Annotated in this window: 109 protein-coding genes, 2 tRNA genes and 1 pseudogene (2 of these 112 only partly in view); 71 read left to right on the top strand and 41 right to left on the bottom strand. The window is 62.2% G+C overall.

Going from position 1 to position 112,162, the window contains the following annotated elements:
* The 5 genes and pseudogenes from IG197_RS16765 to terL all read left to right on the top strand — a co-directional run.
* Positions 1-286: the 3' portion of an amidase family protein gene (locus IG197_RS16765; protein ID WP_192313520.1), read on the top strand. The gene continues 227 nt to the left of window position 1, outside the view; 286 of the gene's 513 nt are visible here — the last part of the coding sequence; the start codon falls outside the window, past its left edge; the stop codon is at positions 284-286.
* 4 nt (positions 287-290) lie between these two features.
* A pseudogene (locus IG197_RS16770) lies at positions 291-596 on the top strand (sugar phosphate isomerase/epimerase); the annotation flags it as partial.
* 842 nt (positions 597-1,438) lie between these two features.
* A complete protein-coding gene (locus IG197_RS16775) occupies positions 1,439-2,968 on the top strand; it encodes a DNA methyltransferase (protein WP_192313524.1) in 1,530 nt (509 codons plus the stop codon).
* 128 nt (positions 2,969-3,096) lie between these two features.
* Complete coding sequence (locus IG197_RS16780; RefSeq protein WP_192313527.1) at positions 3,097-3,543, top strand: DUF5681 domain-containing protein; 447 nt, start codon at positions 3,097-3,099, stop codon at positions 3,541-3,543.
* Between the two features lie 4 nt (positions 3,544-3,547).
* Positions 3,548-5,041: a phage terminase large subunit gene (gene terL / locus IG197_RS16785; protein ID WP_192313528.1), complete on the top strand. Its 1,494-nt coding sequence runs from the start codon at positions 3,548-3,550 to the stop codon at positions 5,039-5,041.
* Between the two features lie 32 nt (positions 5,042-5,073).
* On the opposite strand, the gene IG197_RS16790 is transcribed toward terL, so the two are convergent.
* On the bottom strand, positions 5,074-5,430 hold the full coding sequence (locus tag IG197_RS16790) for a helix-turn-helix domain-containing protein (protein ID WP_192313531.1): 357 nt from the start codon (positions 5,428-5,430) through the stop codon (positions 5,074-5,076).
* A 145-nt stretch (positions 5,431-5,575) separates the two neighbouring features.
* On the opposite strand from IG197_RS16790, the gene IG197_RS16795 reads away from it, so the two are divergent.
* The 3 genes from IG197_RS16795 to IG197_RS16805 all read left to right on the top strand — a co-directional run bounded on the left by IG197_RS16795 (position 5,576) and on the right by IG197_RS16805 (position 8,606).
* The gene (locus IG197_RS16795) at positions 5,576-6,601 is read left to right on the top strand and encodes a hypothetical protein (protein ID WP_192313534.1); all 1,026 of its coding nucleotides are present in this window, start codon (positions 5,576-5,578) and stop codon (positions 6,599-6,601) included.
* A gap of 255 nt (positions 6,602-6,856) precedes the next feature.
* Positions 6,857-7,633: a thermonuclease family protein gene (locus IG197_RS16800; protein WP_246765170.1), complete on the top strand. Its 777-nt coding sequence runs from the start codon at positions 6,857-6,859 to the stop codon at positions 7,631-7,633.
* Between the two features lie 307 nt (positions 7,634-7,940).
* The gene (locus IG197_RS16805) at positions 7,941-8,606 is read left to right on the top strand and encodes a thermonuclease family protein (RefSeq protein WP_246765171.1); all 666 of its coding nucleotides are present in this window, start codon (positions 7,941-7,943) and stop codon (positions 8,604-8,606) included.
* A gap of 10 nt (positions 8,607-8,616) precedes the next feature.
* Here IG197_RS16805 and IG197_RS16810 read toward each other — a convergent pair whose 3' ends face one another.
* Genes IG197_RS16810 through IG197_RS16825 form a run of 4 tightly spaced genes read right to left on the bottom strand, consistent with a single transcriptional unit; the run spans position 8,617 to position 13,154 of the window.
* Positions 8,617-9,723 carry a hypothetical protein gene (locus IG197_RS16810; protein WP_192313536.1) on the bottom strand — a complete coding sequence of 369 codons (1,107 nt, stop codon included), beginning with the start codon at positions 9,721-9,723 and terminating at the stop codon, positions 8,617-8,619.
* Entirely contained in the window at positions 9,720-10,985 is a 1,266-nt protein-coding gene (locus tag IG197_RS16815; RefSeq protein ID WP_192313539.1) for a hypothetical protein, read from the bottom strand. The genes IG197_RS16810 and IG197_RS16815 overlap by 4 nt, the downstream gene beginning before the upstream one ends.
* Complete coding sequence (locus IG197_RS16820) at positions 10,982-11,791, bottom strand: hypothetical protein (RefSeq protein WP_192313542.1); 810 nt, start codon at positions 11,789-11,791, stop codon at positions 10,982-10,984. Before IG197_RS16820 ends, IG197_RS16815 begins: the two co-directional genes overlap by 4 nt.
* Positions 11,784-13,154 (bottom strand): hypothetical protein, encoded by a 1,371-nt coding sequence (locus IG197_RS16825; protein WP_192313545.1) that lies wholly within the window; start codon positions 13,152-13,154, stop codon positions 11,784-11,786. The genes IG197_RS16820 and IG197_RS16825 overlap by 8 nt, the downstream gene beginning before the upstream one ends.
* 894 nt (positions 13,155-14,048) lie before the next feature.
* On the opposite strand from IG197_RS16825, the gene IG197_RS16830 reads away from it, so the two are divergent.
* The 3 genes from IG197_RS16830 (at position 14,049) to IG197_RS36665 (ending at position 18,278) form a co-directional block, all read left to right on the top strand.
* Positions 14,049-15,293: a hypothetical protein gene (locus tag IG197_RS16830; RefSeq protein ID WP_192313548.1), complete on the top strand. Its 1,245-nt coding sequence runs from the start codon at positions 14,049-14,051 to the stop codon at positions 15,291-15,293.
* A complete protein-coding gene (locus tag IG197_RS16835; protein ID WP_192313551.1) occupies positions 15,286-17,991 on the top strand; it encodes a hypothetical protein in 2,706 nt (901 codons plus the stop codon). Before IG197_RS16830 ends, IG197_RS16835 begins: the two co-directional genes overlap by 8 nt.
* Positions 17,992-18,146: 155 nt before the next feature.
* Positions 18,147-18,278 carry a hypothetical protein gene (locus IG197_RS36665; protein ID WP_256441217.1) on the top strand — a complete coding sequence of 44 codons (132 nt, stop codon included), beginning with the start codon at positions 18,147-18,149 and terminating at the stop codon, positions 18,276-18,278.
* Positions 18,279-18,352: 74 nt separating this feature from the next.
* On the opposite strand, the gene IG197_RS16840 is transcribed toward IG197_RS36665, so the two are convergent.
* Entirely contained in the window at positions 18,353-20,056 is a 1,704-nt protein-coding gene (locus IG197_RS16840; protein ID WP_246765172.1) for an AIPR family protein, read from the bottom strand.
* Between the two features lie 487 nt (positions 20,057-20,543).
* On the opposite strand from IG197_RS16840, the gene IG197_RS36825 reads away from it, so the two are divergent.
* The gene (locus IG197_RS36825; RefSeq protein ID WP_192313554.1) at positions 20,544-20,858 is read left to right on the top strand and encodes an HNH endonuclease; all 315 of its coding nucleotides are present in this window, start codon (positions 20,544-20,546) and stop codon (positions 20,856-20,858) included.
* A 244-nt stretch (positions 20,859-21,102) separates the two neighbouring features.
* On the opposite strand, the gene IG197_RS16850 is transcribed toward IG197_RS36825, so the two are convergent.
* On the bottom strand, positions 21,103-21,570 hold the full coding sequence (locus tag IG197_RS16850) for a MucR family transcriptional regulator (RefSeq protein WP_192313557.1): 468 nt from the start codon (positions 21,568-21,570) through the stop codon (positions 21,103-21,105).
* 309 nt (positions 21,571-21,879) lie between these two features.
* Here IG197_RS16850 and IG197_RS16855 point away from each other — a divergent pair, with 309 nt between their 5' ends.
* From IG197_RS16855 to IG197_RS16870, 4 genes are all read left to right on the top strand, one after another.
* Entirely contained in the window at positions 21,880-22,146 is a 267-nt protein-coding gene (locus IG197_RS16855; protein ID WP_192313559.1) for a hypothetical protein, read from the top strand.
* 168 nt (positions 22,147-22,314) lie between these two features.
* Positions 22,315-22,755: a DUF3489 domain-containing protein gene (locus tag IG197_RS36235; protein WP_246765173.1), complete on the top strand. Its 441-nt coding sequence runs from the start codon at positions 22,315-22,317 to the stop codon at positions 22,753-22,755.
* Between the two features lie 23 nt (positions 22,756-22,778).
* Entirely contained in the window at positions 22,779-23,330 is a 552-nt protein-coding gene (locus tag IG197_RS16865) for a DUF2924 domain-containing protein (RefSeq protein WP_192313562.1), read from the top strand.
* Positions 23,331-23,404: 74 nt separating this feature from the next.
* Complete coding sequence (locus IG197_RS16870) at positions 23,405-25,117, top strand: recombinase family protein (protein ID WP_192313564.1); 1,713 nt, start codon at positions 23,405-23,407, stop codon at positions 25,115-25,117.
* 242 nt (positions 25,118-25,359) lie between these two features.
* Here IG197_RS16870 and IG197_RS16875 read toward each other — a convergent pair.
* Positions 25,360-25,435: transfer RNA gene (locus tag IG197_RS16875), tRNA-Ala, on the bottom strand.
* Positions 25,436-25,611: 176 nt separating this feature from the next.
* Between IG197_RS16875 and IG197_RS16880 the strand changes: the two genes are divergently transcribed.
* The 3 genes from IG197_RS16880 to IG197_RS16890 all read left to right on the top strand — a co-directional run bounded on the left by IG197_RS16880 (position 25,612) and on the right by IG197_RS16890 (position 26,931).
* Positions 25,612-25,902: a YggT family protein gene (locus IG197_RS16880; RefSeq protein ID WP_067966013.1), complete on the top strand. Its 291-nt coding sequence runs from the start codon at positions 25,612-25,614 to the stop codon at positions 25,900-25,902.
* A gap of 9 nt (positions 25,903-25,911) precedes the next feature.
* The gene (locus IG197_RS16885) at positions 25,912-26,226 is read left to right on the top strand and encodes a DUF167 family protein (protein WP_067956468.1); all 315 of its coding nucleotides are present in this window, start codon (positions 25,912-25,914) and stop codon (positions 26,224-26,226) included.
* A gap of 96 nt (positions 26,227-26,322) precedes the next feature.
* Positions 26,323-26,931: a hypothetical protein gene (locus IG197_RS16890; RefSeq protein WP_192313567.1), complete on the top strand. Its 609-nt coding sequence runs from the start codon at positions 26,323-26,325 to the stop codon at positions 26,929-26,931.
* Between the two features lie 57 nt (positions 26,932-26,988).
* Here IG197_RS16890 and ppa read toward each other — a convergent pair whose 3' ends face one another.
* The 5 genes from ppa to IG197_RS16915 all read right to left on the bottom strand — a co-directional run bounded on the left by ppa (position 26,989) and on the right by IG197_RS16915 (position 30,596).
* Positions 26,989-27,525, bottom strand: coding sequence for an inorganic diphosphatase (gene ppa / locus IG197_RS16895; RefSeq protein WP_067956472.1), 537 nt, complete (start codon positions 27,523-27,525; stop codon positions 26,989-26,991).
* A 104-nt stretch (positions 27,526-27,629) separates the two neighbouring features.
* Positions 27,630-28,136 carry a GNAT family N-acetyltransferase gene (locus tag IG197_RS16900; protein WP_067956474.1) on the bottom strand — a complete coding sequence of 169 codons (507 nt, stop codon included), beginning with the start codon at positions 28,134-28,136 and terminating at the stop codon, positions 27,630-27,632.
* 129 nt (positions 28,137-28,265) lie between these two features.
* Positions 28,266-28,904, bottom strand: a complete 639-nt coding sequence (locus IG197_RS16905; protein WP_192313570.1) for a TPM domain-containing protein — start codon at positions 28,902-28,904, stop codon at positions 28,266-28,268.
* A 6-nt stretch (positions 28,905-28,910) separates the two neighbouring features.
* Complete coding sequence (locus IG197_RS16910; RefSeq protein ID WP_192313573.1) at positions 28,911-29,771, bottom strand: YgcG family protein; 861 nt, start codon at positions 29,769-29,771, stop codon at positions 28,911-28,913.
* A gap of 189 nt (positions 29,772-29,960) precedes the next feature.
* Positions 29,961-30,596 carry a LemA family protein gene (locus IG197_RS16915; protein ID WP_192313576.1) on the bottom strand — a complete coding sequence of 212 codons (636 nt, stop codon included), beginning with the start codon at positions 30,594-30,596 and terminating at the stop codon, positions 29,961-29,963.
* A 101-nt stretch (positions 30,597-30,697) separates the two neighbouring features.
* On the opposite strand from IG197_RS16915, the gene IG197_RS16920 reads away from it, so the two are divergent.
* The 4 genes from IG197_RS16920 (at position 30,698) to IG197_RS16935 (ending at position 33,265) form a co-directional block, all read left to right on the top strand.
* Positions 30,698-30,955: a hypothetical protein gene (locus tag IG197_RS16920; RefSeq protein ID WP_192313580.1), complete on the top strand. Its 258-nt coding sequence runs from the start codon at positions 30,698-30,700 to the stop codon at positions 30,953-30,955.
* A 210-nt stretch (positions 30,956-31,165) separates the two neighbouring features.
* Complete coding sequence (gene pdxY / locus IG197_RS16925) at positions 31,166-32,068, top strand: pyridoxal kinase PdxY (protein ID WP_192313583.1); 903 nt, start codon at positions 31,166-31,168, stop codon at positions 32,066-32,068.
* A complete protein-coding gene (locus IG197_RS16930) occupies positions 32,065-32,817 on the top strand; it encodes a DUF429 domain-containing protein (RefSeq protein WP_192313586.1) in 753 nt (250 codons plus the stop codon). The genes pdxY and IG197_RS16930 overlap by 4 nt, the downstream gene beginning before the upstream one ends.
* A gap of 43 nt (positions 32,818-32,860) precedes the next feature.
* A complete protein-coding gene (locus tag IG197_RS16935; protein WP_192313589.1) occupies positions 32,861-33,265 on the top strand; it encodes a nuclear transport factor 2 family protein in 405 nt (134 codons plus the stop codon).
* Positions 33,266-33,344: 79 nt separating this feature from the next.
* On the opposite strand, the gene IG197_RS16940 is transcribed toward IG197_RS16935, so the two are convergent.
* The gene (locus tag IG197_RS16940; RefSeq protein WP_192313592.1) at positions 33,345-34,601 is read right to left on the bottom strand and encodes a multidrug effflux MFS transporter; all 1,257 of its coding nucleotides are present in this window, start codon (positions 34,599-34,601) and stop codon (positions 33,345-33,347) included.
* Positions 34,598-35,074, bottom strand: coding sequence for a MarR family winged helix-turn-helix transcriptional regulator (locus IG197_RS16945; protein ID WP_192313595.1), 477 nt, complete (start codon positions 35,072-35,074; stop codon positions 34,598-34,600). The genes IG197_RS16940 and IG197_RS16945 overlap by 4 nt, the downstream gene beginning before the upstream one ends.
* A 130-nt stretch (positions 35,075-35,204) precedes the next feature.
* On the opposite strand from IG197_RS16945, the gene IG197_RS16950 reads away from it, so the two are divergent.
* From IG197_RS16950 to typA, 3 genes are all read left to right on the top strand, one after another.
* Entirely contained in the window at positions 35,205-37,259 is a 2,055-nt protein-coding gene (locus IG197_RS16950) for a M3 family metallopeptidase (RefSeq protein ID WP_192313598.1), read from the top strand.
* A 19-nt stretch (positions 37,260-37,278) separates the two neighbouring features.
* Positions 37,279-38,238, top strand: a complete 960-nt coding sequence (locus IG197_RS16955) for a small ribosomal subunit Rsm22 family protein (protein ID WP_192313601.1) — start codon at positions 37,279-37,281, stop codon at positions 38,236-38,238.
* 132 nt (positions 38,239-38,370) lie between these two features.
* The gene (typA, locus tag IG197_RS16960; protein WP_192313604.1) at positions 38,371-40,200 is read left to right on the top strand and encodes a translational GTPase TypA; all 1,830 of its coding nucleotides are present in this window, start codon (positions 38,371-38,373) and stop codon (positions 40,198-40,200) included.
* Between the two features lie 75 nt (positions 40,201-40,275).
* Here typA and IG197_RS16965 read toward each other — a convergent pair whose 3' ends face one another.
* Positions 40,276-40,590 (bottom strand): YciI family protein, encoded by a 315-nt coding sequence (locus tag IG197_RS16965; protein ID WP_067956501.1) that lies wholly within the window; start codon positions 40,588-40,590, stop codon positions 40,276-40,278.
* A 205-nt stretch (positions 40,591-40,795) separates the two neighbouring features.
* Between IG197_RS16965 and IG197_RS16970 the strand changes: the two genes are divergently transcribed.
* From IG197_RS16970 to IG197_RS16980, 3 genes are all read left to right on the top strand, one after another.
* Positions 40,796-41,407, top strand: coding sequence for a LysE family translocator (locus tag IG197_RS16970; RefSeq protein ID WP_067966014.1), 612 nt, complete (start codon positions 40,796-40,798; stop codon positions 41,405-41,407).
* 189 nt (positions 41,408-41,596) lie between these two features.
* The gene (locus IG197_RS16975; RefSeq protein ID WP_192313607.1) at positions 41,597-46,387 is read left to right on the top strand and encodes an NAD-glutamate dehydrogenase; all 4,791 of its coding nucleotides are present in this window, start codon (positions 41,597-41,599) and stop codon (positions 46,385-46,387) included.
* A 116-nt stretch (positions 46,388-46,503) separates the two neighbouring features.
* Positions 46,504-47,880, top strand: coding sequence for an MFS transporter (locus tag IG197_RS16980; protein WP_192313610.1), 1,377 nt, complete (start codon positions 46,504-46,506; stop codon positions 47,878-47,880).
* Between the two features lie 190 nt (positions 47,881-48,070).
* Here the strand turns inward: IG197_RS16980 and purH are convergent, their stop codons facing one another.
* From purH to htpX, 4 genes are all read right to left on the bottom strand, one after another.
* On the bottom strand, positions 48,071-49,687 hold the full coding sequence (gene purH / locus IG197_RS16985) for a bifunctional phosphoribosylaminoimidazolecarboxamide formyltransferase/IMP cyclohydrolase (RefSeq protein ID WP_192313613.1): 1,617 nt from the start codon (positions 49,685-49,687) through the stop codon (positions 48,071-48,073).
* A 156-nt stretch (positions 49,688-49,843) separates the two neighbouring features.
* Entirely contained in the window at positions 49,844-51,565 is a 1,722-nt protein-coding gene (locus IG197_RS16990) for a heparinase II/III family protein (RefSeq protein WP_192313616.1), read from the bottom strand.
* 91 nt (positions 51,566-51,656) lie between these two features.
* Complete coding sequence (locus tag IG197_RS16995) at positions 51,657-53,060, bottom strand: RsmB/NOP family class I SAM-dependent RNA methyltransferase (protein ID WP_246765174.1); 1,404 nt, start codon at positions 53,058-53,060, stop codon at positions 51,657-51,659.
* Positions 53,057-54,073 carry a zinc metalloprotease HtpX gene (htpX, locus tag IG197_RS17000; RefSeq protein ID WP_192313619.1) on the bottom strand — a complete coding sequence of 339 codons (1,017 nt, stop codon included), beginning with the start codon at positions 54,071-54,073 and terminating at the stop codon, positions 53,057-53,059. Before htpX ends, IG197_RS16995 begins: the two co-directional genes overlap by 4 nt.
* A 106-nt stretch (positions 54,074-54,179) precedes the next feature.
* Between htpX and IG197_RS17005 the strand changes: the two genes are divergently transcribed.
* The 4 genes from IG197_RS17005 to IG197_RS17020 all read left to right on the top strand — a co-directional run bounded on the left by IG197_RS17005 (position 54,180) and on the right by IG197_RS17020 (position 56,874).
* Positions 54,180-54,392, top strand: coding sequence for a DUF1674 domain-containing protein (locus tag IG197_RS17005; RefSeq protein ID WP_067956515.1), 213 nt, complete (start codon positions 54,180-54,182; stop codon positions 54,390-54,392).
* Positions 54,393-54,481: 89 nt separating this feature from the next.
* Positions 54,482-54,748, top strand: coding sequence for a PepSY domain-containing protein (locus tag IG197_RS17010; protein WP_067956516.1), 267 nt, complete (start codon positions 54,482-54,484; stop codon positions 54,746-54,748).
* A gap of 61 nt (positions 54,749-54,809) precedes the next feature.
* A complete protein-coding gene (locus IG197_RS17015; RefSeq protein ID WP_246765175.1) occupies positions 54,810-55,106 on the top strand; it encodes a thermonuclease family protein in 297 nt (98 codons plus the stop codon).
* Positions 55,107-55,506: 400 nt separating this feature from the next.
* Complete coding sequence (locus IG197_RS17020) at positions 55,507-56,874, top strand: pilus assembly protein (RefSeq protein ID WP_192313621.1); 1,368 nt, start codon at positions 55,507-55,509, stop codon at positions 56,872-56,874.
* Positions 56,875-57,156: 282 nt separating this feature from the next.
* Here the strand turns inward: IG197_RS17020 and IG197_RS17025 are convergent, their stop codons facing one another.
* The 4 genes from IG197_RS17025 to acs all read right to left on the bottom strand — a co-directional run bounded on the left by IG197_RS17025 (position 57,157) and on the right by acs (position 60,953).
* Positions 57,157-57,552, bottom strand: coding sequence for a carboxymuconolactone decarboxylase family protein (locus IG197_RS17025; protein ID WP_192313624.1), 396 nt, complete (start codon positions 57,550-57,552; stop codon positions 57,157-57,159).
* Positions 57,500-57,916 (bottom strand): MerR family transcriptional regulator, encoded by a 417-nt coding sequence (locus tag IG197_RS17030; RefSeq protein WP_154386241.1) that lies wholly within the window; start codon positions 57,914-57,916, stop codon positions 57,500-57,502. The genes IG197_RS17025 and IG197_RS17030 overlap by 53 nt, the downstream gene beginning before the upstream one ends.
* Positions 57,917-58,019: 103 nt before the next feature.
* Entirely contained in the window at positions 58,020-58,844 is an 825-nt protein-coding gene (locus IG197_RS17035) for a creatininase family protein (protein ID WP_192313627.1), read from the bottom strand.
* Between the two features lie 153 nt (positions 58,845-58,997).
* On the bottom strand, positions 58,998-60,953 hold the full coding sequence (gene acs / locus IG197_RS17040; protein ID WP_192313630.1) for an acetate--CoA ligase: 1,956 nt from the start codon (positions 60,951-60,953) through the stop codon (positions 58,998-59,000).
* Positions 60,954-61,261: 308 nt separating this feature from the next.
* Here acs and IG197_RS17045 point away from each other — a divergent pair, with 308 nt between their 5' ends.
* On the top strand, positions 61,262-61,537 hold the full coding sequence (locus IG197_RS17045; protein WP_067956529.1) for an usg protein: 276 nt from the start codon (positions 61,262-61,264) through the stop codon (positions 61,535-61,537).
* Between the two features lie 205 nt (positions 61,538-61,742).
* Positions 61,743-62,843, top strand: coding sequence for a branched-chain amino acid ABC transporter substrate-binding protein (locus tag IG197_RS17050; protein ID WP_371746553.1), 1,101 nt, complete (start codon positions 61,743-61,745; stop codon positions 62,841-62,843).
* A gap of 72 nt (positions 62,844-62,915) precedes the next feature.
* On the opposite strand, the gene IG197_RS17055 is transcribed toward IG197_RS17050, so the two are convergent.
* Positions 62,916-63,578, bottom strand: coding sequence for a YggS family pyridoxal phosphate-dependent enzyme (locus tag IG197_RS17055; protein ID WP_067956533.1), 663 nt, complete (start codon positions 63,576-63,578; stop codon positions 62,916-62,918).
* A gap of 143 nt (positions 63,579-63,721) precedes the next feature.
* Here IG197_RS17055 and leuS point away from each other — a divergent pair, with 143 nt between their 5' ends.
* From leuS to IG197_RS17070, 3 genes are read left to right on the top strand one after another with little or no spacing between them, the layout of a single operon-like run.
* Positions 63,722-66,352, top strand: a complete 2,631-nt coding sequence (gene leuS, locus IG197_RS17060; RefSeq protein WP_192313636.1) for a leucine--tRNA ligase — start codon at positions 63,722-63,724, stop codon at positions 66,350-66,352.
* Positions 66,339-66,902 (top strand): LPS assembly lipoprotein LptE, encoded by a 564-nt coding sequence (gene lptE, locus IG197_RS17065; RefSeq protein ID WP_192313639.1) that lies wholly within the window; start codon positions 66,339-66,341, stop codon positions 66,900-66,902. The genes leuS and lptE overlap by 14 nt, the downstream gene beginning before the upstream one ends.
* Before the next feature lie 24 nt (positions 66,903-66,926).
* The gene (locus IG197_RS17070; RefSeq protein WP_192313641.1) at positions 66,927-68,057 is read left to right on the top strand and encodes an AAA family ATPase; all 1,131 of its coding nucleotides are present in this window, start codon (positions 66,927-66,929) and stop codon (positions 68,055-68,057) included.
* A gap of 7 nt (positions 68,058-68,064) precedes the next feature.
* Here the strand turns inward: IG197_RS17070 and IG197_RS17075 are convergent, their stop codons facing one another.
* Positions 68,065-68,955 (bottom strand): DMT family transporter, encoded by an 891-nt coding sequence (locus IG197_RS17075; RefSeq protein WP_192313644.1) that lies wholly within the window; start codon positions 68,953-68,955, stop codon positions 68,065-68,067.
* Between the two features lie 133 nt (positions 68,956-69,088).
* Here IG197_RS17075 and IG197_RS17080 point away from each other — a divergent pair, with 133 nt between their 5' ends.
* A complete protein-coding gene (locus IG197_RS17080; protein WP_067956542.1) occupies positions 69,089-69,526 on the top strand; it encodes an Lrp/AsnC family transcriptional regulator in 438 nt (145 codons plus the stop codon).
* Between the two features lie 60 nt (positions 69,527-69,586).
* On the opposite strand, the gene fsa is transcribed toward IG197_RS17080, so the two are convergent.
* Positions 69,587-70,240 carry a fructose-6-phosphate aldolase gene (gene fsa, locus IG197_RS17085; protein WP_067956544.1) on the bottom strand — a complete coding sequence of 218 codons (654 nt, stop codon included), beginning with the start codon at positions 70,238-70,240 and terminating at the stop codon, positions 69,587-69,589.
* Positions 70,241-70,330: 90 nt separating this feature from the next.
* Between fsa and IG197_RS17090 the strand changes: the two genes are divergently transcribed.
* Complete coding sequence (locus IG197_RS17090) at positions 70,331-72,514, top strand: primosomal protein N' (protein ID WP_192313647.1); 2,184 nt, start codon at positions 70,331-70,333, stop codon at positions 72,512-72,514.
* On the opposite strand, the gene IG197_RS17095 is transcribed toward IG197_RS17090, so the two are convergent.
* The gene (locus tag IG197_RS17095; RefSeq protein WP_192313650.1) at positions 72,515-73,033 is read right to left on the bottom strand and encodes a cyclopropane-fatty-acyl-phospholipid synthase family protein; all 519 of its coding nucleotides are present in this window, start codon (positions 73,031-73,033) and stop codon (positions 72,515-72,517) included. It lies immediately after the preceding gene.
* Positions 73,034-73,160: 127 nt separating this feature from the next.
* Between IG197_RS17095 and IG197_RS17100 the strand changes: the two genes are divergently transcribed.
* From IG197_RS17100 to IG197_RS17125, 6 genes are all read left to right on the top strand, one after another.
* Positions 73,161-73,556 carry a DUF4345 family protein gene (locus tag IG197_RS17100; protein ID WP_067956549.1) on the top strand — a complete coding sequence of 132 codons (396 nt, stop codon included), beginning with the start codon at positions 73,161-73,163 and terminating at the stop codon, positions 73,554-73,556.
* Positions 73,557-73,794: 238 nt separating this feature from the next.
* Complete coding sequence (locus IG197_RS17105) at positions 73,795-74,355, top strand: F0F1 ATP synthase subunit delta (protein ID WP_067956552.1); 561 nt, start codon at positions 73,795-73,797, stop codon at positions 74,353-74,355.
* Positions 74,355-75,884, top strand: coding sequence for a F0F1 ATP synthase subunit alpha (gene atpA, locus IG197_RS17110; RefSeq protein WP_067956554.1), 1,530 nt, complete (start codon positions 74,355-74,357; stop codon positions 75,882-75,884). Before IG197_RS17105 ends, atpA begins: the two co-directional genes overlap by 1 nt.
* A gap of 16 nt (positions 75,885-75,900) precedes the next feature.
* Positions 75,901-76,785 (top strand): F0F1 ATP synthase subunit gamma, encoded by an 885-nt coding sequence (locus IG197_RS17115; protein ID WP_067956556.1) that lies wholly within the window; start codon positions 75,901-75,903, stop codon positions 76,783-76,785.
* Between the two features lie 64 nt (positions 76,786-76,849).
* Entirely contained in the window at positions 76,850-78,397 is a 1,548-nt protein-coding gene (gene atpD / locus IG197_RS17120; protein WP_067956557.1) for a F0F1 ATP synthase subunit beta, read from the top strand.
* 106 nt (positions 78,398-78,503) lie between these two features.
* Positions 78,504-78,902: a F0F1 ATP synthase subunit epsilon gene (locus IG197_RS17125; RefSeq protein ID WP_115730343.1), complete on the top strand. Its 399-nt coding sequence runs from the start codon at positions 78,504-78,506 to the stop codon at positions 78,900-78,902.
* 110 nt (positions 78,903-79,012) lie between these two features.
* On the opposite strand, the gene IG197_RS17130 is transcribed toward IG197_RS17125, so the two are convergent.
* The 3 genes from IG197_RS17130 to IG197_RS17140 all read right to left on the bottom strand — a co-directional run bounded on the left by IG197_RS17130 (position 79,013) and on the right by IG197_RS17140 (position 81,348).
* Entirely contained in the window at positions 79,013-80,104 is a 1,092-nt protein-coding gene (locus tag IG197_RS17130; RefSeq protein WP_192313653.1) for a CaiB/BaiF CoA-transferase family protein, read from the bottom strand.
* Between the two features lie 84 nt (positions 80,105-80,188).
* Complete coding sequence (locus tag IG197_RS17135) at positions 80,189-80,659, bottom strand: nucleoside deaminase (RefSeq protein WP_192313655.1); 471 nt, start codon at positions 80,657-80,659, stop codon at positions 80,189-80,191.
* Positions 80,660-80,670: 11 nt separating this feature from the next.
* Positions 80,671-81,348 (bottom strand): ankyrin repeat domain-containing protein, encoded by a 678-nt coding sequence (locus IG197_RS17140; protein WP_192313657.1) that lies wholly within the window; start codon positions 81,346-81,348, stop codon positions 80,671-80,673.
* Positions 81,349-81,535: 187 nt separating this feature from the next.
* On the opposite strand from IG197_RS17140, the gene rfbA reads away from it, so the two are divergent.
* From rfbA to IG197_RS17175, 7 genes are all read left to right on the top strand, one after another.
* Positions 81,536-82,417: a glucose-1-phosphate thymidylyltransferase RfbA gene (gene rfbA / locus IG197_RS17145; protein ID WP_067956564.1), complete on the top strand. Its 882-nt coding sequence runs from the start codon at positions 81,536-81,538 to the stop codon at positions 82,415-82,417.
* Complete coding sequence (gene rfbC, locus IG197_RS17150) at positions 82,410-82,973, top strand: dTDP-4-dehydrorhamnose 3,5-epimerase (protein ID WP_192313660.1); 564 nt, start codon at positions 82,410-82,412, stop codon at positions 82,971-82,973. The genes rfbA and rfbC overlap by 8 nt, the downstream gene beginning before the upstream one ends.
* Positions 82,970-84,049 (top strand): dTDP-glucose 4,6-dehydratase, encoded by a 1,080-nt coding sequence (gene rfbB / locus IG197_RS17155; protein WP_246765176.1) that lies wholly within the window; start codon positions 82,970-82,972, stop codon positions 84,047-84,049. Before rfbC ends, rfbB begins: the two co-directional genes overlap by 4 nt.
* Entirely contained in the window at positions 84,046-84,930 is an 885-nt protein-coding gene (gene rfbD / locus IG197_RS17160; RefSeq protein WP_192313662.1) for a dTDP-4-dehydrorhamnose reductase, read from the top strand. The genes rfbB and rfbD overlap by 4 nt, the downstream gene beginning before the upstream one ends.
* Before the next feature lie 217 nt (positions 84,931-85,147).
* Entirely contained in the window at positions 85,148-85,990 is an 843-nt protein-coding gene (locus IG197_RS17165; RefSeq protein WP_067956572.1) for a glycosyltransferase family 2 protein, read from the top strand.
* Positions 85,987-87,243 (top strand): glycoside hydrolase family 99-like domain-containing protein, encoded by a 1,257-nt coding sequence (locus IG197_RS17170; protein WP_192313665.1) that lies wholly within the window; start codon positions 85,987-85,989, stop codon positions 87,241-87,243. Before IG197_RS17165 ends, IG197_RS17170 begins: the two co-directional genes overlap by 4 nt.
* A 90-nt stretch (positions 87,244-87,333) precedes the next feature.
* Positions 87,334-88,200, top strand: a complete 867-nt coding sequence (locus IG197_RS17175; RefSeq protein WP_192313667.1) for a D-amino-acid transaminase — start codon at positions 87,334-87,336, stop codon at positions 88,198-88,200.
* Here IG197_RS17175 and IG197_RS36830 read toward each other — a convergent pair.
* The 3 genes from IG197_RS36830 to IG197_RS17190 all read right to left on the bottom strand — a co-directional run bounded on the left by IG197_RS36830 (position 88,148) and on the right by IG197_RS17190 (position 89,698).
* On the bottom strand, positions 88,148-88,756 hold the full coding sequence (locus IG197_RS36830) for an autotransporter outer membrane beta-barrel domain-containing protein (protein ID WP_192319829.1): 609 nt from the start codon (positions 88,754-88,756) through the stop codon (positions 88,148-88,150). The two genes, IG197_RS17175 and IG197_RS36830, sit on opposite strands and share 53 nt — an antisense overlap.
* A 198-nt stretch (positions 88,757-88,954) precedes the next feature.
* A complete protein-coding gene (locus tag IG197_RS17185; protein ID WP_192313668.1) occupies positions 88,955-89,503 on the bottom strand; it encodes an NADAR family protein in 549 nt (182 codons plus the stop codon).
* A gap of 105 nt (positions 89,504-89,608) precedes the next feature.
* Positions 89,609-89,698: transfer RNA gene (locus IG197_RS17190), tRNA-Ser, on the bottom strand.
* Between the two features lie 444 nt (positions 89,699-90,142).
* Between IG197_RS17190 and rplU the strand changes: the two genes are divergently transcribed.
* The 3 genes from rplU to IG197_RS17205 all read left to right on the top strand — a co-directional run bounded on the left by rplU (position 90,143) and on the right by IG197_RS17205 (position 91,576).
* Positions 90,143-90,574: a 50S ribosomal protein L21 gene (gene rplU, locus IG197_RS17195; RefSeq protein WP_067956584.1), complete on the top strand. Its 432-nt coding sequence runs from the start codon at positions 90,143-90,145 to the stop codon at positions 90,572-90,574.
* A gap of 24 nt (positions 90,575-90,598) precedes the next feature.
* A complete protein-coding gene (gene rpmA / locus IG197_RS17200) occupies positions 90,599-90,868 on the top strand; it encodes a 50S ribosomal protein L27 (RefSeq protein ID WP_055974797.1) in 270 nt (89 codons plus the stop codon).
* 120 nt (positions 90,869-90,988) lie between these two features.
* Positions 90,989-91,576 carry a GNAT family N-acetyltransferase gene (locus tag IG197_RS17205; RefSeq protein ID WP_067956586.1) on the top strand — a complete coding sequence of 196 codons (588 nt, stop codon included), beginning with the start codon at positions 90,989-90,991 and terminating at the stop codon, positions 91,574-91,576.
* Between the two features lie 9 nt (positions 91,577-91,585).
* Here the strand turns inward: IG197_RS17205 and IG197_RS17210 are convergent, their stop codons facing one another.
* Positions 91,586-92,446 carry an endonuclease/exonuclease/phosphatase family protein gene (locus IG197_RS17210; protein ID WP_192313670.1) on the bottom strand — a complete coding sequence of 287 codons (861 nt, stop codon included), beginning with the start codon at positions 92,444-92,446 and terminating at the stop codon, positions 91,586-91,588.
* Positions 92,447-92,560: 114 nt separating this feature from the next.
* Here IG197_RS17210 and obgE point away from each other — a divergent pair, with 114 nt between their 5' ends.
* The 4 genes from obgE to IG197_RS17230 all read left to right on the top strand — a co-directional run bounded on the left by obgE (position 92,561) and on the right by IG197_RS17230 (position 96,727).
* Positions 92,561-93,598 (top strand): GTPase ObgE, encoded by a 1,038-nt coding sequence (gene obgE, locus IG197_RS17215; RefSeq protein ID WP_192313672.1) that lies wholly within the window; start codon positions 92,561-92,563, stop codon positions 93,596-93,598.
* Between the two features lie 6 nt (positions 93,599-93,604).
* Positions 93,605-94,753: a glutamate 5-kinase gene (proB, locus tag IG197_RS17220; protein ID WP_154386200.1), complete on the top strand. Its 1,149-nt coding sequence runs from the start codon at positions 93,605-93,607 to the stop codon at positions 94,751-94,753.
* Positions 94,754-94,756: 3 nt separating this feature from the next.
* Positions 94,757-96,043: a glutamate-5-semialdehyde dehydrogenase gene (locus IG197_RS17225; protein ID WP_192313674.1), complete on the top strand. Its 1,287-nt coding sequence runs from the start codon at positions 94,757-94,759 to the stop codon at positions 96,041-96,043.
* A gap of 87 nt (positions 96,044-96,130) precedes the next feature.
* Positions 96,131-96,727, top strand: coding sequence for a nicotinate-nucleotide adenylyltransferase (locus tag IG197_RS17230; RefSeq protein WP_067956595.1), 597 nt, complete (start codon positions 96,131-96,133; stop codon positions 96,725-96,727).
* A gap of 43 nt (positions 96,728-96,770) precedes the next feature.
* On the opposite strand, the gene IG197_RS17235 is transcribed toward IG197_RS17230, so the two are convergent.
* Positions 96,771-97,601 carry an AraC family transcriptional regulator gene (locus IG197_RS17235; protein WP_192313677.1) on the bottom strand — a complete coding sequence of 277 codons (831 nt, stop codon included), beginning with the start codon at positions 97,599-97,601 and terminating at the stop codon, positions 96,771-96,773.
* Between the two features lie 229 nt (positions 97,602-97,830).
* Here IG197_RS17235 and IG197_RS17240 point away from each other — a divergent pair, with 229 nt between their 5' ends.
* The 10 genes from IG197_RS17240 (at position 97,831) to IG197_RS17285 (ending at position 107,850) form a co-directional block, all read left to right on the top strand.
* A complete protein-coding gene (locus IG197_RS17240; protein ID WP_246765177.1) occupies positions 97,831-99,063 on the top strand; it encodes an MFS transporter in 1,233 nt (410 codons plus the stop codon).
* A gap of 167 nt (positions 99,064-99,230) precedes the next feature.
* Complete coding sequence (gene rsfS, locus IG197_RS17245; protein ID WP_067956597.1) at positions 99,231-99,608, top strand: ribosome silencing factor; 378 nt, start codon at positions 99,231-99,233, stop codon at positions 99,606-99,608.
* 17 nt (positions 99,609-99,625) lie between these two features.
* Positions 99,626-100,108 carry a 23S rRNA (pseudouridine(1915)-N(3))-methyltransferase RlmH gene (gene rlmH / locus IG197_RS17250; RefSeq protein WP_067956598.1) on the top strand — a complete coding sequence of 161 codons (483 nt, stop codon included), beginning with the start codon at positions 99,626-99,628 and terminating at the stop codon, positions 100,106-100,108.
* A gap of 568 nt (positions 100,109-100,676) precedes the next feature.
* Positions 100,677-101,996: a murein hydrolase activator EnvC gene (locus tag IG197_RS17255; protein WP_154386195.1), complete on the top strand. Its 1,320-nt coding sequence runs from the start codon at positions 100,677-100,679 to the stop codon at positions 101,994-101,996.
* A 1-nt stretch (position 101,997) separates the two neighbouring features.
* A complete protein-coding gene (locus tag IG197_RS17260) occupies positions 101,998-103,326 on the top strand; it encodes a S41 family peptidase (RefSeq protein ID WP_067956602.1) in 1,329 nt (442 codons plus the stop codon).
* Positions 103,327-103,437: 111 nt separating this feature from the next.
* Positions 103,438-104,592, top strand: coding sequence for a divergent polysaccharide deacetylase family protein (locus tag IG197_RS17265; RefSeq protein WP_192313682.1), 1,155 nt, complete (start codon positions 103,438-103,440; stop codon positions 104,590-104,592).
* A 6-nt stretch (positions 104,593-104,598) separates the two neighbouring features.
* Positions 104,599-105,117: an RNA pyrophosphohydrolase gene (locus tag IG197_RS17270; RefSeq protein ID WP_067956604.1), complete on the top strand. Its 519-nt coding sequence runs from the start codon at positions 104,599-104,601 to the stop codon at positions 105,115-105,117.
* A gap of 310 nt (positions 105,118-105,427) precedes the next feature.
* A complete protein-coding gene (gene rnk, locus IG197_RS17275) occupies positions 105,428-105,844 on the top strand; it encodes a nucleoside diphosphate kinase regulator (RefSeq protein ID WP_067956606.1) in 417 nt (138 codons plus the stop codon).
* Positions 105,845-105,946: 102 nt separating this feature from the next.
* Positions 105,947-106,489 (top strand): GreA/GreB family elongation factor, encoded by a 543-nt coding sequence (locus tag IG197_RS17280; protein ID WP_192313685.1) that lies wholly within the window; start codon positions 105,947-105,949, stop codon positions 106,487-106,489.
* 107 nt (positions 106,490-106,596) lie between these two features.
* Positions 106,597-107,850: a D-amino acid dehydrogenase gene (locus IG197_RS17285; RefSeq protein WP_192313688.1), complete on the top strand. Its 1,254-nt coding sequence runs from the start codon at positions 106,597-106,599 to the stop codon at positions 107,848-107,850.
* 2 nt (positions 107,851-107,852) lie between these two features.
* On the opposite strand, the gene IG197_RS17290 is transcribed toward IG197_RS17285, so the two are convergent.
* From IG197_RS17290 to IG197_RS17300, 3 genes are all read right to left on the bottom strand, one after another.
* Entirely contained in the window at positions 107,853-108,254 is a 402-nt protein-coding gene (locus IG197_RS17290) for a VOC family protein (RefSeq protein WP_192313691.1), read from the bottom strand.
* Between the two features lie 4 nt (positions 108,255-108,258).
* Positions 108,259-108,864, bottom strand: a complete 606-nt coding sequence (locus tag IG197_RS17295) for a transcriptional regulator (RefSeq protein ID WP_246340712.1) — start codon at positions 108,862-108,864, stop codon at positions 108,259-108,261.
* An 84-nt stretch (positions 108,865-108,948) separates the two neighbouring features.
* Entirely contained in the window at positions 108,949-109,830 is an 882-nt protein-coding gene (locus IG197_RS17300) for a LysR family transcriptional regulator (protein ID WP_154386189.1), read from the bottom strand.
* A gap of 175 nt (positions 109,831-110,005) precedes the next feature.
* On the opposite strand from IG197_RS17300, the gene IG197_RS17305 reads away from it, so the two are divergent.
* The gene (locus tag IG197_RS17305; protein WP_192313694.1) at positions 110,006-111,502 is read left to right on the top strand and encodes a CoA-acylating methylmalonate-semialdehyde dehydrogenase; all 1,497 of its coding nucleotides are present in this window, start codon (positions 110,006-110,008) and stop codon (positions 111,500-111,502) included.
* Between the two features lie 85 nt (positions 111,503-111,587).
* Here IG197_RS17305 and IG197_RS17310 read toward each other — a convergent pair whose 3' ends face one another.
* Both IG197_RS17310 and IG197_RS17315 read right to left on the bottom strand, forming a co-directional pair.
* The gene (locus IG197_RS17310) at positions 111,588-111,815 is read right to left on the bottom strand and encodes a helix-turn-helix transcriptional regulator (protein WP_192313696.1); all 228 of its coding nucleotides are present in this window, start codon (positions 111,813-111,815) and stop codon (positions 111,588-111,590) included.
* Position 111,816: 1 nt separating this feature from the next.
* Positions 111,817-112,162: the 3' portion of a hypothetical protein gene (locus tag IG197_RS17315; RefSeq protein ID WP_192313699.1), read on the bottom strand. 203 nt of this gene lie beyond the right edge of the window; the window shows 346 of its 549 coding nt (coding positions 204-549); its start codon lies off the right edge, out of view — the gene reads right to left on this strand; the stop codon is at positions 111,817-111,819.

Here is a 112,162-nt window from a genome sequence, read left to right on the forward strand (position 1 = left end):
ATACATTAAGACCATCGAGGACGGTCAGCGGTTTTCAGCCATTGAATACTACGAGGCCTTAGAAGCGGACCGAGAGCTTTTCAGGGAGCTTGCTGACGCGTTTCAGGCCTATGATTTCACCCTGACCCCATCGGCCGGCGCGATGCCATGGGCAGCCGATTCGTTCAACCCGCCACATCATGCGCCGTTTACTGCCTTTGCGAACTTGACCGGAGTGCCGGCGATTAGCATCCCGGCCAAACCTGGCCCGACTGGAGTTCCAATCGGATTTCAACTGTTTAGCTAGGGCGGAGTTGATGCGGCTGGTCGAGGAAGTCGGGCCGGATACGATAGGCATCGTCTTCGATACGGCAAACGTGCTGCAGCGCGCCGAGCATCCGGTCTGGGCAGCCAGGCGCGTGGCACCTTGTGTGCGCCAATCCCATATCAAGGACGCGCTGATCGCCTATGATGGTGAAGTGCTCGATTTCCAGAAGCGCCCCTGCGTCGTCGTCGTTGATTTCCGAGCCATCATGCCAATCCTTGCCGCGGCCATCGAGATCGCCCACCCCAAGTGGCTCGAAGGGCATCCTGATCTGTGTGTCGAGGAATATGCTATATGAAGATGGTGCAGGATTAAGCCGCCCGCATCGCCAGCGGTGAGGTCATGGACCGCGAAAGTTTCGCCGCCTGGGCGGTGAATGACTATCACTATGCCGAGACTGTCGACTATCGCCCATGTCAGGGGGTATCTGCGAGGAGCTTGGCCTGCTGGATCTGCCGTCGTCAACGAGTACGGCTGGAAAAAGATCCGCGTACCGCCAGGAAGCGTCGCAGGCACGCGTTACGCCCGCCGACCTGACAGTCATGACCCTGAGACCATGGACGAGAGGCCTGACGAGGGTGAGTGTAAATCGGCCTGGAATAGGAACCCTGCGTCATGTCCCATCAAGGACGTAGCACGGCAATGACGAAGCCGCTCGCTCGCTGCAGCGCTGTCAACGGCACGCTCGCAAGCGGCTTCCTGCTTCTGCCACCAGGATTTATACAGGGATCCGCCATGGACCGGATCGAAGCCAGTTTCGTTCATGCCGAACCCACCAAATACGGTCCCCTACGCTAGAAACTTGTGATGCTTTCATCTAATTTATCTATTTTCGCCATCCCGACATCTTAATAGTAACAGTAAAATATTGCTCGAACTTATTATTTAATATTTCTAGAAATTATATTGTGATCCTCACCACCAATTCCTTGTCTTGGCAGGGTGGCGTGGTGAATTACGACGTACGAAAAATACTTTTAGCCCCTACTTGTTTTTCCGAACCCGAATCAGCAACATCTAGGCATTCCCTACTAGGGATGGCCCAACCTGTAGTGCGGACGGGCAGGCCTTTCGAAAAGTTCAATCTTGCTGATCTCGCCGGATCTTCGCCGGCGGAACGAGGAGGTCTTTGTCATGTCAAACGCAGAAGGAACACGTCGCTTAGACGACGTACCCGCCAGATCTAACCATCCCGAAGTCGAGATGGTTGCGATCGACCGGCTGATCGCCCCCAAAAGGTCATTGCGCAAGGTAACTGAGCGCCATGTTGAATCCGTTGTCCGGTCCATCGGACAATTCGGTTTCATCGGGGCGATCATCGTTGATGAAAACCTTAGCGTAATCACGGGCCAAGTCCGGCTCGAAGCGGCGCGGCGGCTCGGATATGCAGAACTGCCAGTCATCCGGGTTGACCATCTGACTCAAGCACAGATCAGGGCGTATCGCATAGCTGACAACAAACTGGCAGAAGGCGTAGCCTGGGACGAGAGTGCACTTCGTTTGGAGTTCGAAGAAATTTTGGTGCTCGACACTACCTTCGAGCTTGAGCTGACCGGATTTTCAACCGGCGAGCTCGATGTGGTCCTTGATGCCCAGGATGGCAGCGATCCAGCCGATCAGATGGACGTTGCTCCTGCTGATGTCGCGGTGTCTCGGCTCGGCGATCTCTGGCAAGTTGGACAGCACCGCCTGATCTGCGGAGATGCGAAGCTGCAGCCAACCTATGCCACCTTGTTGCGCGGTGAGACGGCGCGGCTCGTTGCAATCGATCCGCCCTACAATGTCGGGATCGCCAGCATCATGGGGCTCGGTGAGACCAGGTATCGCGAGTTTGCCGAAGCGTCGGGCGAGATGAGCCCCGAGCAATTCCAAACTTTCCTGGCTACGAGTTTGTCAGCCATGTCCGAGCATCTGGTACGTGGCGGGCTCGTCTATTCCTTCATGGACTGGAAGCACATCGAGACCTTGCTCGCTGCGGGACGCGGGCTTGATTACGAGCTGCTCAACCTGGCTGTCTGGAACAAGATGAAGGGCGGCATGGGAAGCCTGTACCGCTCCGCCCATGAACTCTGCGCCGTGTTCAAGAAACCCGGTGCTTCCCACCTCAATAATATTGAGCTCGGCCGTCACGGCCGCAATCGAACAAATGTCTGGGATATACCCGGGTTCAGCAGTTTTGGTCGGGAGCGGAACAAACGCCTTGCCGATCATCCGACGGTCAAGCCGGTCGAACTGATCGCTGACATCATCAAGGACGCCTCACGACGTGGCGACATCGTAATCGACGGCTTTTGTGGCTCCGGAACGATGCTGATCGCCGCAGAAAAAACCGGCCGCGTTGCGCGCTGCGTCGAACTCGATCCGCAATATGTCGACGTTTCCCTGCGGCGCTTTGAAGAGCGGTTCGGCATTGAAGCGGTGCACGCTGAGACCGGTCTTGGTTTCCACGAGATGAGTGAGATGCGTCGCGCCGAAAACACTGGCCAGACAGTTACCACCGAAAATGTAGATACTCGCACTGGCCACGGCAGTTCGGCGGTCGCTCCTGCACAGCAAGCTGGCTTGGCGGAACTGAACGCTCCCGCGCCGCGCCGCCGCCGTGTTCCGCCCTGGCTCATGGAGCCGAGTGTCGTTACCGGCAAGGTCGTGGGAGGTCGGGCATGAGTAGGCCATCGCGAAGCGACCCCACCGGCAATCCTGTCCGTCCATCTCAGGATGCAGCAGCGCCGCGGCGACGTCGTCCGCCGCCGCAGATGGCCGTTCCTCGCCCCCCTGACGAGGCTCCATCCAACATGCCGCCTGTGCCATCGCAACCCGCGAGCAGCGGTAACAGCTCCAGTGAGCCTTATGATGTCGGCTATGGCAAGCCGCCAAAGGCGACGCAGTTCAAACCGGGAAGAAGTGGCAACCCCAAAGGTCGGCCGAAAGAAGCTCGCTCAATGAAGGCGATTGCGCTCCGCGAGTTTACACAGTTGGTGGAAATCCGTGACGGTGATGGAACCCGCAAGATCACCAAGCGTGAGGCATTGATCAAGTCGTTGATGGTGAAAGCCCTCAAAGGCGACCTCAACGCGATAAAGGCGCTGATCGCCATCGCAGGCGAGAATACCGAGCCGGAATTCGATTCCGTTCATGAGCAGGTTCTTTCACCCGCTGACCAAGCCCAGCTCCGGCATCTTCTCGGTGACGCAGCACTCGATATGTCGATCGGTCCTCAAAGCAGAAAGCGAAAGGACTAAATTGATGAGCGGCGTTCAGCCAACGTTCGGTGCCGTGCAAAACCCGTCGCAGTTTCTAGCGGAACTGCGACGGAGGTCGCTCAGCGCTTTTGTGGGAAGTGTCTTCGGCGAACTCAACGGCGACGGCTATCAGCCCAATTGGCATATCGACGCGATCGCCTGGCATCTCGAGGAAGTCGAACGTGGTGCCTTAAAGCGTCTCATCATCACACTTCCACCACGTCACCTTAAGTCGTTCGCCGCGTCTATTGCATTCCCCGCCTGGGTCCTTGGCCGAGATCCGATGCGCAAGGTGATATCCATCTCCTACTCGCAGGACCTGACGAAGAACCTTTCGAACGAGTTCAGGCGTGTTCTGGATCTGCCACTCTACGCCCGTCTTTTTCCAAACACCCGGCTGAGCAAGACCAAGAACACTGAGATCGAGCAAAAGACCACTTCAGGCGGGTTTCGTTATGCCACCTCAGTTGATGGAACACTCACCGGGAGAGGCGGCGATATCATCATCATCGACGACCCGATCAAGGCGGGCTCGGTGATGTCAGACGCCGAGCGTACTGCGGTCAACACCTGGTATCACAATTCCGTTGTGTCGCGCCTCGATAGCAAGAAAGACGGCGCGATCGTTATCGTCATGCAACGCCTCCACGAAAACGATCTGGTCGGTCACCTGACCGAACGCGAGGACCATGGCTGGACGGTCTTGAACATCCCAGCGATTGCCAATGTTGATACGATCTACCGTACTGGCAATGGCCTCAACAACCGTACTTATCACCGCCGGGCCGGCGAACTGATCCAGCAAGACCGAGAGGGCCGGGACCATCTCGACGCTTTAAGACACGATATCGGTACCCATCAGTTCTCTGCACAATATCAGCAGGAGCCGATACCACTGACCGGCAATCTGATCCGACGGGACTGGTTGAGGAGCTACAGTACCCCGCCCAAGCGAGAAGAGTTCGATTTGATCGCACAAAGCTGGGATACCGCTTCGAACGCAGAAGAACAGAACGACTTCTCAGTCTGCACGAGCTGGGGCGTCATAGGACAACGGCTCTACCTGCTCGATCTGTGCCGTAAGAAGCTCGAATACCCCGATCTGCGCAAAGAGGCCTTGCGACTAGCGCGTCAGTTTCGGCCTGGTATCATTTTGATCGAGAGGGCCGGAACAGGGTTCGCGCTTCTCAAGGATTTGCCTCAGGGCTTCCAGGGTGCATTCCTCCCGAGGAGTACTCCTCGGGGCGACAAAGTCACTCGCGTCGCGGGTGTGTCGTCGCTTATTGAGCAAGGCAGGGTGCTCATCCCAAAAGACGCCTTGTGGCGCGGCGAGTTCCTGAAAGAGGTCCTGGCCTTCCCTGGTTCGCGGCACGACGACCAAGTCGACAGTATGGAGCAATTCCTGCGCTACATGCAGTCGCTCGGCAATCGTATTCCAAAATTCGATGCCACAGGTCAGCGTGTCCGTGAAAGGCGCAGCGTGATCAACCGGCGCTGAGGGCGGCTATCGCGGACGGATGTTCGGCGCGCTCACGACCGACCGGCAGGTGTGATCGCTGATTTGCGGGCCAACGCATCAAGCGTCGCAACAGCCACTTCGAGCTCTGGCTGACCGAGCTTGGCAATCAGCTCGCGTGCGACAACCACCAGATCCTCGCCGTTGGCCGGACCCGTTGTCCCGAGATCGTTGAACAGCTCTGTCGTTGACACGTTAAGCACCGCGGCCATCCGCTCTATTGTGGCTACTGACGGCCAGTTCAGTCCCCTTTCGATCATCGAAATCCCATCGACACTGCGGTCAAGTGCCGCCGCGAAGTCGTTCTGTGTCAGCCCACGCAGATCGCGCAGGGTTTTGATCCGACGTCCGAGTGCCTGTTTGAGCTCCATGAGCCGTATCATGAATGCGGGCCATTCGACTTAGAACCGAGCTAACATGCGGAATTGACTTGTAAATCGTATCTATAGTACGCCAATGTCCACTCCAATGATGCTTACGATCCGGCAAGACGCCCGGACCATTGGAGAACGAATCATGGGTGCTTCCAACGACCTGACCGCATTGCTCGTCGTCGTCTGGCTCTTCGGACTGATTTTTGTCTTGGCGAGCCTCATCAGACCAGTGCCGCCGTTTCGATCACGGATGCAGGCACTGTTCTTAGGGCTGCCTGGCATCCTAGTCGGGCCGTTCGTCCTTGCAATCGCCCTGGGTTGGGCCCCGAAACCTCGGCACCCGGACAGCGTGCCAGCGATTGCGACAGCTCAAGAGCCTCAATCAGCGAGTCGGGCGCCGGAAGAAACCGGGCCCTCCCCATCGGCACCCAACGGTGCCGTAGCAACGACAACCACAACGAACCCTGGTGGCCCTTCAGCCCCTGAAATTGTCGGCCTCACCCATATCAATAAGGCCTTGGGTAAACGCGTGACCTACAGCCAAGCTCGAACACGGGTGCTGGTAAGCCAAGATGTCCCGGCAGGTGCTTGGTCGATAAAGGAGGTCTCGACCAAAGTGATCTGCTTTGTCGACGGCAACAACGCGGTCTTCTTTACCATCGGCGAGCGCTTCATTGCCGCCAATGGCAAAGCTCGTCAGTTTGTTCGCCACAAGGCTGGCGAGGGCATCGTGTTGGCAAATGACAAGGTGGCACCGGTCGAAGAACTCGAACGCGGGACACATACGAAGCTCGTCGACGCTGTGATTGACGCCGGCCTTGCCCTTTGCGGGCAAAAGTCGGTCGACGAGATCAGCAATTCGGTCGAAGAGGCGGCAGAGGCACCGCCAGCGGCCGCCCAGCCGGTCGCATCTCGAGACAATGAAGTCCTGTTGAACGCCGCACTTGCGATCAGGGGCGCCGATATCTGCGGCTACGACTTTAATGCGGCCTCCATGGTCGATTACCTGCAGGAGCACGACGTCGACCAGGAGGCGTTCACCACCAAGGTCGAGCCATATCTGGTGATCGCCAACGGCATCCTAAGTAGCGGTAACAAGAGGTTCTGCAAGAAGGATTTCTTGCAGAAGTTCGGGCCTGAGGGGTTTGGCTTTATCGCAGAGCGGTAGCGGGCGCGGCTTGGTGGCGTGACTTCTTCGACATCGTTAGTGCCACCCCCAATCAGCCCACGCCGGACATCAGACCGCAGGGTCCAAGGGCCGAGAAATGAGCGGGATCGCCAAACTGCGGCGATCCGCCTGCACCAGATTGCATAGGCCAAAGAGCAGTCTTTCCAGGCAGGCAATGATATGAAGCGATCTTTGCACCGCTTGTCACCTCGAACACTCAGATTGGTAGCCGGCTCGAAGCGACCGCGATGGAGCTTGGCCCGTACCAAATCGACGGCTGTAGTGAGCCTGCTGATGTTGTTGTCGGCAGCGACAGGCTATTTCGGGTTTGATCAGAGGCCGTCTGCTCATCTCAACATCCCAGTTCAGCCGCTTGTCGGCCGAGCTTCGGTTGTCGATGGCGATACCATTGAGATCCGGGGTGAACGTATACGCATCAACGGCATCGACGCACCTGAATCAGCCCAAACCTGCACAGATGGAAGCGGCATGAACTACCGATGCGGCGCAGTCGCAGCGGCTGCCCTTGCTGAATATCTCGAACAGTCGTCCCCGACCCGTTGCGAATTCGTCGACCGAGATCGCTATGGCCGCTTTGTCGGCAATTGCCGCCGCGCTGATGGCAAGAACGTTGCTGAATGGCTGGCTCGCAACGGCCACGCGCTTGACTGGCCGCGGTACAGCAATGGGACCTACGCATCTCATCAGAGCGCCGCCAAGAAAGAGCGCATTGGCGTCTGGTCGGGCTCGTTCCAAGCGCCGTGGGACTGGCGCGCCGAACAACGAGGCGAGACTGCTGATTCCGCGACTGTCCTTGTGCCAGAGGAGCCGGCCACGACGACACCGAGCTATGGCCTGGTGTCGTCATCCTGTCGGATTAAGGGGAACATCGCAGCCGACGGCGATCGCATCTATCACATGCCAGACCAGAAATTTTACACCAAGACCAAGATCGCCACGTCAAAAGGCGAGCGCTGGTTCTGTTCAGAAGCGCAGGCGCGACAGGCCGGCTGGCGACCCGCCCGTCAATGATCTTGATAGGCCATGTTCCATGGCTATATTGTCCCCGGCTGTGTGACGAATATTGTGTGCGCATTCGGTTGTTGTTTAAGGCAGCTGTTTGTCTCAACGATTATGCTCGCAAGCCAAGCGATAGCGCAATCAAACGTAGCGAGTCCAGGTGTGCGATTTTTTGTTAGAACTGCCAGGTATGATCCGAATTTTGCGCGCTATGTTATAATTTGAATTATTCATTGACGTTTACGACAACATCTATTGCCATCCGGAATAATAGCAATATTAATGAGAGCTTGTTTCAAGATGGGATGTTGATAGAGGAATGATGCGTAAATTATTCGAGGCGGCCGTATTTATTCTTTCTTTTTCTCTTCCCGCAATTGCTAGCGATTTCGCTGGACCTGCAAGAATTATCGACGGCGACACGATCAAAGTTGGCATGGTCAGTATCAGGCTTCATGGCATCGACGCGCCTGAGGTTGGCCAGCGATGCAAGATGTCAAACGGCAAGAACTGGGATTGTGACGATACCGCCATGGATAGGCTTAGTGACCTGATATCCAAAGGCGTTGTCTGCAAAGGAAAAAAGTACGACGGCTATGACAGGCTCCTAGCAGTCTGTTTCACCCCCGGTGGGACCGACATTAATAAGACCATGGTCGCAGAGGGATATGCTTGGGCCTTCAGAAAATACTCGCTCGACTACGCTTCAGATGAGGAGTCAGCCCGTGGGCAGGGACTAGGTGTCTGGCAAGCCGAGACCCAGGCTCCTTGGGACTACCGCGACATGAAGTGGCAGGTTGCAGCACAAGAAGCTCCAAAGGGCTGCCCCATCAAAGGCAACATTTCTTCCAACGGCAACATCTACCACGCGCCTTGGAGCCCTTGGTACAATAGGACGAAGGTTAGTGTAGACAAAGGCGAACGCTGGTTCTGCAGCGAGAGAGAAGCTTTGGATGCAGGCTGGAGAGCTCCTGCTTGGCGATAAGCGGGGATCGCTATGGCTGCGACGGTTCTGGTATGTTTCGCTTCCGTACCCTGATCTCGATTCTTCGGCGATCCTGAACATCGCCTGTTTGGGCCCCGTCAGTCAGTCTGTCCCCAGGTAGGATGAGTTGTGCGCCAGACATCGGAAGGATCGTAAGACCTTCAAGCTCAGGGACGCTATTCAGCACTTCGGCGACGGCCATCGCTCGCGCAAGACCAAGCCCTGCATTGTCGCCTGGCCGCATCTTTCCGACTGATGTGGTGCCATCGAGAATACCTTTCATCTCGGCATCCAAGTTTGACCTGACCCCATTGATCTTTTGTTCATCGGTATGGCCAATGACTTCGATCACATCGACTTCGTACTTTGTCGCAATTTCTGCGATGCGTTGCGATGTGTCTTCAGCAAGCAACTTCCTGAAACCAGGACTGAGCAAGGCGCTGCCGCTCTCAAAGAAATAGTCCTTGGTTTCGCTAAGGTTGATAATCGGCGGCCATTCGTGTGGCTTTGAATCCCCTTCTGTCGCTCTGAAGGCCTCAGCTTGCCTGATTATCTCGGCCAGCTGCTCCTTCGCTGCAACTTCTGTCGAGACTATGACCTTCTCGCGCAGAAGCTTGATTGCGTCGGTTAGCTTTTCTAGGTCCCCCGTAGTCAAGTCTTGTTCTTGAAGCTTTTCGATCACGGCAGACGCTTCGACCACCTCGGCAGGCGTAATGCCCCCATTTCTGAGTTCGATGATGACTGGGGCGTGCTTGTTGATCTCGTCAAGAGTGAGACCAGTTGCTTTGAGCTGGTCAATATCCCGTTTGGCGATCTCCAACTCGCGCCAACTTTCGTCGATCTCTTTGGGAGTCGCACTGCTTAGGTGCTTGAGTTTCTCGGACAATTGGATGGTTAGCGCCTTCTCCTCGGCCAAAGCGATTTCCAGTGCTTGTTTATCAGAGGCAGTTAGCAGGGCTTTGTCGGCTTGCTTCCGCTCTTTGATGATGATGGCACCAGCCGCTAGCAGAAGGCAGAAAACGAGGAGCAGCATAGACTCGGCCATCGTCAGGCCTAGGATGAGGCCTCGACCATAGCCACGCTGTTCGCTCGAGACAGAAGTGCCCTGAATGCTCATCCTAATGGCCACCACTTCTTGCCATTGCCTTCAATGTTGGGAGCTTGCCCATCGGTTGGACGTGGGGACCATGGCTCTACAATTGGTGTTGGCTCGTTCGCCATGACGTGTGGTGGCGGTGTGGGCGCGGTGGGTGTCAAAGGCACGACTGGCACCGATTTGCGCGTTCCGTTTACAGTTGTGCCAATCGCACTTGGCTCTTCTGCGCCCTGGGCCTTCATGGCATCGTCCAGCGCCCTGCTCAAAGCGGAAACCATATCGTTGTTTTGCTGCTCTAGCTTGCGCGCCATACTGTCAGTGTTCTGCTGAACCTTCGCAGAAGCTACGACCGCCTTTTCCATGAGCAAAATCGACTTGCTCATCGTATCTGTTACCTTTTCGAGGCCAGACATAACCGCATCGAAACGAGCGTTTTGCGCGGTCATTGAGGCTTCATTCTTGGCGATGTAGGCATGCATCGACGTGCTGAGCTCCTTCACCATCGGTGCGAACTCGTTCCTGATAACGGCTTCAGGAAGCATGACGTCATCAATTTTCTTGGCTGCGTTTTCTATGTTCTGAACGATCCCAGTGAGCTTCGAAACGATTTGCTCGAAAGCTGTATCGGCCACACTGCCGAACTTCACCGAAGCCTCTTTCATGGGCCGGATGGCCTCTTCCGCCATCTTTCCCACCGTTTCTGTGACTTGCGTGTTCGTCTGCTCCATGTGCTGGAGCATGTCGTCGAAGCCTTCGGTGATCATCTGCGTGTTGACCCGACGGAAATCGACGAACTCTCGCGAGGTGTTTTCCAGCTCCGCTCTCACGCGCCTCGTCATTGACGCGAGGTCGTGACGTGTTGCACGTTCGATGTCGAGGACGTCTCGGCGTGTCTGGTTGTACAGAATGCGAAGGGAGATGCCGACGATTGTTGATGTGATGGCGATGCCGAAGTTTCTGACAACATCGTCCATCGAACCGTCTGAGGTGAACTGATAAAGCGACACCCCAAGGCTCGAGAGGGTGAACAGAAAACCCATGTAATAGAGATTGTCGCCAGTCTGCTCATCATGGAGGCGTATGCGCCCCGAATACCAGGATAGCCCAAGGTAACCGAGCATCAGAATGATCGGGAACATCATTGAGATAAACGGGTTAAGCCCTGAAAGCTTCGACACCGCAATGAAAACGCACCCGATGAGAGTGAAACCGCCGAAAACGATGAGTGGCAAATTCTGAATGATCGTGGGGGCGGAACGCCTCGCTAGCGCGTCGATTTTCAATTCATGCCCTCCAGTTTCAACGGCTTTTGCCAGCTGCCGTCATTGCCCTCGACCCAGTTCGCCCAAAACGTCACGTGTTCGGCACTATTGAACGATTTCGCTTTTCGATTTACGTACCAAAGCGTAACTTCGACCCCGACGAGGGAGGTCGCATATTCAGTGTAGGCTGGGCTGGACTTGTAATTGGCGTAGTCGATTCCTGATTTATATTGGGAATAGAGTGACGTGTGTTCGATCATGTCAGATGCGACGATGAGCTTTTTGGGTATATTTGTGAACTTGTCGAAGACGGTCAGTTTGATAATTTGTATTCCGGCCATGATAGGCGACTGATCGCCTGACTGCCCGTTCTCGATCTCGCTTTCCACTTTCCCTAGTGGTTCGTTGAACGCATCTTCCCACTGCTTTTGGCGGCGTGCTGGATTCTGCGTCCAGATATCAACCGAGGATCCGTCCCCGGGATTACAGCCATCAAACATTTTGACGAGTTCGCCTGGCTTTGCCGTCAAACCGTATATTTCGAGCAAGCCACCGATTGGGATTGCCTCGGCGACAGTCTTGAATTGGGTCTTAAGGTCAATCATGGTCGTTTTGGTGATTGGATCGGTCGTATCGAATAGGACCGACGTCACTGCGATTGGGCCAGTTGTCGGGCATAGTGATGTCTGGTCCAGCTTCGTTGCGTTTGAAGCTTTGACATAGAGGTAGATGAGTCCGCCACCGAGGCCCGCGGAAAGAGCCAGAATGGCCGCCCCGCCAAGGATCATCCCTGAACCGCCGCTTTTCCGTCTGCGTTTCCTAGACATTTGTGGCCTCCGGATGAAGCTTGTCGAGTTCCCTGAACTCGTCTATGCCGCCTTCACAGACCGCAGCAATGTTCTTGATCTGGTCGGTTAACTCAGCTTGGGCCTTGGTAATCGAAGCTGAGATATCTTTGTCAGAGAGTTCTGCATCGGAAGCGCGTGTGGGCTTAATTCGCTCGAGCTTGTAGGTGTTGTCAAAGTACTTTGGAGCGTCAGTCGTGCGGGCTTTGATGTTGGCGTCCCTATACTTCCTCAGAAGCATGTTAGCCGTCCGCTCGAGTTGATCCTGATATTGTGTAAAGAGCGAAAGCATCTTTGAGCGGTGCGCAATGATCGCATTGTGCTCTCTGCGTCGGCCGCTCAGGCTTTTGATGATGGCATCGACCTTCTCGTTGTGCTCATCACGAACGTCGATGAGATTGTCGATCAGGTACTCTTGGCGGTTCACATATTTCTCGCGGGCAGCAATCAGGCGTTTGTGGACGCCTGCGTACCCAAGATAGGGGTCTCGCAGGTACCAGCCATCGATAAACGCGATGATCGAAAAAATCACGCCTGTTCCAAATAGTAGCCAGGACTTGATGTCGGTGAGTCCAAACGGATCATTTCGCATCCTGGCGATTGCCTGCACTCCGGCTTCATCGAAGAAGGTTCCTGAGATTTCGCGATAGTGCGCGAGCAACAGATTCAGGCTAACGGCAAAACTCACGTAGACGAGGATGGAAGCTAGGCCAATGAGCTTCAGGAACCATGACCTATGAGCCGTTAGGCTGACGCAAAATAGCGCTAGAATCAGTGTGAAGCCGATATTGAGGAACGAAAACGCTATCGCCTCGACAATACCGCCGACAACGCCCATCTCGCTCCCTTTAGCAAGGAAGAAGCCGTTCGCGATAACCTCAAACAGAAATACGAGGATGAGGACGGAGATCTTGAAGAACATGACCGATCCCTCAGACACTCGAGGGGCACGTGTAATGCGATGCGTCTTTTGGAAATGGTCAAAGTCCTTTTCGGCAGCATCTAGCCCGCGCCGGAGCCCATGGAGCTCGTTGCGTCCCTTTACGATCTCCGCCTTAAAGTCCGAGACGCCTTCGGCGCTTGTCTTTTGGATATCCGAAAACTGACCTTGGAAGTCGAGGCTGGCGAGCCTCTCTGTAAAGAGATGCAACTGGTCTTCAAGGTTATGATGCGCAGCATTCTTTGCATCCTGTATCTTTCCGACGATGGAAAGTTCGAAATCGTCCAAAGATTTGGCGCTTTTCGATGGCTGATTTTGCGCGCCACGAGCTTCACCTTCTTCTGCGAGTTGCATGTCTCTTGTGACCCGCTCGACGTCGAGACTGGGAAAGATCTCGGTATTCACCACGTAGTCGTGGCTGCTCTCCCGAAATTTTTCAAGAAGCCCGTTAAGTCCGCTAAAAGCTCTCGCCAAAACCTGCCCCCTGCAGTGCACCCAATGGGTTCTATTAGCATGTCATCTTGCACTGGCAACGGGCTAGACTGCATGAGAAAATACGGCCAGCCCGTACACCGCATCAGGCTCGACGGCGTGTTAAGGGGTTATTTTGCCTGTCCCCAGCTACACACCGTCCGCTCCCAGTTGCTAATGTTGAGATCGACGCGCATCGGGGCAGACTCTCGAAGAGCCCAAGCCCCCCCCCGATCAGTTTCCTCCAAATGATAACCGCGCCCGCTGCATCCACACCTTTCACTTGAAAGACCGACTTCACGATATCCAGACCGATCGTCGTAGCGTTGACCATCTAAGCTCTCCTCCAGCTCTGGCCCTGCGGCTATAGCCGAAAGGTGGAGGAGAGCCGTCCACTGCATCAGGAGCGGACAGGCAGCTCTTAGCTAGAGCTGCACAGACAGCTTCTGATTACCAGCCAACCCCATTTCGACCGCTACGGCCCGCTTCCCGCCTTCAGAACTCGTGCAGGGGCAGCCGAGCGGTTCGGTGAGCATTCTGATTTTGTCAGCTTGAGACGTGGCTGCTAGGCCACCTTCATAGCCAACGCTGTGAACTACATGGCGCATACTTGCCCTATGAACGGCTCGTTTGTCTCTTTCTAGGAAACGACTTGTCACGACCGTTGCGAGTGGTTGAAATGTCCGTCATTGGTATAGGGGGGAGTCGGACGACACCAACTGCTAGATTGACAGCGATATCGCACCGCAGGCAACGATTGAGTAGATGACATCGACAAACTGTCCCTTCGACGGCGTCCACTTGCGATGGCCCGTAGAGAGAAACTCTTTGCCTTTCGCAGTTCGCGTGGTCGAGCCACGTCGCCTAGAGCCTAGCAATCACGTCAGGCTGCTCAACGCGGTGGTGGAGGAGCTGCTGAATCCGGCGACGGTGCCGAGGGACAGGTTTGACGACGCGACAACCCAGCCTGCAGCGCGCAGATACGACTTGGTGACGTTCCCTGAGGCGTTCGCGCCGGCGGAGGCCATTGTCGCTGTTGCGGACGCGTTGCGGGGACAGGGGCCGTCGGGATGTCTGCACATTGGCCTCAGACCCGACAGCGGCGGATCGAACCATCTATTCACGCTGGCGGCAGCCCATGAGCTGGCCGACCGCCTTGAAACACTTGTGGAACCGGGTCTAAGGGATCTGTCGGGCTTTAAATCGTGGCTTGGCCGGCAGGCTTCGAACAAGCCCTTCAATCTCGGATGTGTCCTGGCAGTCGACGCCGACTCGAAGCTGCGGGTCTGCCTTCATCCGAAGCTGGTGAGATCGAAGTTCGAGATCGACCGGCTCCCGGAGCGCCACATGCACGAGGCGAACCTGCTAACCCTCATCACGTTGGTCCCCGCCAACCCGCGCTTCGGCACGGTGACGCTTCAGCCGCTGATCTGTTCCGACGCACTCGACCTGGACACCGACAGCGGTCTGCCGCCGCCCATCCCGGCGGTGACGAGCCACGCGCGGTGTTTTCCCGACCCGCCGAACCACGTCGATGTGGTGTCAGTCGCGACCTGCACGCCACAGTCGGAAGGCGCGCTTGACGGCGGCGACCCGTATCGCGCGTGGCACGTTCAATTCCTAGACGCATTCAGGGCCGCAGCGGAACGGCCGGACCGAGCGCGGCACCATTTTTCCTCCTTCATTTTGTCTAACTACGGCGAAATGGCCGGCAAGCCAGGTGGGTTGTCCGGCGCGTTTCTCCCGGTTTCTCCCGGTTTCCCGGCCAGCGATGCCGAAGTATCGGTGTCCTGCTGGGGACGTCCGAAGAAAAGCTCGGTGAACAACACTTGGTCCACAACGGACGACGATGCCCTGAATAGCTGGAGTAATCGTGGTTTCGTTGCAGGTCTTAACCCGTTCTCGCCGCGAGCCGTGTCGGAGGCCCGAATGCTAGCATTCGACGTTCACCGCCTGCCAAGAGAGGCGTCGCGATGGCGTACCAACGAGAGCCTTGTCGCATGGGAAGTCAGGACTTGGGTGGCCGAGCCTGACGACGACCGCCTGCGTCAGATAGGAGCAACGCATGCCTGACCAGCCAGCCTATTCGCGTGCGATCGAGTTCCGGGCACGACCGCTACCTTGGCTAGTCGTGCACCACCTCCTCGACGCCGATCTCGTCCGCGAGTTGCTATCGGCGATTGTCGTTGAGAGCAGTGCGGGACGATGGACGCTCAACGACCTGTTCGAGGAGGCGCCGGCAGCCGGCAATCCGGCGACGGCCGATTGGATTCTGGCCACCCGGGACGTACCAGACGCCTTCGCCTCGTTTCTCTCCCGGGTCGTCCTCGCGGTTGTATGGCGGGGCGATGACGTCCACTTGGTTGAGCCGGACGGCCTCGGAGCCGACGAGGCGGACTGGGCGCGGAGCTTGATCACGGCGCTGTCCCTCGGAACCGCCGACTTCGGTTTCGATCCTACTCTCCAGGGCAGCGGCCGGACCATGGGTCTCGCACCCTATGTTACTGCGATGGCAGAAGCGCGACAGAGGGTCGGCAGCACCGCATCCACTAGATGGCTGGAGCAGATCGAAGAGGCGACGAAAGACGCGCCGCCATTGCTGGGCGCCTTGTTCACGAAACACGTCGGCGATCTCCTGGGGGACGCCGACTGCTGGGGTCTTGCGCTCGAGTGCTACCTGCAGGCAGGCGACCGTCTGATCGACGACAGTATCTGGGAAGGCGCTGTCGTCCGCACCAGACAGATTGTCGCGCAGTCTGTCGCGATGGCCACGTGGCATCGCGACGGCCCTGAGCAGGCCGCTGCACTGTTGGAAGCGCTTGTGTCTGAATCGACTGTCGATGGATCCCCACTGCCGTTGCTCAATGCCGCGTTCGATCTCATGAACGCGCGTGCCGCCCGTGGTTCGTTCTCGACGGCCTGGTCGGCCCGCCGCCCGGCCACCTACACCGCGCCCCTCCTGCTGCAATCCCACAACCTCGAACACGCGCTGACCTATGCCGCCACCGGCCGGTTCAAGGATTCCCACCGATGGTTTTGGGCAAAGCTCCGTCGGCAGACTGCTCTTGGCGGCACCACCGCTGCTTGGCAAACGAAAGGGCATTACGGTCGGGCGGTGATCGACGAAGTAGAAGCCAGTCTGGGGCGCGAACTGCAACCCAGATCATTCGCGATGGGGGTGAGGCTGCTCGTCGAGAGTGGGCGGACGGAGCTTGCTGACGCTACGTCGTGGAGCGAACGATTGGTAGAAACATACCTCACGCCTACAACGCTGGACGAGCTGCGCGACACCACGGCGCGCAGCCCGGGAACCAGGATCGAGAGGGAGCTAGTCGCGACGTCGCTTCGCCGCGAGTGGCTGCTCGCGATACCGGCGGACAAGGTGGAGCTCGCGCGCGACATGCTGGCGGACCTCGCGTCCACGGCCCGTTTGGGCCAGCACACTGGCATGTCCAGCACAAACACTGGTGGACTGTCGCTCAAGTCGCTCAAGATCGTCGCGACTGAGCGCCCCGAGTTCAGGGGACTGATTGGTCCCGAACTCGTCGCTCTCGTCGACAGGTTTCGACAAAGCTCTGGTCCGCGTCCGATGGCGGATGCCATTGAGGCTGCCGCGCTATTCGTCGACGGAATCGACAAGGACTCCGCTGAGGCATTGTGCCGAAAGGCGGCGGAACTGGTCCAGGACCTACCGCACGATGCATTCTGGCCTATCACCCGTGCTGCCTCGCGACTTCTCGACTCGGACGCGGCATCTGCCCTTTCGAGACAGGACGAGGCGTTCCAGCGCCTGCGGTCGGCAGCGCTCGTCAAGCTGGCGCTCAACTCAGCGTCGCAGCACACGTCGCTTCTCTACCTGCTGCGAGACATCGACCCTTCGGCGGTACGCGAACAGATTGGCGCCGAGGAGCTCGAGTCCGTAGTGAATGGAATCCGCGCGCGCGCGCGCGAAATGTCGTCGAGCGCCGCGACGGAAAACATCCACGCGCTGCTCGTAGCGCCCAAAGTGGCGGGCGAGGCGGGCGTCCACGAAGCACTCGACGCAATCGAGCGGATTTTGCGGTCGGCCACATCACCGAGGCCGTCACCCTCTCTACAGAATGGCTACGAGGTGCTGTTGCTCATCGCAAGGAATGGAGACAAGATCGCCGATGACCTCGACACGACCCTCGATCTCCGCGCGAGGGTAAGGCAATTGCTCAGCCCTCTGAATGATTTGTGGCGATCGGCGGCCTCCCGGCCGCTAATTTTTGCCGGCTTTGCTGTCCCACCGCGCAGCACCCCGGATCGCGTGACGGTGCATAACTGGACCTTCGCAACGCTCGAGCTCCTCCGCTGGCTCGGTGCCGGTGCGGAACTCAATGAGGCACTCGAGACAGCGGCCGCCAACCATCTGCTCGCCGAGGGCATGTCAACGGGGCGAGCCGTGCAGGGGGCTACTTCGGACGCGATCGACGCGGACGCGGTGGCGAAGGAGCGCGCAGAAGCGTTCTACGCGGCGCTTGGTGAACGTCTAGTCGCCATCGGGTCGCGCGCGGATCAAGGGGCGGCCGCCTCGCTACGCATACTGCTCCACCGCTGCCTCCAGCTCGGCCCCCGCGGAGAGGACGCCGCCCTACTTTTGGCGTCGCGTTGCCTCGGCATCACCCTGGACCCGAATGCTGCCTCGGTTAATACTTACACTGCGAAGCTGCGTCGGGACGCGAACCTCAGGCTGAGCCTCTCGCCTCTGCTCCGATGTGTGCTGGACGAGGCCGCTGCTCGGATCTGACCAGTGCCGGACGGGGACGCTACGCCACCGACCAGGTGGGTCGCCTGCGTGAATGTGCAGAAGACTTGGTCTGGCGTCTTGCGCTTGGAGTTCTGGTCCATCCGATCATCAAGCGGCCTCTTGCTTCTTCGTTGGCATAGGCGCCTCCAGGGAGCTTGCCGACCGCTGACGAAATTACTGTCCATGAAGTTCTGGAGAAGCTCGACGGCGAGTTTTCGCGCGTTGCCGCGGCGGTTGCCAACCGGGAATTCGCAAAAATCGCGAAATGTTCTGAACGGCTGAAATGAGGGCGCTTGCGCGGCGAGTCGGACAGGCATGGCTAGATTTTGAGTATCGTCTTCCGGTTCAAAGTCGAGTTACATTACAGATCGAAAAGGCTCATCTGTCGTCCCTCGAGTTCTGCGATAATGCGGCCCTTGGTCTTGGAGCTTCGGAAAAGCTGATACTGGGCTGTACTTTTAACGCTCGCACAGGCTTTCGCGACTAATGCCAAGGCCTCCAAGACAAGATCGCGGGCCTCTTCTCCAATTGGTATTTGTTTATTCTTGCCTGAAAGGATCAATTGGGCGGCATAGAGCACAAACCAGTGGCCGTATATGAGATACTGTCGCTCGCCTGTGGCCTCGATCGCATCCCGTTGCTGCACTAAATGACTATCGCGCATCTCTTCAATCAGTCTATATAGCTCGACGAGCCGACAAAGTTCATCAACACTGTAGTGTTCATGGAAGATAAGATGAAAACGATCTCCGAATATCGTATCCGAGTCAGCCTTGGCGCGATCTGGTTCTCCCATTTGATACGAAAGTAAGATTTGCCCAAGCTTCAATGCATCGATCCTTCTGCTTGGGTCACGATCAGCATGCATGTTCCTCTTCCGCTCGAAGAAATAACTCCGGTCCTGAAACCCGATCTCCAACTTCTTCATCACAGGATGATTTGCTCGCAGGTCACGCCCTTGAATACGAGCCTGACTATTCGTGGCGACGGCGACCCGTTCAGCAATATCGTTTCGATTTGTGGCGTAGATCCGGACCATCAACACAACATTGTCGAACGCTTCCGGCGAACGCCTGAAAGCTTCCAACAGAGAGTGTGAGGTCTGCGCACCATTGACGATCTGAAAATCTTCGATCCTGATGATTGGATTGGAATGGCCCTTGTTATAGGCATAATCCTTGCACGTAATCGTAACGCCGTTGTTCAGATACCAAAAAAGATGGCTGTCTTCGGAAACTGCTGTCTGTATAATATTGCTGTTATAGCCACCATTTGCTCCCAGGAATATTCTAAGGTTCTCATCAAAAAGATGTCTCTTGATCGATTTCTTGTCAGCTGTTTGGATGAGCTGCACAAACGACCGGGCATCCACTGAAGCGATAACACCTCGAATGTCGCCGTCACTTCTTTCGAACGCCTCCTTGCCTACGACCTGAAGGTTTCCGATCTCACGGTCGCGTCCGGCTGCACCAATGTCACGCATAATTTCGAAGGGGCCGTAGACCTCGTAGTCGACATTACCCATCGACTGTAACGTGCTGTCCAAAATCAATTGGGCAGATGCGGAGAGACCCTTACCATTGCTGCAGAACACGACGCGATATCGGCAAATTACGCCTCGTCTGTGAAGCTCCCAGATGCGTGTCACGGCCTCCGTAAGCTGAACGTTGCCAGTTGTAACAAGTCGCGCTTCCTTTTCGAAGAGTGCATGCAAAAACGACGCGATCCTCAGGATTTCGCCGTCATTGATGGTCCGATCCGTCGATTTCAACGAAGTTCGATGTTTCGCTTGGAAAATGAGGATCTCGGCCCTGTCTTCACGTTCTAGGATTTCGATAGCATCGACGCCAAGATCATTTCCGCCGTCTACGATTATCTCGGGGTAGTCGGTCGCCCGATCAGGAAAGTACTGGCCTAGCACGAGGTAGAGGAAACCACGGGACGGGTTCGCCAAACCGTATTTGGTGACCTCCGCTTGAACGCGGGCTTCCACGATGTCCCATTCGACAGGGGAAACAGCTGGCATTATTTCAAGCCTCGTCCAAATAACTGAAGCTTTACGCATTATGATCGACTTCTACAGCTGGTCTCGACAGTTTTCACCATGTTTTCAAGATATAAGGGTGCCGAGTAGGACCGCCTCAGCCTAACTACTGGGCTGAAGTGGGAACCAGGAACGTTCTGGCGATTTTGAACGCTTCGGTGCAACGTCGATCGCTGCCTTGCCGGTCGGTGATGTCAGTTTTCGGGAAGTCGCAAGGGCACAGGAACGGCCGGAGTGGGCGCGTAGCGGCCATTCCGCCTGATCCGAACGGTCGCCTGCTTCCGAGCCCAGGCAAAGTTTGACTAAACGGCTGCCAAAGGCGCTTTGTCGACCTCCCGATCTCTCCTGGCTGTCCTTGAGGCGGTGGTGAAACCGGGCTATCATGTGTTTGCACACATCAGGGTCGGGTCAATGCCCCGTCCGTTGCCCGTTCAATGGCGGCCGAGTGCAGGGGCGCCTATGCAGGTTGTGGCAACTTTCTGGATCATCATCGATCTTGGAAGTTGGCATGCCGAAACTCAGAAGACTGCGCGATGACGCTTACAACCGACAGGACGGTCACTGCTGGTACTGTGGCCGCCTCATGTCACCAGCCGATGGGATAGATTCCAGCAGATGCACGGCTGAGCACCTTCTGCCACAATGCGAGGGCGGCAAAGATAAGCGTGACAATGTCGTGGCTGCATGTTGGCTTTGCAACAGTCGGCGGCACCGACGAAAGGTGCCGCTTAGCCCCGAGGCCTATTACATCCACGTCAGAGCGCTGATTGCGGAAGGACGATGGCACGTACGCTGCTGGATGCCCGACCGTATTCTTTCTTGATGAAAGGATGTCGGCTTTTCATAGTTCGCTGGGCTAGCTGGATGACAGGATTGGGGCGCGCAGCTGTTGAGCAGAATCTGAGGTCTAGGCGCCTCATCCCGGACCAGGACATCCTCCCTGCACAATGCTCGCGGAGTCGCCGTCGGACACCGACACGGGGCAGTCGTCGTCCCTTGCACTTGATAATGCGCGAAGCATTCCGGCCCCAGTAGCCAGCACAGATTGTTCGTTGGCCGCGTCCGTATCACTTACTCTTCGCGGGGCGGCTCGCCTTGGCAGGCGGTTTTTTGTTCTTGGACGGCTTGCGCCCAAGTCCCAGCTGTTTGGCCAGTTCTGACCGCGCCGCGGAGTAATTGGGAGCCACCATTGGGTAGTCGTTCGGGAGACCCCACTTGGCGCGATAGTCTGCCGGCGTCATGCCATACTTGGTCATCAGGTGGCGTTTGATAGATTTGTATTTCTGGCCGTCCTCGAGTGAGATCATGTAATCCGGAGTGACGGACTTCTTAATGGGGACAGCTGGTTTCTGGACTTCGGTTGGTCCGGCTGGTTCGGTGCTCGAACCAGTGGACAATGCCTGAATTGACTGATGTACCTGGTTGATCAGACCTGCGAGCTCGGCAGCGGGCACCGGATTGTTCGATACGTAAGCAGCAACAATATCTGCAGTTAGGGGCAGCAGAACTGCGGATTCGGCAATTTTGTCGGACATGGCCAAGCCTTATTGAATAATGTTCGAGATGTCACGACTGCTGTCTAATAGAGGTGGCTGACATCGGCAAGTGAAATTGAGCCAAAGAATTTGCGGCAAAACTCACATAATGGAGCTATCATTCGCAACATAGAACGGATGTGAGCTGATAAAATGTATCTTTGCGCATAGTGATTAACTCAAAGATGTGCGACCCCGGGTAAATATCCTTGGGGATCAGCATTTGTTCTGCGCAATGTGGTCATCTCCCGCTGGACTTTCAGGCAACAGCAAGCATGTGTGGCGTCGAACGCAATGGCGGAGGCACTCATGCCGAAGGACGATGTAGGGACCCAGCCGAAGGATGACGGAGATGTCCGCCTCCGCGCAATTCTGTCTGGAATCGAGCCCGAGCTGCGACGGCTGAATGCGGTGATCTCAAATCTGACGGTCCTGGCGGCTTCCCAAGACAACATCGAGCCGACTGCGCTTACTGTGTTGGCAGAGGTCGGCAGCGATGCAATTGGACGGGCAACGAGCAGTTGGCGAGATGCTTTCAACCTTGCGCATGCAGCGCAGCGCCGACTGGTAACCTGAGTGGACTTCCAGGCCAAAGCAAGCATGATTGCTTAAGACGGGGGTGACGCTTTTGCCCCGATGAGATGAGAAGGCCACTGTCGCCCAAAAGTCTTGCGCCCGCCAGATGCGGGCTTCCGTCAGTACCGGCGCCGAATGGTTTGGCGCTGTGATTTGCGGAGAAAGACCATGGCCATTTCCAAAACTTCGACCTCGGATGCAATCGAGTTCATGCGGGCAGAGTCTGCCAGTGATGTTGCGACGGGTGCAGCAGGCGCGGGCGCAGTCACCAACCCGAGCGCTGCGGCGAAACCCACTCTGAAAGGCAAGGCACAGGCCAAGCGTGGGAAGACGATGCCGAAGGGCGCGCCTACCTCCGAGACGTCAGTGACTAAGGTCAAGAAGACCCGGCCAACCGAGACGAAGGCAGATGTGGTGCTGAAGAAGCTCAGGCTGACCAAGGGTGCGACGCTCCATCAGCTCATCGAGGTCACCGGCTGGCAGGCCCATTCGGTGCGCGGCTTTCTCTCCGGAACAGTGAAGAAGAAGCTCGGCCTCAACCTTACGAGCGAGACCAGCAAAGACGGCTTGCGACGTTATCGCATCGATGACACCGCCGCGGCGGCATGAACGTCATGCGAGCGGATAGCAGGTTGGAGCAGGAGCTTGCGGAACTGGATACCCTCTCGCGGGACGCACTTGGTGTCCTTTGGCAAAAACAGTACGGCTGCTTGCCCCCGACCGGTGTGCGCCGCGAACTCCTGATCCGGTCGGCCGCTTGGCATCTGCAAGCAAAACGTCTCGGCGGCTATTCCGCCGAGACGCGCCGCCGCCTCAAGTTCGCCATGGCGGACGTCAGCAAGACGTTGGCCGATCGCCGTGCCGATCAGCTCGCCCAGCAAGCTGATGGTACCCGATCAAGCGACGCTGTTGCAGAAAATGGACACAGCACAAGTCGCAGCGAACCGCCGCCAGCTGCTGAAACAAGATCGGGCGGTAATAGCTCGTCGAAGCCGAAGCGCCGCGATGTGCAGCCGGGAGCCAGGTTGATCCGGGACTGGAACGGCCGAACACATGTCGTCGACGTGATCGAAGGTGGTTATGTCTTCGAAGCCAAGCTCTACTCTTCGCTGACTGCAATCACCCGCAAGATCACTGGAACCCACTGGTCGGGGCCAAGGTTCTTCGGACTGGTAACGCGATGAGTACCGCTTCCAGACATTCCCGCATTCCCCGGCATAGTAGCACCCAGCAGCCATCAGATCAGAGCAAACTCGGTATGTCGAAACAGCAGCTGCGCTGTGCGATCTATACCCGTAAGTCGAGTGAGGAAGGTCTCGATCAGGATTTCAACTCACTCGACGCTCAGCGTGAAGCCTGTGCCGCCTTCATCGCCTCGCAAGTTGGTCTTGGCTGGAAACTGGTCGCTGACCGTTATGATGATGGTGGCATCTCGGGCGGTACAATGGAGCGACCGGCATTGCAGCGGCTGCTCCAGGACATCCGCGATCGCAAGATAGATGTCGTGGTGGTCTACAAAATCGACCGGTTGACCCGCTCTCTGATGGACTTCTCGCGCATCGTCGAGATTTTCGACAACAGCAGTGTCTCGTTTGTCTCCGTCACCCAGCAGTTTAACACGACCACTTCAATGGGCAGGCTCACGCTAAACGTGCTCTTGTCCTTTGCCCAGTTCGAACGTGAGGTCACTGCCGAGCGCATCCGTGACAAGATAGCCGCCTCCAAGAAGAAGGGCATGTGGATGGGAGGTACTGTGCCGCTAGGCTATGCGGTGCAGCAAAGGAAACTGATCATCAAGGAGCCGGAAGCAGGTTTCGTGCTAGGCTTGTTCGAACGCTATGTGCAACTCCGGTCGGTGCCGGCGCTTGTAGCTGAGGTAAATAGGCAGGCGGACAGCGTCGCCCAAACACTACAGGACGATTGCGCCGTTCCCTTCACCCGCCGGATGCATGCTGGCATGGTCTACAAGATGCTGGCCAACCCGCTTTATATCGGCAAGCTGCGTCATCACGACAACGTCCATGACGGTGAACATCAACCCATCGTCGACAATGAGTTGTTCGAAAAGGTCCAAGAACTGATGGCACTGGGCGCTGTCCGCGTGAAGGGCTCGTCCGTCCATCCCGATACACACTTGCTGTCGGGGATTGTCTTTGACGAGACGGGGGATCGGCTGCGGCCAACCCATGCGACCAACCATGGCAAACGCTATCGCTATTACGTATCAAGCAGACTCCTGCCGAAGGATCGTCGTGATGAGGGCGGCTGGCGCGTTCCGGCTTCGGAGTTGGAAAACGTCGTCCGCTCGTTCGCGAAGAGGCTACTGTCCGATCAGATCAAGCTCTCGAAGTGGCTTGCTGCAGATACCTCGCCAGATATGGTTCTTTCTGGGTTGAGTGGCGCATCACAGATCGCCGATCGCTTGGCGTCCTGTGAAACGAATGTCCAGGCGAAAGCCATACTGCACGTGTTGTTCAAACGGATCACTCTCTCTGCAACGGAGATCCGCTTTGACATCGACCGTGCTGCCTTGATCCGGATGCTGATCGACGGCAGCGATAAAACCGAATTGGTTAAGACCAGCTCGACAGATTTCAGTGAGGTAACAACAGAGACAATCTTCGTTCCGATCGCTTTAAAGCGTCGCGGTATTGAAGCGCGACTTGTCCTGGATCCCGAAAATGCTCCGGCACGGCAACCAGCCCCACCGCTCGTATCGCTAATAGCAAAGGCCCAACTCTATCTTGCAATGCTGACCGAACGCGCCGGGATCACCCTTGTCGAGATCGCAGAGCACTTCGAGGTGCACCCGGCCGAGATTAGTCGCCTATTGCCGCTGGCGTTTCTTTCGCCTCAGCTTACACATGAGATCCTGACGGGCCTGCAGCCAGTCGAGCTGTCCGCACGCACCCTCGCGCGGCTGGATCTGTCCAACGATTGGTCAGCCCAGGCCACTCAGCTTCGTGGCTAGAACTCCAGAAAAACGCTGTTCAAGCTCACGGTTATGCCTGCATCCTTGCGATGCAGGCATAATCATTTGTCCCGCGAATTGGTCACGGAAAACGGCCACAGAGACGGCGCCCGCAAATGCCCCAGAATTGCTGGTCTCAGCGCCCGGTGAGACCAGCCTTTCGGTCTCTCTCCGCGCTAAGCTACGGAAAAGTCCAGGTAATTCTGAGTGCTGGGAGAAATGGTAGTTTGCCAATATTCCGCTGGTGGAGCTGAGGAGGATCGAACTCCTGACCTCGTCATTGCGAACGACGCGCTCTCCCAGCTGAGCTACAGCCCCGTTCAGCGGATGGCCGCATTTATTGGCGCTCGAAGCCGTCTGTCAAGCGAGCAGTTGACGTAGGGGCGAAATCACATTCCGGCAGGTGCGGCAGTCGCGGAACGCACGGTCTGTCAGGCGGGACTTGCCGCTCAGGCGTGCAATGGCTAAATGTCGGCAATTCATTGGAGATCGGCATGCTCGCCCTCATTCAGACCATCGTTCTGGCCCTCGACCTCTACTGGTGGATCATCATCGCCTCGGCGATCTTCTCCTGGCTCTATGCTTTCAACGTGGTCAACCCGCGCAACCAGGTGGTCGGCACCATCGGCAATATGCTGTTCCGGCTGACCGAGCCGGCGCTACGGCCGATCCGTCGCCTGATGCCAGACCTTGGCGGCATCGACATTTCGCCGATCGTGCTTCTGCTTGCGCTGTTCTTCGTCAGGCAGTTCATCCTCACCACGGTGGCTCCGCTCGTCATCTGACCTTTGGTGGTGGCCAGCTTCTTCAAGGAGCGTGATGACGGCGTCGAGCTTTATGTCAGGCTGACGCCGCGTTCCTCGAAGGATGCTGTCGAAGGTGTTGAGCAGGCGGCCGACGAACGCTGCCATCTCGCGGCGCGGGTGCGCGCCGTGCCAGAAAAAGGCAAGGCCAACGCAGCGCTTGAGAAGCTGCTCGCAGCCGAGTTGGGCATTCCGAGAAACTCCATAAAAGTGGTCGCCGGCGCAACCTCGCGACTGAAGACCATTCGCGTGGCAGGCAACACAGGCGAACTGGCCAAGCTCATGATGGAGCTCGCCAGGCGCTGAGCCCGCGCTCTGGATAACGTGGCTCGGGCGCGACATACTCCGGTTGCATGCGCGCAGGATGTTGCGGGGCATCGCAGGTTCGGAGGGGAGCGCGGAATGCGGAAGCTTGTATTTGCCTTGGCCCTTGCCTTGCCGTTGCATCAGGCCGTGGCGGAAGAGATCTCGAGCGCCTATGTCGAGACCAACACCGAGGCGGACTGCGTGCTCTTCGACAAGGCCGGCACAGATGACGGCGACTATGCCAACATGGTTTGTCCGGGATATCGCGGCTATCCGGTGCTGGTGTTTTCAGCCGATCTCAGGGAGTCCGTGTTCTACGGTTTCCCGCCCGCCGATTTCGTCGACATCCCGTGGCAGAGCTTCGAGACGTTCAACAGAAGTGCCGGCAAGGCCGAATGGCGCATTTCGAGCCATGACGGCAAGGTGGTCCCGTTCGCCACCATCCGCCGCTGGTACGTCCAGGCGGAACCTGCCGAGGGCGACAAGGAAATCGAGGTGCTGGTGGTGGCGAAGGTCGGGCAGCCGGGCAAGGCCGATGGCTGCGTCGTTGGGCTGGTGTTGGCGACCGGTGAACCCAAGGCCAATGAGCTGGCGCGCAAGATCGCCGACGAACAGGCTCGCGATTTTGCCTGCGGCTCGGACGAGAGGGTGCTCGTCGGCGATCCGATGCCGGTGTTCTACTCTGAAGGCAAGCCAAAGAATTGAGGCGCGGTCGGCACTGCCGAACCGCGCCCGGTATTCACTGACCTTGAAACAGAAGCCTCAGGCCTTCAGCGCCTTGGCGCGTTCGATCGCCTCGACGATCATCTTCTTGGCGTAGGCCGCATCGTGCCAGCCGCCGATCTTGACCCACTTGCCGGGCTCGAGATCCTTGTAATGGCCGAAGAAGTGCTCGATCTGCTGCAGCGTGATCTCGGGCAGGTCGGTGTGGTTGAAGACGTTCTCGTAGCGGCGGGTCAGCTTGGGCGACGGAACGGCGATAACCTTTTCGTCCTGGCCGGCATTGTCTTCCATGACCAGCACGCCGATCGGGCGCACGTTGATGACGCAGCCGGGAATGAGCTGGCGGGTGTTGCAGACCAGCACGTCGATCGGGTCGCCGTCGCCGGAAAGGGTGTGCGGCACGAAGCCGTAGTTACCCGGATAGTGCATCGGGGTGTAGAGGAAGCGGTCGACGACGAGCGTGCCGGCTTCCTTGTCCATCTCGTACTTGATCGGCTGGCCGCCGACAGGCACTTCGACGATCACGTTGACGTCTTCAGGCGGATTCTTGCCGATCGAAATCGCATCGATGCGCATGGGGAAGCTCCAGAATTAAAGGTGCCTCCCGATAAACGCCTTGGGCCGCGTGTGCAATGCAATATTGATGTCAGGAGACTGCGACGAAAGGCTTGCTTTCCGGATCACTCCCAGACGAAAGCGACCTTCTTCAGCGCCTTGTGGTCGAAAACCTCGACGCCCTCGGCGATGTCGCGGCCGCCGGCACCGGAATAGAAGGCGAGCGCGTTGTCGTTCTCCTCGAGCGCCCAGACCACCATGCCCTTGAGGCCGTGGTCGGCGAGGCGCTGGCGGGCGGCGGCGAAAAGGCGGCTGCCGAGGCCGATGCCCTGGCATTCGGGGCGGAGGTAGAGTTCGTAGATCTCGCCCTGCTGCTTGAGTTCACGGGCGCGGTTGCGGCCGAGCGTGGCATAACCGGCAATCTTGCCGCCGATCTCGATCACCAGAACGGTTGCGGCGCGGCGGATGGCGTTGGCCCACCATTCGCCGCCGCGGCGGTTGATCATGGTGGTCAGCGCACGATGCGGGATGATGCCGGAATAAGCGCCGCGCCAGGCCTCGTGATGCACCTCGGCGATGGCATCCGCGTCGCGGGGCTCGGCTTTCCTGATGTCGATCGTCAGCGTGTTCATAGTTTCTTAACCATAAACCGCGCCGCGACAGTTGCAAAGAGTCCGCACGCGGCCGGAATGGCGTTTCATGTGATCCGGATCGAGGATCAGGTGCAGGTGTGTCCAAATGGACTCACCAGGGCTATGCGGTCAGATCTCGACGAGGTGGTCGTCGAGTTCGTTGACGTCGGCTGAAGACACTGGGAAATGCCGGGCTAGCAGGGTGCCGACTGTGGCGATGGCCGCAACGAAACCGTCGGCGAGACGGTTGGCACGCGCTTCTGCGGTGAGGTCGCGGACGATGCCGTCCCAGGCGTCCTGCGGAACCTTGGCGTGGATGCCGGCGTCGGCGACGACCTCGGCATAACGTTCGGCCAGCGACACGAAGATCAGCACGCCGGTGCGTGCGGTGGTGAGATGCACGTTGCGGGCATAGAACTGCCTCAGCGCGTTGGCGTGGGCGGCGCGGTAGAGCAGGCCACGCGGGACGAGCCGGATGCGCAGGCCGGGCAGCCACCACAACAGCGCGCAGGCAGCCGCCGCCGCCAGCAACTGGACGATGACGAAATGCGGCAGCCGGACGGCGACCCACCAGTATTCGAGCACCAAGGCCGCGGCGAGGCTGACCAGCAGGATACCCGTGATGACGGCGAAGGCCGCGGCAAAGAAGTAGCCATCGCTGCGGTGGGCGACGACGCAGTAGATCTCGCCGGAGGTCTGGGCTTCGGCGGCGCGGATGGCCGCGGCGATGCGTCCGTGATCGCTGGGGGGGAGCGTGGTCTGGGTCATGTCGTCCTACCAGCTCCCCGATGAACCGCCGCCGCCGGAGGATCCGCCCCCGCCGGAAAATCCGCCGCCACCGCCGCCCGACGACCAGCCTCCGCCGCCGCCACCCGAGGACCAGCCGCCGCCTGATGACGACGAGCCGGAGCGCTGGTTGTAATTGAAGGTCATGCCGAGCCACTCGTAGCGGCCGGGTCCGAGCTTGCGGCCATACATTCGCGGCAGGATGGCCATGGCCATGCCGCCAAAGAAAAGAGTCGCCCAAAGCGCTATGAAGACGAAAAAGATGATGTCGTCTTCGCTCCAGCCGGCAACGCCGGTCTGCTCATTGCGCTTGGCGCGTGCCTCGAGTTCGGCGCCATCGCCCTCGACGACCATGACGATGTCGTCGACCGCCTTGGAAATGCCGCCCGAAAAATCGCCGGCGCGGAAGGCCGGCACCATGGTGTTCTCGATGATCAGCTTGGTGTGCAGGTCGGTGAGCACGCCTTCCAGGCCGTAACCCACCTCGATGCGCATGCGCCGGTCGTTGGGCGCCACGATCAGCAGCACGCCATTGTCCTCACCGGCCTGGCCGAGCTTCCAGGCGCGGAACAGGCGGTTGGCATAGGGCTCGATCTCCTCGCCGTCGAGGCTCGGGATGGTGGCGACGACGATCTGGTCGGAGGATTTCTGCTCGAAAGCCGCGAGTTTCTGGACCAGCTCGGCTTCGGTGGCGGCGTCGATGATGCCGGCGTCGTCGACGACACGGCCGGTGAGGATGGGCAGTTCGGCGGCGAGGACGGGAGCCGCAAACAACAGCAGAAGCAATGCGAGAAGGGCAGGGACGTGCTTGAGCACCCGCCTCTGGCCTGCCGGCCATCTCCCCCGCATGGCGGGAGATTGGCAGCGCCGGCCTTGGTGCTGGACGTTCAATGTTTGCGATGAATACAGGCCGTGCGTCCAGCTGATCTCCCCCCTTGCGGGGGAGATGGCCGGCAGGCCAGAGGGGGGTGTCCGGGCGCCCGCGCTCAAGGTCATTGCTGCAACTTTACCGGAGAGGTCCGACCCCGCTTATGGTCATCACCCGCCCTGGCCGGTGCCGAAATTCACCTTGGGCGCCTCGAGCTTATCTTCGGCGACGGTGAAGTTCTGGAATGGTTGGTTGCGGAACCAGAGCGTGTTCCAAATCATGGCGGGGAAGGTCTTGAGCGAGGTGTTGTAGACGCGAACGGTCTCGATGTAGTCGCGGCGGGCGACGGCGATGCGGTTTTCGGTGCCTTCGAGCTGGGCCTGCAAAGCGAGGAAGTTCTGGTTGGCCTTGAGGTCGGGGTAGTTCTCGACGACCGCGAGCAGGCGTGACAGCGCGCTGGTCAGGCCGGCCTGGTTGTCCTGGAAAGCCTTGAAGGCGTTGGGGTCGGTCAGCGTTTCCGGCGTCACCGTCACCTGGGTTGCCTTGGCGCGGGCCTCGACGACGCCTTCCAGCGTGTCCTTCTCATGCGAGGCGTAACCCTTCACCGTCTCGACCAGGTTGGGGATGAGGTCGGCGCGGCGCTGGTACTGGTTCAGCACTTCGCTCCAGGCCGCCTTCGCCTGCTCTTCCTGGGTCGGGATGGTGTTGTAGCCACAGGCCGACAGCAATGGCACGACGATCGCCAGAACAACGAAAGCCGGAAGCAGACGGAAAGCAGGAAGTGCCGGCGAAGCTTGCATGCGCATCTGTTTGTCCTCGACAAAGCAACTGATCCGACAGCATTATCACAAACGCGCCTGGAGAAAACCGGCGTTCGATTTGGCGATGATGCCAGGAGTTTTTGACGATGGCGTCACCGAGAGACAGCGACGGCGAGAAGGAATCGCGCCGCATCCTCGACCGCATAGCACGCGAGAGCGACCCTGGCGGCGCGTCGTTCGTGGCGCGCAAGGCCAGCGAAATACGCAATCATCTCGGCGCCGCCGACGTCGACAAGGCCGACCCGATCGAGCACATCGGCACGCGCATCGGCCGCATCCTCGGCTTTCTCCTGACCATCGGCCTCGTTCTGTGGCTGATCAATTATCTCGTTCGAGGCGGATAATGGTGACAGGCAGTGAGGACGGGGGGCCGGCGGAGTCTCGCCGCATCCTCAAACGGCTGTCGCGTGAGAGCGACCATGGCGGACGCTCGTTTGTCGCACGCCGCAAATATGCTGCGAAAGAAAAAGGCGAGACGCCCAATGGCTGGGTGCCGTGTTGGCTATCGCGCTTGTCTTCTGGTTGTTGTCTTACATTGCACTGGTGAAAATCTGATGAGCACTGAACAGTCCGGAGCGCCACGCGCGGTCATCGTCGTGTCGAGCCATGTCGCGCGTGGGTCGGTGGGCAACCGCGCGGCGGTGTTTGCGCTGGAGACGCTCGGCCACCCGGTCTGGGCCGTACCGACGGTGATCTTGCCGTGGCACCCGGGCCATGGCCGTGCGACGCGCATCGTGCCGCCGACAGAACAATTCGCCGCCTTCATGGCCGATCTTGAGCGGGCGCCATGGCTAGGCGAAGTCGCTGCGGTGCTGTCGGGTTATCTCGGCGAGCCAGGCCAGGTGCAAGCTGTGGCCTCGCTGGTCGAAACGGTGAAGGTGAGAAATCCGAAGGCGCTCTATGTTTGCGATCCCGTCATCGGCGACAAGGGCGGGCTATATGTCGCCGAGACGCTGGCCGCGGGCATTCGCGACAGGTTGCTGCCCTTGGCCGATATCGCCACGCCCAATCGCTATGAGCTGGAATGGCTGGCGGGTGCCAAGGCCGACGACATGCGTTCGACAATGGCGACTGCCCTCGGGCTCGGGCCGGCAACGATGCTGGTCACCTCGGCGCCGGCGATGATGGCCAACGGCACGGGCAATTTGCTGGTCACCCAGACGCAGGCGCTGCTGGCCGAACACCGCACGGTCGAGCGCCCGCCGAACGGGCTCGGCGACCTGAGTGCTGCCGTCTTTCTGGCGCGACTGCTGGCCGGGCACACGCCATCCAAGGCGCTGCAGTCGACCACCGCTGCCGTCTACGAGATCCTGGCGCGCACGTCGAAGCGCGGCGGCGACGAGCTGCAGCTCGAAACCGATGCGCAAAGCCTGTCGCATCCGATGGCGATGGTCGAGCTGCGCACGCTCATCCATCCCTCGCGGAGCCGGAAACCCGGCCAGGATTCTGGGGCGTGACGGTTGCCGGCGTCGACGGCTGCAAGGCCGGATGGGTCGCGGTGATCCGTGACGACGCCGGAACGAGAGCGCAGGTGTTCGGCAGCTTCGACGCGCTGTTGGCGGCAATTCCAGACGATGCGGTGGTGGCGGTCGACATGCCGATCGGCCTGCCTGACTTCACCACCAAGGGTGGTCGTGGTCCCGAGATGCTGGTGCGGCCTTTGCTCGGCCAGCGGCAATCGAGCGTGTTTTCGATCCCGTCGCGCGCGGCAGTCCATGCTGAGGCGGCCGAGTTCACCGATCTCGAGGCCTGGTACGCCGCGCATCGCCGGTCGAGCGAGATCGCTATGCGGACCTCTGAGCCGCCACGCGGCGTCTCGATCCAGGCCTTCGGCATATTTGCCAAGATACGGGAGATCGACGCGCTGATGATCTCGAGGCCGGAGCTGCGTGAGCGCGTGATAGAATCCCATCCCGAAGTGGCGTTCTGGCGGCTGAATGGCGGGCAGGCGATGAGATTGCCGAAGAAGATCAAGGGTCGTGTCAATCCCGACGGCATGGCGGAGCGGAAAACGCTGCTGGCGCGCGTCGGCCATGGCCGCGGCTTCCTCGACCAGCCTCCGCCGCGCGGTGCGGCTGCTGACGACTTCCTCGATGCCTGCGCGATGATGCTGATCGCCGAGCGGCACCGGCGCGGCGAGACCATGAGCTTTCCGTCGCCGCCCGGGCGCGATATCAATGGCATTCCGGTCGCGATCTGGGTTTAATGCTTTCGTCCGACAATACTCCTGTCCGACAGGGAGGCGTGTGATGTTGCCCGTTCGTACGATTGCCACAGTCCTGGCGCTGCTGGTGGCCGCCGGCGCCGTGGCGCAGGAGAGCATCGTCGACCGTTGGTATCAGGCGCTGCTCAAGGCGGATGGTCCGACCCTGTCGCAACTGTTGGCCGACAATGCGACGATACGGCTCGACGATATTGGCGTGACCCAGAGCAAGGCGGAGTTCATCGCCTCGATGGATGAATGGCAGGTTGCCGTGAAAGGCGCCAAGATCCGCCACAAGATCGAAGCGGAAATGGGCGAAACGACCGTGGTGCGTACCTGCTACGACTTCCCCAACAATGACATGACGACGCGCGAGACATTTACCGCCAGGAACGGCCTCATCGTCGCCAACACGCAGATGACGATCGGCGAGAATTGCGACGGCTTCTAGAGCGTTCCGCTTTTCGTGGGTTGCGGAAGCTCTCTGTCTCCATGTCCTGCGCAATTCCGGACGGAAAACTGCTGCTGCTCTAGCCCTGCTTCAGCCGTGCCATCAGCGACGGCTCCGGCAGCCGGCGCCAGATCAGCCATGACAGAATGGCAAGGAGGCCCATGATCGGGATCACGGTGGCGAGCGCATTGACCGGGTCACCCATCAATGCCGCCGCTGCACCGCCAACCATTCCCGCGCCCATCTGGAAGAAGCCCATCATGGCGGATGCCGCCCCGGCATTTTCGGGGAAGGGCGCCATCGCCGCCGTCATCATCGCCGGCGAGATCATGGCGATGCCGAAGGCGTAGATGCCGACCGGAACCATGACCAGCAGGAAGCTGGGTTCATAGGTCCTGAGCAGGATGGCCATGGCGATCGATCCGATGGCAACGAAAACCAGGCCGACGGGCACCATCCTTGCTGCGCCGAAACGCTTCATGAAGATGCGCATGACGATCGCGCCGGCCATGAAATTGGCGGTCTGCATCAGCATGCCGACGCCGAACTGGGTGGGCGTGAGGCCGACACGCTCCATCAGAATGAAGGCCAGCACGGTCGCCTGGGTGTAGATCGCGCCGGTCGTGCCGGCGATGACCAGGCAGCAGAGCACGAAATAGGGGCTGCGGAAGAGCGAGCCGTAGGAGGTGACGAGGGCTTTCGGCCGGATGCGGCTGAGGTCGCGCGTCACCGTTTCGCGCAGGGCAAAGATCGCCACCAGCATGACGACGACGCCGAGCAGCACCATCACCACGAAGATGGCATGCCAGCCGAACAACTCCATGGTCAGGCCGCCGAGGGTTGGCGCGATGGCCGGGCCGAGGGCCAAAAGGATGCCGATCATGTTCATGATGCGGGCGGAGCGTTCGTGGGTGAAGACGTCGCGAACGACGGCACGCGCCACCGAAACACCGACGGCGGCGCCGACGCCCTGCAGGAAGCGCGCGACGACGAGCGTTTCGATGTTCGGCGCCATCAGCGCCAGAACGCTTGCGGCAAGATAGATCGCCATGAAGGCGAGCGTGATCGGGCGGCGGCCAAAACCGTCGGAAAGCGGGCCACAGACGAGTTGGGCAAAGGCAAAGCCGCCGAAATAGAGCGACAGCGTCATCTTGACCGCAGCTTCGGTGGTGCCGAAGGCCTGGACGATCTCGGGCATGGCGGGCGTGAACAGCGCCAGCGAGATCGGGCCGATGGCAACCATCAGGCCGCCGATCAGCGACACCCGACGCTCGCTCATGATCGGTGCGGTTTCCACAAGGTCCAGCGCCTGGCTGATATCAGTGCGCATGTTCATGCCGCCGTGTCCTCGCCCGAAAGCGCTTCGGTGCGCGTGGCGAGCAGGTTGGTGCGGGCTGACCGCAGTGAAACGAGAAGGCGCTGCCAGTCGTCCGGATCGATGCCAAACGCTGCCTCGCTTCGGATCGCGGCGGCGATGGGCTCGATCTGCCTGACGACGGTAGACCCGGCTTCGGTGAGGGTGACCAGCTTGGCACGGCGATCGGCCGGATCGGGCTGGCGCTCGACGAACCCCTTGGCTTCTAGCCGGTCGACAAGACCGCTCAGGGTCATCGCTTCGACACCCAGCCGCTCGGCCAATGCCGTCTGCCTGATCGGACCGGTGCGGCTGACATTGAGCAGCGCCCGGCCCTCGCCGGTGGTCAGGCCGAGGCCGGCTTCAGTGGTGCGGCGGTCCATCTCGGCGCGGATGATGCGCGAGAGATCGTTGACGATGAAGCCGAAAGTGTCGGTTTCCGGACTGGCAGGCATTTTAGTAAGCAATCCTTATTATATGGGTTACTTAGTTTACGTGAGGCGACGAGTCAATGCGGTTGCGCAGTTACCGGTCCGGCCCTACATCGAGGCTGTCCGAACCGAATGCCAATCGAGGAAGCCATTCATGTCCGCCAGCCAGAACATCGATCTCGCGCGTCATCCGCTGACCCATTGGGCCGGGCCGCTCGGCCTGCCGGATTTCACCAGGATCGAGGACAGCGATTTCGGGCCGGTGTTTGATGCAGCGCTTGCCGCGCACGCCGCCGAGATCGATGCGATTGCCGCCAATGCGGAACAAGCGACGGTCGCCAACACGCTTGAAGCAATGGAGCTCGCAGGTGATGCGCTCGACCGCGTGTCCTCGATCTTCTGGTGCCGCGCCGGTGCCCACACCAATGACGCGATCCAGGCGATGGAGCGTGAGATCTCGCCGAAGATGGCTCGCCATTTCTCGGCAATCTCGATGAACGAGAAGCTGTTTGCTCGCATAGACGATCTCTACTCCCGCCGCGCTTCGCTCGGCCTAGACCCTGAGACGCTGAGGGTGCTGGAAAAAACCTGGAAAGGCTTCGTCCGTTCGGGTGCCAAGCTCGACCCGGTGGGCAAGTCGCGGCTTGCCGCTATCCAGGAAGAGCTTGCCTCGCTTGGCGCCAAGTTCGGCCAGAACGTTCTGGCCGACGAGAGGGAATGGGTGCTGTTTCTCGACGAAGGCGATCTCGACGGCCTGCCGGAATTTGTCCGTGGTGCGATGGGCCAGGCTGCCGAGGCGCGCGGCGAGACGGGTAAGTACGCCGTCACCTTGTCACGCTCGATCTATGAGCCGTTCACGACGTTCTCCGAGCGGCGTGACCTGCGCGAAAAGGCATTCAAGGCTTTTGCGGGACGCGGCGAAACAGGTGGCGAGACCGACAATGCCAGCATTGTGCGCGATACGCTCAGCCTGCGCGCCGAAAAGGCCAGGCTGCTCGGCTATGACAGCTATGCGGCGCTGAAGCTCGACGACACCATGGCAAAGACCCCCAAGGCGGTGATGGAGCTGCTCGAGCCGGTGTGGAACAAGGCGCGCGAGAAGGCCGCCGCCGACGAGACCGAACTGCAGCGCCTTGCAGCGGCCGCCGGCAGCAACGACAAGCTCGCCGCCTGGGACTGGCGCTTCTATCAGGAGAAGCTGCGGGCGGAGAAATACGCCTTCGACGAGGCCGAGCTGAAGCCCTACCTCCAGCTCGAGAACGTCATCAAGGCCTGCTTCGATGTCGCGACCCGGTTGTTCGGCATCACCTTCAAGGAAGTGCCCGACGTTGCCGCCTGGCATCCCGATGCCAGGGTGTTCGAGGTGTTCAACGCCGACGGCAGCACGCGCGGGCTCTTCCTCGCCGACTATTTTGCCCGCCAGTCGAAGCGTTCGGGTGCCTGGATGAGTGCGCTGCAGTCAGGCTACAGGCTGGGCAAGGGCTCGACGCCGATCATCTACAACATCATGAACTCCGCCAAGCCGAAGGCCGGCGAGCCGGCGCTGCTGTCGCTCGACGAGGCCAAGACGCTGTTCCATGAATTTGGCCACGCTTTGCATGGCATGCTGACCGATGTCACCTGGCCGTCAGTGGCGGGCACCTCGGTCAGCCGCGACTTCGTCGAATTGCCGTCGCAACTCTACGAACACTGGCTGACGGTGCCGGCGGTGCTGGAAAAGCATGCGCTGCACTACAAGACCGGCAAGCCGATGCCCAAGGCTCTGCTCGACAAGATGCTGGCTGCCAAGACTTTCGGCGCCGGCTTTGCCACCGTCGAGTTCGCCTCGTCGGCGCTTGTCGACATGGCCTATCATGCCCGGCCGGACGCACCGACGGAGCCCGCCGCCTTCGAAGCCGAGACACTGGAAAAGCTCGGCATGCCGGATGCGATCGTCATGCGTCACCGTACGCCGCATTTCCTGCATGTGTTCTCGGGCGAGGGCTATTCGGCCGGCTACTACTCCTACATGTGGTCGGAAGTGCTCGACGCCGACGCCTTCGCCGCCTTCGAGGAAACCGGCGACGCCTTCAATCCCGGCATGGCCGAGAAGCTACGCAAGCACATCTATGCGGCAGGCGGTTCGGCCGATCCGGAAGAACTCTACAAGGCCTTCCGCGGCAAGTTGCCGTCGCCGGAGGCGATGATGGAAAAGCGCGGCCTCGTCTAGGCCGCGGACGGGCAGGCCGATGGAACTACCGGCAGCATTGCGGGCGGCGGTCGACCGGGCGCTGGAAGGCGTGCCGCTTGGCGAGTTGCAGCGGGCTGCCGACACCTTGTCGAGCCGCTATCGCGCCGAGTTGCGCGATGGAAAACTGCATCTGTCGGACGAGATGTTCGCCAACGCCTATCTGGCGACGCGGCTGCCGGCGACATTTGCGGCCGTCAGGGCGAGTCTCGAAAGTGCCGCCGAGCTGATGCCTGACTTTGCGCCGAAAAGCCTGCTCGACATCGGTGCCGGTCCAGGCACGGCACTTTGGGCGGCTTCGGACTGCTGGCCGAGCATCGATTCCGCGACGATGCTCGAGGCAAGCCAGGCGATCCATAAGGTTGGCCTTGCGTTGTCGGCGCATTCGGGCGTTGCGCATGTGGATTGGCGCGTGGCGGATGCCGCCAAGAGCTTCGAGGCCGACAAGGCCGATCTGGTGACGCTGGCCTATGTGCTGGACGAGTTGTCGCCGGCCGAGGGGCTCGCGTTGGTCGAGCGCCTGTGGGCTGCCACCGATGGCCTGCTTGTCGTGGTCGAGCCCGGCACGCCGGCCGGCTGGCAGCGCATGATGGCGGTGCGACAGCGCCTCATCGATCTCGGCGCACATCTGACGGCACCTTGTCCGCATGCCGAAGCCTGCCCGATCGTCGAGCCCGACTGGTGCCATTTTTCGCGCCGCGTGGCGCGCTCGCGGCTGCATCGGCTGACCAAGCGTGGCGAGGTGCCGTGGGAAGACGAGAAATACATTTTCCTGGCCGCGTCGCGCATGCCGGCTGAACCATTCCGCGCCCGGGTCTTGGCGCCGGCGCGCGGCGGATCGGGCAAGGTCCAGCTCAAACTGTGCCTGGAAAATGGCTCGATCGAGGAAAAGCTCTTGACCAAGCGCGATGGCGAGCTGTTCAGGTCGGCACGACGGGCCGACTGGGGCGACTTCTTGTAGGCTTGCCGGCGGGCAGAAAATCGGCCGATTTGCCCGCCCCCCTTTCGCATTTGCGAAAAAAGCTGTATGAGCCCGGCCACACGAAACGCGGCGCGTCGACAGGCAGTGCCCGCAACGCTCCCGAGTAGACATATGAACCTCCGCAATATCGCGATCATCGCGCACGTCGACCATGGCAAGACCACGCTGGTCGACCAGCTTCTCAAGCAATCCGGCTCGTTCCGTGAAAACCAGCGCGTCGCCGAGCGCGCGATGGATTCGAACGATCTCGAAAAGGAACGCGGCATCACCATCCTGGCCAAGGCGACTTCGGTCGACTGGAAGGACACCCGCATCAACATCGTCGACACCCCTGGCCACGCCGATTTCGGCGGCGAGGTCGAACGCATCCTGTCGATGGTCGACAGCGCGATTGTTCTGGTCGACGCTGCCGAAGGCCCGATGCCGCAGACCAAGTTCGTGGTCGGCAAGGCGCTCAAGGTCGGCCTGAAGCCGATCGTCGTCATCAACAAGATCGACCGTCCTGATGGCCGCCATCAGGAAGTCATCAACGAGGTGTTCGACCTGTTCGCAGCCCTCGACGCCACCGACGAACAGCTCGACTTCCCGATCCTCTACGGTTCGGGCCGCGATGGCTGGGTTTCCGAGAATCCGGAAGGCCCGAAGGACCAGGGCCTGGCGCCGCTGTTCGACCTCGTGCTCAAGCACGTACCGGCACCGACGGTTCACCCCGGCCCGTTCCGCATGATCGGCACCATTCTCGAGGCGAACCCGTTCCTCGGTCGCATCATCACCGGCCGCATCGAATCCGGCACGCTGAAGTCCAACCAGCCGGTCAAGGTGCTGCACCATGACGGTTCGCTGCTGGAAACCGGCCGCGTCTCCAAGATCCTCGCCTTTCGTGGTCTCGAGCGTCAGCCGATCGAAGAAGCGCAGGCAGGCGACATCGTTGCCATCGCCGGCCTTTCCAAGGGAACCGTCGCCGACACCTTCTGCGACCCGGCCGTGACCGAGCCGCTGCATGCGCAGCCGATCGATCCGCCGACCGTCACCATGTCCTTCATCGTCAACGACTCGCCGCTGGCCGGCACCGAAGGTGACAAGGTCACCAGCCGCGTCATCCGCGACCGTCTGCTCAAGGAAGCCGAAGGCAACGTCGCCCTCAAGATCGAGGAATCGGCCGACAAGGATTCGTTCTACGTCTCCGGCCGTGGCGAATTGCAGCTGGCCGTGCTGATCGAAACGATGCGCCGCGAGGGCTTCGAGCTTGCCGTGTCGCGTCCGCGTGTCGTCATGCAGAAGGACGAGAACGGCGACCTGCTCGAGCCCGTCGAAGAAGTCGTCATCGACGTTGATGAAGAGCATGCCGGCGTCGTCGTCCAGAAGATGTCGGAGCGCAAGGCCGAGATGGTCGAGCTGCGTCCTTCAGGCGGCAACCGGCAGCGTCTGGTGTTCCATGCGCCGACGCGCGGCCTGATCGGCTACCAGTCGGAACTGCTCACCGATACGCGTGGCACGGCTGTCATGAACCGCCTGTTCCACTCCTACCAGGGCTACAAGGGCGAGCTGCCCGGTCGCACCAACGGCGTTCTGATATCCAATGATCAGGGTGAGTCGGTTGCATTCGCCATGTGGAACCTGGAAGACCGCGGCCCGATGGTCATCGACGCCGGCGTGAAGGTCTACCAGGGCATGATCATCGGTATCCACAGCCGCGACAACGACCTCGAGGTCAACGTGCTGAAGGGCAAGAAGCTGACCAATATCCGCGCCGCCGGCAAGGATGAAGCAGTGCGCCTGACGCCGCCGATCCGCATGACGCTCGAGCGCGCGCTCGCCTGGATCCAGGACGACGAACTGGTCGAAGTGACGCCGGAGACCATCCGCCTGCGCAAGCTCTATCTCGACCCGAACGAGCGCAAGCGCTTCGAGAAGTCGTCGAAGACCGCCGGCGCGGCATAAGCCACGCGGCACAAATCAAAAGGGCGTCTCCAATGGAGGCGCCCTTTTTGCTTTGGGGCGTGGGTGCGACCCCGACTACATCTCGATGATGGGTGCGACTTCCACCGAACCACCGGCGTGGAGGATAGGGCAGCCCTTGGCGATGCGCGCGGCGTCGGCGGGATCCTTCGCGTCGAACACCGAATAGCCGCTGACCGGATTGGCGCCGCCGTCATTGGTAACAGCGCCGTTGGCGGCAACCGTCTGCGACTTGCCGACCGGATTGCCGCCATCGACGACGGCAGCGCCCAAGCCGGCAAACCAGTCCATCCAGGCCTTCATCACCTTGGCGCCTTCTTCCTCCGATTGCGGCATGGCGCCGCCGTGATAGACGAAGAGAAACTTGGCCATGACATCTCCTCCGTGGCGTGCCGAGGTGCCGGCCACCCGACATCGTGCCGGCGCGCGAGCTATTCATTTGCCTGTAGGCTGTCCTGGACAACCTGCTTTCCTGTCCGATCTCGCAAAGTTGATGGCATAGGCGCCTGGTTCGTCTGGCGGTTGCAAGTTGCGGCGCATGCCGTAAGGTTCCGCGACCAGCCATTCGGGGATGACGATGGAACCGACTTCGCTTCTGATCTTTGCCGGTGCTCTGCTTGTTGCCGCCGGTTCGCCCGGGCCTTCCATTGCAGCACTGGTGGCACGGGTCATCTCGAAGGGCTTTCGTGACGTGTTGCCGTTCCTGGCGGCGATGTGGATCGGCGAGGCGATCTGGCTTTCGCTGGCGGTGTTTGGCCTCGCCTTCGTGGCGCAGTCCTTTCACATGGCCTTCGTCGTGGTGAAGTGGGCTGGCGTCGCCTATCTCGTCTACCTCGCCTGGAAAATGTGGACGGCCCCCGTCGACACGCGCGAAGGCGAGATGCCGAGCCAGGATTCTCCGCTCAAGCTTTTCGCTGCCGGCATGGCCGTGACGCTCGGCAATCCCAAGATCATGATGTTCTATCTGGCGCTGTTGCCGACGATCATCGACCTGGCTTCGGTGAGCGTCGTCGGCTGGCTGGAACTGACGCTGACGATGGCGGCGGTGTTGATCGCCATCGACCTCGCCTGGGTGTTCGCAGCAGCACAGGCGCGCAAGCTTTTGCGGAGCAAGCGGGCGATGCAGATTGCGAATCGGGTGAGCGCCACGACCATGGCGGGTGCGGCCGCGGCGATTGCCGCGAGGTAAAAGGCCAAAGTTTTGTCAGGCCGGGTACGCAGCGAGCCTTGGGGACGCTGCGTCAGCCTATTTTGCAGGCAATTTCTGCCTGCCCGATAGGCGTTTTTGCCTACCTTCCGTCAAACCTTTGTCGCTAAAGGCAGGCCATCTGCTACGATAGTCGCAAAAGCATGTGACGGGACGGGAGAAACTAGCGTCATGGCCGCATCTGTGAAGTCTAAGGCGAAATCCGCCAAGACTGCATCCGCCTCCAAATCCTCCAACAGACCTCCCCAGCTGCACGAATTGCTGCTCGCCCGAGCGCCGGCCGAGGACGTGGCCGATTACGAGCCGGGCATGCTGGAGCGCGCAGCACAGCTCGCCGAGCAGGCCGTGCTCAAGCACCGCAAAGGTTCTTCGGTCATCGACATCGAGACCGACGGCAGCGTCGTCCGTCACGACCGGCCGGTCACTGTCGTCACCGTCGTCAACGACAACATGCCGTTCCTGTTCGATTCGGTGCTCGGCGAGATCACCGAAGCCGCCGGCGAGCCGGTGCTTGTCACCCACCCGGTCATCCACGTGCGCCATGGCCGCACCGGCGTCGACGAGATCCTGAGCGATGGCGGCCACAAGGGCGAGGAGGCGGCCGACAAGGTCAGCGTCATTCACGTCCACATTCCGCCGCTTGGCAAGGAAGCCGCAGAAGCGTTGCGCGAGCGGCTGAAGAAGCTGCTTGGGCAGGTGCGCGCCGCCGTCACCGACTGGAAGCCGATGCTGGCCAGGCTCGACCAGGCGATCTCGGAATTCCGCTATGCGCCGATCCCGCTCGACAAGAACGCGGTGACCGAGGCGATCGCCTTCCTCGAATGGCTGCGCGACGACAATTTCACCTTCCTCGGCATGCGCGAATTCAAATATTCGGGCGGCGAAAAGAGTGGCGTACTGGAACGCTCCGACAAGCCGGGCCTCGGCATCCTCGCCGACCCCGACGTTCTGGTGCTGCGCCGCGACACCATCGACGCGACGTCGACGACACCCGAAATCCGCGCCTTTCTGCATGGCCCGGATCCGCTGATCGTCACCAAGGCCAATGCCAAGTCGGCGGTGCACCGCCGCGCCTATCTCGACTACATCGGCATCAAGACCTACGACGCCAAGGGGCAGCTGTCGGGCGAACTGCGCATCGTCGGCCTGTTCACCTCGACCGCCTACACGCGCTCGGTGATGAAGATTCCCTATCTGCGCTCCAAGGCCGAAACCGTGGTGCAGAAGTCGGGCTTCGACCCTGCCGACCATTCCGGCAAGGCGCTGATCAACGTGCTTGAATCCTATCCGCGCGACGAGCTGTTCCAGGTCGCCGTGCCGACGTTGCGCAAGCATTCCGAGGCCATCCTCGGCTTGATCGAACGGCCGCGCGTGCGTGCGCTGGTGCGTGTCGACCAGTTCGATCGCTTTGTCTCGATCCTCGTCTTCGTGCCGCGCGACCGCTACGATTCGGTGGTGCGCGAGAAGATCGGCGCCTATCTCAAGTCCGTGTTCGAAGGCCGCCTGTCGGCCTATTACCCGGCCTTCCCCGAGGGCGGGCTGGCGCGCGTCCATTTCATCATCGGCCGCTCCGGCGGCAAGACGCCCAAGGTCGAGCAGACGGCCATCGAGGCGGCAATCCGCGATATGGTGCGGACCTGGGAGGACGGCTTGCGCGAGGCTTCAGCCGAGGCCGGCTCATCCGCATCTTTCGTCAGGCTCGCCAGCCACTTCCCGCAGGACTACCAGAACAGCTTCTCGCCGGCGGCAGCCCTCGTCGATGCCGAGCGCATCGCCTCGATCGGCGCATCCAACCCGATCGTCATCGACTGCTATCGCGACACCGGCCAGGCGTCCACACAGGCCTCGCTGAAGATCTATCACCACGGCGCGCCGGTGGCGCTGTCGCGGCGCGTGCCATTGCTCGAGAACATGGGCTTCCGCGTTATCAGCGAGCGCACATTCGAACTGGGCGAGAAGGGCGAAGACCAGATCTTCATCCATGACATGGAGCTGGAGAACGCCTACGGCCAGCCGATCGACCTCGCCGACAGTGGCGCGCTGTTCGAAGAGGTGTTCCTGTCGGTCTGGAACGGCGACGCCGACAATGACGGTTACAACGCGCTGGCGCAGACGGCAGGTCTCGGCTCCAACGAGATTCTTATCCTGCGTGCCTATGGCCGCTACCTGCAGCAGGCCGGCATTCCGCAGAGCCAGGATTTCATCGCGGCAGCGCTGAACCGCTATCCCGATATCGCGCGCGGCCTGCACGCGCTTTTCCTCGCCCGGCTCGATCCGGCACAGGAACAGGACGGCCTGGTCACCGCCAAGCACCTCAAGGCCAAGATCAAGGACGCGCTCGAGGCGGTCCCCAATATTGACGACGACACCATCATCCGGCGCTACGTCAACCTGATCGAAGCGTCGCTCAGGACCAACCACTTCGTGGCGGGTAAGAAGGAACGTGGCCAATCGCTGGCGATCAAGCTCGACTCGCGCAGCGTCGAAGGCCTGGCAGAGCCGCGGCCGTGGCGCGAGATCTTCGTTTATGGTTCGGAGGTCGAGGGGCTGCATCTGCGCTTCGGCGCGGTGGCGCGCGGCGGCCTGCGCTGGTCTGACCGTGCCCAGGACTATCGCACCGAGGTGCTTGGCCTGGTCAAGGCGCAGCAGGTCAAGAATGCCGTCATCGTGCCTGTCGGCGCCAAGGGCGGCTTCTTCCCCAAGCGCCTGCCCGTGGGCGGCAGCCGCGACGCGGTGTTCGAGGCCGGCAAGGCTGCTTACGTCAATTTCGTCTCCAGCCTGCTGTCGATCACCGACAATCTCGACGGCGACAAGGTGGTGCCGCCGGTGGGCGTTGTCCGCCGCGATATCGACGATCCCTATTTCGTCGTTGCCGCCGACAAGGGCACGGCGACCTTCTCCGACACGGCCAACGGCATCAGCGAGAAGCACGGCTTCTGGCTCGACGACGCCTTCGCCTCGGGCGGCTCGGCCGGCTACGACCACAAGAAGATGGGCATCACGGCGCGTGGCGCCTGGGAAGCGGTCAAACGGCACTTCCGTGAGATGAACCGCGACATCCAGACGACGCCGTTCACCGTCGTCGGCGTCGGCGACATGTCGGGCGACGTCTTCGGCAACGGCATGCTGTTGTCCGAGCAAACGAAGCTGATCGCCGCCTTCGACCACCGCGACATCTTCATCGATCCCGAGCCCGATATGGCCGCGTCCTTTGCCGAGCGCAAGCGGATGTTCGACCTGCCGCGTTCGAGCTGGCAGGACTATGACAAGTCCAAGCTGTCGGCAGGCGGCGTGATCGTTTCGCGCGCCCAGAAGTCGGTGACGCTGCCGCATGCGGCGGCAACGGCGATCGGGCTCGCCAAGACGACCGCATCGCCGACCGAGATCATGAACGCCATCCTGCGGGCGCAGGTCGACCTGTTGTGGTTCGGCGGCATCGGCACCTATGTCAGGGCGACCGGCGAATCCAACCAGGAAGTCGGTGACCGCGCCAACGACCCGATCCGCGTCACCGCCACCGACCTCAGGGTCAAGGTGATCGGCGAGGGTGCCAATCTCGGCGCAACCCAACGGGCGCGCATCGAGTTCGGCCTCAAGGGTGGGCGCTGCAACTCGGACGCCATCGACAATTCGGGCGGCGTCAATTCGTCCGACGTCGAGGTCAACATCAAGATCGCGCTGGCTTCGGCGATGCGCAAGGGCACGCTGCAGCGGCCGGCACGCAACAAGTTCCTCGCCGAAATGACCGAGGAGGTTGCCGGGCTGGTGCTGGCCAACAACTACGAGCAGACGCTGGCGCTGTCGGTCGCGGCCAAGCGCGGTATTCAGGACATCGCGCATCAGGGCCGCTTCATGAGCGCGCTCGAGGCGCGCGGACTGCTCGACCGCGCCGTCGAGAACCTGCCATGGCCGCCTGCTCTGGCCGAACGCCAGACGCGTGGCGAGCCGCTGACCCGGGCCGAGCTTGGCGTGCTTTTGGCCTATGCCAAGATCGTGCTGTTCTCCGACATCGTCGCCAGCGACGTGCCCGACGAAGCCCATTTCGAACGTGATCTGCTCGGCTACTTCCCCGAGCGCATGGCCAAGAAATATGCCGCCGAGATCGGTGGTCACCGGCTGCGCCGCGAGATCATCGCGCGTGTCGTCGCCAACGATCTCGTCAATCGTGGTGGGCCATCCTTCGTCAACCGGCTGCAGGAGGCCAGCGGCCGTTCGGCGGCCGATGTGGTGCGGGCTTTTGCCGTCGTGCGCGATGGCTTTGCCCTGCCGGCGCTCTATCGCGAGATCGACGCGCTCGACAATGTCGTCGACGGCACGCTGCAGCTCGACCTGTATCAGGCGGTCAGCCGGCTGATCTTCGGTACCAGCGGCTGGTATCTGCGCAACGAGCACAGCGACGCGCCATTGGCGAGCCGCATCGCCGAGCTGCAGGAAGCACGCGCAGCACTGGAGCCGAAGTTCTCAGGCATGCTGCCTGCCTTCACACGCGAGCGCATCGAAAACCGCAAGGCTGGCTTTGCCGCTGCCGGTGCGCCGGAGAAACTGGCCGAGCGGCTGTCGCTGCTCGAGGCAGGCGAACTGGTGCCCGACATCGCCCTGGTGGCCAAGACCGCCAAGGCCGACATCCTGGCAGCGGCGAAGGCGTTTTTCGGCGTCAGCGAGGCGTTCCGCATCCCGCGGATCGAGGATGCAACGCATGCGATCGCCACCTCCGACTATTATGAGGGGCTGGCGCTGTCGCGTGCATCCGACACCATCGGTGCGGCGCGACGCGGCATCGCGGTTGCGGCATTGACCGGTTTCGGCAAGGCTGCCGATCCGGTCGCGGCATGGCTCGACGCCGGCGGCGACAGGACCAACCGCACCCGCGACAGGCTGCAGGCCCTGACGGAGGGTGGCGACATCACCGTGTCGCGCCTGACGGTGGCGGCCGGGCTGATGAGCGACCTGTCGGGACGCTGAGCCCTTGCAATGGCGCCTGCCACGGCAACCGTGGCAGGCATTTTCCTCAAGGACCACGCAAGCGAACTGCGCTATAGCTCCAGACAACGCGCTGATGCGGCGCGCGCGGAGGGATGATGGCTGACGTGATGGTGGTTCAACGCACGCCTCGGCGTGGCGTCTGGGGATGGATGTTCTTCGACTGGGCGGCGCAGCCGTTCTTCACCGTGGTCACCACCTTCATCTTCGGTCCCTATTTCGTCTCGCGCATGGCGACCGATCCGGCCATGGGCCAGGCAGCCTGGGGTTACGGCATTGCTGCAGCCGGTTTCGTCATCGCCATCCTGTCGCCGGTGCTTGGCTCGATCGCCGACCAGACCGGCCCGCGCAAGCCATGGATCGCATTCTTTGCCGCGATCAAGATCATCAGCCTGTGCCTGCTCTGGTATGCCGAGCCCGGATCGCCGCTGGTGCCGATCGTCCTGCTGTTTTCGCTCGCTTCGGTGGCGGCGGAGTTCTCGATCGTCTTCAACGATTCGATGATGCCTCGCCTTGTTTCGAAGGAGGAGATCGGCAAGATTTCCAACATTGCCTGGGGCCTTGGTTATCTCGGCGGCATGATCGTGCTGATCTTCGTCGTCGGTTTCCTGGCTGCGTCGCCCGAGAGCGGCAAGACCATCATCGGTGCGGCCCCGCTGTTCGGGCTGGACCCGGTGGCAGGCGAGGATGCTCGCGCCACAGGCCCGATTTCAGCACTGTGGTACCTCGTCTTCATCCTGCCGATGTTTTTCTTTACGCCCGACAGCGGCAAGGGCATCGCCATCCGGCCGGCCATGCGGCTGGGGCTTTCCGAGCTCAAGTCGACGATCGGCGAGGTGCGCCAGCGCACCGGCATCTTCCGTTTCCTCGTCGCCCGCATGATTTACCAGGACGGCGTCAACGCCTTGCTCGGTCTTGGCGGCGCGTTCGCGGCTGCGATGTTCGGTTGGACAATCACTGAAATCGGAATCTACGGCATCATTCTCAATGTCGTCGCCATCTTTGGCTGCCTGGTTGCCAGCCGTCTCGACACCAGCTTCGGTTCCAAGGTCGTGGTGGTGTTTTCGCTGGTGCTGCTGACGATCGCCACCATCGGCATCGTCTCCACCGGACCGGGCTACACGCTGTTCGGCCTGTGGCAGATGCCTGGTGCCGATACCAACGGGCTGTTCGGCACGCCCGCCGAGAAGGCCTACATTGCCTTCGGCCTGCTGGTCGGCATTGCCTTCGGCCCGGTGCAGGCGTCGTCGCGCTCCTATATGGCGCGCAGTGTCTCGGCCGATGAGGCAGGGCGCTATTTCGGTCTGTATGCGCTGTCGGGCCGGGCGACCAGCTTCGTCGCGCCGTTCGTGGTCGCGACAGTCACCGCCCTGAGCGGCTCGCCACGGCTTGGCATGGCGATGATCATCATATTCTTCGTCGTCGGGCTGGCAGTGCTGTTGCGCACGCCCTATCCGGCTGACGAGGTGAAATAGCGGATATTATCTTCCCCCTGTGGGAGAAGCTGTCACCGAAGACGACGGATAGCGGCGCTGGACGAGGCGGTGCGTCTCAAGGTTTCGGCGCTCGCCGCTTTTCTGGCAACACCTCACTCCGTCCAGAACCCCTCGTCCGGCTTTGCTCCGCTCACTACCTTCTCCCGCAACAGGAGAAGGTATCTGCCCCTCAGTGCCTGAAGTGTCTCACGCCGGTGAAGATCATGGCGATACCATGGGCATCTGCCGCGGCGATGACGTCGTCGTCGCGCATCGAGCCGCCTGGCTGGATGACAGCAGTGGCGCCCGCCTCGACGGCAGACAGCAGGCCGTCGGCGAAGGGGAAGAAGGCATCGGAGGCAACCACCGACCCCTTGGTCAGCGGTTCGGCGAGGCCGGCGGCTTCCGCGGCATCCAGCGCCTTGCGGGCGGCGATGCGCGATGAATCGACCCGGCTCATCTGGCCGGCGCCGATACCCACCGTGGCAAGATCCTTTGCATAGACGATGGCGTTCGACTTGACGTGCTTGGCGACACGGAAGGCGAATTTCAGGTCTTCGATCTCGCGTTGGGTCGGCTGTCGCCTGGTCACGACATTGAGGTCGAGCGTATCGACGACGGCGTTGTCGCGCGATTGGACAAGCAGGCCGCCGGCGACCGACTTGACCGAAAGCCCGACGCGATCCGGATCGGGCAGGCCGCCTGTCACCAGCAGCCGCAGGTTCTTCTTGGCAGCGACGATGGCCTGGGCCTCCGGCGTAGCCTCCGGCGCAATGATGACTTCGGTGAAGATCTTGACGATCTCCTCGGCCGCCTCGGCGTCGAGAATGCGGTTGAGCGCAACGATGCCGCCGAAAGCCGAGACGGGGTCACAGGCGAGCGCCCGGGCATAGGCCTCGGTCAGCGTTGCACCCTCGGCGACACCGCACGGATTGGCGTGCTTGATGATGGCGACGGCGGCCGTGCGGACAGGGTCGAACTCGCCGGCCAGCTCAAAGGCGGCGTCGGTATCGTTGATGTTGTTGTAGGACAGCTGCTTGCCCTGGAGCTGGGTCGCGGTGGCGACGCCGGGACGCTTGTCGCCGGTCAGGTAGAAGCCGGCCGATTGATGCGGGTTCTCGCCATAGCGCATGACGCTCTGCAGCTTGCCGCCGAAAGCGCGCCAGTCGGGCGTCTCGATCTCGAGCGCCTCGGCGAACCAGCCCGAGATCGCCGCGTCATAGGCGGCGGTGCGGGCAAAGGCCTTGGCGGCGAGCTTCTTGCGGAACTCGTAGGTCAGGCAGCCATTGTTGGCGACGATGCTGTCGAGCACGTCCTTGTAGTCGGCCGGGTCGGTGACGATGGCGACATAGGCGTGGTTCTTGGCCGAGGCGCGGACCATGGCCGGGCCGCCAATGTCGATGTTCTCGACGATCGAGGCGTAGTGAGCGCCGGAATCGCGGACCTCCTCGAAGGGATAGAGATTGACCACCACGAGGTCGATCGGCTCGATGCCGTGCTCGGCCATGGCAGCGACATGCTCGGGGTCGTCGCGGACGCCGAGCAATGCGCCATGCACCGACGGATGCAGCGTCTTGACGCGGCCGTCCATGATCTCGGGGAACTTGGTGAGCTCGGAAACGTCGCGGACGGCGATGCCCTCGGCCGAAATACTCTTGGCGGTGCCTCCGGTGGAGACCAGCTCGACGCCGACATTGGTCAGGCACTTGGCAAATTCGATCAGCCCGGTCTTGTCGGAGACCGACAGCAAAGCGCGCCGGATCGGCACGAGGTCGGGTGCGGGGGTCTTCTTGGAAACGACGGCCATGGGTGGCGGGCCCTTCAAAGTTGGGAGCGGAAACTTTGCTTGCGGGCGGCCTAGCACATGAGGCCCGGAAATCAAGGCGCGCAGCCGCGCATGCGGCCTATTTCCCGAGGTGATGCCGATCAGGCGCTCAAGGTGCCTCCGCAATCCTGGACGGCTCTAGCCGTCGAGGCGGCTGATGATGCGCGTGCGCGAGAACTGCCAATGCACCTCGGAGATTTCCGAAGCCTTGAACGACAGCACGATCTGGCGGGAGCGGCGGGGACCGCCGAGACCAGCGAAATAGATCGATTCCTCGACCTCGGACGCAACATCAGGCGAGGTGAAGACCCAGGTGTCGATATCAGGCCCGGTCAACACCAGTCGCTCCTTCTGGTCACGGAACAGCTGGACGTCGGGATGGACGTGGAAGCGGATGGTGACGAGATCGCGGCCATCATTCTTGATCGGCGTCTTGCCTGCACGAAGGATGCGGTCGCAGCCCGACAGGATGCTGCCGCCGGCCGACAGGCTCAGCTCGCGCTCGTGATGGAGGCCGAAGCGCTGGGCGTAGCCGTCATGGCGGGCGACGAAGCCATGGATGCCGGGTCTGTCCAAGCGCTGGGTCGGCACCGATTTCGGTCCGCCAAAAAGCGGGCTGCCGAGCACGCCGCTGACGCGTTGCGAGTGGGCGAAGCTGGCCGACGAGGTGTCGTTGATGGTGACGGTGGAGTGAGCCGCGGTGGCCCGCGCCAGCGGCCTGAGATCGGCTGCGCCATAGGTGTCGATGCCGGCGTTGACGATGTAGTGCTGGCGGCCCGACGACATCTCGAAGGCAAGGCAACCGGCATGGGCCTGGTTCGACACGTCGATCGGCGGTGCCGTGCCGGTGTCGGCAATCACCGTCGTGCCGCCCATGGCGAGGCGCTCGTAGCCGGAATGGGTGGCGTGCAGCGGCGGCGAACCGGCGGTGTCGTCATGGCGCAGGATCGCCACGATGCGGTCATGGATGGTGGCGCCCATGCCGTTGAAGCGGGCGAGGCTGCCGTCCTGGTGGCGGAAGAAGCGCAGTGCCGGCAGCATGCGCTCGACGGCATTGATCAGCGCCAGCGGCGGCTGCTCGGCCTGGTTGGCGTAGGTGTGGCGCAGCGGCAAAAGGTCGGCGAGAATTTCGAGAACCGCCATCGGATTGCGCGAGATGTGCCCGCCGTCGGGCAGGATCTGGCGGTCGAGCTCCTCGGCGAGGTTGCGCGTGGCCGAGCGCAGCGCCGAGACAGGCGCCGGCAGCGACAATGCGGCGAAGGCGAGCGCAACACGGGCGCGGAGCCTGTCCTTGCCGTCGGGCATCTCGGGTGACATCGACCGGAGATAACGGATCTGCATTGCCAGCGAACGCAGGAAAGACCGGTAGAAGGCGAACTCGGCGCCCTGCAGCACGACCGAGGAGTGCTGCAGCCAGGCGATGACGCGCTTGGCGGTGGTTGCCGGTTCCCAGGCGATGCCGGAAATCCGGCTGCCATGCAGCGCGATCCAGTCTGACACCAGGGCGCGGGCGTTGGCGGCGGCCAGCTCGGTGCCGGCGGCGCGCATGTGGCGCAGCCAGCGGAAGCCATGCAGGCTGCGCTGCCAGCCGCGATTGGGCACGTCGATCAGGAAGGGCGACTGGCCGCCGGTCTCGACAAGATGGCCCGACAGCGGAAAGCGGCCATAGTAGATTTCGAGCGCGATCTGGGGATCGGCCAGGCGCAGATCCGGCGGCGCGATAAGTACGCGTTCGGGCGTGCGCCCGGAGTAGCGCCAGCTGTAGGCCGGCCCGGCGCGCAGGCGCCGGCGCGTCTTACGCCAGAACTCCTTGGCAACGAGAGCCCAAAGACGCGTCGTGTTGTCCGCCGCGATCGACAATACCCCTCCTGACGCAACCCCACGTCGTCACACAAATTAGGTTGTTTCAATGGCGGGCGCGAGGGTGAATTTTTCGTAAACGCCGTGTTGATCAGGCGATGCGTCGGAACCTTGCTGCAAAGAAGCCATCCAGGCCGGAGATGGCGGCATTGCCGATGTCGAGGCCAGCGGGCGTGGTGCGCAAAAAGCCGGTGGCGGTGACGAAATCGTCGATGCCTGCGACCTCGCCTGTCCGAATCGGGTCAAGTTCGACCTTGGCCTTGTGATCGGCGAGGAAGCCGGCAACGAGCGCTTCGCCTTCCTCGGGATCAAGCGAGCAGTTGGAAAAGACGATTCTGCCGCCAGGTCTCACCAGCTTGACGGCGCGGTCGAGCAAAGCGCGCTGGACGCCGGCGAGCTTGGTGATGTCGGCAGGCGACTTGGTCCACAACACGTCGGGATGGCGGCGCACCGTGCCGGTGGACGAGCAGGGCGCGTCGAGCAGGACGGCATCGAACAGCTCGGCCGGCTCATAAGTGAGAATGTCGGCATTGACCTTGTCGGCGTCGAGGCCAAGGCGCTCGAGATTGCCGGCAAGACGGGCGAGGCGGTTCTTCGAGGCTTCGACCGCTGTGACCTTGGCGCCGGTGAGCACGAGCTGTGCCGTCTTGCCGCCGGGGGCAGCGCAGAGGTCGGCAACGCGCTGGCCGGTGACGTCGCCGAACAACTTTGCCGGCAATGCGGCAGCGGCGTCCTGGACCCACCAGGCGCCTTCGGCGAAGCCCGGGAGTTCGGCGACGGGGCCGGAGAGGCGTTCGATCCGGATCGTTCCGGTGGGCAGCACGGTGCCGCCCAGTTGCTCCGCCCACTTGGCCGGATCCGCCTTGGCGGTGAAATCGACCGGCGCCTCGATGCGATGCGCGGCGAGGATCAGCTTTGCCTGTTCGAGGCCGTAGGCCGCCGTCAAGCGCTCGACGAACCAGTCCGGCGCGTCACTTGTCGTTGCCAGCATTTCGGGCAGTTCGGCGTCCTTGGCACGCGCAAGGGTGCGCAGCACGCCATTGACCAGGCCGGAGAAGCGCACGGTGCGCGGGTCGGCCTTGGCGTGGGTGACGGCGAGGTCGACGGCGGCGCTGTCGGGAATGTCGAGGAACAGGATCTGGGCTGCCGCGACATGAAGGATGTGGGTGAGAACAGTCGCGTTGGCCGGCAACGGCTTTTCCAGCCGGCGCGCCAGCAATTTGGCGATGGTGACTCGATGACGAAGCGCGGTGGCCAGGATGGCGCGGACCAAGCCGCGGTCACGCATGTCGAGCGCGCGGAACTGCGGGTGGCCGTGTTCGTGATCGGTCAGGCCGTCGAGTGGGGTCCCGGCGTCGATCGTCGCGGCAAGCAGGCGGGCGGCCGCCATGCGCGCAGCGATGCCGGGGACATCGGGAACGGTGGACGGGCGACTGCCCTTGGCATTGCCTGAGCGTGCGCGGTTTCGCTTGTCGTCGCGCTGACCGCCGCTCACGACCTCGGGCCTTTCGGCCCGGTCGGATTGCGGCCCCAGGGGCCGGACGGACGTGGCTGTTCGGGCGCGGACTGCTCGGCAGGGCGACCGCCCCACGGACCCTGCGGGCCGGAAGGTGCCGAGGGCTGCGCCGTCGGCTGGGGTGCCGTACGCTGGGCTGGACGACCGACACCCTCGTTCGCCATCGCCTGCAGGGCGGCGATGCGGTTTTCTGTATTGGGGTGGGTCGAGAAAAGATTGTCCATGCGCTCGCCGGATAGAGGATTGATAATGAAGAGGGGAGCCATCGCAGGATTGCGCTCGGCTTCGGGGTTGTGGATGCGTTCGACGTTGCGGGCGATCTTGTCAAGGGCCGAGGCGAGCCAGAGCGGATTGCCGCAGATCTCGGCGCCGCGCCTGTCGGCCGAATATTCGCGGGTCCGGCTGATCGCCATCTGCACCAGCATGGCGGCAAACGGCGCCACGATCATCGCCACCAGAACGCCGACGAAGCCGAGCGGATTGTTGTTGTCGCGGTTGCCACCGAAGAAGAAGGCGAAGTTGCCGAGCATCGAGATCGCACCGGCAAGGGTCGCGGTAACGGTCATGATCAGCGTGTCGCGGTTTTCGATATGGGCGAGCTCGTGCGCCATCACGGCGGCGACTTCCTCATGGCTGAGGCGCTGCAACAGGCCGGTGGAAGCGGCGACGGCGGCATTTTCGGGATTCCGGCCGGTGGCAAAGGCGTTGGGCTGCGGGCTGTCGATCAGATAGACCCTGGGCATCGGCAGGCGGGCATTGGCGGCAAGGCCACGCACGATGGCGTAATATTCAGGTGCGTTGCGCTCGTCGACCTCGATGGCATTGTTCATGCGCAGGACCAACTTGTCGGAATTCCAGTAGCTGAACAGGTTCATGCCTGCCGCGATCAGGAAGGCGATGGTCATGCCGCCGTAGCCGCCGATCAGATAGCCGACGCCCATGAACAGCGCCGTCATGGTCGCCAGAAGCATCGCCGTCCGCATCATGTTCATCGTTCACTCCGTCCTTTTCCGCGCGCGCCAGGGTCGATCACGGCTGTGCGCTTCGCTATATGATGGGAGAGACGAGGGTGCGTTTCAATCATTTCCGAGGAATCCCATGGACGACGCCAAGCTGCAGACCGATCTGGAAACGCCTGCGCCAAGGCAGCTTTCGCCGGCGGCCAAGCGTGCGCTCGCCGAAGCGGAAGCGCGCCGCGAGGCCTACAAGGCCGAAGAAGCCAAGCTGCCGCGCGAGATCGGCGGCCGTGGCGGCAAGGAGCCCGGGCGCTATGGCGACTGGGAAATCAAGGGCCTGACCAGCGACTTCTGACGCGGCTGGGTCGGGTCTTCCTTGCACGACTGCGATGGAACCGAAATCGCGAGCCGGTCGTTCTCCAAGGGACCGTGCAAGGAGCTGCCATGACCAGGATGATTTCGGGACTCGCACTTGTTGTGCTGCTGGGTGCCGTGCCCGCGCAGGCGCAGACCAAGGAACCGGCGGTGCCGCCGCAGAATTCGCTCAAGCTGTCCGAGATCATCGCCAAGATCGAGCAGCGCGACCAGTTCCACTACATCTCCGAGATCGATTGGGAGAGCGAAGGCTATTACGACGTGACCTACTACACATCCGACAAGGCCAAGGTGGAGATCAAGGTCGATCCTGTCAGCGGCGAGCCGAGGTTGTAGTTTCGCAACGCCTGCTCTCGGGCGTATTGCTCAATCGACGACATAGGAATAAATACCTTGAATGGATTCGAATCCGCTCAAGGTTATTTCGGTGCTGGTTTGTGTCGGCCTTGCCTCTCCCGTAGAAGCCAAACGGCGGGACAATTTCGCCGGGCCGGTCAGCGCGCGCGTCGTCGAGGTGATCGACGGCGACACGCTCCTGGCCGAGGCCGAGATCTGGCCCGGGCAGACGCTGCGGGTGAACATCCGCATTCGTGGCATCGACGCACCGGAGATGAAAAGCCGGTGCGTGGATGAACGAACCGCGGCACTGGCGGCACGAGCAGCCTTGCCCGGCTTGTCGCTGAGGGTCCGATAAGTCTCTCCAATATCGGTGGCGCCAAATATTACGGCCGTGTGCTTGCCGACGTCAGCACCGGAGACGGTGAGGGGGTCGCCAAGGCAATGCTCGAAGACGGGCTGGTGCGCGCTTATGGCGGCGGCAAGCGGGACAGCTGGTGTAGGTGACCCGATCTGGCACAGGCTCTGTGTGCCGAAGTGAGGCGGCGCCAGCGGTGCTGCCGTCACCATGGTGAATGAGCGGTAAACAAGCCCGCCGGTTTGCAAGCGGGTTAACCCCACATTCACCATGTGGATCAGTGATCTCAATGAAAATCAATGACTTGAAGCGGTGATGCCGCCGTGCCCGGCTGAATGGGCGGCCGCGGCCGATTTCCTGCTTTGCCCTTGCCAGAGGCACACAGGCGGCGGGGCAGGACATGCGGAAATTTCAGGCACTGGCACGGGCGGCAAGGCGTTTCACCGGAGACAGCAGCGGCAACTTTGCCATTCTTGGCGGCGTCACCATTTCCATTCTTGCCATGGCAGCCGGCTACGGCATCAACACCGCGCAGTTGTTCAACGTGAAGTCGGGTCTGTCGCAGGCGGTTGATGCCGCGGTGACGTCGACCGCCCGCGATCTGACGACCGGCAAGATCAAGCTCGAGGATGCGGACGCCACAGTCCGGGCCTTTCTCGAGGCCAATGCTGGCCGTCTGCTGGCGCCGGGCGAAAAGGTCGAGTTGAACAAGGTGACAGTCGACAAGCTCGCCGGCACGGTGGAGGCGTCGGCCTACATCGACGTCAATGTGTTCTTCCCGTTGTTCGGCACGTCCAACCGTCAGCGTGTCGCCGCGTCGACGGCGTCACTCTATTCCGACAAGCGCATCGAAGTGGCGATGATGCTCGACGTGACCGGGTCGATGCAGGGTCAGAAGATCAAGGATTTGAAGATGGCGGCAAAGAATGCGGTCGACAGCTTCCTGAAGGGCGAGAAGACGCCCGCAGGCGAACCGCGCGTGCGCATGTCGCTGGTGCCCTACGCAAACTCCGTCAACACGGGCGATCTGGCGTCAAGCTCTGTGTTTGTTGAACGCAGTCGTGCTGATCGCAAGCAAGCGCCAGCCAATACCGATGCGAAAGCAGTTTCGAGCGCGCCGCGCCCCGACAATTGCGCCACCGAGCGCAAGGGTGATTACCGGTACACCGATGCTGGCCCCGAACTTTCGATGGTCAATCGCGATTATCTGATCGACGACTATTCCAGAGAATACAACTACACCCCAACCTGTCCCACTGCGAAGGTGGTGCCACTTACCGAGGACGGCAAGAAGCTCAAAACCGAGATCGACGCCTTTGTTGCCGATGGCGGCACCGCCGGGCATATCGGCATCCAGTGGGCCTGGTACACCTTGTCGGAAAATTGGGCGGGGGTGTTTCAGAAGTCGGAGCGGCCCGAAAAGGCCGACCCGGAAAAGGTGGCCAAGTTCGCGATCCTGATGACCGACGGCGAATTCAACCTGTCCTATTTCGACGTTTCCGATGGGAAGAGCGCCTACAATGCGAGCGGCAAGACAGCGACCCGCACGGCAGCCAAGACATTGTGCAAGGAAATGCGAAAGAAGGGCATCGAGATTTTCACCATCGGCTTCAAGCTCGACACCGCGGCTGCGAAGCAGACCATGAAAGACTGCGCTTCGCCAGACGGTGTGGTGAAGCGTTATTTCGAGACCTCGAACGGCAAGGAACTCGATACTGCTTTTCAGACAATCGCTCAGAACATCGAGCGGCTGGTGCTGACCAAATAGCAGGACGGTATGCGCCGAAAGGAAAAAGGCCGCCCTTCTTGCGAAGAGGCGGCCTTTCCGTGTTTCCGTCCATGGCGCGGCTCAGGCTGTTACCAGCCGCGCTTCTCGCGCCTTAACGGGAAGACTGCTTCCCGAAAGGGCAATCCGCTGAGGCCACGTTCTGGAAAACGAAATCACTCGACATCGGATCACCTCCTTTCAGTTCGTTGAACACTTGAAGAAGGTGGGGTCTTTCCATCGATTTGGCAAGTGCGACCATGGCACTAGACAATTGGTACGACATCATGCTGCGAGACTGTGCTTTTCCTGGAACACCTCGCGTGCGGCGAACAGGCCGTTGAGGGCCGCCGGAAAGCCGGCATAGACCGCCATCTGCATGATGGTCTCGACGATCTCGTCGCGGCTCAAACCGACATTCAGTCCCGCCTGGATGTGCACCTTGAGCTGCGGCGCAGCATTGCCGAGCGCGGTCAGGGCGGCGATCGTTGCGATCTCGCGCGACCTCAAGTCGAGGCCGGGGCGTGAATAGATGTCGCCGAACGGAAACTCGATGATGTAGCGGGCGAAATCGGGGGCAATGTCGGCGAGAGACTCGACGACCTTCCGCCCGCCTTCGCCGTCGATGTCAGAGAGTGCGCGCGTGCCGCGCTCGAAGCGGCTTTCGTTGTTGTTGTCCATTGGTCTCGATCCTTTGTTCTGCATCGGCGTAGCCCGATATCTTGGCGTCGAGAACGAGGAGGTTGGCTTGAAGATCGGCGACATTGGCCAGGACCTTGTCGCGGTGCCTTTCCAGCAGGAGGCGACGCTCGGCTTCGCTAGCCTCACCCTGCTGGCGAAGCCGGGCATAACGCAGCATCTCGCGGATCGGCATGCCGGTGGACTTGAGCCGGCCGAGGAACTCGATCCAGGTGAGGATCGAGGCGTCATAGTCGCGTTGCCCCGAGGCGTCCTTGTCGGCCACGGGCAACAGCCCGATCTGCTCGTAGTAGCGGATCGTGTAAGCGGTCAAACCGCTGCGCCTGGCAAGCTCACCGATCTTCATCATCAACCTTGTCTCGTTACGACGCTCGCGATGCTAGGTGTTCGAGCGCACTCTAAGTCAAGGCCTGTCCTTCATGCCTGCCGGGCGCGGGCGCTTTGCCTGCTCAGTCGGCGCGTCCGGCGCGCGTGTCGAGCCCGCGACCCGGCCGCCAGACAGCGTCAGGCTTGGTCCACAGCACCGGGTCGACGATCAGCTTGGCGAGTTCGCGCGCCTGCAGATCAAGGAAGCGCTCGCCCTTCTCGGCCGAGCCCTTGGCCGGAACGCCCCATGTGCCGGTATTGGGCGCGCGCTCGGAGAACGAGTAGAAGCGATGGGCACCATGCGGCGCCTCGTTCTTGCCGGCCTCGTTGGTGAAGGCCAACTCGAATTTGTCCGGTTTCACCGTGTCGGGCGAGATCGCCAGCATCACTGACGCCTCGCCTTCGCAGGCATGCTTGGGACCGTTGTCGGTCTCGAACAATGCTGCCGTCTCCGCCGGCGCCAGCATCCAGGGCGTGGTGTAGACGATCGGCATGGCGAACTCGACGGCAAGCTCGCGTGTCGACATCGCCAGCGGGTCGATGTTGCCGCCATGGCCGTTGACGATCAGCAACCGGGTAAAGCCGATAGCCTTCAGCGACCGGACGATCGATTTCAGCACATGGAAATAGGCGGTGTAGTCGAGGCTGATCGTGCCGCCGAACGGCAGATGGTGTTCGCTCATGCCAAGCCAGAGGCCGGGCAGCACGGCGAGAGGCACCTCATCGGCGACCAGGCGCGCGCCGCGCCGGGCGGCGGCCTCGGCGCTGGCCGTGTCGGTAATGACAGGCAGATGCGGGCCATGCTGCTCCAGTGAGCCGACCGGCAGGATCGCCATGGCGTTGCCGCGCGCGGCGATCTCGCGCAGGTCCGGCGCGGTCATGCGCGCCCACTCAACTTCTCGTGCCATCTGGCAGCTCCTCTCAGGAATTTTCGTATAGGAAAATTCTTTTTCTGATGCGAGGAGTTGTCAATAGGTGACTTCGAGCAGTCATTGGACCAGCGGTCCGTGCATCGCCGAAGCAAAAACCCCCGCATCGGTGATGCGGGGGTTGGAGGTTCATCAGGCCCGCTTGTTCTGGCGGTTGGCGACGAGGTCGTCGACGACGGCCGGATCGGCCAGCGTCGAGGTGTCGCCGAGCGCGCCGAAATCGTCCTCGGCGATCTTGCGCAGGATGCGGCGCATGATCTTGCCCGAGCGGGTCTTGGGCAGGCCCGGCGCAAACTGGATCTTGTCGGGCGAAGCGATGGCGCCGATCTCCTTGCGGACATGGGCGACGAGCTCCTTGCGCAGGTCCTCGGTCGCCTCGATGCCCGACATCAGCGTGACATAGCTGTAGATGCCCTGGCCCTTGATGTCGTGCGGGTAACCGACGACGGCGGCTTCCGAAACCTTGTCGTGGCTGACCAGCGCCGACTCGACCTCTGCGGTGCCCATGCGGTGACCCGAGACGTTGATGACGTCGTCGACTCGGCCGGTGATCCAGTAGTAGCCGTCGGCGTCACGGCGGCAGCCGTCACCGGTGAAATACTTGCCCTTGTAGGTGGCGAAATAGGTCTGGATGAAGCGTTCGTGGTCGCCATAGACGGTGCGCATCTGACCCGGCCAGGAATCGGTGACGCAGAGATTGCCGTCGGCGGCACCCTCGAGCACATTGCCTTCGTTGTCGACGAGCTCCGGCTTGACGCCGAAGAACGGCCGCGTCGCCGAGCCCGGCTTGAGGTCGGTTGCACCAGGCAGCGGCGTGATCAGGATGCCGCCGGTCTCGGTCTGCCACCAGGTGTCGACGATCGGCACCTTCTTTTCGCCGACGACGTTGTAATACCACTCCCAGGCTTCCGGATTGATCGGCTCGCCGACCGAACCCAGAACGCGCAGGCTCTTGCGCGAAGCCTTCTTCACATGCTCGTCGCCGGCGCCCATCAAAGCGCGGATGGCGGTGGGGGCGGTGTAGAAGATGTTGACCTTGTGCTTGTCGACGACGTCCCAGAAGCGTGAGGCGCTGGGGTAATTGGGCACACCCTCGAACATCAGCGTGGTGGCGCCGTTGGCGAGCGGGCCATAGACGATGTAGCTGTGGCCGGTGACCCAGCCGACATCGGCCGTGCACCAGTAGATATCGCCGTCATGGTAGTCGAAGACATATTGGTGGGTCATCGAGGCGTAGACGAGATAGCCGCCGGTGGTGTGCAGCACGCCCTTGGGCTTGCCGGTCGAACCCGAGGTGTAGAGGATGAACAACGGATCCTCGGCCTTCATCTTCTCGGGCTTGCATTCGGCTTTCACCGAGCGGACCTCGTCGTGGTACCAGTGGTCGCGGCCGGGCGCCCAGCCGACCTTGCCGCCGGTGCGGCGCACCACCAGCACGTCCTTGACCATGACATGGTGCTTGGCGGCAATGTCGATTGCCTTGTCGGTGTTTTCCTTGAGCGGGATCGCCTTGCCGCCACGCAGGCCCTCATCAGCGGTGATGACGAAGGTCGATTCGCAGTCGACGATGCGTCCGGCCAGCGCATCGGGCGAGAAGCCGCCGAAGACGATCGAATGGATGGCGCCGATGCGGGTGCAGGCCAGCATCGCATAGGCAGCCTCGGGGATCATCGGCATGTAGATGGTGACGCGGTCGCCCTTCTTGACGCCGTGCTTCTTCATCACGTTGGCGAGGCGGCAGACATGCTCGTAGAGCTCGTTGTAGGTGATCTTCTTGTCGTCGTAAGGGTTGTCGCCTTCCCAGATGATGGCGGTCTGGTTGCCGCGCTTCTTCAGGTGGCGGTCGATGCAATTGTAGGAGACGTTGGTCAGGCCGTCCTCGAACCACTTGATCGACACCTTGCCGTCGAAGGAGGTGTTCTTGACCTTGGTGTAGGGCTTGAACCAGTCGATGCGCTTGCCGTGCTTGCCCCAGAACTTGTCGGGGTTCTTGACGCTCTCGCCATACCATTTCAGGTAGGTATCGTTGTCGATCAGCGCATTCTTCTTCCACGCCGGCTGAACGCGGTGGACACGGACTTCGGACATTTCTCTCCCTTCCTCCCGGAAACGATCCGACGGCTCCTTGCGGCCGGCGGACGGCGGCGTTGGAGCCGCGTTGGCGCGCATTATTAGCAATTCGCGCCGCCTCACAATATTAGACCTTGGATTTGGCTGTGGTCTTTCCGTAGCGGCAAATCGCCGCCGCTATATAGCTATCAGCAATGGCTGAGGTCGAGTGCTAAAGTGCTGATTTCTTGGAACTATCATATGCGCATTCTGTTGTTTTAGCAGACGGTTAACCATCGCGGCGCAGACTTTGGCCGTGGAGGAGCTGTTCGATACGGAAGGCCAGCATGCGCGACGCTTCTGAACTGGAACTGATGCTCAAGGGCTACGGCCTGACCACGGCCGAAATCCTCTATCACCTGCCCGACCACCCACATGTGCTGCAGACATTCATCTGGCAGGACTACGACCTGGCGCCGAAATTTCCCGTCCTGTTCGGCTTCATCGAGTTCTGGCGGACAAAGCTCGAAGGCCCGCTGCACTCGGTGCACTACACCCACCGCAAGCTGATCGCGCCCAACGAATGGCGCAAGGTCGACGGCGAGTTCGTGCTGCTGCACTGAGCCTTCCCGTCGGTTCGCCTATCTCATTGATCGACAGCGATTTTTCACGCGATGACGGTCGCCGGCGCAAGGTTCTGGCACAAATCAATTGCGGCTTTTGCGGCGCTGGGCCGATTGCAGGACGCTCCCCGGGCCGCTATCCCGCCCTCCAGAGTTCCCGTCGAATCCTTGAGATCGGCGGGTATAAGGGAGAACTACGATGAACATGAAGATCCTTGCGGGCGTCTCGCTCGCCGCGCTGATGGCCTTCGGCTCCACCGCGCATGCCGACATCACCATCGGCCTCGTCGCCCCGCTGACCGGTCCGGTCGCCGCCTATGGCGACCAGGTCAAGAACGGCGCCCAGGCTGCCGTCGATGTCATCAATGAAAAGGGTGGCATCCTCGGCGAGAAGATCGTGCTGAAGCTCGCCGACGATGCCGGCGATCCAAAGCAGGGCGTCTCGGCTGCCAACCTGCTGGTTGGCGAAGGCGTGAAATATGTCGTTGGCCCGGTGACTTCGGGCGTTGCGATCCCGGCTTCGGACGTCTTTGCCGAAAACGGCATCCTGATGGTGACGCCGACGGCAACCGCGCCGGACCTGACCGCACGCGGCCTGACCAACGTGCTGCGCACCTGCGGCCGTGACGACCAGCAGGCCGAAGTTGCCGCTGCCTACGTGCTCAAGAACATGAAGGACAAGCGCGTCGCCGTGATCGACGACAAGGGCACCTACGGCAAGGGCCTGGCCGAAGCCTTCAAGAAGGCGATCAATGCCGGCGGTCTGACCGAAGTGCAGCAGAACTCGCTCAACCCGGGCGAAAAGGACCTTTCGGCACTGATCACCCGTCTCAAGGCCGACAATGCCGAAGTCATCTACTTCGGCGGCTATCACCCCGAGGGTGGCCTTCTGGCGCGCCAGCTGAAGGACGGTGGCGTCAACGCCGTCATCATCGGCGGCGAAGGCCTGTCGAACACCGAGTTCTGGGCGATCGGCAACGAAGCCGCTGCCGGCACGCTGTTCACCAATGCGACCGACGCACTGAAGAACCCGGCCTCGGCCGAGGCGGTCAAGGTTCTGACCGACAAGGGCATTCCCGCCGAGGCGTTCACCCTCAACGCCTATGCTGCCGTCGAGGTGCTGAAGGCCGGCATCGAAAAGGCCGGCAAGGCCGACGACGCCGCAGCTGTTGCCGCCGCGCTCAAGTCGGGCGAGCCGATCTCCACCGCCATCGGTAACCTGACGTATGGCGAAACCGGCGACCTGACTTCGCCGAGCTTCTCGCTGTTCAAGTGGGAAGGCGGCAAGATCGTCGCCGCGGAGTAACTTCCGGGCTAGGCAGAAACGAAAAGGCCGGGATGCAGATCCCGGCCCTTTGTGTTCGTGGCTGCTGGCATCTCAGCGGGTGCCGAAGATCGCCGAGCCGACCCGCACGCTGGTGGCGCCGAATGCAATCGCAAGTTCGTAGTCGCCCGACATGCCCATCGAAAGCTTCGCGACATCGGCTTCGCGCGCCAGTTTTTCCAGCAGGGCAAAATGCGGGCCGGGGTTTTCGTCAGCCGGCGGGATGCACATCAGGCCTTCGATGGCGAGGTTGTGGACCTCGCGGCAGCGCTTGACGAAGGCGACCGCTTCGCGTGGCTCGATGCCGGCCTTTTGCGGTTCGGAGCCGGTGTTGACCTGGACGTAGAGGTTCGGCGACCGGCCCTGCTTCTCGATTTCCCGGGCGAGCTCGGCGGCAATCTTCTCGCGGTCGACAGTCTCGATGACGTCGAACAGGGCGACCGCCTCCTTGGCCTTGTTGGATTGCAGCGGGCCGATCAGATGAAGCTCGATGTCGGAAATCTCCGCCTTCAGCTGCGGCCACTTGCCTTGCGCTTCCTGGACGCGGTTTTCGCCGAAGACGCGCTGTCCGGCCTCGATGACGGGGCGGATGTGCTCGGCATCGAAGGTCTTGGAGACCGCCACCAGCACTGTCGAGCCCTCTGGCCTGTTGGCCTCGCGCTCGGCCGCACCTATCTTATGCTTCACCAGAGTGAGCTGTTCGACCGACTTTTCCATGCCGCTGGCCCTGCTGCTTTTTGCCCGCCTCCAGCCTGCCGGAGTTGACGGGTCCGGGAATCCATGATGAACACCCGGCAACGATTTCCTGAACCGCGGGTTTTCGCCCCGGTCCATGCACGCTTTTAAGTGAAAAACATCCGATGGCAACCGAACGATACAATCCGCGCGCGTCCGAACCCAAATGGCAGAAGGCCTGGGGCGAGGCAAAGCTCTTCGAGACCGACAACGACGATCCCCGGCCGAAATACTACGTGCTGGAAATGTTCCCCTATCCGTCGGGGCGCATCCATGTCGGCCACGTCCGCAACTACGCGATGGGCGACGTCGTCGCGCGCTTCCGCCGCGCCATGGGCTACAACGTGCTCCATCCGATGGGCTGGGATGCCTTCGGCATGCCAGCGGAAAACGCTGCGATGAAGAACAAGGTCCATCCCAAGGACTGGACCTACCAGAACATCGCGACGATGCGCACGCAGCTGAAGTCGATGGGCCTGTCGCTCGACTGGAGCCGTGAGTTCGCCACCTGCGACGTCGACTATTACCACCGCCAGCAGATGCTGTTCATCGACTTCGTCGAGAAGGGACTGGTCACCCGCAAGTCGTCCAAGGTCAACTGGGATCCCGAGGACATGACCGTGCTGGCCAACGAGCAGGTCATCGACGGACGCGGCTGGCGTTCCGGCGCACTGGTCGAACAGCGTGAACTGACGCAGTGGTTCTTCAAGATCACCGATTTTGCACAGGACCTGTCGGACGCGCTCGACGGCCTCGACGAGTGGCCCGAGAAGGTCAAGCTGATGCAGCGCAACTGGATCGGCCGTTCGGAGGGGCTGCTGATCCGCTGGCCGCTGGCCGCCGGTACCGCACCTGCGGGTGAGAACGAACTGGAAGTCTACACGACGCGTCCGGACACGATCTTCGGCGCCTCCTTCATGGCGATCTCGGCCGACCATCCGCTGGCCAGGAAGGCCGCCGAGAGCAAGCCCGACCTCGCCGCCTTCATGGACGACGTGCGCCGCATGGGTACGTCGGTGGCAGCGCTTGAAACGGCCGAGAAGAAGGGCATGGACACCGGCATCCGCGTCGTCCATCCGTTCGACCCGAGCTGGACGCTGCCGGTCTATGTCGCCAATTTCGTGCTGATGGACTACGGTACGGGCGCCATCTTCGGCTGCCCTTCGGGCGACCAGCGTGACCTCGATTTCGCCAACAAGTATGGCCTGCCGGTGGTTCCTGTCGTGATGCCGGAGGGCGGCGATGCCGCGACCTTCCAGATCACTGAGGAGGCCTATACCGACGATGGCGTGATGATCAATTCGCGCTTCCTCGACGGCATGAAGCCGGAGGCGGCGTTCAACGACGTTGCCACCCGTCTCGAGCAGATCTCGATCGGCAATCGCCCGATGGGCGAGCGCAAGGTGCAGTTCCGCCTGCGCGACTGGGGCATTTCGCGCCAGCGCTACTGGGGCTGCCCGATCCCGATGATCCACTGCGAGGATTGCGGTGTCGTGCCGGTGCCGAAGGCCGATCTGCCGGTCAGGCTGCCCGACGACGTCGAGTTCGACCGTCCGGGCAATCCGCTCGACCGTCACCCGACCTGGCGCCACGTCAACTGCCCGCAATGCGGCAAGGCGGCACGCCGCGAGACCGACACGATGGACACGTTTGTCGATTCGTCGTGGTATTTCGCGCGCTTCACCGCACCTTGGGAAAACGAACCGACCGATCCGAAGGCCGCCAATGAGTGGCTGCCGGTCGATCAGTATATCGGCGGCATCGAGCATGCGATCCTGCACTTGCTCTATTCGCGCTTCTTCACCCGCGCGATGAGCAAGGCCGGCCACCTCGACCTGTCCGAACCCTTCAAGGGCCTGTTCACGCAAGGCATGGTCGTGCATGAGACCTACCGTCTCGGCAGCGGCCCGAACGGCGAGTGGGTTTCGCCGAGCGACGTCAAGATCGAAGAGACCGACGGCAAGCGGCGGGCGACGCTGGTTGCGACCGGCGAGCCGGTGGAGATCGGCTCGATCGAGAAGATGTCGAAGTCGAAGAAGAACGTTGTCGACCCCGACGACATCATCGCGAGCTATGGCGCCGACACTGCGCGCTGGTTCGTGCTCAGCGATTCGCCGCCCGAACGTGACGTGGTGTGGACCGAGGCCGGCGTCGAGGGCGCGCATCGTTTCGTGCAACGCGTCTGGCGCCTGGTGTCCGAATCGGCGGAGGTGCTGGCCCAAGCGGAAGCCAGGGCAGCCGGCGAAGGCGATGCGGCGGCCGTCTCGAAGGCGGCGCACAAGGCGCTGAAGTCGGTCGGCGAGGACATCGGCAAGCTCGCCTTCAACAAGGCCGTTGCGCGCATCTACGAGCTGACCAACACGCTGCAGGGGCCGCTTGCCGACGCTGCCGCCGGCAAGGCTTCGGCCGAGATGGTCTCGGCGCTGCGCGAGGCTGTCGACATCCTGATCGTGATGATCGCGCCGATGATGCCGCATCTGGCCGAAGAGTGCTGGGCAGCGCTGCAGGGCGATGGCCTGGTTGCCGATCGTCCGTGGCCAAAGTTCGATGCAGCACTCGTCGTCGACAACGAAATCACTTATCCGGTCCAGATCAACGGCAAGAAAAGAGCTGATTTGACAATCGCCCGCGACGCAGATCAATTGACCGTCGAAAAAGCGGCGCTGGCACTGGAAGCAGTGCAGAAGGCGCTGGATGGGAAGTCGCCGCGCAAGGTGATTGTTGTGCCGCAGAGGATCGTCAATGTCGTTGCCTGAGGCGCGGAATTCTGCCCGTTCGTTGCGTGTTGCTGCGCGTCTGGCTTTGGTTGCCACGCTTGCACTGGCATCTGCCTGCACCGTGCGTCCGCTTTATTCGGACGGTCCGGCACAGGCGGGTGTCGAGGCCGGCACGGCGACACAACTGGCCTCGATCAACATCAAGCCGGTCAACACCCGCTACGGCCAGGAAGTCCGCAACCATCTGATCTTCATGTTCAATGGCGGTGCCGGCCAGCAAGCAGCGGCGCCATACAGGATGGATCTGGCGGTGACAGCGTTGAGCGAATCGGCGCTGCTCGCCGCCGTGACCACCAAGGACGACGAGCCCACCACCGGCACGATGACCCTGACCGGCACCTATATCATCACCGATATCAAGACCGGCAAGCGTATCGCTTCGGGCAAGCGCAACGTCTCGGCGTCGTTCGACCGGCCGCGCCAGGAGTTCGCCACGCTGCGGGCGCAGCGTGATGCCGAAAACCGTGCGGCGCGCGAACTGGCCGAACTGCTCAGGCTGGCCATCGCCCAGGACATGTCCAAGGGCTGACGCCCTCTTCAAAGGGATGGGTCGATGCGGCTGACATCCTTTTCGGCCGCAGGCTATCGATCGCTGCGATCGATCCGGCTCGACATCGGCCAAGTCTCGATTTTCGTCGGCGAGAACGGTGTCGGCAAGTCCAATCTCTATCGGGCGCTGCAGCTCATCAAGGCGTCCGCCGAGGGAACGCTGGCGCGCGAGATCGCCGGCGAGGGCGGCATGAACTCAGCCCTGTGGTCGGGCACTCGCCGCATCGGGCAGCCGGCCCGCGTGATCATCGACGCTCAATTCGTCGATGACGAGACGGCCGTGTGCTATGCCTACAAGGTCGAGATCGGTCTGCCGCCGCCGCTGTCGGCGGGTTTCGCCTTTGAACCGCACGTCAAGGAAGAGAGCCTGACCATCGAGGCAGGACGTCGACCGGTCGAGATGATGTCGCGCAAGGGGCAGGCCATTTTTGCCCGCGACGGAGACGGTCGCCGGGTCGAGCACCCCGAACGTGTCCTGAACTCAGAAACCGCGCTGGCTCTGCTCGGCAGCGCTGGCCGCTATCCCGAGGTTGGCGACATGCGCGCCGCCGTTGCCGGCTGGCGATTCTATCACGGCTTCCGCACGGACGCAGATTCGCCGGTGCGGCGGGCAGCACTTGCAACGACGTCGCCCATGCTCGACGAGGACGGCGCCAATCTGGCGGCCGTCTTTGCAACGCTGAGGCATATCCGCGAGGACACCGTCGATCTCGACCGCTGTATCGCCGATGCGCTTGGCGGTGCACAACTCGACGTGCCCGTGCCGGGAGAAACCGCGACATTCGGGCTGGTGTTGCCCGAATTCCCGCAGCGTGTGTTCAGGCCGCAGGAACTGTCGGACGGCCAGACCCGCTTCCTGGCGCTGGCGGGTGCGCTTTTGTCCTACAGGCTACCGAAACTCATTGCGCTCAACGAGCCCGAGTCGAGCCTGCATCCGCGCATGATGCCGGCACTCGCCGACATGGTCGCGCGGGCCGCCGAGCGCACGCAGGTGTGGGTGGTGACACATTCGCGCGAGCTTGCCGACCTGATCCGAGACCGCACCGGGTCGCGGGCGCTGACGGTGGTGCGCAATGAAGGTGCGACGACGATCGAAGGCATGCGCGCGACAGGGCAGATGCCCGACGACGATTGATGCCGGCTCAGGCACGCGCAACGCGCCGCTTCACCAACGTCCAGCCGAGCGTCATCCCGGCGGCGGCGATCAGGATCGCTGCGGCGCCGAGCAGCTGCAGCGGCTGCAGACGATGGCCAAAGGCCAGGAAGTCGGCCAGGATCGCAACGACTGGATAGATGAAGGACAGCGCCCCCACGAGGTTCGTCGGCAGCTTCTGGATCGCGCCGTAGAGCAGGATATACATCACGCCGGTATGGACGACGCCGACCGCGACAAGCAGCGTCCAGGTCTTCGCGCCGACCGGAAGCGCGGCGGAGTTGGCGAAGGGCGCGAGCATGAGGATGCCGACGGTCACCTGGATCAGCGCGATCAGATGCGGCGGCACACCCTTGAGCTTCTTGGTGATGATCGCCGCGATGGCGTAGAAGAAGGCAGCACCCAGCGCCAGCAGGATGCCGCAGAGATAGTCGGTGCCGACGGCGCCGGCGTCCGGCTTGGACTGGACGATCAAAAGCATGCCGCCAAAGGCGATGCCGAGCCAGCTCAGCTTGGTCAGCGTCAGCCGCTCGCCGAACAACGTTGCCCCGAGCGCCACCAGCATGAAGGGCTGGGTGTTGTAGACGGCGGTCGCGATCGAGATCGAGGCGCGCGGGAAGGCCGCGAACAGCAGGATCCAGTTGGAGACTATAGCGACACCGCCGGCCGCGGCCCAGCCAATCTGGCGGCGCGTCATCACCTCGGGCCTGAACAGGCCGAGTGCGGCGCAGACGATCAGCAGGGTGATGGCGCCGAAGGCGCAGCGCCAGAACACCACATCCATCACCGGCTGGCCGGACAGGACGACGAACAGCCCGATCGTTCCCGAAATCACCATGGCGGCGGTCATTTCGACGGTTCCGCGCATCTTGTCCGACATGTCCCTGCTCCCTTGTTAGGCTGGGCACATTCTGCGCGGTCGCAGGGCGGAAAAACATGGCATTGAAGAGACGCTTTCTCGGTTCTCCCTGATAATGTAAGGTTGATGAATGATTTTGCCTTTGAGGTGAAAAATGCTTGATGACATCGACCGGCGCATGGTCGAAACCCTGGTCGAGGACGCCAGGATTTCCCTGAAGGAACTGGCCCAGAGGGTCGGGCTGTCGTCCCCGAGCGCATCGGAACGGCTGAAGCGGCTGGAGGAGCGTGGCGTCATCCGCGGCTTTACTGTCGATGTCGACCCGGCGGCGCTTGGCTACACGCTGCAGGCCATCGTCCGCATCCGGCCGCTGCCGGGCAAGCTGCATGTGGTGCAGGACCTGATCCAGCAGATCCCGCAATTCTCCGAATGCGACAAGGTGACTGGCGACGACTGCTTCGTCGGGCGGCTGCACATCCGCTCCATCGACGAGCTCGACACGATCCTTGACCGCATCGCCGACAAGGCGGAAACCAGCAGCTCGATCGTCAAGGCGCAGCCGGTCAAGCGCAGGCTGCCGCCGCTTCTCTGAGCAGCAGACACAAAAAAGCCGGCGCTGATGGCGCCGGCTTTCGTCGTTCTGGCTGGAAGATCAGCCGATCTTCTGGCCGGTCTTGGCCCAGTCGGCCAGGAACATCTCGAGGCCCTTGTCGGTCAGCGGGTGCTTGACCAGTGCCTTCAGCGTTGCCGGCGGGATGGTGGCGACGTCGGCGCCGATCAGGGCGGCGCGCTTGACGTGCTCCGTCGAGCGGATCGAAGCGGCCAGGATCTCGGTGTCGAAGCCGTAATTGTCATAGATGTGGCGGATCTCGGCGATCAGCTCCATACCATCGACGGCCATGTCGTCGAGACGGCCGATGAAGGGCGAAATGAAGGTGGCACCGGCCTTGGCGGCGAGCAGGGCCTGGTTGGCGGAGAAGCACAGCGTGACGTTGACCATGCGGCCCTCCGAGGTCAGCGCGCGGCAGGCCTTGAGCCCGTCCAGCGTCAGCGGCACCTTGATGCAGATGTTGTCGGCGATCTTCGACAGCACCGCCGCTTCCTTCATCATCTCGGCATATTCGGTGGCAGCGACTTCGGCCGAAACAGGGCCTTCGACGATGTCGCAGATTTCCTTGGTCACTTCGGCGATGTTGCGGCCGGACTTAAGGATCAGCGACGGATTGGTGGTGACGCCGTCGAGAAGGCCGAGCTCGTTGAGCTCGCGGATGTCCTTCACGTCGGCGGTGTCGACGAAAAACTTCATAACTGTCTCCTTGGTGATGGAAGGGTGCCTCAGGCACACCGCACATGTCGGCCTTTGCTCTAAACCAAGTTCGGGGCAAGGTCACGCGTCATGACCGCCGATTCGCCAAGAACCAGGGCCGCCCCCGTGCTGGTGCCGATGCCGGCCGAGCGCGCCTACTCCTATGCCGTTCCCGACGGCATGCAGGTGGTGCCCGGCTCGATCGTGCGCGTGCCGCTCGGCCCGCGCGAGGTGGCAGGCATCGTCTGGGACGGACCGGTCGAAGCGGTCGATCCGAAGAAGCTCAGGCCGATTGCGCATGTCTTCGATTGTCCCCCCGTCAATGACGAGATGCGCCGGCTGGTCGACTGGATCGCCCACTACACCCTGTCGCCGCCCGGCATGGTGGCGCGAATGATCCTGCGCGCGCCCGAGGCCTTCGATCCGGAGCCCTGGACGGAAGGGCTCAAGCGCAGCGACGGCGAGCCCGACCGAATGACTGCGGCGCGCGCCCGTGTGCTCGAAATGGCCAATGACGGCATAGCCTGGACGCGCTCGGGCCTGGCGCATGCTGCCGGCGTTTCCTCCACCGTCATCGACGGGCTGAGGGCGCAAGGCGTATTCGAGACGGTGATGATCCCGCCGCGCCCGGTGGTGGCGCCGCCCGATACGTCCTACACCAGCGCAGAGCTCACCAACGACCAGGAGGCAACCGCGGCAAGCTTGCGCGCCCAGGTCGAGGCCGACAAATTCGCGGTCACGCTGATCGACGGCGTCACCGGCTCGGGCAAGACGGAAGTCTATTTCGAAGCGGTGGCGGCGGCGCTCGACAAAGGCAAGCAGGTGCTGATCCTGCTGCCTGAAATCGCGCTGACGCAGGCCTTCCTCGAGCGCTTCCAGAACCGATTTGGCACCAAGCCCGCCGAGTGGCATTCGGACCTGCCGCCAAGGATGCGCGAGCGCGTCTGGCGCCAGGTCGCCGAGGGTGGCGTGCGGGTGGTGGCTGGCGCCCGCTCGGCCCTGTTCCTGCCGTTCAACAATCTCGGGCTGATCGTCGTCGACGAAGAACATGACCCTGCCTACAAGCAGGAGGACCGCGTCTTCTACAATGCCCGCGACATGGCCGTGGTGCGGGGCCATATCGGCGGCTTTCCTGTCGTGCTGGCGTCAGCCACGCCGTCGGTCGAGAGCCGGGTCAACGCCGAGCAGGGCAAGTATGTGCGTTCGGTGCTTTCAGCCCGTTTCGCCGAGGCGGCGCTGCCACAGCTGGCGACGGTCGACATGCGGCGCTCGCCACCGGCGCGCGGCGGCTTCCTGTCGCCGGTGCTGCTCGGCAAGATGCGCGAAACCCTTGGCCGGCAGGAGCAGTCGCTGCTGTTCCTCAACCGGCGCGGTTATGCGCCGCTGACGCTCTGCCGGGTCTGCGGTCACCGCTTCGGCTGCCCGGTCTGTTCGGCCTGGCTGGTCGAGCATCGCTTTCGTGGCCAGTTGGTCTGCCACCATTGCGGCCACAACGAGAAACGGCCCGAGGCCTGCCCGGAATGCGGCACCTTCGATCATCTCGTCGCCTGCGGGCCGGGCGTCGAACGCATTGCCGAGGAAGTGGTTTCGCATTTCCCCGACGCGCGCACCATCGTGCTGTCCTCGGACATGCTGGGCGGCGTGAAACGGCTCAGGCTGGAACTGGAGGCGATCGCCAATGGCGAAGCCGATATCGTCATCGGTACCCAGCTCGTCGCCAAGGGGCACAACTTTCCGAACATGACGCTGGTCGGCGTGGTCGACGCCGATCTTGGCCTCGCGAATGGCGACCCGCGTGCCGCCGAGAGGACCTATCAGCTGTTGTCGCAGGTGACCGGCCGGGCAGGGCGCACCGGCAAGAAGAGCCTTGGCCTGCTGCAGACCTTCCAGCCGGACCATCCGGTCATGCGGGCGATTGTCTCGGGCGATTCGGAGGCCTTCTACGATCGTGAGATCGCCGAGCGCGAGCGTTCCGCCCTGCCTCCCTACGGCCGGCTCGCCGGCATCATCGTCAGCGCGGCAACGCGGCCCGAGGCCGAGAGCCATGCGCGTGGTCTGCGCCGCGCAGCCCAGGTGGCGCAGGATGTCCATGTGCTCGGGCCAGCGGAGGCGCCGCTGGCGCTCATCGGCGGCCGCCATCGCTTCCGTTTGCTGGTCCAGGCCGACAGGAAGGCCGACATACAGGGCTACATCCGCGCGCTGCTTGCCGCCGGGCCCAAGCTGCGCGGATCGGTGCGCGTGCAGGTCGACATCGATCCGCAGAGTTTCCTGTGATCAGGCCACGGGCCGGGTGATCATGCCGAGCAGCGGCGGCGTCGCTGCAGGGCCGTACATGGTTTTTTCCAGCACATAGCCGCCCGCCTTGAGGCGCACCTCGATGGCGTGCGCGATAGCTGAGATCTGGCCGGCGCTTGGCGGCTCGAAGAACAGGTACAGTTTGCCCTCCGGGGCGAGCAGCGACCGGATCAGCTTGAGTTCGCGCGCCGCCTCCAGCCAGAACAGGTTGACGTTGATGGCGAAGATCTTGTCGAAGTGCCGACCGCCACCGCTCCAATCCGCGAGTGCCCCCTGCGCCAACGCTGCCTTGCCGGCCGATATCGCCGCGCGATTTCTCTCGTCGGCGGAGCTTACGGCGCTGTCCGAGCGATCGAGCCCGATAATGTGACCATCGGTCAGCAGCGGCGTGATTTCAGCCATGGCGATGCCCCGCCCGCAGCCGATTTCCAGCAGCCTGTCGCTTGGCTGAATGCCGAGGTGACTGATCGCCCAGACTATTCGCGCCGGTATGGCCATGGTCGCCTCCATCAGGCCCGCCGACCGCAGCATACTTGTTTCGGCCGTTCACACCAGTTGCGCTCTGGCGCTCGACACACCGTCGGATATGATCCCTGTGGATTCGAGGCCTGACCGGAGGGGAAATATGGAGTTCGCATTTCCGTGGCCGGCGAGCCAGGGCGAGTGGCTGGCGTGGAGCTCGGCGGCGGTCACGCTGCTGTTCGGTGTCATCCTGTTCTTTGCCCCGAGAATCGCCTTCCGCCTGCTCAGGCTGCAGGCAAGGCCGGACAATCCGGAAGCCATCGCCCAGGGGCGCGCCACTATGGCCGGCTTCTTCCTCGGGGTTGGGCTGTGCGCGATTCTGCTAGCCCAGCCATTGCTTTACATGGCGCTCGGCGTGTCGTGGCTGTTCACTGCCTTCGGCCGGATCGTCGCCATGATGTCGGACGGTGCCAACACCCCATACAATTGGGTGGCGATCGTTGTCGAACTGGCGCTGGCGGCCCTACCCCTTGGGTTTGTTTTCGGCTTCTGGCCGTGAATCGCCGTCAAGCCACAGCTCCGATGCGCAAGATGCGACAATAGTGCCTCAAAAGCCTGTTAGAGGACGTGTTGCGGTCCTCAAAAGCCTGTGCTAGACGGCAATCGACTTTCGGCCGGGGGGATGCGGCTGTCGCGAGCTCCGGGGTCAAAAAACGCAGTAAGGTCAAAGATTTAGCTAGAGTCTCACACTCGCGCCAACAATCTTGCGGCCTGTCAGACAAGAGAAAAGACGGTCCGTGACCCAATCTTCCTCGCCAATCTCCGGTGTTGCTGAGCGCTATGCGGGATCGTTGTTCGATCTCGCACTCGAAGCAGGCGCTGTTGCAAAGGTAGAAGCCGACCTCGGTCGTTTCGCTGTGCTGCTTGACGGCAGTGCTGATCTGGATCGCCTGATCAAGAGCCCGGTGTTCTCCGGCGAAGATCAGGAAAGGGCCATCTCGGCGATCGCCGACAAGGCCAAGATCACCGGCCTGACCGGCAATTTCCTCCGCCTCGTGGCGCGCAATCGCCGCCTGTTCGCACTGCCCGGCATGATCAAGGCGTTCCGCCAGATCGCCGCCGAGCATCGTGGCGAGACCTCGGCAGAGGTGACTTCGGCGCATGCGTTGACCGCGGCGCAGGAAACGGAACTCAAGTCGGCGCTGAAGAGTGTCGCCGGCAAGGACGTGGCGATCTCGGTCGCGGTCGATCCTTCGCTGCTCGGCGGCCTGATCGTGAAGATGGGCTCGCGCCAGATCGATACGTCGCTCAAAACCAAACTCAATTCGCTCAAGCTTGCACTGAAAGAGGTCGGCTGATGGACATCCGCGCCGCGGAAATTTCCGCAATTCTGAAAGACCAGATCAAGAATTTCGGCAAGGAAGCCGAAGTTACCGAAGTCGGTCAGGTTCTGTCGGTGGGTGACGGTATCGCCCGCGTCTACGGTCTCGACAACGTCCAGGCGGGCGAAATGGTCGAGTTCCCGGGCGGCATCCGCGGCATGGCGCTGAACCTTGAAAGCGACAACGTCGGCGTCGTCATCTTCGGTGCCGACCGCGACATCAAGGAAGGCGACACCGTCAAGCGTACCGGCGCGATCGTCGACGTCCCGGTCGGTCCGGAGCTCCTCGGCCGCGTCGTCGACGCGCTCGGCAACCCGATCGACGGCAAGGGCCCGATCAAGGCGAAGGAGCGTCGCCGCGTCGACGTCAAGGCGCCCGGCATCATCCCCCGCAAGTCGGTGCATGAGCCGATGTCGACCGGCCTCAAGGCCATCGACGCCCTGATCCCGGTCGGCCGCGGTCAGCGCGAACTGGTCATCGGTGACCGTCAGACCGGCAAGACCGCCATCATTCTCGACACCATCCTGAACCAGAAGGCGATCCATGTCGCTGGTCCGGAGAAGGAAAAGCTCTACTGCGTCTACGTCGCCGTCGGCCAGAAGCGCTCGACCGTCGCGCAGTTCGTGAAGGTGCTCGAAGAGCGCGGCGCGCTCGAATATTCGATCATCATCGCCGCCACCGCCTCCGATCCGGCCCCGATGCAGTTCCTGGCTCCGTTCGCCGGCTGCGCCATGGGCGAATACTTCCGCGACAACGGCAAGCATGCCCTGATCGCTTATGACGATCTGTCTAAGCAGGCCGTCGCCTATCGCCAGATGTCGCTGCTGCTGCGCCGCCCGCCGGGCCGTGAAGCTTACCCGGGCGACGTCTTCTACCTGCACTCGCGCCTGCTCGAGCGTTCGGCCAAGCTGAACGACGAAAACGGCGCCGGCTCGCTGACCGCTCTGCCGGTCATCGAAACGCAGGCCAACGACGTCTCGGCCTACATCCCGACCAACGTGATCTCGATCACCGACGGCCAGATCTTCCTCGAGACCAATCTGTTCTTCCAGGGCATCCGTCCTGCCGTGAACGTCGGTCTGTCGGTGTCGCGCGTCGGCTCGTCGGCCCAGATCAAGGCGATGAAGCAGGTTGCAGGCTCGATCAAGGGCGAGCTCGCGCAGTACCGCGAAATGGCTGCCTTCGCGCAGTTCGGTTCCGACCTCGACGCGGCCACCCAGCGTCTGCTCAACCGCGGTGCGCGCCTGACCGAACTGCTCAAGCAGCCGCAGTTCTCGCCGCTCAAGACCGAAGAGCAGGTGGCGGTGATCTTCGCCGGCGTCAACGGCTATCTCGACAAGCTGGCCCTCAACCAGGTCGGCAAGTTCGAGCAGGGCCTGCTGGCTTACATGCGCTCGGAAGGCAAAGACGTTCTCGACGGCATCCGTACGGAGAAGGCGCTCAGCGACGATCTCCGCGGCAAGCTCAAGGGTCACATCGACGCTTTCGCGAAAAACTTCGCCTGACACTGACGGATAAGGCATGGCCTCGCTAAAAGACCTCCGCAACCGTATCGCCTCGGTCAAGGCGACGCAGAAGATCACCAAGGCGATGCAGATGGTCGCCGCGGCGAAGCTGCGTCGCGCCCAGGAAGCTGCGGAAGCCGCGCGTCCCTACTCGCAGCGCATGGGTGCGGTTCTCGCGAATATCGCCCAGGCTGTCGGTGGCGGTGGCGATGCTCCGGCGCTGATGACCGGCACCGGCAAGGACGACGTGCATCTGCTCGTCGTCTGCACGGCCGAGCGCGGCCTGTGCGGCGGCTTCAACAGCCAGATTTCGCGTCTGGCTCGCGACCATGTCCGCAAGCTCCAGGGCCAGGGCAAGACGGTCAAGATCATCACCGTCGGCAAGAAGGGCTACGATGTCCTGCGTCGCGACTTCGCCTCGCTGATCATCGACCGCGTCGAACTGCGCGACGCCAAGCAGGTTGGCTTCGTCCATGCCGACATGATCGCCAAGAAGGTGATCACCCTGTTCAACCAGGGCGGCTTCGATGTCTGCACGCTGTTCTACTCCGAGTTCAAGTCGGTGATCAGCCAGGTTCCGACCGCGCAGCAGGTCATTCCTGCCGCCGCTCCTTCGGCCGGCGCCGATGCCGCGACCAGCGGCGGTGCGGTCTATGAATACGAGCCGGAGCCGGGCGAAATCCTCGGCGACCTCATTCCGCGCAACATCTCGGTGCAGATTTTCCGGGCGCTGCTGGAAAATGCCGCCGGCGAGATGGGTGCCAAGATGAGCGCGATGGACAATGCCACGCGCAACGCAGGCGACATGATCAACAAGCTGACGATCACGTACAACCGCCAGCGTCAGGCCCAGATCACCAAGGAACTGATCGAGATTATTTCGGGCGCCGAAGCGCTCTAGCCACGTGATGGCTCGCCGCAAGGCGGGTCCGCGTGAAACAACGAACGGACACAGAGGTTAAACGATGGCTAAAGCAGCTACTCCGAAAGCCGCTCCGGCGGCGGAAAAGGCCCCCGCAGCAAAGAAGGCGGCGCCTGCCAAGGCGGCCGCTGCCAAGGTCGAAAAGTCGGCGGTCGTCGCCTCCGGCGCGGGCCGCGTCTCGCAGGTCATCGGCGCTGTCGTCGACGTGCAGTTCGACGGCGAACTGCCGCCGATCCTGAACGCGCTCGAGACGATGAACGGCGACAACCGCCTCATCCTCGAAGTGGCACAGCACCTCGGCGAAAACACCGTCCGCTGCATCGCCATGGACATTTCGGAAGGCCTCGTTCGTGGCCAGGCCGTCCGTGACACCGGTTCGCCGATCATGGTTCCGGTTGGCGACGAGACGCTCGGCCGCATCATGAACGTCATCGGCGAGCCGGTCGACGAAGCCGGCCCGGTCAAGACCAAGTCCAAGCGCGCCATCCACCAGGAAGCGCCTGCCTATGTCGACCAGTCGACCGAAGCACAGATCCTGGTCACCGGCATCAAGGTCGTCGATCTGCTGGCTCCTTATGCTCGCGGCGGCAAGATCGGCCTGTTCGGCGGCGCCGGCGTCGGCAAGACCGTTCTGATCCAGGAACTGATCAACAACGTCGCCAAGGCGCACGGTGGTTACTCGGTGTTCGCCGGCGTCGGCGAGCGCACCCGCGAAGGCAACGATCTGTATCACGAAATGATCGAGTCGGGCGTTAACAAGGACCCGCACGAGAACAACGGCTCGACCGAAGGTTCGAAGTGCGCCCTGGTGTTCGGCCAGATGAACGAGCCGCCCGGTGCGCGCGCCCGCGTCGCCCTGTCGGGCCTGACCATCGCCGAGCACTTCCGCGACCAGGGCCAGGACGTGCTGTTCTTCGTCGACAACATCTTCCGCTTCACCCAGGCGGGTTCGGAAGTGTCGGCTCTGCTCGGCCGTATTCCTTCGGCCGTGGGCTATCAGCCGACGCTGTCGACCGATATGGGTGCGATGCAGGAACGCATCACCACCACCAACAAGGGCTCGATCACCTCGGTTCAGGCGATCTACGTCCCCGCCGACGACTTGACCGACCCGGCGCCGGCAACCTCGTTCGCGCACCTTGACGCGACGACGGTCCTCAACCGCGCCATCTCGGAAAAGGGTATCTACCCGGCCGTGGATCCGCTCGACTCGACCTCGCGCATGCTCGACCCGCTGATCGTCGGCGAAGAGCACTACTCGGTCGCCCGCCGCGTCCAGGAAATCCTCCAGCGCTACAAGTCGCTGCAGGACATCATCGCCATCCTGGGCATGGACGAGCTGTCGGAAGAGGACAAGGTCACGGTTGCCCGCGCCCGCAAGATCGAGCGCTTCCTGTCGCAGCCGTTCTTCGTCGCAGAAGTGTTCACCGGTTCGCCTGGCCAGCTGGTGCCGCTCGAAGACACCATCAAGAGCTTCAAGGGCCTGGTCGACGGCGAGTACGATCACCTGCCGGAAGCTGCCTTCTACATGGTCGGCGGCATCGACATGGCGATCGAGAAGGCCCAGCGCCTGGCTGCAGAAGCGGCATAATCATGAAAGCCGCAGCGCGGACCCGATGGTCCGCGCTGTTGCACCGATGACTGCCCGCTTGCGGGCAGGTCTGCTCGGAACTCCGTCCAAGCATTTGTGAGACACCATGGCTGAAGCATTCAAATTCGAACTGGTCTCGCCCGAGCGTCTGCTCGTTTCGGAGCAGGTCGAGTCCGTCGTCATTCCCGGTGCGGAAGGCGAAATGACTGTCATGGCCAACCATGCGCCGGTCATGACGACGATCAAGCCGGGCGTCGTGACGGTGAAGGCCGTCGGCGGCAAGGAAGAGCGCTACGTCGTGTTTGGCGGCTTCGCCGACATCGTTCCGGCCGGCTGCACGCTGCTCGCCGAATCGGCGACGCCGGTCAAGGACATCGACCGCGCCGAACTGCTGCGCCGCATCCAGGAAGCGCGTGAAGACGTCGCCGACGCCAAGGAAGACCAGGCCCGCACCAAGGCGGAAGCCTATCTCAATCACCTGTCGACCCTGGAAGCCGCTATCTGAGGCGTTGTCGCCCGGTCAGGCGCAGTTTGACAGAATCGCTCAAGCCGTCGGTCACACCGGCGGCTTTTTGCTTTCTGGGGCCATGGTCGGCCTTAGGGGCGAGAGCAACGCTAGCTGCGCCACATCCGGACCGCATCGGCCAGTGGCAGCGGCGCCCGAGGCCGTGGGCGGGCCTTGGCCGGCGTCCCCGAGAAACGTGGTGCCGGGGCTGGTTGCGTCAACCCGTCCAGCTGAACGAAGCTCTCCCGCGCGACGAGATGCGGATGCCGTGCGGCCTGGTGCAGGTCGAGGACCGGTGAGACGCAGGCATCTGAGTGCTCGAGCAAAGCAAGCCACTCAGTGCTTGGGCGTTCGATGATCAGCGCTGCAATCTTCTCTTTCAATGCCGGCCAATTATGCGGGTCGGCACGCAGGGCGTGGGCGGACTCGTCCAAGCCGATAGCCTGACGGAGCAGTTCGAAGAACTGCGGTTCGATCGGGCCGATGGCGATGTGTACACCATCGGCGCATTCATAGGCGCCGTAGTAGGGCGCGCCGCCGTCGAGCAGGTTGGTTTCGCGCCGCGGCTGCCACTGGCCTGCCGAGGCCAGGTCATGGGCCATCGTCATCAACTGGATGGTGCCGTCGCAAATGGCGGCGTCGACGACCTGGCCCGCGCCTGTGCGCTGTGCCGAAAAAAGCGCCGCGAGCATGCCGGAGACGAGGAACATGGCGCCGCCGCCAAAATCGCCGACGAGGTTGAGCGGCGGCATGGGCTGGCCGGCCGGTCCGATCGCCGCAAGCGCGCCGGTGATGGCGATGTAGTTGATGTCGTGACCCGCATGGGTTGCCAGCGGGCCCGTCTGACCCCACCCCGTCATGCGGCCGTAGACGAGGCGCACGTTGCGTTCCAGCAGGACGTCGGGTCCCAGGCCTAGGCGTTCCATGACACCTGGTCGGAACCCTTCGATCAGGGCATCGGCACTGTCGCAGAGTGTGCGGACCATCTCGGCCTGATCGGGATCCTTGAGGTCTGCGGCCACGGTCGGCCGCCCGCGTCCCGAAATCGGATCGGGAACTGTTGGCGTGGCGACCGGGCGCGCGATGCGGACGACGTCCGCTCCCATGTCGGCGAACTGCATGGCGGCGAAAGGCGCAGGCCCGAGACCGACGAACTCGACGATGCGAAGCCCCGCAAGCGGGCCGGTGGACGGTTTCGACATGTTGCGCGCTCCCGGAGGCGGAGACTGAACGACTGCGGATGTGCCCGTGACGCCACCCGCCTGGCATGGTGTGGCAGATCCGGTCTAGGGTTGGGGCTGTGCAGCCTTCCACTCGGCGTAAAGATGCTGGCCTTTCTGCGGGCGCACCGGACGATACGCCACCTTCATGGATTGCTCGGGCGCAGGGCGCGCAAGGTCGGCATAGACCGCCGCCGTGGACAGGCCATAGGGCTCGCCGTCGTCGTTCGAATAGGCGTATGCAACTTCGGTTATGCCCGCCATCCGCATTGCGCCCATGCACATCGGGCAAGGATGGCCGCTCGCATAGACCGTACAGCCGTCGAGTCGCGGCGAGGCGAGGGCCTGGCTTGCCGCGCGGATGGCAGACATCTCGGCATGAGCAGTCGGATCGTTGGACGACAGCACTTCGTTGACGCCACTGGCGATAACCTCACCGTTCCTGACAACCACGGCTCCGAAAGGACGGCCGCCTCTCGAGATGTTCGCGCGCGCCAGCTCGATTGCCTGACAAAGGAAATCACGCGACCTGTCCATTTCAGCCTCCTTCAGCGGGCGCCCGCAGCAACCAGGACCTTCTCGATCTCGCTGAAGCCGTGCTTGCGGGCGTTCTGCAGCGGCGTCACGCCGTCGCCATCGGCAAGGTTAACGTCGGCCCCGGCGTCGATGAGCAACTTGACGATCGCGACATGGCGAGGGCCGCCGTCGCCGAGCACGATGGCCTCGATAAGTGCCGTCCAATTGAGCTTGTTGATGTGGTCTACATCGACGCCCGCCTCGATCAGCGTGCGCACGGTCTCGACATGGCCGCGTTCGGCGGCCGGGATCAGTGCGGTGCCGCCGTAGCGGTTGATGCTCTTGAGGTCGGCGCCATGGCTGAGGGTCATCTTCAGAATCTCGAGATGTCCGCGCGCGCCGGCATAGAGATACGGGCTGTCGTTGATGGCATCCTTGGCGTTGACGTCGGCGCCGGCGTCGATCAGCACCCTGGCGGTTTCGATCTGGTTGGCGTGGGTAGCGAGCAGAAGTGCTGTGCGGCCGTTGTCGTCGCGTGCGTCGATGCTGGCGCCCTTTGCAAGCAGGTCGCGGACGGCTATCGCGTCGCCCTTGCTTGCACTCGCATGCAATTCACGTTCGAGCATGTTTTCTCCTGCGGCAGCTGGGGTAATCCATGCCATGGCAGCGAATGCCAGGACAGAGGCGATGTTGAGCAACAGACGGTTCATTTTCGTGTCTCTCGATGCGTATGGCTGGGCCGAGCTGGGTTTCGCTCCGCAAGTTTTACCTTCTGAAACCAAATCTGTTCGCGATTGTGGCAGATGACATTGGTGTCTTGTTTGTGAGTGCCATACGGTCTATTGCGGATTGTCAGCCGGGACGGGGGTCAAAAGGCAACGACATCAGGAATCCACCGTGAAGGGAATAATACTTGCGGGCGGTAGCGGCACGCGTCTCTATCCTGCAACACTTGCAGTATCGAAGCAGATACTACCGATATATGATAAGCCGATGATCTATTATCCGCTTGGCGTTCTCATGCTGGCGGGTATTCAGGACATTCTCATCATTTCGACCCCGCGTGACCTGCCGCAGTTCCAGCAGTTGCTCGGCGACGGCTCGGCGTTCGGCGTCTCGTTCTCCTATGCTGTCCAGCCATCGCCCAACGGTCTGGCCGAAGCGTTCATCATCGGGCGCGAGTTCATCGGCAACAGCCCGGTGGCACTCATCCTTGGCGACAACATCTTCTATGGCGACGGCCTGTCGGAGCGCTGTCGGGCAGCCGTTGCCCGCGAGAGCGGCGCTTCGGTCTTTGCCTACCATGTCGAGGATCCGCAGCGTTATGGCGTCGTGTCATTCGACCGGGAGACCCAGCGTGCCCTGTCGATCGAAGAAAAGCCTGCGCAGCCGCGCTCGAACTGGGCGGTGACAGGTCTCTATTTCTACGACAATTCGGTGGTCGACATTGCCTCGTCGATCAAGCCGTCGGCGCGTGGCGAACTGGAGATCACCGACGTCAACCGCACCTATCTCGAGCGCGATACGTTGCATGTCGTCCGCCTGGGCAGGGGCTACGCCTGGCTCGATACCGGCACTCATGACAGCCTCCACGAGGCGTCGTCCTTCGTGCGCACCATCGAGCATCGCCAGGGCATCAAGATCATGTGCCCGGAAGAGATCGGCTTCGAACTCGGCTGGGTCAGCGAAGAGGACGTGTTGCGCCGTGCCGCCGAGCTCGGCAAGACCGACTATGCCCGCTATCTCGAGCGCCGAGTCAGGGAAATCAGTCATGGTTGAGGTGAGCAAGCTCGGCCTGGACGGCGTTTGCGAAATACGCGTCCCCAGGTTCGATGACGCACGCGGTTTCTTTTCCGAGACCTGGAATGCCGGGAAGCTTGCCCAGGCAGGCATCGCCGTCGATTTCGTGCAGGACAATCACTCGCTGTCGCGGGAGCGCGGCGTGTTGCGGGGGCTGCATTTCCAGAAGCCGCCCTTTGCACAGGACAAGCTGGTGCGGGTCCTGCGCGGATCGATCTACGACGTCGCCATCGACATTCGCGTGGGCTCGCCGACCTTCGGCAAATGGGTGGGGCTGACGGTTTCCGCCGAAGAATGGAATCAGATATGGGTGCCCAAGGGCTTCGCGCATGGCTTTGTTACGCTCGAGCCCGACACCGAAGTTGCCTACAAGGTGTCGGCACCCTATTCGCAGCCGCATGACCGTTCGATCCGCTTCGATGACCCCGACATCGCGATCGACTGGCCGGTAGCCGCACAAGAGCTGATCCTGTCGGACAAGGATGCTGCCGCCCCCTTGCTGACTGATGTCGAAACCGGATTTGTCTACCCGTGAAAAACGTCCCTCAAACTGTGCTGGTCACCGGTGGCGCCGGTTTCATCGGCTCGGCCGTCTGCCGGCATCTGGTGGCAAGCGGCAAGTACCGCGTCGTTAACCTGGACAAGCTGACCTACGCCGGCAACCTGACGTCGCTGCGTGATCTCGATGGCAATCCGAACTATGTCTTCCGGAAGGCCGACATCTGCGACACGGACAAGGTGCGCAAAATTCTCGCAGACGAAGCCGTCGATCTCGTCATGCACCTGGCGGCAGAAAGCCACGTCGACCGATCGATCGACGGGCCTATGGCCTTCGTCACCACCAATGTCGTTGGCACGGCGAGCCTGCTGCAGGCCGTGCTCGACCACTGGCGCAGCCTTGGGGAGGAGGCACGCAAGCGCTTCCGCTTCCATCACGTCTCGACCGACGAGGTGTTCGGCGACCTGCCTTTCGATTCCGGCGTCTTCACCGAGGACTCGCCCTACAAGCCGTCGTCGCCTTATTCGGCATCGAAGGCGGCGTCCGATCACTTCGTGCGCGCCTGGCACGAGACCTACGGATTGCCGGTGGTCCTTTCCAACTGTTCGAACAACTACGGGCCCTACCACTTCCCGGAAAAGCTGATCCCGCTGGTCATCGCCAACGCGTTGGATGAGCAGCCGCTGCCGGTCTATGGCAAAGGCGCCAACATCCGTGACTGGCTGTTCGTCGAGGATCACGCCAGGGCACTCGAAGCGGTCATGACCGGGGGCCGGATTGGTGAGAGCTACAACATCGGCGGACGTGCCGAACGCACCAATCTCGAAGTTGTCGAAGCCATCTGTGCCCTGCTTGATGCACGCCGCCCTCGCAATGGCGGCCGCTCGCATCTCGACCTCATCACCTATGTTACCGACCGGCCCGGACATGACCGGCGCTATGCGATCGATCCGACCAAGAGCGAGCAGGAACTGGGCTGGACGCCGCTGGAAACCTTTGAGACCGGCCTCGCCCGGACCGTCGACTGGTATCTCGCCAATGGCTGGTGGTGGCGCCCGATCCGCGAGCAGTGCTTCGACGGAACCCGCCAGGGACTGGTCGCCGCCAAGTGAAGATTCTGGTTACCGGAACATCCGGCCAATTGGCGCTCTCGCTTGCCGAGCGCGCCAAGGGAAAAGCAGATATCGTCCTTGTCGGTCGGCCTGACCTCGACCTTGAAGATCTCGCGACTTTTGCCCCGGTCCTGAAATCGGTCGCGCCTGATATGGTCATCAATGCCGCCGCGCACACCGGCGTCGATCAGCAGGAAGACGAACCCCAGCGTGCGTTTCGCATCAATGCCGAGGCGCCGGCGGAATTGGCTCGGCTGACCAGGCTTGCGGGCATCCCGATCGTCCAGGTTTCGACGGACTACGTGTTTGATGGCAAGGCGGCGCAGCCTTACTCAGAGACGGACATGCCCAACCCGCAGACGGTCTATGGCCGCAGCAAGCTGGTGGGCGAGGAAGCCGTCCGTGCCGGCAATCCGGACCACCTGGTGGTGCGCACGGCCTGGGTCGTCAGCCGCCATGCCCGCAACTTCGTCAAGACGATGCTCACGCTCGCGGCGACACGCGACAGGCTACAGGTCGTGGCCGACCAGTTCGGCAATCCGACGGAGGCCCGTGATCTCGCCGACGGCTTGCTGGCGGCAGCTGCCTCGTGGCACAAGCGAGGCGGCTTTCCGCAGGGTCTCTACCATCTCGCCGGCCAGGGCCGCGCCAGTTGGTTTGAGCTGGCCACTCACGTCTTTACCGTCAGTGCGTCGCTCGGCGGACCATCCGCGCTTGCAGAACCTGTCGGCAGTGAGCAATGGCCAGCAAAGGCTGCACGGCCGGCGAATTCGCAACTGAGCTCGGACGCCTTTGCCCGCGATTTCGGCTACCGTGCCGGCGAGTGGCGAGAGCGGGTCGCGGGCCTGGTCACGGAACTGGTCGGATCTGCAAACAGGTGAATCTGACCCTGAGCGCTTTCGAAAGCGAACGCCAGTTGCCCGTTGCCGGAAGGTTCCCGTTTGGTTGATCACCCGATTGCTACGGCGGAAAGAAGCTGTGATTGTACAAATGTTGTCCGGACAGCCGTTTCGCTGCATAGATGCGAGACGAGGAAAAGCTCACTGCTTTGGGTAGGAGTCGACATTTACGTTAAGTCAAGTTGATGCGGACGACTTTATGAAACCGGAAGTGGATCTGATCGTCGTTACCCACAACAGCGGCTCGGTCTTGCCAGTGTTTTTGGCGACTGTTCCGAGTTGTGCAAACGTTGTTGTCGTCGACAACGCCAGTGTCGACGACTCCGTGACGCTTGCCGAGGCTGCCGGGGCGAAGGTCATCGAGATCGAGGAAAATGTCGGCTATGGCAGCGCCTGCAATGTCGGCGCGGCCGCCGGCAATGCGCCATTCCTGCTGCTTGCCAATCCTGACCTTCGCTTCGAGGCGGGCGCGATAGAGGCGCTTGTTGCTGCAGCAGCTGCCCATCCCGACGCCGCCTTCAATCCGCGTTTCTATTCGGGCTCGCGCCGGCGCTTCAGACGGTGGTCGCGACTGCTGCCGGCGTCCGACTTTTGGCACGGGGCGCCACCCAACCATGATTGCGCCATCCCGGTCCTGCATGGCGCCTGCATCTTCATCAGGCGCAAGCATTTCGAGCAGGTTGGCGGCTTCGACCAGAACATCTTCCTGTTCCACGAGGACGACGACCTCAGCGTGCGGCTGCTGCGGGTCGGTGTCGAGCTGCGGCTTGCTGCAGGTGCTGCCGTCGACCATGCGGAAGGCCGCTCCAGCGCGCGGTCGGTCGAGTCGGGCCGCGTCAAGGGTGAAGCGATGGGCCGGTCGCTGGTCTATGTCATGAACAAGCACCAGATGCCGCTTGACGTACCTGCCGAACGTTTCCGTACGTGGCTGAAGCTGCTGTGGCCGCATGTGCTGTTCTCCAGTGCGCGACGCTCCAAGCTTCTGGGATTTGCAAACGGATTGAATGGCGGCCCTATGGGCAGTTTCGGGAAGCGCCAGTGAACGCTCTGTCAGGCGCCCCGTGGCGTGAAAGGCCATCCTTCTTGCGCAGAGTCTGGGGAAAGTTGCGGCGGATCGCGCAGCCGTCCCGATGGCTGGCGAGGTCACAGCCGTCGGACCGGCTACACGAGACACAGGTCCGCAATCTCCTTGGCCATTATCCGGCCGGTGACTATAAGCCGATAGCAAGCGAAAAGCCGGCCGCGACCGACGTCCGCCTGGTGGCGTACTACCTGCCGCAGTTTCATCCGACGGCGGAGAACGACGAGTGGTGGGGGAGCGGCTTCACCGAATGGCGCAACGTTGCGCGCGCGTTCCCTGTCTTCGAAGGTCACTACCAGCCGCGGCTGCCGGGAGAACTGGGCTATTATGACCTGCGGTTGCCTGAAGTCATGCGCCGGCAGGTCGAACTGGCCAAGCTCTATGGCATCTCAGCCTTCTGTTTTCATTTCTACTGGTTTGGTGGTCGGCGTCTGCTGGAAGGTCCGCTGGACCATTATCTGGCAACCGCCGATCTCGACCTGCCATTCTCCCTGTGCTGGGCCAACGAAACCTGGTCGCGACGCTGGTCCGGGCGCGAGCAGGACGTGCTTCTGGCGCAGCGGCATTCGGCGGAGGACGACATCGCGGTCATTCGCGGCCTCGACAAATATTTCCGCGATCCCCGCTATCTGAAAATCGACGGCAAGCCGGTTTTCACCGTCTATCGCGCGAGCCTCTTCCCGGACATGAAAGCCACCATCGCACGCTGGCGCGCAGAGATGACCAGGCTCGGATATCCTGGGATCTACCTGATCGCGACGAATGCCTTTGATTTCAGTGCGCATCGCGACCACGGCTTCGATGCGCTGTCCGAGTTTCCGCCGCACAACATCCGCACGCCGAGTATCGAAAGCAGCTTGTCCGTCTCACGCTTCCGGGACAGCGGTCGTATTCGACGCTACGCCGACGTGGTGGCAGCGGAAAAGGTGAAGTCGGTCGAGGCAGGCGTCGTCCATCCCGGCGTCATGCCGTCATGGGACAACAGCGCGCGCCGTCCGACGTCTGCCCAGATCTACCATGGCTCGACGCCCGATCTGTTCGAGCAATGGCTCGGGGACGCGATGGAGCGCGCGCAGGCCAATCCTGCAAACGAGCGCCTTGTCTTCATCAATGCCTGGAACGAGTGGGGCGAGGGGGCGTATCTCGAACCCGACCTGAGATATGGTTACGCCTATCTCGAGGCCTGCGCGGAAGCCCTTCGGAACCATAAGTGACAGCGGCGCCGTCTCGCATAAGGCAATTTCCATCGGGGCGCTGGGCCTGTACAAGGCGCGCTGACATCTCACTTGCATTGGAGAGTACGTATGGCCGGTGGACAAGACCGCATCGTCTGGCTGAATGGCAGCTACCTGCCGGCCGCTGAGGCCAAACTGTCGATCTTCGATCGCGGCTTCCTGTTTGCCGACGGCATCTACGAGGTGACGGCGGTTCTTGACGGCAAGCTAGTCGACAGCGACCTGCACATGGCGCGTCTGGAGCGCTCGGCCTGTGAACTTGGCTTGCGCCTGCCCATCACCACCGCTGCCATCGAAGAGATCGAGCACGGTCTGATCGAGCGCAACGGTCTGCAGGAAGGGCTTGTCTACCTGCAACTGACGCGGGGCGCCGAAGAGCGGAACTTCCTGTTCGGCGAGGAGCTGGAGCCGACACTCCTGCTGTTGACGCAGGCGAAGGTGCTTGTCGATGTTGCCGCAGCAAGGACCGGCATTGCCGTCAAGACGCTGGCCGACCTGCGCTGGGCAAGGCGCGACATCAAGAGCGTGTCCCTGCTGCCGCAGGTGTTGGCCAAGCGCGACGCCAAGGCGGAAGGTTGCGACGAGGCGTGGATGGTCGAGGACGGTCATGTCTCCGAAGGTGCGTCGTCGACCGCCTATATCGTTACCCATGACGGCAAGATCGTCTCACCCGCCAACAGCCAGCGCACGCTGCCCGGTTGTACGCGGCAGGCGCTTGTCCAGTTGGCCGAGGAGGGCGGCCTGACGCTCGAGCAACGCCGCTTTACCGTCGAGGAAGCCCAGGCTGCTGCCGAAGCCTTCATCACCAGCGCTTCGACCTTCGTCATGCCGGTGGCCCGCATCGATGGCAAGCCGATCGGCGACGGCAAGCCGGGACCAGTCGTCACGCGGCTGCGCGAGATCTATATCGACCATGCGCGCGCGAGCGCACGCTGACGGGCAAGGGCTGACCCATCCGGGCCCGTAGCCAGGGGGGGCCGGCAAACGCCGTCGCGGCTGCCGAAGATACACGACCATCTTCGGGTCCCGGTAGTCGTCCATGGTCGGCATGGCGTGCATGAAGACGGCTAGAACCGCACCGCAAGGTTTGCCTTGAAGCTGTGATCCTGTGCGTCGGATGCCAGTTGGCCATGATAGGCAAGGCCGACGCTTGCAGCCGCGGAGATGTCGAAGTCGAGCCGGCCTCGGCAATGGCGCTGTCTCTGGCGATCGGTGCCCCCGCGACAGAGAAAGCGCTGGAGTAGCCAAAGGCATTGACTGACGAGGGAAACGTGTTGCCGAAAGCGTGGCGCCGGCCGAGCATGCCGCGTGCCCTGGTTTCTATGCCGGCCACTGTAAATGCGGTCGAGGCGCGCAACCCGACGGTGGCGAAGGTGACGTCGGTCGAATCCCTTGCGACGGTGAGAGCCGCAGCGCCGCCCTGTTCGGCAAAGCCATCCGTGTGGAGATTGACGGAGGCGAGATTGGCGAAGGGTTTTGTCGATGGGCAAATCGCGCAACTTTCCGGCGCTGAGTACCTAACCTACGAATCTGCCGGTTGGTGGGAACACCAGGATCTTTATGTCATCCGCAGACCTTCCGCCGCTGCACACGCTGGGATCCAAATGAAGACAGCTGGAGAGTAATGTCGATCGAGTAGATCTACAGCGGAGTGGTTAGCGGACATACAGATCAGGGCTATAAGGCGGTATCAGACTCTAATGCGGTCTCGCACGTTCATGAGCGCGAAGCCGAGCAAATTGTCGCCACGCCACAGGAGTGGATTGGCTGCTCGCTTGTCATCAGCGGCCAAGCCGATGCCCCACACGCGGTCCACCGGGCTTGCTTCAACTAGAATCTGATTGCCGGTAGACAGCAGAAATGCCCCGAGCGCCTTGTTTTGGGAGAACTTTGCGAAGCTTCCTTCAGTGACGATGCGGCGCTTCTCTCCATCCCAACGCGCCTCATCAAAACCGCGCACCTCGCGACCGATCTGCTTTGCCTGCTTGGGACTTCGCGCCTTAAGGACGTGCTGCACCGCTTCTTGGTCGCCAAACAGCCGTGCCTTCTCAGCCATCATCCAATGCTCAGCCGTGGGATAGCGGATGCTGGCCACCTCAAAGGCCGCAGACCACCACTGGCTGAAGCGTGAGGCAGTTATCCGTCCATCTCTTGCAGGCTGGTGCCCCCAGAAGAAAAGGAACTTCAGGCGTGCCTTGGCACGGAACGCTGTCTCAAGGTGGGCGCGATCATGAACCATAATCTGCACTCTAAAGCAGCAATGCCGAACATCGGCAATGAAGGCAGGAAGCCGCCGTTGCGGCCTCAAGATATTTAGGGCTTTAAGCGTAGAAGCGGCGGTGTCTGGCGGAGAGGGAGGGATTCGAACCCCCGATGGGCTTGCACCCATGCCGCATTTCGAGTGCGGTGCATTCGACCACTCTGCCACCTCTCCGCGGTCGTGATCGGCCGTTGCCGGCGCGGCGCAGTAGATAACGGCTCATGGCCTGTCGCACAAGGCCAAATGTGACCGAGTTGGCGTATCTTTTTCATTGAGCCGATTTAGCCAGATGGACGCTGCGTCAGCCCGGTGGAAAATCACGGTCAGAGAGACTGGCTTCACGGGCGTTTGGGTTATGCGGGCGTCGCCTCGGCAGTTGTTCGCTTGAGCTGAAGCCGGTATCCGGGACTGGACTGCGTGAGGCTCGCGTCGGCACGGGAGGCCTGACCGGGCTCAAAAGCGCAGCTTTGCCAAGGTGTTCGCCTTGACTTCATGGCAACCTTCGGTTACGGGACCCCTGCAATCGGCGTGGAGGGTCCTCTGCGCCGTTTGTCATGAACCCGTAACGACTGACAAAAAGACGGCCGAAAAGGCCGACCGAACAGCGAAAGGCACAAAATGTTCGCAGTCATCAAAACGGGCGGTAAGCAGTATCGCGTTGCCGCCAATGATGTGATCAAGGTTGAGAAGCTCGTCGGCGCCGCCGGCGACACCGTGGAATTCGTTGAAGTGCTCGCCGTTGGCGAAGGTGAAAACGCCGAGATCGGCGCGCCCTTCGTCGCGGGCGCAGTGGTGACGGCTGAGGTGGTCGAGCACGGCCGCAACAAGACCGTCATCGCCTTCAAGAAGCGTCGCCGCCAGAACTCGCGTCGCGCCCGCGGTCACCGCCAGCACCACACCACTGTCCGGATCTCCGAGATCCTGACCGGCGGTGCGAAGCCTTCGAAGAAGGCGGCAGTGAAGGCCGAAGCCGCAGCTGATGCAGCTGCAGAAAAGCCCGCGAAGAAGGCAGCGCCGAAAAAGGCTGCAGCCGTCGCGGAATCAGAGTAATCAGAGCGCTGAAGGAGAACATCCATGGCACATAAGAAAGCTGGCGGTTCGTCGCGCAACGGTCGCGATTCAGAGTCGAAGCGCCTTGGCGTCAAGAAGTTCGGTAGCGAGTCCGTGATTCCGGGCAACATTATCGTTCGTCAACGCGGCACCACCTGGCATCCCGGCGTCAACGTCGGCATGGGCAAGGATCACACCCTTTTTGCGCTCGAAGCCGGCGCCGTGACCTTCAACAAAAAAGCCAATGGCCGAACCTACGTATCGGTGAATCCGATTCTCAAGGCCGCGGAGTAGCCGGTTCCGCACTACAACACCGGCGCCCCATCTCGGGAACCGGTGTCTGGCCAAGCCAGGAAAAGGATCAGGGGAGATGGGTTTCCATCTCCCCTTTTTCATTTTCCTGGAGGATTTCACATGGTTGCCGAGAAGGAAGACAGCGAAGACGAAAGGCTGTCGATCGACTGTCCGATATTGCTGACCGAGCGCCTGGTCCTGCGGCCACCGCACGAGGACGACATCCCCGAGCTGGTGCAGCTGGCCGACAACCGCCACATCGCCGAGATGTTGTCGCGGATGCCGCATCCCTACGGCGAGGCCGAGGCGCGAGCCTTCCTGTCGATGGCGCGTAGCAGGCGCGGCGGGGTGGTTTATGCCATCACCATCGCCGACACCGGTGCCTTCGTCGGTTCGGCCGGGCTAAACGTCACCGACCGCGGGCTAGAGCTCGGCTACTGGATCGGTGAACCCTACTGGAAGTCGGGCTATGCCACCGAGGCCGCGCATGCGCTCGTCGATCTCGCCTTCCGGGCAACCGATGTTGCCGTGCTCAACGTCTCGTGCCGGGTCATCAACCCGGCGTCGCGGCGGGTCATCCACAAGTGCGGCTTCCAGTATGCCGGCCAGGGCATGCTGAACTCGATCGTCGCCGGCCAGGTCCCTGTCGAGCGTTACCGGCTCGACCGCAAGACCTGGGCGAGCCTCAGGTCGTGGGCGCGGTTCTAGGCGGACGGCTCAGGCCAGCTCGACCCACACCGGCTGGTGGTCGGAACCTGCCGCATCGCTGTCGATGCGGACGGATTTGACCCTGGCGGCCATGTTGGCCTGAACGAAGACGTAGTCGATGAGGCGGGTTTTTTCCGGATGGGTCGTGTCGGTCCAGGAGACCGACCCATCCGGAACTCCGCCCGCCAGCGTATAGGCGTCGACAGGGTGATGGGCGACGATCTGCGGACCTTCCACCGGGTCGGGCACGCCGGTCATGACGAGATGTTCGGGCGAGCCCGGCACCATGTTGAAGTCGCCCATGAGAACGAATTCCTCGGGGCTGGGGAGCTCGGGGAAACCGTATTCGGCAGCACCGGTGAGGACGCCGCCTTCTGCGGCAAAGGCGTAGACCCGTTCCTTGAGGTGACGGATCTGGGCGATGCGCTCCTCCTGGCTGACGTGGTCGGTGTGTACGGAGTAGACACGCAGCGGACCCGACGGTGCCATAATAAGCGCTTCCAGCGCCGAGCGCTGCAGGTTGCCGCGGCTGAGGCGTTTGCTGCGCGGCAGGAGCAGGTTGCGCGACGCGACGATGGGCCAGCGCGACAGCACCATGTTGCCGAACTGCAGCCGCTTGTTGGCGGGCTTGCCGTCGGTGCCGAGCATGCCGAAGTCGATGTCCATGGCGACGCCGTAGACATGGAAGTAGTCGGGCAGCAGGCGGGCAAGGCCGTCGACCATGTCGGCCATGTCGTTGCGCATGAAGTTGCGGGTCACCTCCTGCAGCGACACGATGTCGGCGCCGTCGACGGCGCGGGCAATGCGGTCGAGGTCGTAGCGCGCGTCGCGGCCGACGCCATACTGGGTGTTGTAGGTGACCAGTTTCATCTACGTCCTTTCGATACGGGCTTCGCGGCCCAATCCGCTCTCGCCCTTCGCCGCGCCTTGCGCTATGGCAAGTGCGCTGAAACAACGAAATAGCAGCAGAAGACGAAGAGTCCGATGAAATTTCTCGATCAGGCCAAGGTTTACATCCGCTCCGGCAACGGTGGCGCGGGTGCAGTGTCGTTCCGGCGCGAAAAGTTCATCGAATTCGGCGGCCCCGACGGTGGCGATGGCGGCCGCGGTGGCGACGTCTGGCTCGAGGTCGTCGATGGTCTCAACACGCTGATCGACTATCGTTACCAGCAGCATTTCAAGGCGCAGACCGGCATTCACGGCATGGGCCGCAACATGACCGGCGCCAAGGGGGCCGACATCACGCTCAAGGTCCCGGTCGGCACGCAGGTCTATGAAGAAGACAACGAGACGCTGATCTGCGACCTGACCCAGGTCGGCCAGCGTTATCTGCTCGCCAAGGGCGGCAATGGCGGTTTCGGCAACCAGCATTTCAAGACCTCGACCAACCAGGCGCCGCGGCGAGCCAATCCCGGCCTCGAAGGCCAGGAGATGTGGGTCTGGCTCAGGCTCAAGCTGATCGCCGATGCCGGGCTCGTCGGCCTGCCCAATGCCGGCAAGTCGACCTTCCTTGCCTCGGTCACGGCGGCAAAGCCTAAGATTGCCGACTATCCCTTCACCACGCTGCATCCGGGCCTGGGCGTCGCCCGCATCGACGCCCGCGAGTTCGTCATCGCCGACATTCCCGGTCTGATCGAGGGCGCGCATGAAGGTGTTGGCATCGGCGACCGTTTCCTTGGCCATGTCGAGCGCACGCGCGTGCTGCTGCATCTGGTCTCGGCGCGGGAAGAAAGCCCTGCCAAGGCCTACAAGACGGTGCGCCGCGAGCTTGAGGCCTATGGCCACGGTCTCGACGAGAAGTTCGAAGTGGTCGCACTTTCCCAGGCTGATACGCTCGATCCAGATGAACGCAAGAAGAAGATGGCATCGTTGAAACGCGCGGCTGGGCGCGCGCCTATCCTCCTGTCGGCGGCGACGCGCGAGGGCGTCGAGGAGACGCTGCGCGCGCTGATGAGCGTGGTCGAAGAGGCACGTCAGGCAAGCGGCGAGGTGGCGCCCTCCGACGCGGGCTGGACGAAGTAGACTGCCATGACGATCCCTACGCTTCGAAGCTACAAGCGCATCACAGTCAAAATCGGCTCGGCGCTGCTTGTCGACCGCTCGACCGGTCTCAAGCGCGAATGGCTGGCCTCGATGGCCGACGACATCGCAACGCTCGCCGAAGGTGGCGCCGACGTGCTGGTCGTCTCGTCGGGCGCGATCGCGCTTGGCCGCACCATCCTCGGTCTCGGCAAGCGCGCCTTGAAGCTGGAAGAGAGCCAGGCCGCCGCGGCCGTCGGCCAGATCGCTTTGTCGGGCGCCTGGGCGGAAGAGCTCGGCCGCAAGGGGCTGAAGTCGGGCCAGATTCTGGTCACGCTCGGCGACACCGAGGAGCGCCGGCGCTATCTGAACGCGCGCGCCACCATATCGACGCTGCTCAAGATGGATGCTGTGCCGGTCATCAACGAAAACGACACGGTGGCGACGAGCGAAATCCGCTATGGCGACAATGATCGCCTGGCGGCGCGTGTGGCGACGATGATGGGATCTGATCTTTTGGTGCTGCTGTCCGACATCGACGGGCTCTACACCGCCCCGCCGGCAAGCGACCCGAATGCCAAATTCATTCCGGTCGTCGACCGCATCACGCCTGATATCGAGGCGATGGCCGGGGGAGCTGCCTCCGAACTGTCGCGCGGCGGCATGCGGACGAAGATCGACGCCGGCAAGATCGCCACTGCGGCCGGCACGGCGATGATCATCACCGCCGGCACGCGGCTGTCGCCGCTGATGGCGATCGAACGCGGCGAACGCTCCACCCTGTTTCGGCCGAGCGGCAATCCGGTGAAGGGCTACAAGACCTGGATCGCCGGCCAGCTCGAGCCGGCAGGACGGCTGACCGTCGATGCGGGTGCCGTCGGTGCGCTGTTGTCGGGCAAGTCGCTGCTGCCGGCCGGTGTGAAGCTTGTCAGCGGCAATTTCTCACGCGGCGACACGGTGGCGATCCTGTCGCCCGAGGGGCGCGAGATCGCGCGCGGGCTGGTTGCCTATGACGCCGCGGATGCCGTAAGGATCGCTGGACTGAAGACGGCGGAGATCGAAACCGTTCTTGGCTACGAGGCACGCTCGGCGATGATCCATCGTGACGACCTCGTGGTCAGCCATACGGACAAGGTTGCGGTGCAAGCGGAAGGGTAGGACATGCTGAAGGCGCATGAGAAGTCCCATGAGGATACGGCGCGGCTGATGGCTGATATCGGCCGCAAGGCTCGTGCCGCCGCCCGCCCACTCGCTGTCGCCTCCGCCGAACGCAAGCATGCTGCTCTCATCGGCATGGCCGAAGCCATCCTGAATCGCGAGCACGAGATCCTCGAAGCCAACGCCATCGACGTGAAGAACGGGGAAGAAGCCGGTCTCAGCGGTTCGTTCATGGATCGTTTGAAGCTGACGTCGGGCCGAATCCGCGACATGGCCGACGGCATCCGCGCCATTGCCGATCTCAGGGACCCGGTCGGCGAAGTGATTGCCGAATGGGACCGCCCCAATGGCCTGCATATCGAGCGCGTGCGCACGCCGCTCGGCGTCATCGGCGTGATCTATGAAAGCCGTCCCAATGTCACGGCGGATGCCGGTGCGCTGTGCCTCAAGGCCGGCAACCCGGTGATCCTGCGCGGCGGCTCGGATTCGCTCAACTCGTCGCTGGCGATTCATTCTTGCCTCGCCGAGGGACTGAAGTCGGCCAACCTGCCCGAGGACGCGATCCAGTTGGTGCCGGTGGCCGACCGTGCCGCCGTCGGCGAAATGCTGAAGGGCCTGTCGGGCAATCTCGACGTCATCATCCCGCGCGGCGGCAAGAGCCTTGTCGAACGCGTTCAGACCGAGGCGCGAGTGCCGGTATTCGCCCATCTCGAGGGCATCTGCCATCTCTACATCGACAAATCGGCCAAGCTCGACATGGCAGTGGCGATCGCAGTCAACGCCAAGATGCGCCGCACCGGCATCTGCGGCGCGGCAGAGACCTTGCTCGTTGATCGCGCAGTTGCGGCGACACATCTGATTCCGGTGCTCGAAGCGCTGCGCAAGGCAGGCTGTGAAATTCATGCCGACGCGGATGTGGTCACGGCCTTTGCCGACGCCAAGCCGGCGACCGATGCCGACTGGGTGACCGAATATCTCGACGCCATCATCTCGGTGAAGCTTGTCGACGGGGTCGCCGGCGCCATCGAGCATATCGAGACGTTCTCCTCACACCACACCGAGGCGATCGTTGCCGAGGATGCGAAGGCCGTCGAACGTTTCTTCAACGAGATCGATTCGGCGATCCTGCTGCACAACGCCTCAACCCAGTTCGCCGACGGCGGCGAGTTCGGCATGGGTGCGGAGATCGGCATCGCCACCGGCAAGATGCATGCGCGCGGACCGGTCGGCGTCGAGCAACTGACCTCGTTCAAATACCGTGTGCGCGGCAACGGCCAGCTTCGGCCGTGACGGAAAGCATCGGGCTGGTGTGACGGCTCAGGGGGCCTAAAGTTGCTGTTGCCTTCGGAGCCGCCAGTTTCCCAAAAGTACCTTCGCATGCCGCATGCCATGAAAGGCATGCAGGTCGGGCTGTTCGGCGGGTCGTTCAACCCGCCGCATGCCGGCCATGGCCTCGTCGCTGAAATCGCCATGCGCCGGCTGCAACTCGACCAGCTGTGGTGGATGGTCACCCCAGGCAATCCGCTGAAAAGCACACGCGAGCTGGCGCCGCTGGCCAGACGCATCGAACTGTCCGAGCAGATCGCGGAAAACCCGCGCATCAAGGTCACCGCCTTCGAGGCGAGCCACAATGTGCGCTACACCGCCGACACGCTGGCGCTGATCAAGGCGCGCAACCCGGGCGTCGATTTTGTCTGGATCATGGGCGCCGACAATCTGCGCGATTTCCATCGCTGGCAGCGCTGGCGGCAGATCGCGACGACCTTCCCGATCGCCGTCATCGACCGGCCGGGGGCGACGCTGTCATTCCTGTCGTCTGTGGTCGCCAAGACCTTCGACTATGCACGTGTCGACGAGGGCGACGCGCCGCTGCTGGCGCGCATGAAGGCCCCTGCCTGGACCTTCATCCACGGACCCCGTTCCCTGCTGTCGTCGACGGCGCTGAGGAACGGGACGGCCAAGGGCAAGTCCTAGCCGTCCGGACGGAAAACCGCGGTACAGTTTTCCTGGAATTGCGTCAGCCTTTGATCGGGATCCAGATCTCGTAGCCGCCATTGCCCGTCGCCGGGTCGAAGCTCTCCGGGTAGAGCTCGAAATTGGGACCGTCTGCGGCTTCATGCCCCGATGTCGGCAGCCACTTACTCCACACCGTGTGGGTGATGCGACGGATCATCGAAATGTGGTCGGTGGTGGCAAACACCGCATAGCGCTGCGGCGGGATGCGCAGACGGGTGTACTCCGAGGTCAGGTCGGCGAAATCCTTGACCTCGACGCCGGCGATGTACTCGAAACTGTCGTCGTCGAAATTGCAGCAGACGCCATAGCCGACATAGTTCTTCTGGCCGGGCACGCTGCCAAAATGCGGGCCGAAGCGCTGCCACAGCGACGGGATCGCCAGGCTCGTTTCGCTGGTGTAGCGCTGGCCGAAGCCGGCTATGAGCAGGGGGCCGCCATCGACGAAGCGCGACGGGGCGAGGTTTTCGACGAAGGTCTCGTCCATTTTGAGAAGCTCCAGGCATTGGGTCTGTGAAACGGAGCCATTGGCGCGCACCTCCTCGGGCGTCTGCCCAAAGCGATCGCGGAAGGCCCGGGTGAACGCCTCATGCGAGCCGTAACCGGCGTCGAGCGCGACCGCCAGAATGTCGGGCGCGCCCTTGGCCAGCGCCAGCGCGGCATCGATCAGGCGGCGGGCCCTGATATAGCCCGTGACCGATTGGCCGGTGGCGGCAGCGAAGGCGCGCGACATGTGAAAACGCGAGACCCCGCCAGCGGCGGCGATGTCATCGAGGCCGATGTCCTTGAGGTAGTGGCTCTCGATGTACCAGATGGCTTTCTGAACAGGGGTCATTGTTGTTTCCGGCATGAGGACGACCCCGATATGCCTGCTTGCGGGGAAGTCCATTTGATCGTGCTTGCTGCACAGCGCTTTTTTGCGCCGATGTCGATGGCAATAACGCCGGTCGGCCCGTCTTGATCCAGTCCGGACTATTGGCTGAACCTGCACGGCCGATGTCGCAAATGCAGCGGCGCCAATGTGTCGCAGCCGCGAAACTGGCTGCATGGAACAACGGCACGGGATGATCAGCGAAGTCGAAGAGGGCGACCACACGCCGGCGATCGCCGTTGCCGGTGTGATCCTGGCGATGGCGCTGCTCGCCGTCGGCAACGGCCTGATGTTCGGCTACATCCCTGTCAGCCTGGGGGCCGCGGGCTATGCGCCGACCTGGGCGGGCACGATGCTGACCGGCCTGTCGGCGGGCGGCCTTGCCGGCTGCCTGCTCACCGGAGCGCTGGTGCGCCGTGTCGGCCATGCCCGTGCCTACATGGTGTTTTCCGCCCTGATCGTGCTGTCCAACGTTGCCGTCGCTGCAGGCACGTTCCCCTTCGTCTGGATCGCCGCTCGGGCGCTTTATGGCTTTGCCATCTGCGGCTTGTTCATCGTCGCGCAGAGCTGGCTCAACGACGCCGTCGGCAACGACATACGCGGCCGGGTCATGGCGATCTTCTACGTCGCTTATGTCGTCGGCCTCGGTATCGGTTCGTTCCTGCTGCGCTTCGTCGACATCGCAACCGCGCAGGCGCCGTTGCTTTGCGTGGCCTCCGCCGCCATCTCGATCCTGCCCGTCGGGCTGACCCGGTTGCGGCAGCCGCCGCCACCGCTGGCGGCCTCTGTGGCGCTGGCGCGGGCGTGGCGGATCTCTCCCGTCGGCGTCGCCGGTATGCTTGCGGTTGGTGGTCTGTCGATGATGATCGCCGGCTTCGCGCCGATCCACGCCACGGCGAGCGGTTTCAGCCAGCAGGAGGTGGCGACGCTGTTGTTTGCCATGCCCCTCGGTACGCTCCTGTTCCAGATCCCGCTGGGCTGGATCTCCGATCGAACCGACCGGCGCTATGTGCTGGTGGCGGCGGGGCTCCTGGTGGTGATCGCCGGGATTGCGGCAAACCGTTTCGACGGCAGTGCCCTGCCGCTGATGGTCGCGATCTATGTCGTGTGGAGCGGCACCAGCGAATCGATCTACTCGCTGTCGAGCGCGCATGCCAGCGACCGCGCCCACAAGGACGACCTCGTGGCACTGTCGAGCAGCATGCTGTTTGCCTGGTCGCTGTCGGGCTTCATCGTTCCCGGCCTCGGCACCTTGCTGACGGCTTTCTACGGAACCCAGGCTTTCATGTATGTCGCCACTGCCATCGCGGCGTTGTTCACCGCTTTCGTGCTCTGGCGCCTGCGTATCAGTCCGGCGGTGCCGGAGGCCGATGCTGGCAGCTTTGCGCCGATGTCGGCCCAGCTGCCGCCGTCGACCGAGCCATAGGAACCCTGGCGCGAGGGCTGCCGGGACGATCAACTTGTTGTCGCTGTCTTGAAACTGTAGCCTAACTCTGCCTATCTAAATGGTGTCGCCCGAGTTCAGGGTGATTTGGTTGTTCCTGTCGGAAAGGAAAGACACTGAGAACAGCACTTCGGAAGAAGGCGGAAGTCATGCCTTCGCCGGCCGGGATAGGCGAATTCGACGCTGTTGCCCGCGCCCTCAAGACAGTCCTTGACAGTCTGGAAGACTCCAAGGCCGAAAACATCGTCTCCATCGACATTCAGGGGAAATCGAGCCTCGGCGACTACATGGTCATCGCCTCGGGTCGATCGCACCGTCATGTCGCGGCGGTTGCCGATCATCTCCTCACAGCGCTGAAGGATGCCGGTCTCGGCGCCGCCCGCGTCGAGGGGCTGTCAGGTGCCGACTGGGTCCTCATCGATTCAGGCGATATCATCGTCCATGTCTTCCGGCCCGAAATCCGCGAGTTCTACAACATCGAAAAGATGTGGCAGGCGCCGGATCTCGAGGAAGAAACGGTTCATTGAGCCGCTAGACGCCAGGGATGAAAGTCTGGGTACATGCCGTGGGCCGGATGAAAGCCGGCCCCGAGAAGGAACTCGCCGACCGCTATCTCGATCGGTTCTCGAAAAGCGGCGGCCCGCTCGGCCTCGATTTTTCCGGAGTTACCGAGATCGCAGAAAGCCGTGCCCAGACCGTTGATGAGCGGCGGCGCGAAGAAGCCGATAGGCTGCGCGCCCAGATGGCGCCGGGAACCGCACTCATCCTGCTCGACGAACGCGGCAAGAATCTCTCCTCGCAGCAATTTGCCGACAAGATGTCGTCGCTGCGCGACGGCGGCCAGCGCGGCGTGATGATTGCCATTGGCGGTCCTGACGGCCACGACGAGGCGCTGCGCAACGAAGCCCAGATGCTGATTTCGTTCGGTGCCGCGACCTGGCCGCACCAGATGGTCCGCATCATGCTTGGCGAGCAACTCTATCGCGCGGCGACCATTCTTTCAGGGCATCCCTATCATCGCGCGTGAATGGGCTGACATGTCGGCAAGCGCCTTGTCAGTTAGCATTTCCGGGCAGGATCTGGCGAACCGTTCAGCAAATGGATCCGGCACCATGTATGCGCCTCTGGTTCGGGAATAGTAGACCACGTGCTCGTTTGGATTACCGCACAAGGTCTGTATATTGCAGCAGAAAACGCTGGTGCCGAAGTACAAAGGCGGCGTCGTCCTTTTCCGGCACGCCAAGGTTGCGAGCTTTTCTTGGGCTGCCCCGGTAAGGTCCTGACCAGACAAGTATTCGTAGAGCGAATATACGTCGCCTATGGCGCGGCTCTCGATGGTCAACGCATCCGTCGCTGCGATAAGTGCCGAGCAGATACATGCCAGTGAGAGGAACCTCTTTGGTCTTGTGATGTGGGTTCTCCGACAAGGCCTATCGCGTCCACTATACAAATTCGAACAGGAAAATAATGGCAGCGTCCGGAATTTGACAAAATGGCTGGGCAAAAGTCCGCCCGCGGTCGTGCCCGGTGAACATGGTTGATGGTTCGTTAACGATGCCGCCGCTAAGGTCGCAAGCATACAACCGGATCATCGCATGGCGCGGAATTCCCCAGTGAAGTCGTGGCTCCAACCATGCCGCGGCATCGTCGCCGCAGGCTGGATCGCGCTCGCCTGCGGAGCCGCATTGGCCCAGGTAGGCCCGCCCTTGCCGGACCCGGACCGTACGCGGTCCGAACTCGAGAACCTGTCGCGCGTCATCGAGGTTTCAGCCGAGCGGCGCGAAAAGCTGGCGGCCGAGATTGCCCAGGTGAAGAAGGATCACGCCTCGATCACCGCGGCGCTGATCCAGTCGGCAAAGACTGAGCGCAAGCTCGCCCAAGACATCGAAGATATCGCCGGCAAGGTCGAAGGGCTGAAAGAGCAGGAGGCGGGCATCCGCACCTCGCTCAACATGCGCCGCGGCGTGCTGGCGGAGGTGCTTGGCGCGTTGCAGCGCATGGGCCTCAATCCGCCGCCGGCGATCCTGGTCAAGCCGGAAGACGCGCTGTCGTCGATCCGCAGCGCCATCCTTCTCGGCGCCGTGGTGCCTGAGCTGCGCTCCGAGACCGAGATTCTGATGGCCGACCTCAAGGAGCTGTCACGGGTTGTGGCCTCGATCGAGGCGGAACGTGACCGCCTGACAACCGCGATGACGGCGCAGGCCGGCGAAAAGGCGCGACTGGACCTGCTGCTCGAAGCCAAGAACCGGCTACGCTCGGAATCCGAGACAGCGCTTGCCGAAGAGACGAAAAATTCAGTCGAACTCGCAGCGCGAGCCGAAAGTCTCAAAGATTTGATCGCCTCGCTCGACAAGCAGGCGGCGAAGAAGGCCGCCGACGCAGAGGCCTCTCGAAAGGCTGCCGCGGAGGCAGCCAAGGCAGCAAACGAACCGGTCGTTCCGGTGGTGCCGGAAGCCAACCAACTTGTTGCTTCCGCTCCATTTTCCTTGCTCCAGGGGCAGGTGGCGCTACCGGTCGCCGGGCGTATCAAACGCCGCTTCGGCGCCGACGATGGCATCGGCGGCACCATGCTTGGGGACATGGTTGCGACACAATCGGGCGCCATCGTCACCGCTCCGGCGGATGGAAGCGTTCTTTATGCGGGGCCTTTCCGCTCCTATGGTCAACTCTTGATCCTCAACGCCGGCGACGGCTATCATGTCGTCTTGGCGGGGATGAGCAGAATCAGCGTCGCGCCGGGTCAGTCCGTACTAGCAGGCGAGCCGATCGGTGCGATGGGAGAGGCGAGGGTGGCGAGCACCTCAGCCTCGGACAATGCAAATGCGACGCCGGAACTCTATGTCGAGTTCCGCAAGGATGGAAAACCCGTCGATCCGACCCCGTGGTGGGCGGACCGCACCTCTGGAAGGACATGAAATGATGCGTAAACTGTCGCTTCTGCTTGCCGGGGCGCTGATGGGAGGCTCCGCGATGAGCCTGGTGTACGGTGCGCCCGGCTCGACAGCGAATGCGGCGGGTTCCGAAACCTACCGCCAGCTCGCCATCTTCGGCGACATCTTCGAACGCGTGCGCGGTCAGTATGTGACCCCGCCGGACGAAAAGTCGCTGATCGAGAACGCCATCAACGGCATGCTGACCTCGCTCGATCCGCATTCGTCATATCTCAACGCTGAAGCGGCCAAGGACATGCGTGTCCAGACCAAGGGCGAATTCGGCGGCCTCGGCATCGAGGTGACGATGGAGAATGAGCTGGTCAAGGTCATCACCCCGATCGACGACACGCCCGCCGCCAAGGCAGGCGTGCTGGCCGGCGATTACATTTCCAAGATCGATGGCGAGGAAGTTCGCGGCCTGACGCTGAACGACGCCGTCGAAAAGATGCGCGGCCTGATCAACACCCCGATCAAGCTGACGATCCTGCGCGAAGGCGCCGACAAGCCGATCGAGCTGTCGATCATGCGCGACGTCATCAAGGTCAAGGCGGTCAAGTTCCGCGTCGACAACGATGTCGGCTACCTGAAGGTCACCTCCTTCACCGAAAAGACCTTCGACGACCTGCAAAACGCGATCACCACGATCAAGAAGCAGGTCCCGGCGGACAAGTTGAAGGGTTATGTGCTCGACCTGCGCCTCAACCCGGGCGGCCTGCTCGACCAGGCGGTCAGCGTTTCCGACACCTTCCTCGACCGCGGCGAGATCGTTTCGACCCGCGGCCGCGATCCGAAGGACATCACCCGCTTCGACTCGCGTCCCGGCGACGACATCGACGGCAAGCCGCTGATCGTCCTGATCAATGGCGGTTCGGCGAGTGCTTCGGAAATCGTGGCTGGCGCGTTGCAGGATCTGCGCCGCGCCACCGTGGTGGGCACGCAGTCCTTCGGCAAAGGTTCGGTGCAGACCATCATCCCGCTGGCCGAGAACGGCGCGCTCAGGCTGACGACGGCGCTTTATTACACGCCGTCAGGCAAGTCGATCCAGGGCAAGGGTATCACGCCCGACATCAAGGTCGACCAGCCGCTGCCGGCAGACCTGCAGGGCCGCGACGTGACCCGTGGCGAGTCCGAACTCAAGGGCCATATCAAGGGGGCCGAGGAAAGCGACAAGGGTTCGGGCTCGGCAGCCTATGTGCCGCCGGAGCCGAAGGACGACCTGCAGCTCAATTACGCACTGGAGCTGTTGCGTGGACAGAAGACCGATCCGGCCTTCCCGCCCAACCCCGACAAGGCCGTGATGAACCAGCAGTAAGGGGCGACCGGCGAAGCGCTGGCCTGCTTTACGTGACAATGCCATGCTGCCGGGACCGCAAGGTTCCGGCAGTTTGATTCGGGGAGGCTGGCTTCGGCCACAGGGCACGGCGTGGTGCAGATCGAAAAGGAAATCGACCGTCCGCTTGGACAGGCGCCGCGCCGTCCGACTGGCAAGCGCTCTGCCTGGCTGCGCAAGGGGCCGCTGCTTGCCGGCCTGTGCGTCCTGGCATTGGTGGCGGCGTCGGCGTCGATCGCCTTTCGCCAGAAGCCTTATCGCACGCCTGAAGTCGTTGCGGTGGTTACGCCCGAGGTGGTTGCCGTGGCGCCCGCACAACCCGTGGCCAAACCGAAGCCGGCACAGACGCCGAGCGGCGGCCCGCAGATCATCCGCGTCAACCCGCCAGAGAGCGAGGGTGGTGCCGTCGTCGTCCGCGATCCCTCTGCCGTCGGGCAGAATGTGGGCGTCGCCCATTTGCCGGAGAAGGCACTGATCGAGGCCAGCCCCGCCGGGCCGTTGCCGATCCGCGCCGCCGACGGGCGCCGTCCGTTTGACGTCTATGCCCGGGCCTGGTCCGGTGCGCGTGGCGCGCGGGTGGCGATCGTGATCGGCGGGCTCGGACTGTCGCAGACCGGAACCCAGACGGCGATCGGCAAGCTGCCGCCGGAGATCACGCTCGGTTTCGCGCCGCAGGGCAACAGCCTTGGCCGATGGATGCAGGCGGCGCGGCGCGAGGGCCACGAGATCGTCATGCAGGTGCCGCTCGAGCCGTTCGATTTTCCCAACGTCAATCCCGGTCGCAACACGCTGACCGTCGAGGCCGGTGCCGACGAGATCCTCAAGAACCTGCGCTGGACGCTGTCGCGGACGACAAACTACACCGCCGTGATGAACTACATGGGGGCGCGCTTCTCGACGAACCCCGAGGCGATGGGCGTGATGATGGCCGAGCTCGGCAAGCGTGGCATCGGTTATGTCGACGACGGCACATCGGCACGAAGCCTCGCACCTGAGACAGCGTTGAAGAACGGCGTGCCGTTTGCTGCTGGTGATGCCATCATCGACGGCGTTCAGGATCGCGGCGCGATCCTCGACAAGCTCGACGAGCTGGAGCGGACGGCGCGCGCCAAGGGCTTTGCCATCGGCACCGGCAATGCATTCGACGTCACCGTCGACGCCGTGGCCTCGTGGGCAAGCGAGGCACGCAAGCGCGGCATCGAGATCGTGCCGATCTCGGCTGTCGCGAGCGACCCCGAACGAGGATAGGACTTGATGTCGAAGACCCTGAAAGCGCCCGCAGATCTGCCCTACCGTCCTTGCGTCGGCATCATGGTGCTGAATGCGAGGGGGATGGTCTGGGCCGGCCACCGCATCGCCGAGCCGGACAGCGAACTGTCTGATACCGACCAGTTGTGGCAGATGCCGCAAGGCGGCATCGACAAGGGTGAAGATCCGTATCCGGCCGCACTCCGCGAGCTTTATGAAGAGACCGGCATGCGCAGCGTCAGCCTGCTTGCAGAGGCGCCCGACTGGATCAACTACGACCTGCCGCCGCATCTGCTCGGCATCGCCCTCAAGGGCAAATATCGCGGCCAGACGCAGAAATGGTTCGCCTTCCGCTTCGAGGGCGAGGAAAGCGAGATCGCCATCAACCCGCCGCCGGGCGGCCATTCGGCCGAATTCGACCGCTGGGCGTGGAAGCCGATGTTCGAGCTGCCGGAACTGATCGTGCCGTTCAAGCGCAAGGTCTATGACGAGGTCGTGGCGGCGTTCAGGCACCTGGCCGGATAATACTTGGCCGGATAGCATCTGGCCGGCCGCCCTTGACAAGCAGGGCGGGGTCGGCGACCCTCCGGCCATGTGCACTTACGCTCATATTGGCAGCTTTGCCTTGTTCCGGGTCTGCCCCATCGCGGGATCCTAGCCCCGGCTCGGTCGCTATGCGACGTCCGAGCCTGCGGGGCACTTTTCAATGCATGAAATCATGAGCACCGGGCCGCTGGGCGGAACGGTCTGAACATTTGGGCACGTCCGCTTTTGCGCGGACGGACCGGTCGTGAGCGTTTCCGCCACGGCCGGACGAGAATCCGTGGAGTATCCATTGCGCCAGAACATCAAGCAGCGCCGCGAACATGAGATCGTGGTGAGCGAAAACGATCATGCCAGGCTGACCGGCCTCGCCGAATCCAGCCTCGAACGTCTACCTGGAATCGCCGAGGAACTGCTCGCCGAAATGGAGCGCGCCAAGATCAAGCCGCTCAGCCGCATCCCGGCCAATGTCGTGCGCATGGGCTCGACCGTGACGTTCCGCGGCGGCGACGGCGAGGTCAAGACGGTGACGCTGGTCTATCCCGGCAAGGCCGACATCGCCGAAGGCAAGGTCTCGATCCTGACACCGGTGGGTGCAGCCCTGATCGGTCTTCGCGAAGGTCAGTCAGTTGCCTGGACATCGCGCGACGGGCGCCGTCTCGAACTGGAGATCGTGACCGTCGAAGCGCCCCGTGCGGACGCCAACTGACGACGCGCTCCTGCCAGCCCACTCCTGAAATCCGCCTGCGCGTCCACCTTGACGCCTTGGCGCTGCATGCCGGGCAACACCCGGTGCTTGCGGAGACAAGCCATGTCCAAATGTCAGCTGACGACCAAGGATTTTGCCATCGTCAAGACGATGCTCGACCGCCTCGCCTGGTCGGGCGGTCCGCTGGTGGCGCTGTTGCGCCGGAAGCTCGCTTCGGCCCAGGTCGTGTTTTCGAATGAGGCCGACGCAGACGTGGTGACGCTGAACAGCCGCGTCACCTTCAGCGTCGATGGTGGCGCACCGCATACCCGGATCGTGGCGCATGGGCCGATGGACGGCATGGTCGGGCAGATCATCCCGATCACCGTGCCGCGCGGGCTTGCCCTGCTCGGCCTGCGCAAGGGCCAGTCGATATCGATCGACTGCGGCCGCGGTGCAACGGAGACCATCTGCGTCGACGAGATTCACTACCAGCCCGAGGCGGCGCGGCCGGGCATCGCAACGTCGGACCTTCGTCCCGACCCATCTGAACGCCGCTTTCCAGTGCTGGTGTTCAGCGCCGATGAGCCGCAAGCTCTTGGCGTGCCGGGAAAAATCCGGCACATCTCGACAAATGGCGATGATCCGGGCCCGTCTGCGGCCTGACCGGCGCCGTCTGCAGCGCTTCGGAGAGTGCTCGAAGCAGCCGCAAATCGGGAATATGCACGCTCCGAAATCGACCTGATATGTCGGAGCCTGTATCTGGGGGCGCAATGAAGGTCATAGTCGTCGGCGGCGGCGTCATCGGGGTGACGACTGCCTACTATCTTGCCGAGGCCGGCCACGAGGTGGTCGTCTACGACCGCCAGAAGGGGCCGGCGCAAGAAGCCAGCTATGCCAATTCGGGCGAGATTGCCTCCGGCTGTGCCTCGCCCCTGGCAGCACCTGGCTTGCCGCTCAAGGCGCTGAAATGGCTCGCCATGAAGGATGGCTCCTTTTCCTTCCGGCCGAAATTCGACCCCAAGATGTGGATGTGGCTGGCCCGGGTGCTGCGCAATTGCACGGCCGAGCGCTACCAGGCGAACAAGTCGCTGATGGTGCCGCTCGCCGAATACAGCCGCGACATGTTGCGGGTGCTGCGCGAAGGCACCGGCATCGCCTATGACGAGCTCAGTCATGGCACGCTGCAACTGTTTCGCACCCAGGAACAACTCGACGGCATCGCTGCGGATGTTGCCGTGCTCGACAGGCTCGAGGTGCCGTACGAAATTCTCGATGCGGCGGGATGCGTTGAAGTGGAGCCCGGTCTTGTTCGCTCGCGCCACAGCTTATCTGGCGGCCTGCGCCTGCCTGACGACGAGACCGGTGACTGCAGCTTGTTCACCGAGCGCCTGGTCGAGTTGTGCGCCGCGCGCGGTGTGGTGTTCAAGTTCGGGCAGAAGGTCTTTTCGATCGATGCCTGGGCCGGGAAAGTTCAGCGCGTCACGGTCAACGGCCATGAGGACGCCGACGCGTTCGTTCTGGCGGCGGGCAGCTATTCCGAACGCTTCATGCGTAAGCTGCACCAGCGCCTGCCGCTCTATCCGCTGAAGGGCTATTCGCTGACGGTGCCGATCGCCGACGTCGATGCAGCGCCTGCCTCGAGTGTTATCGATGTTGCCGGCACGGTCGCCGTCACACGGCTTGGCGACCGCATCCGCATCGGTGGCACCGTGGAGATTTCGGGCTTCGATCTGACCCTGCACGAGCAGCGGCGGGTGCCGCTCGAGCGTGCGCTAAGCGAGCTGTTTCCGGATGCCGGCGATCTGCGCGAAGGGCGCTTTTGGTGCGGCTTGCGTTCGATGACGCCTGACGGTCCGCCGGTTCTGGGACGGACCAAGCTGCCGAACCTCTACATCAACGCGGGCCACGGCATGCTAGGCTGGACCATGGCCTGCGGTTCGGCGAAAATCCTTGCCGACATGATCTCCGGCCGCGAGCCGGAGATCGATATCAGCGGCCTTGGCCCTGAGCGCTTTTGGGCCTGACGTCAGGCCACCTTCTTCAGCGAGCGCGGCGCCTCCGCCGATTGGTACATCGAGATGACGTGGCCGTCGGGATCGGTGAATTCGGATGACCATCCGCCCGGCGCGTGGCTCACCGGGGTGACGATGGTCACGCCATTGTCGGCCAGCGTCGACACGATGTCATCGATGCCGCCGTCGGCGATCTCGAAGACGATGATCGGTGAGTTGCCGGGCCGGGACTCCATCGCAAAGAAGATCAGGTCGACGCCATTGGCGGTATTGGCGAGCAGCCAGTCGCCGGCGGTGTCGGCGTCGCCTTCCATGCGCTGGACCTCGAGACCCATGACATCGCGATAGAAGGCTTCGGTCTTGTCGATGTTCGAGACGTAGTAGCAGATGTTACCCAGTTTGCTTTTGCCGAACATATGGTCACTCCGTGAGGTCGGTTGCACGCCTGTTGAGTTGCCGTGCCGCCGGGTTTTGTGAGGTGCCGACGACAAAAAGGTGCCCGTCGGGGTCGTGGCTGGCGAGCAGGGCGCCCGGTTGCCTGGCCAAAGCGAGCAGGGAACGCCTGATGCTGCCGAAGGCAAGAGTGCCGGTCAGGCCCGGAATTTCCCCAAAGGAGCCACCGCCATAGGCCAACCAGCGCCGCCGGATTTCTGCGATGCGCTGCCGCAAGGCCGGATCGGCGAGGTGCTGCAGCCAGGCGATTTCCTGCCGCGTATGGCCTGTCAGCGCCAGCAGCGTCGTCGTGCGCAAGCCAGGGGGCAAGGTCGCGACGAACCTGACCGGCAAGGCTTCTTGGGGCTTTGGCTCGCAGCTGATGGCTGCGAAAGGTTGTTCTCGTTTTCTGCGCCGAACTGCCGAACGCGCGTCGAAGGCGGCGCGGCGTCGCAATGCGCCTTCAAGCCAGCGCCGGTTCTCGACATTCGACAGGTCGGTGCGCCCCGCCTCGACCGCCGCGACAAGAACCGTCTGTAACAGATCTTCGGCCTCATCGGCGCGCCTCGTGGCGCGCCGGGCCTTGCGCAGCAATTCTGCGTAGGGACGGGGCAGCAAATCGGTTTCCTCGGTTGGAGTACCGACGTTAGCGGATGTGTGAGCTTATCGGAAGGCTGTTCAGATGAACAGCGCCCGCTCGCGTTCCACAGCTTTGGTGATGAAGCCCGCCACCGTCTGGATGCGGCGCAAAGGCCGGACGGACTCGTGATAGACAAGCCAGTAGGCGCGGCGGATTGGCGGGATCGCCGTTACCGGCACGATGTCGGCAATCCTGCGGGCAATGAAGGTGTGCAGTATGCCGATGCCAGCGCCTGAGCGCACCGCCTCGACCTGCCCGAGCGCGGACGAAATCGAGAAGGCGGACTCCCATGACGGGCTGAACTCGGCGGCGTAGTCGAGCGATGAGCTGACCACGAGGTCGGGTACGTAGCCGATCAGGCGGTGGGCCGAAAGCTCGGGGCGCGAGGTGGGGAGGCCGTATTGTTCGACATAGGCGCGGGAAGCAAACAGGCCGAGCGAATAGTCGACAAGCTTTGCCGCCACCAGTCGGCCTTCGCTCGGCCGCTCGGTGGTGATGGCGATGTCTGCCTCGCGCCGCGACAGTGAAAATGTCCTTGGGACCGGAACGAGCTGGATGCGCAGGTCGGCGTGCTGGGCGGTCAGCGTGCCCAGGCGTTGCGCCAGGAAGGCAACGCCGAATCCGTCAGGCGCGCCGATGCGCACCGTGCCCGACACTTCGTCGCCTTCGCCCGAAATTTCGGCGCGGGCAGTCAGCATGTCGGCTTCCATGCGCTCGGCGACTTCGAGGAAGCGCTCGCCGGCGGGCGTCAGTTCGCTGCCGGTGGTCAGCCGGCGGAAGAGTTTTGTCTTCAGCGCCTCTTCGAGGGCTGCCACGCGCCGAGATACCGTTGCGTGGTTGAGCTCGAGCCGCCGTGCCGCACCGAGGATCTGGCCGGTGCGCGCGACGGCGAGGAAGATGCGGACGTCATCCCAGTTCATCGGTGGTTCCGACCTCAGGCGAAGGGCTACGATCCGTGCACCCTACTATGCATGAAATCGCATTCAAGCTCTCGTCGGACTTTATTTTCTGCACAACGGTTGCGTTCACCCTCGCGTTGCAAAGGCGCGCGTTAAGCGGGACAATGAGCCATCAACAAAGAATGGGAGAGAAGCAATGGTCGACTACGGTCATTTCATCGGCGGCAAGCATGTCGCCGGCACCAGCGGGCGCAAGCAGGACGTGCTGCAGCCGATGGACGGTTCGGTACGCGCCACGGTGGCACTTGCCTCGGCGCAGGAACTGCGCGCCGCCGTCGAGAATGCCAAGGCAGCACAGCCTGCCTGGGCGGCCACCAATCCGCAGCGCCGCGTCCGCGTGCTGATGAAGTTCCTGGAGCTGGTGCACAAGGAATACGACTCGCTGGCCGAGCTTCTGGCGCGCGAGCATGGCAAGACCATTGCCGACGCCAAGGGTGACATTCAGCGCGGCCTTGAAGTTGTCGAAGTGTGCATTGGCGCTCCACACATGATGAAGGGCGAGTTCACCGACGGCGCCGGCCCAGGCATCGACGTCTACTCGATGCGCCAGGCGCTCGGCGTCGTCGCCGGCATCACCCCGTTCAACTTCCCGGCGATGATCCCGCTGTGGAAGATCGCGCCGGCGATTGCTTGCGGCAACGCCTTCATCCTGAAGCCGTCAGAGCGCGACCCGGGCGTGCCGTTGCGCATCGCCGAACTGTTCCTCGAAGCCGGCCTTCCGGCAGGCATCCTCAACGTCGTCAACGGCGACAAGACGGTTGTCGACGCGATCCTCGACGATCCCGACATCAAGGCCGTCGGCTTCGTCGGCTCGACGCCGATCGCCCAGTACATCTACAGCCGGGGCTGCGCCAACGGCAAGCGCGTGCAGTGCTTCGGCGGCGCCAAGAATCACATGATCATCATGCCCGACGCCGACATGGACCAGACCGTCGACGCGCTGATCGGCGCCGGCTACGGCTCGGCCGGCGAGCGCTGCATGGCGATCTCGGTGGCCGTTCCCGTCGGCCACGACACCGCCGAACGGCTGATGGAAAAGCTGGTCCCGCGCGTCGAGAGCCTGAAGGTCGGCCCGTCGACCGACTCGTCCGCCGACTTCGGCCCGGTCGTCACGCGTGAGGCGCTGGAGCGTATCAAGGGTTACGTCGACATCGGCGTCAAGGAAGGCGCCAAGCTCGTCGTCGACGGCCGCGGCTTCAAGATGCAGGGCTACGAGAACGGCTTCTATATGGGCGGCTGTCTGTTCGACCATGTGACCGCCGATATGCGCATCTATAAGGAAGAGATCTTCGGCCCGGTTCTCTCGGTGGTGCGCGCGCCGACCTACGAGAACGCCATCAAGTTGGCCAACGACCACGAGATGGGCAACGGCGTGGCGATCTTCACCCGCGACGGCGACGCCGCCCGCGATTTCGCTTCACGCGTCCAGGTCGGCATGGTCGGTATCAACGTGCCGATCCCGGTTCCGATCGCTTACTACACCTTCGGCGGCTGGAAGGCTTCGTCCTTCGGTGACCTCAATCAGCACGGTCCGGATGCGTTCCGCTTCTACACCAAGACCAAGACGGTGACCTCGCGCTGGCCGTCGGGCGTCAAGGAAGGTGCGGAGTTCGTCATTCCGACGATGAACTAAGCCCAACGGCGTGGAGTTCATCATCCCGACGATGAACTGATCGTTTCTAGCTGGAAAATGAACGGGCGCCCGTTGGGCGCCCGTATTACGTTTCGTCCTCTTCTTCCGGTCCCGGCTGGTACTCCAGCAGGTCGCCCGGCTGGCACTCGAGCTCGGCGCAGATGCGGGCGAGCGTCGAAAACCTGACACCGCGCACCTTGCCGGACTTCAGCAGCGACAGGTTCTGCTCAGTGATGCCGATCTTGGCGGCGAGTTCCTTGGAACGCATCTTGCGGCGCGCCAGCATGACGTCGAGATTGACGATGACCGGCATGTCAGACGAACCGCTTGTTGTCGTCGTCGACCTCGGCGGCCACCGCAAGGAGGTGGCCAAAGACGATCAGTATGCCCGACAGGATCAGGGCCAGCAGTTCGTGCGTGCCGAAGCTGATCGCCAGGAACCGCTGGCCGGCCGGCATGTCGAGGCTGACGATGAGCGAGACCAGCGGCGGGGCCAACGCCATGGCGATCGCGTTGGTCAGAAAAGCCACGCCTGACAGGCGCATCAGGCGCGCGCTTTCAGCGCCGACGATGTCATGCAGGCCGATCTCGCGGAACGCCGCCCGCAGCGTCTGCAGCGCCCATCCGAGCAATCCGGCCTGTGCGAGAAATGCCGCTGCC

This window comes from Aminobacter sp. SR38, from assembly GCF_014843375.1.
Classification (GTDB): Bacteria; Pseudomonadota; Alphaproteobacteria; order Rhizobiales; family Rhizobiaceae; genus Aminobacter; species Aminobacter ciceronei.

What these genes read in the sequence shown, in the direction of transcription:
- IG197_RS17005 (WP_067956515.1), top strand. Translation starts at nt 54,180, where the DNA reads ATGGACGACGCCAAGCTGCAGACCGATCTGGAAACGCCTGCGCCAAGG.
- IG197_RS17030 (WP_154386241.1), bottom strand. Translation starts at nt 57,916, where the DNA reads ATGAAGATCGGTGAGCTTGCCAGGCGCAGCGGTTTGACCGCTTACACG.
- IG197_RS17075 (WP_192313644.1), bottom strand. Translation starts at nt 68,955, where the DNA reads ATGTCGGACAAGATGCGCGGAACCGTCGAAATGACCGCCGCCATGGTG.
- IG197_RS17080 (WP_067956542.1), top strand. Translation starts at nt 69,089, where the DNA reads ATGCTTGATGACATCGACCGGCGCATGGTCGAAACCCTGGTCGAGGAC.
- IG197_RS17290 (WP_192313691.1), bottom strand. Translation starts at nt 108,254, where the DNA reads ATGTTCGGCAAAAGCAAACTGGGTAACATCTGCTACTACGTCTCGAAC.
- IG197_RS16840 (WP_246765172.1), bottom strand. Translation starts at nt 20,056, where the DNA reads ATGCGTAAAGCTTCAGTTATTTGGACGAGGCTTGAAATAATGCCAGCT.
- fsa (WP_067956544.1), bottom strand. Translation starts at nt 70,240, where the DNA reads ATGAAGTTTTTCGTCGACACCGCCGACGTGAAGGACATCCGCGAGCTC.
- rplU (WP_067956584.1), top strand. Translation starts at nt 90,143, where the DNA reads ATGTTCGCAGTCATCAAAACGGGCGGTAAGCAGTATCGCGTTGCCGCC.
- IG197_RS17090 (WP_192313647.1), top strand. Translation starts at nt 70,331, where the DNA reads ATGACCGCCGATTCGCCAAGAACCAGGGCCGCCCCCGTGCTGGTGCCG.
- atpD (WP_067956557.1), top strand. Translation starts at nt 76,850, where the DNA reads ATGGCTAAAGCAGCTACTCCGAAAGCCGCTCCGGCGGCGGAAAAGGCC.
- IG197_RS17050 (WP_371746553.1), top strand. Translation starts at nt 61,743, where the DNA reads ATGAAGATCCTTGCGGGCGTCTCGCTCGCCGCGCTGATGGCCTTCGGC.
- IG197_RS17095 (WP_192313650.1), bottom strand. Translation starts at nt 73,033, where the DNA reads ATGGCCATACCGGCGCGAATAGTCTGGGCGATCAGTCACCTCGGCATT.
- lptE (WP_192313639.1), top strand. Translation starts at nt 66,339, where the DNA reads ATGTCGTTGCCTGAGGCGCGGAATTCTGCCCGTTCGTTGCGTGTTGCT.
- pdxY (WP_192313583.1), top strand. Translation starts at nt 31,166, where the DNA reads ATGAGCACTGAACAGTCCGGAGCGCCACGCGCGGTCATCGTCGTGTCG.
- proB (WP_154386200.1), top strand. Translation starts at nt 93,605, where the DNA reads ATGACGATCCCTACGCTTCGAAGCTACAAGCGCATCACAGTCAAAATC.
- IG197_RS16950 (WP_192313598.1), top strand. Translation starts at nt 35,205, where the DNA reads ATGTCCGCCAGCCAGAACATCGATCTCGCGCGTCATCCGCTGACCCAT.
- IG197_RS16905 (WP_192313570.1), bottom strand. Translation starts at nt 28,904, where the DNA reads ATGACCCAGACCACGCTCCCCCCCAGCGATCACGGACGCATCGCCGCG.
- IG197_RS17135 (WP_192313655.1), bottom strand. Translation starts at nt 80,659, where the DNA reads ATGGACAGGTCGCGTGATTTCCTTTGTCAGGCAATCGAGCTGGCGCGC.
- IG197_RS16870 (WP_192313564.1), top strand. Translation starts at nt 23,405, where the DNA reads ATGTCGAAACAGCAGCTGCGCTGTGCGATCTATACCCGTAAGTCGAGT.
- IG197_RS17240 (WP_246765177.1), top strand. Translation starts at nt 97,831, where the DNA reads ATGATCAGCGAAGTCGAAGAGGGCGACCACACGCCGGCGATCGCCGTT.
- IG197_RS17305 (WP_192313694.1), top strand. Translation starts at nt 110,006, where the DNA reads ATGGTCGACTACGGTCATTTCATCGGCGGCAAGCATGTCGCCGGCACC.
- IG197_RS17230 (WP_067956595.1), top strand. Translation starts at nt 96,131, where the DNA reads ATGCCGCATGCCATGAAAGGCATGCAGGTCGGGCTGTTCGGCGGGTCG.
- IG197_RS17140 (WP_192313657.1), bottom strand. Translation starts at nt 81,348, where the DNA reads ATGAACCGTCTGTTGCTCAACATCGCCTCTGTCCTGGCATTCGCTGCC.
- terL (WP_192313528.1), top strand. Translation starts at nt 3,548, where the DNA reads ATGAGCGGCGTTCAGCCAACGTTCGGTGCCGTGCAAAACCCGTCGCAG.
- htpX (WP_192313619.1), bottom strand. Translation starts at nt 54,073, where the DNA reads ATGAACATGATGCGGACGGCGATGCTTCTGGCGACCATGACGGCGCTG.
- IG197_RS16975 (WP_192313607.1), top strand. Translation starts at nt 41,597, where the DNA reads ATGGCCGCATCTGTGAAGTCTAAGGCGAAATCCGCCAAGACTGCATCC.
- IG197_RS17300 (WP_154386189.1), bottom strand. Translation starts at nt 109,830, where the DNA reads ATGAACTGGGATGACGTCCGCATCTTCCTCGCCGTCGCGCGCACCGGC.
- leuS (WP_192313636.1), top strand. Translation starts at nt 63,722, where the DNA reads ATGGCAACCGAACGATACAATCCGCGCGCGTCCGAACCCAAATGGCAG.
- IG197_RS36235 (WP_246765173.1), top strand. Translation starts at nt 22,315, where the DNA reads ATGGCCATTTCCAAAACTTCGACCTCGGATGCAATCGAGTTCATGCGG.
- IG197_RS16980 (WP_192313610.1), top strand. Translation starts at nt 46,504, where the DNA reads ATGGCTGACGTGATGGTGGTTCAACGCACGCCTCGGCGTGGCGTCTGG.
- IG197_RS17310 (WP_192313696.1), bottom strand. Translation starts at nt 111,815, where the DNA reads ATGCCGGTCATCGTCAATCTCGACGTCATGCTGGCGCGCCGCAAGATG.
- IG197_RS17035 (WP_192313627.1), bottom strand. Translation starts at nt 58,844, where the DNA reads ATGGCACGAGAAGTTGAGTGGGCGCGCATGACCGCGCCGGACCTGCGC.
- IG197_RS36825 (WP_192313554.1), top strand. Translation starts at nt 20,544, where the DNA reads ATGCCGAAACTCAGAAGACTGCGCGATGACGCTTACAACCGACAGGAC.
- ppa (WP_067956472.1), bottom strand. Translation starts at nt 27,525, where the DNA reads ATGCGCATCGATGCGATTTCGATCGGCAAGAATCCGCCTGAAGACGTC.
- IG197_RS17210 (WP_192313670.1), bottom strand. Translation starts at nt 92,446, where the DNA reads ATGAAACTGGTCACCTACAACACCCAGTATGGCGTCGGCCGCGACGCG.
- IG197_RS16790 (WP_192313531.1), bottom strand. Translation starts at nt 5,430, where the DNA reads ATGGAGCTCAAACAGGCACTCGGACGTCGGATCAAAACCCTGCGCGAT.
- IG197_RS17235 (WP_192313677.1), bottom strand. Translation starts at nt 97,601, where the DNA reads ATGACCCCTGTTCAGAAAGCCATCTGGTACATCGAGAGCCACTACCTC.
- IG197_RS17255 (WP_154386195.1), top strand. Translation starts at nt 100,677, where the DNA reads ATGGCGCGGAATTCCCCAGTGAAGTCGTGGCTCCAACCATGCCGCGGC.
- rsfS (WP_067956597.1), top strand. Translation starts at nt 99,231, where the DNA reads ATGCCTTCGCCGGCCGGGATAGGCGAATTCGACGCTGTTGCCCGCGCC.
- IG197_RS17025 (WP_192313624.1), bottom strand. Translation starts at nt 57,552, where the DNA reads ATGGACAACAACAACGAAAGCCGCTTCGAGCGCGGCACGCGCGCACTC.
- IG197_RS17010 (WP_067956516.1), top strand. Translation starts at nt 54,482, where the DNA reads ATGACCAGGATGATTTCGGGACTCGCACTTGTTGTGCTGCTGGGTGCC.
- IG197_RS16955 (WP_192313601.1), top strand. Translation starts at nt 37,279, where the DNA reads ATGGAACTACCGGCAGCATTGCGGGCGGCGGTCGACCGGGCGCTGGAA.
- IG197_RS17185 (WP_192313668.1), bottom strand. Translation starts at nt 89,503, where the DNA reads ATGGTTCATGATCGCGCCCACCTTGAGACAGCGTTCCGTGCCAAGGCA.
- IG197_RS17125 (WP_115730343.1), top strand. Translation starts at nt 78,504, where the DNA reads ATGGCTGAAGCATTCAAATTCGAACTGGTCTCGCCCGAGCGTCTGCTC.
- IG197_RS17175 (WP_192313667.1), top strand. Translation starts at nt 87,334, where the DNA reads ATGGCCGGTGGACAAGACCGCATCGTCTGGCTGAATGGCAGCTACCTG.
- IG197_RS17020 (WP_192313621.1), top strand. Translation starts at nt 55,507, where the DNA reads ATGCGGAAATTTCAGGCACTGGCACGGGCGGCAAGGCGTTTCACCGGA.
- IG197_RS17115 (WP_067956556.1), top strand. Translation starts at nt 75,901, where the DNA reads ATGGCCTCGCTAAAAGACCTCCGCAACCGTATCGCCTCGGTCAAGGCG.
- rfbC (WP_192313660.1), top strand. Translation starts at nt 82,410, where the DNA reads ATGGTTGAGGTGAGCAAGCTCGGCCTGGACGGCGTTTGCGAAATACGC.
- atpA (WP_067956554.1), top strand. Translation starts at nt 74,355, where the DNA reads ATGGACATCCGCGCCGCGGAAATTTCCGCAATTCTGAAAGACCAGATC.
- IG197_RS16805 (WP_246765171.1), top strand. Translation starts at nt 7,941, where the DNA reads ATGATGCGTAAATTATTCGAGGCGGCCGTATTTATTCTTTCTTTTTCT.
- IG197_RS17055 (WP_067956533.1), bottom strand. Translation starts at nt 63,578, where the DNA reads ATGGAAAAGTCGGTCGAACAGCTCACTCTGGTGAAGCATAAGATAGGT.
- IG197_RS16855 (WP_192313559.1), top strand. Translation starts at nt 21,880, where the DNA reads ATGCCGAAGGACGATGTAGGGACCCAGCCGAAGGATGACGGAGATGTC.
- IG197_RS16965 (WP_067956501.1), bottom strand. Translation starts at nt 40,590, where the DNA reads ATGGCCAAGTTTCTCTTCGTCTATCACGGCGGCGCCATGCCGCAATCG.
- rpmA (WP_055974797.1), top strand. Translation starts at nt 90,599, where the DNA reads ATGGCACATAAGAAAGCTGGCGGTTCGTCGCGCAACGGTCGCGATTCA.
- IG197_RS17270 (WP_067956604.1), top strand. Translation starts at nt 104,599, where the DNA reads ATGTCGAAGACCCTGAAAGCGCCCGCAGATCTGCCCTACCGTCCTTGC.
- rlmH (WP_067956598.1), top strand. Translation starts at nt 99,626, where the DNA reads ATGAAAGTCTGGGTACATGCCGTGGGCCGGATGAAAGCCGGCCCCGAG.
- IG197_RS16775 (WP_192313524.1), top strand. Translation starts at nt 1,439, where the DNA reads ATGTCAAACGCAGAAGGAACACGTCGCTTAGACGACGTACCCGCCAGA.
- IG197_RS16795 (WP_192313534.1), top strand. Translation starts at nt 5,576, where the DNA reads ATGGGTGCTTCCAACGACCTGACCGCATTGCTCGTCGTCGTCTGGCTC.
- acs (WP_192313630.1), bottom strand. Translation starts at nt 60,953, where the DNA reads ATGTCCGAAGTCCGTGTCCACCGCGTTCAGCCGGCGTGGAAGAAGAAT.
- purH (WP_192313613.1), bottom strand. Translation starts at nt 49,687, where the DNA reads ATGGCCGTCGTTTCCAAGAAGACCCCCGCACCCGACCTCGTGCCGATC.
- IG197_RS16810 (WP_192313536.1), bottom strand. Translation starts at nt 9,723, where the DNA reads ATGAGCATTCAGGGCACTTCTGTCTCGAGCGAACAGCGTGGCTATGGT.
- IG197_RS16900 (WP_067956474.1), bottom strand. Translation starts at nt 28,136, where the DNA reads ATGAACACGCTGACGATCGACATCAGGAAAGCCGAGCCCCGCGACGCG.
- IG197_RS17165 (WP_067956572.1), top strand. Translation starts at nt 85,148, where the DNA reads ATGAAACCGGAAGTGGATCTGATCGTCGTTACCCACAACAGCGGCTCG.
- IG197_RS17015 (WP_246765175.1), top strand. Translation starts at nt 54,810, where the DNA reads ATGGATTCGAATCCGCTCAAGGTTATTTCGGTGCTGGTTTGTGTCGGC.
- IG197_RS16780 (WP_192313527.1), top strand. Translation starts at nt 3,097, where the DNA reads ATGCCGCCTGTGCCATCGCAACCCGCGAGCAGCGGTAACAGCTCCAGT.
- IG197_RS16940 (WP_192313592.1), bottom strand. Translation starts at nt 34,601, where the DNA reads ATGAACATGCGCACTGATATCAGCCAGGCGCTGGACCTTGTGGAAACC.
- IG197_RS16910 (WP_192313573.1), bottom strand. Translation starts at nt 29,771, where the DNA reads ATGCGGGGGAGATGGCCGGCAGGCCAGAGGCGGGTGCTCAAGCACGTC.
- IG197_RS16880 (WP_067966013.1), top strand. Translation starts at nt 25,612, where the DNA reads ATGCTCGCCCTCATTCAGACCATCGTTCTGGCCCTCGACCTCTACTGG.
- IG197_RS16835 (WP_192313551.1), top strand. Translation starts at nt 15,286, where the DNA reads ATGCCTGACCAGCCAGCCTATTCGCGTGCGATCGAGTTCCGGGCACGA.
- IG197_RS16850 (WP_192313557.1), bottom strand. Translation starts at nt 21,570, where the DNA reads ATGTCCGACAAAATTGCCGAATCCGCAGTTCTGCTGCCCCTAACTGCA.
- IG197_RS16945 (WP_192313595.1), bottom strand. Translation starts at nt 35,074, where the DNA reads ATGCCTGCCAGTCCGGAAACCGACACTTTCGGCTTCATCGTCAACGAT.
- IG197_RS16915 (WP_192313576.1), bottom strand. Translation starts at nt 30,596, where the DNA reads ATGCGCATGCAAGCTTCGCCGGCACTTCCTGCTTTCCGTCTGCTTCCG.
- IG197_RS16935 (WP_192313589.1), top strand. Translation starts at nt 32,861, where the DNA reads ATGTTGCCCGTTCGTACGATTGCCACAGTCCTGGCGCTGCTGGTGGCC.
- IG197_RS17070 (WP_192313641.1), top strand. Translation starts at nt 66,927, where the DNA reads ATGCGGCTGACATCCTTTTCGGCCGCAGGCTATCGATCGCTGCGATCG.
- IG197_RS17205 (WP_067956586.1), top strand. Translation starts at nt 90,989, where the DNA reads ATGGTTGCCGAGAAGGAAGACAGCGAAGACGAAAGGCTGTCGATCGAC.
- IG197_RS17130 (WP_192313653.1), bottom strand. Translation starts at nt 80,104, where the DNA reads ATGTCGAAACCGTCCACCGGCCCGCTTGCGGGGCTTCGCATCGTCGAG.
- IG197_RS17260 (WP_067956602.1), top strand. Translation starts at nt 101,998, where the DNA reads ATGATGCGTAAACTGTCGCTTCTGCTTGCCGGGGCGCTGATGGGAGGC.
- IG197_RS17045 (WP_067956529.1), top strand. Translation starts at nt 61,262, where the DNA reads ATGCGCGACGCTTCTGAACTGGAACTGATGCTCAAGGGCTACGGCCTG.
- IG197_RS16820 (WP_192313542.1), bottom strand. Translation starts at nt 11,791, where the DNA reads ATGTCTAGGAAACGCAGACGGAAAAGCGGCGGTTCAGGGATGATCCTT.
- IG197_RS17225 (WP_192313674.1), top strand. Translation starts at nt 94,757, where the DNA reads ATGCTGAAGGCGCATGAGAAGTCCCATGAGGATACGGCGCGGCTGATG.
- typA (WP_192313604.1), top strand. Translation starts at nt 38,371, where the DNA reads ATGAACCTCCGCAATATCGCGATCATCGCGCACGTCGACCATGGCAAG.
- IG197_RS16890 (WP_192313567.1), top strand. Translation starts at nt 26,323, where the DNA reads ATGCGGAAGCTTGTATTTGCCTTGGCCCTTGCCTTGCCGTTGCATCAG.
- IG197_RS16920 (WP_192313580.1), top strand. Translation starts at nt 30,698, where the DNA reads ATGGCGTCACCGAGAGACAGCGACGGCGAGAAGGAATCGCGCCGCATC.
- obgE (WP_192313672.1), top strand. Translation starts at nt 92,561, where the DNA reads ATGAAATTTCTCGATCAGGCCAAGGTTTACATCCGCTCCGGCAACGGT.
- IG197_RS17100 (WP_067956549.1), top strand. Translation starts at nt 73,161, where the DNA reads ATGGAGTTCGCATTTCCGTGGCCGGCGAGCCAGGGCGAGTGGCTGGCG.
- IG197_RS17280 (WP_192313685.1), top strand. Translation starts at nt 105,947, where the DNA reads ATGTCCAAATGTCAGCTGACGACCAAGGATTTTGCCATCGTCAAGACG.
- IG197_RS17285 (WP_192313688.1), top strand. Translation starts at nt 106,597, where the DNA reads ATGAAGGTCATAGTCGTCGGCGGCGGCGTCATCGGGGTGACGACTGCC.
- IG197_RS16970 (WP_067966014.1), top strand. Translation starts at nt 40,796, where the DNA reads ATGGAACCGACTTCGCTTCTGATCTTTGCCGGTGCTCTGCTTGTTGCC.